The organism is Trichococcus sp. TS_SC_9, from assembly GCF_056156325.1.
Map to the genome: position 1 here is coordinate 967672 of NZ_CM149591.1, position 115343 is coordinate 1083014.

Below are 115343 nucleotides of genomic sequence, written 5' to 3' on the forward strand. Positions count from 1 at the left end.
TCACTAAATAAGCAAGGGTAGACTATTTTTATCCATCAGTCTTCTCGTATCATTCCCTTAAGTTCTCCCCCAATTCGTTGCTCATCCTAAGGTACACTGAAGAGCCCAGATAAAGCTCAACAGCAAGGATTTTGCTTTATCTAAATGCCCTCCCCTACTCTTCACGCTAGCAAAGGAATTCGAACATATTTTTTCCGTAAGCGCTAGTGCACTGGCTGGATATTCTTCATAGAGGTATAAGGCTAGGCACTATGATGCTCTGATTGGGCCATTTTATCCCTATGTGAAGGACTTCTCCTTGCTCGTGGGAAAATACTTCAAACAAGAATGCAGGTGCTGTCAGAAGCTTAAATTTAGCCAATATGAATTATAAATCTCCGGTGCTAAAATGTTCCACGTGGAACATTTTAGCGCTGTTTTTGATGCATCATAATTTCCGGATCGCTCCTGATGGAATTTTTTTTAGGGAGATTGCTCCCGAAAATTGAAATTGGGATTCCCAAAGCAGTATCCGCCTCTGATCTATGCCAGCGCCGGAAGATATGCTTCCGGCACAAAAAAATATTTCTGAATGCAGAAAGAACTAAGTTGTGGGGGAATGCCAAAAGTGTACAATTCAGAAAAGTAAGATCTTCCCTTCCATACCCGTACAGTGGTTGTCCTAATAGCAAATAAATGCATACGTTACCAGTGCGTTTTCTGTTGCCGACAACAAAAGATTCTACTTTGAGCAGTCATGATCGATGCATGCAAAAAATTACGAAGACGGGGATTTGGAGATGAGATAAAATGAGTCAGCGAGGCAAATGGTGAATCGGCATCAAGGAAATGATTGAGCCCGCTTGACACGAAATTAAAAAAAACAGATACCCGAGAACTGACATCATAAAGGAGCGACAGACCTTCCCTTTCATCTTTAGAGCCATATAACAGACAGAACACGCCACGAAATCAGACTCTTTTAATCATATCGCAGAGAATCTGAGGACTTAATATCATTGCGCAAAAAAGTTGCCGGTTCAGTAGTTGTACCTGTAGAAATTAATAGTAGATGCAGATGGTCAGGTGTAGGCCTGAAAAAAGTGCAAATGCAAATTTCCAATAATCGCTGATATCAAAATTAGAGATAAAAAATGATCGATACTATTCGAAGTATCTCAGATTCACTGTTGCAGGCTTCCGTTCAGACTGTATATTCCTGAGGTGCAGCTGAATTGAAATAATGGATGATCTCAAATTATTCATGAAATAGGAAAGCAATGATTTACTCAGAATAATCGAACCTACTCCAGTCAAGCGACAGTTTATCTACAAATTGAGTGGTTCGAGCGTTCCTAGAGACAAGAAAGAGGAAGCCTCTGCAAGCAGCTAGATCCTATTGATGATCGATCAGGCTTGCGATGCTTCAACAATTCGGTTGCGTGCTGGAAAAGCAAAAGACTCCCTTTTGCATATGATATTAAGGAGAGGATTTCATCGATGCAGGTGATGTTATTGGAATGGATCCGTAGGTTGTACACAGGCTAGTTGGCATTTTGTTATTTTAGTTATCCACAAAAGAATATTACCGATGATTCCGGATCTAAGTGCACATTCACAAACAGGATGTGGAAAACTATTTCTGAGCGTTATCCACATTCTGTTTTTACAGGGCTAGTTGCCTTCGGTTATGCATTTGCAAACGAGCAGAAATGACGAAATACTGGATATAAGGGTGACTTCTTCAAAATCTGGCAATTTTCATTAAAATGATAGTAAATTCATCCAAAATAAAGGGTGTTATTTCATAAACAAACGAATCAAACAAATGTTCAGATTGATATAAAGAAATGTGCATAATCCCATAGACTTATGCACAGGATATACACAGACCTTATACAACGCCTGAGGTGTCATAAATAGTATCAGGATAATTAGTTATCAACAAAGTCAGTTTATGTCAAAAATCCTATTACATCAAGGCTGAAACCTCCTATTTGAATTAGTTATGCACAGGCAAAGGACGAAAAATGTGCATAACTGAAATTGTCGGGTATGGTTCGAGTTATCCACAAGAACAACAGCTGATACAGAGTTGTAAAATCAAGAAAAGATAGGGAGAATGAAAATCTATTTTCAAGCAAGAAAATAGGTTCTGCAAATTACATGAAAAAACAGGAGAACATCTTATAGCTAGATTATTCAAATTATTAGTGAAATAGTAATAGAATTCACCAGAAAAGTGTTTTCCGTAAAACAGGTAATAGAGGGATAAGTTGAAGAGCGCGAGTTTATGCTGAAAAAACAGAAGGGGTCAAATCAAAAAGACAACGTGATCAAATATAAAAGTTCCACGTGGAACATCGGTTAAGAAATAGACGTACGCACATACATAGGATTTGAATACAAATTGAAGAGGTAATCACTAAATGTTCCACGTGGAACTATTGAGGATAATAGAGGGAATTGAGACCAACTGATAACTATAATAATAATTACATTCAGATCGAAATGGTAACTATTTTGAGAGATATATTCCAAGGAGACCGAATCCATTTATGGATAATTACTCACCAAAAATGAAGTTATGTTTTGAAAAAATATCCAGAAAAAATGCAGCACTATAATCCAATCTGGCCGAGAACTGTACTATCAGTCACCAAGCGAAGATCATACTGAGTAAATTATACTTTTCAGTGCCCAAAACAGAGAAATAATCTCTCTCGCTCAGAAAATCTGCTCTCCGGAATACGAACATTATCCAGAAAAATGTTTCACGTGAAACATTCAATTTCCCGTAGAGATGTCAACTAATGCCGTCAGAAAGGGCATTATAGCTATTATTATCTGGATATGTTAAAATGTACAAGTGCAAAATGTAGGTTCAGTAAAGGAGCTATCATGAAAATAAAGGAAAAGTTAAAGAATCTTCCTCACTTCATAAAGGCTGACAAGATTAAGGTTCCTTTCCTGATTATCGTATTCTTATTGCTGGTGATCGTTGTGTTGACTTTCATTGCAGATTGGAAAATCGGAATTGGAATTACGCTCTTATGCGTTGGGATTGTTGGATTCATCAGTTATTCTTCGGAGTATTTGATTGATGAGACAAATCAATACATATCTGACTTATCTTATCGAATCAAAAAAGGTGAACAAGAGGCTTTAATTAAAATGCCTATTGGGATACTTCTATATAATAAGCAAGAAGAAATCCAATGGATGAACCCATATTTAATAAAGTATTTTGGCAAGAAAGATATACTGGGAAGAAAGCTGAATGTGGTTGATGAAGAACTATATCAGCTTTTTAAAGAATCGCAGGACTATGTGATACGCCGTGTGAAATGGGGAGATCATTATTTTGATATGATCATTCAAGAGGATATTGGCGTCATTTATTTGATGGACATAACAGAATATGCCAAAATTGAAGAGAAGTACAAAGACGAAAAATTTGTTTTTGGGAATATCATTGTCGACAATTATGATGAGGCTGTTCAATCCATGAATGATCGTAAGCGATCGAATGTAAACAACTATCTGACGAATCAACTCACAAATTGGGCTAACATGAATAATGTCTTTTTGAAACGAGTGGATGATGACCGCTTTATAGCATTGACCAATATGCGTGCTTTAAAGAAAATAGAAGAAAACAATTTTGATATCATAAATCAAATAAGAGAAAGAACCTACAAGCAAAATTTTCCGTTGACATTGAGCATGGGTTTCTCATATGAAAAAACTTTTGAGCAAACCAATTTTAAAGAAGTCGCCAAAATGGCGCAATCGAATATTGATTTAGCCTTGGCAAGAGGTGGCGATCAGGTTGTTGTGAGAGCCGAAAATGAAGATGCTCGTTTCTATGGCGGCAAAACTAACCCAATGGAAAAACGGACCCGTATCCGTGCCAGAATGATCAGTCAGGCTTTGGAAGAGCTTATTGTCCATGCCGATAAGGTGATCATCATGGGGCATAGTTATCCGGATATGGACGTCATCGGTTCCTGCTTAGGAATCCGTCGTATTTCGCAGATGAACAATCGGGAAGCCTGGATAGTATTGGATCCGCAACAATTTTCCAATGATGTGAATCGGATTATGCAAGAGATAGACAAAGATCCTTTGATTGCGAAGCGGATCATTTCACCTGAGCAAGCAATAGCATTGGTGACGCCACAGACCCTGATTGTGATGGTTGATGTCCATCGCCCATCCATGACGCCGGCACCTGGGTTGTTGAATCTGTCCAAAAAAATCGTCGTTTTGGACCATCACAGACGCGGACAAGAGTTTCCGAAAGATTCTGTTTTGGTTTATATGGAACCTTATGCGTCCTCCACGTCAGAATTGATTGCTGAATTGTTTGAATATCAATCCAATGAGATGGATGCCATCAATAAGATAGAAGCAACTGCTATGTTGGCAGGGATTATAGTCGATACCCGCAACTTCAGTTTGAGAACTGGATCAAGGACTTTTGATGCTGCCAGTTATCTGCAGTCGAATGGGGCGGATACCGTTTTGATCCAGAAATCACTCAAAGAGGACTTGGATACTTATCTGTTACGTAGCCATTTATTGCAGACTATGGAATTTGTGGATGGTAACTTGGCGATTGTCCATGGAGAAGATGAAAAAATATACGACACGGTCGTCGCTGCTCAAACAGCCGACACGATGTTGTCGATGGAAGCGGTAGATGCTTCATTTGTTGTCACAAAACGTCAGGACGGCAGAGTGGGTATCAGCGCCAGAAGTCTGGGTCAATACAATGTGCAGACAGTCATGGAAAAATTAGGCGGCGGCGGACATTTATCCAATGCAGCCACTCAGATTGAGAATACGACAGTCCATGAAGTCGTTGAGAAACTGAAAGCAGTCATCAATCCAGAAAAAATTAAGGAAGGGGAATAATAAATGAAAGTTGTTTTTTTAGAGGATGTTAAAGGTAAAGGGAAAAAAGGGGAAGTCAAGGATATAGCGGATGGCTATGCTACTTTCCTGATCAAAAACCGTAAGGCTGATGAAGCGAATGCCGCCACTATTTCCGCATTGAAGGGCCAAAAGAAAGCGGAAGAGAAGAAGCAGGCTGAAGAGTTGGCAGTTGCGCAAGAATTGAAGGCACTGCTGGAAAAAGATGAATCAATCATCAAATTGTCGGCAAAAATTGGTGAAGATGGTCGTTTGTTTGGTTCCATTACAACGAAACAGGTTGCTGAAGCATTACAAAAGCAACATAATGTTAAATTGGATAAACGAAAAATTGAATTAGAAAATCCTATCCGCGCGTTGGGTTTCACAAAAATGCCCGTTAAAATTCATCCGGAAGTGACAGCAATGTTGACAGTGCAAGTGACGGAAGGGTAATGATTTTCCAAATATAAAATGAAAGGCAGAGATATCAATCTCTGTCTTTTCGTTTGTTTATGAGGCTGCGCCTATAATATAGAAGAAAATACATCTGACGGCCATATTAAGGCAGACAGTCCCAGCAGATTTTTTAACGAAAAGGGAACGAATGTTCGTTTTTCTGAATTGTAAATGTGGCTGATTTAGGATACAATAAGGAAGCAAAAGATGAGGAAGCCAGTAATGATTTCCTCGTCCAAATGAAAAAACCTAAAGGGTGAAAATATAAAATGGAAGATACACTTCAAGATCGCATACCTCCTCATAGTATAGAAGCAGAGCAATCCGTTCTGGGCTCCATTTTTTTGGATCCCGAAACGGTTGTAAATGTTTTAGAATACCTTGAATCATCTGATTTTTACAGAAAAAATCATCAGATTATTTTTGATGCGATTTTGCAATTGAACAATCGGAATGAAGCGATTGACGTCGTCACCATCTCAAATGAGTTGGATACGAAGAATCAGCTTGAAAATGCTGGCGGCATGGAGTATTTGGCCGAATTGGCGGTTGCGGTACCCACTTCAGCCAACGTGGAATATTACGCCAAGATAGTGGAAGAGAAATCGATCTTGCGCAATCTGATCCGATCGGCTACAGAAATCGTCCGCAAAGGCTATGAAGAGGGTGATGAACTCGCCGTCATGCTGGACAGCGCCGAACAGAACATCCTTCAGGTATCCGAACGGAGAAACCGATCCGGCTTCATCCGTATCTCGGATGTCGTTTCGGCATCGCTGCAGAATATCGAATCGTTGGCTCAACGAAGCGATGATGTGACCGGGGTGCCAACCGGCTACATCGCCTTGGACAAAATGACAGCAGGCCTCCAAAAAGAAGAACTGATCATCCTGGCAGCGCGTCCGGCCGTGGGTAAGACCGCTTTTGCGCTGAACATCGCGCAGAATGTCGCAACCAAAGCCGATCAGGTAGTTGCGATCTTTAGCTTGGAGATGGGAGCGGAGTCGTTGGTCAACCGGATGCTGTGTGCGGAAGGGAACATCGATGCCGGCCACTTGCGGACAGGGCAGCTTTCTGAAGATGAGTGGTCCAACCTGATCATGGCGATGGGGACGCTTGGGCAGTCAAAAATCTTCATAGATGATACGCCGGGGATCCGGATCGCGGAAATCCGGGCAAAAAGCCGTCGTTTGCTGCAGGAACAGGGGAAACTGGGTCTCGTCGTAATCGACTATCTGCAGCTGATTGAAGGGAATAACCGCGAAAGCCGCCAACAGGAAGTTTCTGATATTTCGCGTCAATTGAAGAAATTGGCGAAGGAACTGAAAGTACCGGTCATCGCCCTTTCCCAATTGTCCCGTGGCGTGGAACAAAGGCAAGACAAACGTCCCGTATTGAGCGATATCCGTGAATCGGGATCGATCGAGCAGGATGCCGATATCGTTGCTTTCCTATACCGCGACGATTATTACGAACGTGAAGGCGGCGATGATTCGGAACGGGATGAGCAGGAGAATAATGTCGTAGAGGTCATCATCGAAAAAAACCGGAGCGGAGCGCGTGGAACCGTAAAGCTCCTGTTCAAAAAGGAATTCAATAAGTTTTCGTCGATGAGCTATATGCCGGAAATTAGCTGATCATATTGGACAAATTGTTCAGAAATGAGCGCTTTTATTTGATTCTTTATTGAAAGACATAGGTAATATTGGTAAACTAGCATAGTGTTATGAATAAATAAGATGAGGTGGAGTAAATAATGACTTCAGTAGTAGTTGTTGGGACTCAATGGGGAGACGAAGGTAAAGGGAAGATTACAGATTTCCTTAGTGAGAATGCAGAAGTAATCGCTAGATATCAAGGCGGAGACAATGCTGGCCACACAATCCAGTTTGATGGCGTTACATACAAATTGCACTTAATTCCATCCGGCATTTTTTATCCAGAAAAAATCAGTGTGATCGGAAACGGCGTAGTAGTGAATCCGAAATCATTGATCAAAGAATTGGCATATTTGAAAGATCACGGCATCAACACGGATAACCTACGTATTTCCGACCGTGCCCACGTCATTTTGCCTTATCATATTCAATTGGATCAGCTTCAAGAAGATTCAAAAGGCGAAAACAAAATCGGTACGACCATCAAAGGTATCGGGCCAGCTTACATGGATAAAGCAGCGCGTGTCGGTATCCGTGTAGCTGATTTGTTGGACAAAGAAATCTTTGAAGAACGCCTGAAGATCAACTTGGAAGAAAAGAATCGTCAGTTCACAAAAATGTTCGATTCTGTAGAAATCAAATTCGAAGATATTTTTGAAGAGTATTACCAATATGGTCAAGAACTTAAAAAATATGTAACCGACACATCCGTTATCCTGAACGACGTATTGGATGCAGGCAAACGCGTCCTATTTGAAGGCGCACAAGGGGTTATGCTGGATATCGACCAAGGTACGTATCCATTCGTTACTTCTTCCAACCCGGTTGCTGGTGGGGTAACCATCGGTAGCGGTGTGGGCCCTACCAAGATCGATAAAGTTGTCGGTGTCTGCAAAGCTTACACTTCCCGTGTCGGCGATGGCCCGTTCCCGACTGAATTGTTCGATGAAGTAGGAAGCCAAATCCGTGAAGTTGGCCGTGAATACGGCACAACGACCGGCAGACCGCGCCGTATCGGCTGGTTTGACGCAGTTGTTATGCGTCATTCAAAACGCGTTTCAGGCATCACTAACCTATGCTTGAACTCAATCGATGTTTTGAGCGGCTTGGAAACAGTCAAAATCTGTACTGCCTACAAAAATGCTGAAGGTGAATTGATTTACCATTATCCAGCAAGCTTGAAGGAATTGGCTCAATGCACGCCTGTCTATGAAGAGTTGCCAGGCTGGAGCGAAGACATCACTGGTTGCCGCACATTGGAAGAACTTCCTGAAAATGCACGCAACTATGTCCGTCGCGTTCAAGAAACGGTTGGCGTTCGCATTTCCACTTTCTCAGTGGGACCTGACCGCAACCAAACGAACGTATTGGAAAACGTTTGGGCAAGTATCTAAGACAGTAATGAATACAATAAAGAGTCTGCATACGGAGATACTATCCGGATGCAGACTCTTTTTTTCATGAAGTTATTGCATTTTATTGAAAAGGAGAGTAAAATAACAATTGTTACGTGATCAGCACGTGATAGGGGTAATTAGCTCAGTTGGTAGAGCAGCTGACTCTTAATCAGCGGGTCGGGGGTTCAAACCCCTCATTACCCATTTAGATTTATCGGATAAGCTTTAAAAGTATTGATGGATATTCCTCATGCTTTTAGGGCTTTTTTTGTTGATTTGAATGCCAGGAAATAAAAAAATGGTACTTTTTAGTAAATAGAAACATAAAATGGAGTTTTTTTATGAAAAAATACAAGCCTTTAAGTGTCATTAGGTATGGCAGCATTGACGAATATGAAAAAGAATACCAGATGAGGATTTCCACCCACAGTACGTATCATACAAATTAACAAATAATCATAGAGAGAGGAACAAGGCTATCGCCTCCTTATAGTCATACAAAGTAAGAACTGTATTCTTTTTTATAAATTTTTTTCAGAAGACGCTGCAAATAATAACTATAATCTGATATTTTTATATTTTTACATGAATAAAGTGTGGTACGATTATCATTAGAATGTAAACGTTTGCCAAGGGGTGATGATTTTTGCAGAGGATTGAAAAAGTGCTCGAAGCATTGGGCATGCTTTACGAGGAGAAGAAACAGGGCATAACGGCCGAGGAGATCGCCTATAGATTGAAAAGCGACAGAAGCAATATTTCGCGCGATCTGAATCAGCTGCATAAAGAAAAACGCTGCTACAAAGAAAAAACCAGACCGGTGCGTTTTTTTCCGTGCACACGTAAAGTGCCCCAACAGGTTGTTGCACCAAAAGAAACGCCCAAAATCGTGGACATGGATAATTTCCTGAAGAAGAATCCCAGCCTTTTCCATCAGATTGAGCAAGGGAAGGCTGCCATCCTGTATCCAGGGGACGGCATGCATATGCTGTTGTTGGGCGAAACCGGTGTCGGCAAGTCGTTGTTTGCCGATTTGTTGCACAAATACGGCATCCAATCGGGGAAACTTGAGGGATCTTCCCCCTTCATCCAGTTCAATTGCGCCGACTATGCCCATAATCCGCAGCTGTTGATGAGCCAACTTTTCGGCCATGCAAAAGGGGCTTATACGGGTGCGGAAACAAATAAGACGGGGCTGCTCGAGAAGGCGAACGGAGGCATCCTTTTTTTGGATGAAATCCACCGCTTGCCGATCGAAGGGCAGGAGATGCTGTTCACCTACATCGACCGCGGTGTTTTCCGGCCGCTCGGCGAATCCGAAAAGGATCACCATGCCAATGTCCTGATTATCGGTGCTACGACGGAGAAGAAGGACACACTTCTGAAAACATTCATCCGCAGACTGCCGATCATCATCGATCTGCCGAGTTTGAGGGAAAGGTCGATCGAGGAACGCCATCAGTTGTTCGATGCGTTCGTTCAGCAGGAAGTCGATCAATTGGGAGTGCCGATGTATTTCAGCAAGAATGCGCTGAAAGCTTTTCTGCATTACAAATGCGAAATGAACATCGGGCAATTCAAAGCGGATATCCGGATCGCTTTCGCGAAAAGCTATGCCCGTTTCTTGGCAGTCAAAGAGAATTTTCTGAAAGTCAGCAGCAAAGATCTGCCTGATTATATCCGGGCGGGTCTGCTCAGCAATGCGGAACACCGTCAGATGTGGTCAAAATACGAGGGGACGAACCGACAGGCAATCCAATATCTGCCATCCGACAATACAGTTCCAGAAGTGAACAGCGCGCCGAGCGAGAGCACCATTTATCGGGAAATGAATACACGCTACCGGGAATTGGAGAAGAAAAAAGCCAGTGCGGATGAGATCCAAAAAGCGATGGAGCACGATCTGAAGACTTACTTCAAATTGACCGGTGAAGAGGAACAACGCTTCTGCAACAAGGAAAATTTGATTGCGCTTGTGCCTGACAACATCATCAAGGAACTGGAAAAAATTCTCCGCCATGTCACGATCAAGACCGGCAAAGTGATGAGCGATAAGGTGTTCCAGATGATGGCGATCCATATCTACAACCTTGTGAAGCGAAGCCAACAGGATCATGTGCTGAAGAACGACATGCATGAAGCGATCATCGACAAGTATCCGGAGATGTACGGCGTCGCGAAAGAATGCATGGCCATTTTGGAAGCGGATCTGGGTGTGCGTATTCCGGAAGAGGAAGCGAGCTACTTTATCATGTTCCTGAGCCACGATGAAATGGATGCAATCGAAAGACTTGCGAAAGTGCAGGTCATCGTGATTGCGCACGGATCAGGGATTGCGTCGGCGCTTTGCGACACGGCGAACCAACTCCTGAACCATGAGGGAGCCATCGGGATCAATGCGCGCTTGGATGAGGAGCCCCGACAGGTGTTCGAAAGGCTGGTCCGTTACATCAAAAACCATCAGATTTCGGATGATATCCTGCTGCTGGTGGATATGGGGAGTCTGACGACTTTTGCGGGGGAATTGGAAAAACTGTTCCCCTTGAAGGCGGAGTCCATCCCATTGGTGAGCACCATGCATGTCCTCGAAGCAAGCAGAAAAGCGATGATTGGCTGCAGTCTGCGTGAGGTTTACGTCGAAACCCTGAAGGTGAACGACTATATAGCCATCTATCAGGACAGGAAAGAAGTGGAGCAGGTGCAGAAGCCGAACGTGCGTCCGCAAGCCAGCGATTCGTTCCATTTCAGACCATTGGCGATCATTTCGATCTGCCTGACCGGCGAGGGGACGGCCGTAACGATCCGTGACATCATCCGCAAGGAGATTTCCTTCGACGAGAAGGAAATCACGATCGTCCCGATCAATCTGGTCGGCAAGGAGAGTATTTATGCGCGCCTTCAGGAATTGACGAAGGAATACGAGATCATCTGTGTCATCAGCACCTTTGCGATCAAAACGGAGTATCCGACCTTTGAGTTGTATACGGTCATGAACCGGGCGGGACTGCAACGGATTCAGGACTGCATCGACGAAATCTATACGTATCGTTCGATTAAGGAAACAATCCTGAAGTATTACGACATGCCCGAAATAGAGGAGCTGCTGTCCAGCATTTATCGCTTCAACGATGAAGTGAACGAAATGATGAGCCCTTCCCTGTTCGTGAGCGATAAGATCGGCCTTTCCTTCCATATCATCGGCATGCTGCGCAAAATCAAGCGCAAGGAACAGATTCCGCATTTTGAAAAAGGCATGGTTTCCTTTCCGCAGGACAAATATATCGTGCCGAAAATCAAGAATCTTTTCGTTGATTATTTCCGGGAGCATCTGGAGATGATCAACGAGGACATGCTGAACCATGTCGCCTATGCTTACTTGGCCCGAAGTGTGTCCTATATAGCGAACAACTGACACACAATTGCACAATTTTATAAAATCTGTGTCGTTTTGGCGGCACAGATTTTTTTGTTGCGCGATGCGGTGCGGTTCATGTGTGTTGGCACGGTTTTTGCATATCTATAAATGAAAGGATAGAGGACAGGAGGGATTCATTTGGAAGACGAGGAGAAAATCATCATGCAACTGATCATCCATGGGGGAGATGCCCGCGCGTTCAGCATGAAAGCGATCCAAGCCGCCGAAAAGGGCGAGTTTATGGAAGCCGATAAACTGATGGGGGAGGCCAGGACTTCCCTGAACAAGGCGCATGACCTGCAGACAACAATCATCCAAGAAGAAATCAGAGGTAAACCGACCAGCACGACGCTGCTGATGGTCCATGCACAGGATCATGTGATGAATGCCATGACCGTGAGGGATCTGGCGCAACACCTGATCCAACTGAGGGAAGAAGTCCATTTATTCCATACACAAAAAATGAGCCAGGAGGGGATTGCATGACACTATCAATTATGTTGGCTTGTGCAGGAGGTTTCTCAACCAGTATGCTGGTTGAACGGATGAAGGATGCGGCAAAAGAAAGAGGGATAGAGGTCACTATCGACGCCACTGCGGAGGGAAAAGTGGATAAACTGATTCAGAATATCGACATTCTTCTGCTGGGCCCACAAGTCGGTTACATGGAAGCGAGCTTCAAAAAGAAGTACAGTGGCCATCAGGTCACGATCGCAACGATTCCTTCGATGGATTACGGCATGATGAACGGCAAAAAAGTATTGGCAGATGCTTTGAATTTATTAAATTAATAGGGGGCTGAAAAGAATGGCTGATTTTTCAAATGTGCAAATGAGTTTACAACGTGGTGCGGGTGCGATCCAAAACAACAAATACATTAGTGCCATCACGAATGGTCTGATGTCAGCGATGCCGATCACGATCGTGGGTGCCTTGGGGAGTCTCGTGAACAGTTTCCCGGTTCAAGGGTATCAGGATTTTTTGGTCAGCACTGGATTGAAAACGATTACGGTTATTCCTTCCGAAATAACGACCAACCTTTTGGCTATCTATGTTGTTTATTTGATCGCTGCGAAGTTTGCCGAGTCCTATGACATCGACGGTACGCCGGCAGGGATTCTTGCCTTGATGAGCTTTTTGATTGTGACACCTTTCAATTATTCCGAAGCGAACACATTGGCCTCGCTGCCCGCTACTTGGATGGGCGCACCGGGACTGTTTACTGCCTTTTTTGTCGCGTTATTGTCCGCGAAAGTTTATACCATTTTTAAAATTAAAGGCTGGGTCATCAAGATGCCTGACGGCGTACCGCCTACCGTATCCAAATCATTCTCCGGTTTGGTGCCTGGATTGGTGCTGGCAGTCATCGCAATGGTCATCCGCTACGTGATGACGTTGACTGCCTATGCCGATATCCATTCGTTCATCTTTTCAGTAGTGGCTGCACCATTGACCAAACTGGGCGGAAGCTTTACGGCTCTGTTGGTTGCGATGTTTGCGGCACAAATTTTGTGGTTGGTCGGTGTACACGGCGCGATGGTTGTCTACAGTGTATTTATGCCGATTTGGACACCGCTTGGTACCGAAAACTTGGCAGCGTATAACGCTGGTCTGGAAATCCCGAATATCGTTTCCGGAAGCATGTTCGGGATGGTCCTATTCATGGGTTCAGGCGCTACCTTAGGTTTGGCGCTGGCGATGCTGCGGGCAAAATCGGAGCAATACCGTGTCCTTGGAAAATTGAGCTTGATACCGAACATCTGCGGCATCAATGAACCGATCATCTTCGGTATGCCGATCATCATGAACTTCACTTTGGCTATCCCATTCATCCTGGTGCCTTTGATCATTGCAGTTACTTCCTATCTTGGCATGCTGACAGGCATCCTGCCTTACCTGCCGGGTATCGCGGTGCCGCTGGGTGTTCCGGTCATCATCAACGGATTGATGGCAGGCGGCTGGAGATGGGCTGTCTATCAAGCACTTATGATCGCTGTGAGCTATTTCGTCTATCTGCCGTTCTTCAAGGTCATGGATAAAGCCGCTTATAAGCAAGAAGTGGAAGCACAACAGCAAACAGAAGCAACTGAATTGGACAACGCATTAGTTTAATATATGGCAAAATGTCCAAACGCTACGGCTTCATCTATGTCGATCATGATGATGAAGGAAAAGGCAGCTTGAAACGCAGCAAAAAAGATTCGTTCCACTGGTACAAGAAGGTCATCGCTTCAAACGGGGCCGACCTGGACTGAACGCCGTGAGCAGGCGCAACATTTTCTGTAAGAATCCAACACAAAAATATAAATAGATCGGGAGGAAAAAATATGATGGGTAGAGTGAAAAAAATGGCTAAAGTAACGGCATTGAGCGCAGTGGTTTTAGGTGGGCTGTTTGCGACGGCTGATCCGGTTTTGGCAAAAGAGTTGAAGACGCAGCCTGCATCCTATGAAACGGTCATCGAAGTGAAGGATTGGGGCGCAACGGTGACGAAGATCATCGTGGACTTGGGCAGACCGGTTCCGCAGGGATCCGTGACGACTGATACATTCAGCGTTAACGTCTCAAGAAGTGACAGCCGTTTGAATCCCTCCTTGCTGGGTGAAGGCATCGTGAACGTCACCAATGCCTACGTGGCCGACAAAGACGGCAATTCGGCCGTTCAGACAGGCAAATATGCGGTACTGGAAATGGAATACGGTCCGACTTTGGCTCTGAGCTCTGCTTTGAACTATCAAGTCGCTACCGGCCGCAATGATTGGACGACGAACGCATACACCATCACGCAGCAGGCGGCAATCGAAACGCCGGCTGGCTCCGTATCCGGTCTGGTCGTCACCGAATTTGCCGGAACAACCAAGGAAATCATCGGAGATTTCGAAACCGGCGCATCGACCTTTGACGATGGCACATTGACTTATGCTGACTACAGCCCGGCGCAGGACAACCAAGAAAATCCGTTGATCATCTGGCTGCATGGCGGCGGGGAAGGCGGAACGGATGCGACAATCCCGTTAGCTGCAAACAAAGCGACTGCTTTGGCTACGGATGAGATCCAGTCCTACTTCGATGGGGCCTATGTCTTGGCTCCGCAGACACCGACTTATTGGATGGACGGAATCGGCGGAAGAGCGGATGGCACTTCCAAGTACGAAGATGCTTTGATGGCGCTGATTGAAGAGTACGTCGCCAACAATCCGGATGTCGATACGGACCGGATCTATATCGGTGGACCGTCCAACGGCGGCTACATGACGATGCTGATGGCGCGTGATTACCCTGGCTACTTTGCTGCCGCTTTCCCTGTCTGCGAAGGTTTGAATGATGTTTTGATCTCGGATGCGGACATCCAGAATCTGGCGCAGACGCCGATCTGGTTCACTGCCGCCGCAAACGACATGGTGCTGCCTCCAGCAATCAATACGTTGCCTACCTACGACCGCTTGTTGGCCGCTGATGCAGATGTTTACTTGACCTTGTTTGATAATGTCGAGGACACTTCCGGTCTGTACACAAATGTGGACGGCACGCCTTATCAATACAATGGCCATTTCTCTTGGGTATATGTCCACAACAATGAAGTGTCGGCAGTGATCGGCGGAACAGAGATCACGTTGATGCAGTGGTTGTCCGAACAGTCCTTGAACGACTGATCTATTTGATGCAGCTTTTATAAAACGAACAGCCTCCGGAAGTCCGTAACATACGGATTTCTGGAGGCTGCTTTTATGTAGTCAGGAGACGTTAAGTGACTTGGTATCAGTGGGCGGACAGTGGTTTGTCGGACAAAGCCCAGCCTTCGATGACGCGTACCCCGATCGGTTCGGGATTTTCTTTGAATTTGACGAACTCCATTGTTTTCTGTTCGATCCGTTCGCCGGTGCGTTTGTCGATGATATATACGTTATAGCGGATGGCGCCCCACTCACCTTCTACAATCATATTATGGAATTCGCCCAGTTCGATGTCATAGGCTTGGAAAAGTTGCCCCATCATGTCCTTGTATTGTTGCAAGGTCAAGCGATCGCTGTAAACATTGTAGTGCGCATCCGGTTCATACAAAGTTTCGCACCACTCCAGCCAAGCATCGTACCCATTGTTCCAATTTTTGAAGCCTTGCTCAAATCTCTCTCTGATCGCATTCTCAAAATTCTGACTCATTATTTTTCCTCCTTTGATTTGGGCTACTTTTGTGTTCTGTAGACCTTGGTATGACTATATCAACAGGGGATAAACTGAACGTAAACTTTGCAATGCGCATCAAAAAGAATAAAAATATCCCGAAATATTCGGGCGGAATATTGTATGATAGTGAAAACTGCAGGGGAGGGATTGTGATGGTTGAACTGGATCGATTGGTCAAATTGCTTGTCGAGAAGATGCTGCGTTCGTCCAAAAAACCGGAGCCAAGCGGAAGTGGGACCGACGAGGGAAAAACAGCCGAGCCTAAGCGCCCAGAGAGAATCTTGGAGGAAACTGCTAAAGACGAAACGGACGAAAAAATGCCTGAAGGGTGATTCCCTTCAGACATATTGGAGCAGTTCGTCATAATAAAGCTTCATGATCAATTCCCGATCGGCCGTAGTGGGTTTGTCGATGTAGATGACGTATTCGGCATCCCAGGTATAGGCGGATGTGCCTTCCAGAAACGGGTTTTCTACTGGCGTTTCGGTTTCCAGCTCGGCGATGAGGACGGCGATGTAGTCTTCGCTTTCGGTTTCGTCATGGAAGTCGAAGTCGTCGCTTGTCTCGATGTAGAGTTTGTAGGCTTTGTTCGGGTGCTCAGCTTTGAATTTTTTGATGATCGCAATTTCTTTGTCCAGATTTCTCATGGTACTTGCTCCCTTCGAAAATGGCTTTGGATCAAGTGTTTTCTATAGGTCTATCATAACATTCTCGACCCGCATCTGCACTCAATAACACGGGATGGATGACTGTTGAGGGCTCATATATTATGATGGGAATAACTAATTTTGAGGAGGGATCAGCATGGAAATCGCAATTTTACAGCACGTGGATTTTGAAGGGCCAGCGGAAATCGAGAATTGGTGCCGACAGACCGGAACCGAATACAGGGTATACCGCCTCTTTCTGGGGGCGGCATTGCCGAAAGCGGAGGAAACGGATTTCCTGGTGATATTGGGCGGTCCCATGAGCGTCTTGGATGACCTGCCATGGCTGGAGGCGGAGCGGCAACTTATCCGTGCACTCATCAGCCAGGGCAAGCCCGTCTTCGGTGTGTGTCTCGGCGGACAGCAGATTGCCAAAGCTTTGGGGGCTGACATTTTTCAGGGGGAATTCCGGGAAGCGGGCTGGCTGCCGATTCGCACGATGAACTCGGAAACGCTAGGTGAACTGCCTGAGGAACTGGTCGTATTCCATTGGCACGGGGAGCAATTCGGCTTGCCGGAAGGAGCGGAGCGCCTGTTCGCAAGCGATATCTGTGCGAACCAAGGCTTTGTCTATAACGACAATGTGATCGGTCTGCAATTCCATTTCGAATCCACAAAGGAGAGCATTGAAAACATTCTCAAGAACGATGCGGCATTCTTGGACGGAAGCACGTATACGCAGACGGCAGCGGAAATCCGTAATTATCCGATACCTGCGAGCAACCGGGAGTTGCTTTATCGCTTGTTGGACCGGTTGAGTCGGAATTTCCGGTGAAAGAGTCTTTCGTCGGCTGTTCGTCAAATGCTCCCGTGCGAACAGCCGACGAATCCCCGTTGTGTTTGCTGATGTGCAGCTGCACTTTTGCGAAGAGTCAAGGAATCTCCTTTGTGTCGGCTGATGTGCAACAGTTGTTTTGCGAACAGCCGACGAACCCTATTTGTAATGGTTGTTCCACGTTTATGCACCTAATATCCGGAAGCGCAAAAAGAGGCTGGGACAAAATCCCAGCCTCTTTCTATGTCTTACAGCAAGTCATTCAATTCGCGGATATCGTCTATCTGTGCATCCGCCGAGTCCAGTTCTCCAGGGAAGCCGAAGCCGTAGCGGCAGCCCACTGTGCGGACTGGATGATGCTCGGCGACCTCGATGTCCTGGAAACGGTCGCCCACGATCAGGTAACCGCCAGGAAACACGGATCGGATCGATTCGAAAATTTCATATTTTGGGATGAAGCTGAAATCTTCGGTGCAGTACATGCCGTCGAAGTAGCGATCCAAGCCAAAACTTTGCCGGTGCGCTTCCATGTATGCCCGGCTGCAGTTGCTCAAAAAGACCAAACGGTAGCCTTTCTCCTGCAATGCCTGCAAGGTTTCCAGAGCGCCTTCGTAAAGAATGGCCTGCCCGGTTTGGGCTTTTTCCAGAAGGATCTGGCCGATCATTTTTGAGGCCTTCGATCGGACTTCCTCATCCAGATTGGGCATGAAATTTTCCCACATCGCTTTGCTGCTGTAGCCCAGCCACTTCGTGATTTCCGCATCCGCCCAATCTCTTGGAGCGGCGTGGCCGGCTTCAGCGAGGTAAGCATAGGCTTGCTTGAAAGCGTGGATGTAATTCTTGGTGCTGTCATGGAGGGTGCCGTCATAGTCAAGGATGATGGTGCGGACCTCTTTGAACATTAGTTTTCCATGAACTTTTATAAGTTCTTAAGCAGGTTGGCCATTTCAATAGCGGATACGGCACAATCATAACCTTTGTTGCCCGCTTTCGTGCCGGCGCGCTCGATGGCTTGTTCGATCGTGTCGGTCGTCAGGACGCCGAATATGACCGGTACGCCCGTGCTCATGGAGGCTGTCGCTACGCCTTTGGAAACTTCGGAACAGACGTAATCGAAATGCGCCGTTGCGCCTTTGATGACTGCGCCCAAAGTGATGACGGCATCATATTTTCCGGAAGCCGCCATTTTTTGCGCTACCAATGGGATTTCGTATGCGCCAGGCACCCATGCCAAGTCGATGGCATCTTCAGCCACGCCATGACGTTTCAAGCCGTCCAAAGCGCCACCCACCAATTTCGATCCGATGAATTCGTTGAATCTTGCCACCACGATAGCGATTTTTAAATCCTGTGCAATTAATTGTCCTTCGATGATGTTCATTTTGTTTTCCTCCTGTTTGGTTGTTTTTTTATAAGTCTAGAAAGTGCCCCATCTTTTGCTTCTTTGTTTCCATATAGCGTTGTGTTTCGTCGAAGATTTCCAGCTGGATCGGAATCCGTTCGGTGACCTTCAGGCCGTGCTTTTTCAATCCTTCTATCTTAAGCGGGTTGTTCGTCAGCAGCCTGATCTCTTTCACGCCCAAGTCCTGTAGCATCTCGTCGGCCATGTAGTATTCACGCAAATCGCTTGGGAATCCCAACTTCAGGTTTGCGTCAACCGTATCGTAGCCTTGGTCCTGCAGCGCATAAGCGTGGATTTTGTTGACGAGGCCGATGCCGCGTCCTTCTTGGCGCAAGTAGACCAATACCCCGCGACCTTCTTGAGCGATCTGCTTCATGGCCGCGTCCAATTGCTGGCCGCAGTCGCAGCGTTTCGACCCGAAGACATCGCCGGTCAAGCATTCAGAATGGACGCGCACGAGGACGGATTCTTCCGTCGTGACATCGCCCATGACCAAGGCGACGTGGTGTTCGTCTTCGTCGATGCTGCTCACGTAAGTGTAAATGTCGAATTCACCGTATTTGGTGGGCAGTTTGGCTTTGCCTTCGCGCTTGTAGAGCTGTTCGTTCTCTTTGCGATAGGCGATCAGGTCGGCGATTGTGCCGATCTTCAGGTCATGCTCTTTGGCGAAAGTGATCAGTTCGGCTGTGCGCATCATCGTGCCGTCATTGGCCATGATTTCACAGCAGAGACCTGCCGGCTTCAGCCCGGCCAAACGCGCCAAGTCGACGGTGGCTTCGGTGTGGCCGTTGCGCGCGAGCACGCCGTTGTCCACTGCCTTCAGCGGGAAAATGTGGCCGGGTCTACGGAAATCCTCAGGCTGGGCATCATCCTCAACTGCCTTCATGACGGTCAAAGAGCGTTCGAAAGCAGAGATGCCGGTGGTTGTCTCGACATGGTCGATGGCGACGGTGAAGGCTGTCCCGTGATTATCGGTGTTGCGGTCCACCATAGGAGTCAGCACCAGTTTCTCGGTGAGTGTCCGATCCATAGGCATGCAGATTAAGCCTTTCGCGTAGATGGCCATGAAATTAATGTTTTCCGGCGTCGCGAATTCGGCTGCGCAGATCAGATCGCCTTCATTTTCGCGATCCTCATCATCGACCAGCACGATGATTTTTCCGGCTTTGATGTCCGCGATGATTTCTTCAGATGTATTGAACATGTATGTTTCCCTCCTCTTAATTTTAGAAAAAGCCGTTCTCTTGCAAGAAAGCTTCAGATAGATTGCTTTGTTTTGTTTGTTTTTTAGGGCTCAGGCCCAGCAGTTTTTCCACGTATTTGCCGATGATGTCGCACTCCAGATTGACCGTGTCGCCCAATTTCTTCTCAAGCAGGATCGTCTCTGCCCCGGTATGGGGAATGATGGACACCTGGAACGATGCGCTGTCGACTGTGGCCACCGTCAGGCTGACGCCGTCGATGGCAATCGAGCCTTTTTCAATGATGTAGCGGAGCAGCGCCGGTTCGGCCGAGATGGTGATCCAGACGGCATTATCATCCTTGCGGTATTCCTTGATCGAGCCGGTTCCGTCAATGTGGCCGCTGACGATGTGCCCGCCCAGTCGGGTGTCGAGCTGCAATGCCCGTTCCAGATTGACGCGGCCCCCCATCTGTAGGGCTCCAAGATTGGAGCGTTGCAGCGTTTCCGGCATGACGTCGGCTTCGAAGGCATCCTTATGCAGCTTCGTGACCGTCAGGCAGATGCCATTGGTGGAAATGCTGTCGCCGATCTTTGTCCCTGCCAGCACTTTTTTGCCGCCGACTGTGACGACGGAAGATTTTTGGCCCTGGCGGATTCCTTTTAAGGTGCCGACTTCTTCGATGATTCCAGTAAACATGAATTCCCTCCCACTTTCCTCTGTTATTCCTTCTTGGAAAGGTATCCTTCTAAGAGGATGTCTTCCCCAACAGTGCTAGCCTTTAGCTCGATCACGCTGAAAGCTTGGCTCAACTTCTCAATTCCTTCTCCGCCGACGGGTGTTTTTGCCGTTTCTCCTCCGATCAGTTTCGGGGCGACGTAGACTTGCACCTTATCGACGATGTGCGCCTCTAGGGCTGAAAAGTTCAAGGTTGCGCCGCCTTCCAGAAGGATGCTGTCGATGTCGCGCTCCCCAAGGACTCTCATCAGTGCTTTCAGGTCGGTCCGGCCGTCCTTAGCGGGTACAGTCAAAATTTCGATGCCGGCTTCTTCTAGCTGGGCTGCCTTATTGCGGTCCGCCCGTTCTGTCGTTGCGATGATTGTCTTGGCCGTATCCTGATCCTGGAGCACTTTTGCTTCCAGCGGGATGCGCAGGGTGCTGTCGATGATGATCCGCACCGGATTTTTTCCTCCCGGAATGCGGGAGGTTAGTTGCGGATTGTCCATAATGACGGTCTGAACACCGACCATGATGCCGGTGAGGGCGCTGCGCAGTTGATGCACCCGTTCCCTTGCGGCAGGACCGGTGATCCATTGCGATTCACCGGTCCTGGTCGCGATCTTTCCGTCAAGGGACATCGCTGCTTTCATGACGACGAAAGGCTCTTTTTTTACGATGTATTTCATGAATATTTCATTCAAGCGACTGCTTTCTTCGGCCAGCACGCCGGTCACCACTTCGATGCCGGCATCCTCCAGTTTCTTGACTCCGCGCCCGGAAACCAATGGATTCGGATCCAAAGCCGCAATGACGACTCGCCCGATCTTCTTTTCGATGATCTTGTCGGAGCAGGGCGGTGTTTTTCCGTAATGGGAGCAAGGCTCCAGGGTCACGTAGATGGTCGCGCCGGCCACATCTTCTATGGCCGAGCGGAACGCGTTCACTTCAGCATGGCCTTCCCCGATTTTTTCATGGTAACCGGATCCGATGATACGCCCATCTTTTACGATGATGGCGCCTACCATTGGATTGGGCGCAACAGCACCGCGGCCTTTTTCCGCCAATTCCAGAGCCAGTTGCATAAAGTATGTATCCTTATCTTGCATCATTCCGTGCCTCCCTTTTCCAAAATAAAGAGCCCTGAACTGTTCTGCTTCAGGGCTCGACAAAGGAAGGCCAGCTAAATAAAGCCAAAAATCCCTGGGCATAGACTACACCCAGGGATTGACATTCCGATTCATGAACGGATGGCGCGAAAACGTTTTTTGTATGACAAATAAACGTAGCGTGCCATTCGATAAATGGTTGTTGTCTTCTTTCATCCAGACTCTGACTGTCGGCTTCGGAATTTAACCGAATCTGCCTTAACGGCTCGTGGGCTTTACCACCGGTAGGGATTTTCACCCGTCCCTGAAGACTATTCAATTAAGTTGTCTCTAGGATAATCCCAATCCGTGATAATGTCAATTACAATTTTTAACAAACAAATGTTCAGCGGCGGGCGGGTTACCGAAGCGCCAAAGGCTAGTATTTGGCTGTAGGAACCATGCCGTATTCTATACAGTAGGATTAAAATAAAGTTTGTAATTCATTAGAATTGGGTATAAAATGAGTCCAATAATAGTTGCATCACGACTCGGAAATGGTCGTTCGCAAGAACGACAGTGAGAATATAATTAAAAGGGGATGGCAGAATTTGGAACAAGTATTTCAAGGAAGAAGCTTATTGGCGGAAAAAGATTTCACTCGGGAAGAATTAGAGTATCTGATTGATTTTTCGGCGCATCTGAAGGATCTGAAGAAACGAAATATTCCGCACCGTTATCTGGAAGGCAAAAACATCTGCCTTTTGTTCGAAAAAGCATCCACCCGTACCAGAGCCGCTTTTACAGTGGCTGCCATCGATCTTGGGGCGCATCCTGAATATCTAGGGAAAAATGATATTCAATTGGGCAAAAAGGAATCTGTTGAAGATACCGCTAAAGTGCTCGGCAGCATGTTCGACGGCATCGAATTCCGCGGCTTCAGCCAAAAAACTGTCGAAGATTTGGCGAAATATGCCGGTGTGCCGGTATGGAACGGCCTGACGGATGAATGGCATCCGACCCAAATGATCGCCGATTTCCTGACGGTCAAAGAACATTTCGGCAAGCTGGCCGGACTAAAGTTGGTCTATGTCGGGGATGGACGCAACAATGTCGCCAACAGTCTGTTGGTTACCGGCGCTATCCTTGGCGTTGATGTCACGATCTGCGCGCCGGAATCGCTGTTCCCGACCGAAGAATTGGTTGAGATGGCACAGAAATTCGCTGAAAAGAGCGGCAGCAAAATCGAAATCACAGCCGATGTGGCTAAGGGCGTAAAAGCGGCAGATGTCCTTTACACCGATGTATGGGTATCGATGGGTGAAGAAGATAAATTCGCGGAACGTATCGAATTGTTGACTCCTTATCAAATCAATATGGAGATGATTGAGAAGACCGGCAATGATGATGTGATTATGTTGCACTGCCTGCCAGCTTTCCATGATACAAAAACGCAATATGGCCAGGAAATCGCGGAAACATTCGGCATGCGCGAGATGGAAGTGACCGACGCCGCCTTCCGCAGCAAGCACGGTCTTCAGTTTGAACAAGCCGAAAATCGCATGCATTCCATCAAGGCGATCATGGCTGCGACCTTAGGAAATTTATTTATTCCAAAAGTTTGATTGACAAAGTGAAAAACAGATGATAAATTTAATGCAAATGTCAAACAACATCTAACACAAACAAAAACTTTGACAAGAAGAGTAATCCATTTGCACAGTGAAGCGAACCTTGGAGGGTGAAAGCAAGGTCAATCGCGATGGATGAAAAGGAACTTTGAGTTGATAAACTGAATGTGATCCATAAAGTTTAATCCGGTTGCCCCGTTATCGCAAAAGTAGCAATACTTGAGTCCGGCCTGCGCGCATGCTGGAGAATAAGGGTGGCACCACGAACTTTCGTCCCTATACTGAATCTATTTGATTTGGTATAGGCACGGAAGTTTTTTTGTATATCTGCAAGTCTTGGTAAGACGGGCTCGGCCTATTTTTACTACAAACATTATCGAGGGGGATGGGAAGTATGATTCATGTCAGTATCATTGGAGCAACAGGTTACACGGGGGTGGAATTAGTCCGATTATTGGGATTGCGCGAGGATGTGGTCTTGGATCATCTGACCTCCCGCACATACGCGGGCCAAAAGATCCAGCATCTTTTCCCGCACCTATTGGGCAACGTCGATCACACCTGCGAAGAATTGGATCTGGAACAAGTGACGACGGACAGCGATGTGATCTTTGTGGCCTTGCCGCATGGACACGCGTTACCGATAGCCAAAAAAGCCAAAGAAAAAGGCAAAAAAGTCATCGATCTGGGAGCCGATTTCCGGTTGAAGGATGCAACGGTCTATGAAGAATGGTACAAAGTCCCGCACACAGAGCCGGAACTTTTGGAAGAAGCCGTGTACGGTCTGCCTGAATGGGACCGCGATGCAATCAAGGATGCAACAGTGATCGCGAATCCGGGTTGCTTCGTGACCAGCATCCTTTTGGGCTTGATGCCGTTGATGAAAAAAGGGTGGGTCGTGCCGAACAGCATCGTCTGCGATTCCAAATCCGGCACATCCGGAGCGGGCCGCGCCGGCAACGTTGCGAATCTCTTCACTGAGGTGGAAAGCAGCTTCAAAGCCTACGGTGTAGCACATCACCGCCACACACCGGAAATCGAGCAGCTGTTGACGCAGATGGCCGGCACGGACACCATGATTCAGTTCACGCCGCATCTTGTGCCGATGAGCCGAGGCATCCTCAGCACCATCTATGCGACGGTCACCGAGGGACATACAGCGGACGAAATCCACGCCCTTTTTGAGGAGACTTACGCAGACGAAGCGTTTGTGCAGGTGCTGCCTGCAGGCATGTGGCCAATGACGAAATCGGTAAAAGGCACAAACAACTGCCAATTGGGTGTCACCTACGACGAACGCACAGGCCGGGTCATCATCGTGTCGGTCATCGATAACTTGATGAAGGGTGCTGCCGGCCAAGCCGTGCAAAACATGAACCTGATGTTCGGGCTTGCCGAAACGACAGGATTACAGATGATAGGGCTTTTCCCGTAATAACGGAAGACTGAAGGAGGAAACGGACGACATGATAAAGAAATTACATAAAAGCGGTGTGACTACTGCTGCAGGTGTGCAAGCTGCAGGTATCCACGCCGGGTTCAAGAAACGCAAAAAGGACATGGCGCTGCTGTATTTCCCTGATGGGGCGACGGTTGCGGGCGTCTTTACCAAAAATAAAGTCAAAGCGGCTCCGGTCCAGTACGATCAACAAGCCTTGCAGCAACAGGATCGCTTCAAGGCGATCCTGATCAACAGCGGCAACGCAAATGCTTGTACAGGAAAACAAGGCAAAGCCGATGTGGAAGAGACCGTGAAGCTCCTTTCTGCAGAACTGAACATCCAACCGGAAGAGGTGTTGGTGTCTTCGACAGGCGTTATCGGGATGTTCATGAACATGGAGACAATGAAAAAAGGGGTTCAGGCGATTGTGCCGGAAGTTTCCGAATTTGGCGGCGCTGCTGCTAGCAAAGCGATCATGACGACGGATACGGTTCCGAAAGAAGTCAGCTTCACCTTTGAAGTCGCCGGCAAGACCGCTACCATCGGCGGCATGGTCAAAGGATCCGGGATGATCCATCCGAACCTTGGCACGATGCTGGGCTACATCACAACCGATGTCGCAATCGGCCAAACAGCCTTGCAAGCGATGTTATTGAAAGCCGCTGATGCGACCTTCAACCACGCGACCATCGATGGGGACACGAGCACGAACGATTCCGTCTTTGTTGCGGCTACCGGCAAGCTCGATAATCCGCTGATCGCTTCCGCGGATGATGCCGGCTATGCCGAGGTCGAAGCGGCTGTCTTGTCCATCTGCTCCCAATTGGCGCAGCTTTTGGTCAAGGACGGTGAAGGGGCGACAAAATTTGTCGAGGTCCTGGTTTCCGGCGCGAAGACAATGGTTGATGCCGTTTCGATCGGCAAATCGGTCGCTACTTCCAGCCTCGTGAAAACAGCGATGTTCGGCGAGGATGCCAACTGGGGCCGGGTCATTACGGCTGCTGGTTATGCGGAAACGGAATACTTCGATGCCGACGTGATCGACATCGCATTCTCAAGCAAGAACGGCGAAATCAAGCTTTGCGAAGCAGGGATGGGCGTCGTCTTCGATGAAGAACTTGCGAAAAAAATACTGGAAGCAGATGAAATCAATATTTTGATCGACCTACATTTGGGAACAGAAGCCGCCAGCACGTGGACATGCGACTTCTCTTACGACTACGTGAAAATAAATGCGGATTACAGGAGCTGAGAGCGGGATGAAGATGAACAAGAGCAATTGTGAAAAAGCCGAAATGCTTGTCGAAGTACTGCCTTACGTCAACCGTTTCCGTGATAAGATCATCGTCATCAAATACGGCGGCAATGCCATGATCAATGAAGATCTGAAAAAAGCCGTTATGCAGGACCTGTTGTTGATGAAATCAGTGGGGATGCACCCTATCCTTGTCCACGGCGGCGGGCCAGCCATCAACGATATGCTTAAAAAGCTGAAGGTCGAGAGCCACTTCGAACAGGGGTTACGTGTGACAGACAAAGAGACGATGGAAATCGTCGAAATGGTGTTGGCTGGTAAAGTCAACAAGGATATCGTCGGCACGCTGAACCAACTCGGTGGCAAAGGCATCGGTTTGTCAGGGAAAGATGGCAATCTGATCTTGGCGCGTAAAAAATATCTGGAAAAGAACGGCGAAAAAATCGACATCGGATATGTGGGCGAAGTGGAAGAAGTAAACAAGGAAATGCTGGAGTCACTCATCTATAGCGGCTATATCCCGATCATTTCCTCCATCGGGATGGGCAAGGACGGGATGAGCTACAACATCAACGCCGATTATGTGGCCGGCTCTATTGCAAAGGCCGTTCAGGCAAACAAATTCATCCTGCTGACCGATGTGGAAGGGATTTTCCGCGATTACCATGATAAGGATTCCCTCATCTCGCGGATTACGCTCGAAGAGATTGAAGCATTGGAAGCGGATGGCGTCATTTCAGGCGGAATGGTGCCGAAGGTTGACTGCTGCATCGACGCATTGCGCGGCGGTGTGGATGGAGCGCACATCATCGATGGCCGTTTGCGCCACTCGATTTTGTTGGAAGTGTTTTTCGACGAAGGGATCGGCACGATGATCGATCGTGAGAAGGAAGGGGTATTGGAACAATGAATGAAGAGATAAAAACAAAAGGGCAAGCCTACTTGATGAATACCTTCAACCGCGGAGCCATCTGCATGGTCGAAGGGCAAGGCAGCTACCTGAAGGATGCGGACGGCAAGCAATATTTGGATTTCCTGGCAGGCATAGCCGTGAACGCGTTAGGACATAATCATCCGAAAGTGACGGCGGCGATAGCGGAACAGGCGGCCAAACTGATCCACTGCTCGAACTTTTATTGGATTGAGCCGCAAGTGCAGTTGGCGGAAAAACTGATCACGAATTCCGTTTTGGATAAGATCTTTTTCGGCAATAGCGGCGCGGAAGCGAATGAAGGGGCCATCAAGTTGGCGCGCAAATACGGACGTGAAGTCCACGGCGAAGGCTGCTACGAGATCATCACTGCCGATAATTCCTTCCACGGCCGCACATTGGCGACGCTGACGGCGACCGGCCAAAAGCAATTCCATAAAGATTACGATCCCTTCATGGAAGGTTTCCACTATGTCCCTTTCAATGACTTTGAGGCTTTGGCAGCCAAAGTTACGGAAAAGACATGCGCAATCCTTTTGGAGCCGATCCAAGGCGAAGGCGGCGTCTACGTGGGCGATCAAGCCTACCTGGAGCAAGTGCGCGCACTCTGCGACGAAAAAGATATCCTGTTGATCTTTGATGAAGTCCAAACAGGCGTGGGCCGCACCGGCAAGCTGTTCGCCTACGAAGGCTATGGCGTTGAGCCGGATGTGATGACTTTAGCGAAGGCTTTGGGCAATGGCGTTCCGATAGGCGCGTTGCTGGCTAAGGATGCTGTCGCTTCCCACTTCAAACCGGGCGACCACGGTTCGACTTTCGGTGGCAATCCGCTGGTCTGTGCGGCAGCTTTCGCAACCATGCAAGCGATCGAAGACGAGCATATCCTGGCGAACGTCAATGAGATGGGCAGCTATTTCGAAGAGAAATTAATGGCATTCAAGGAAAAATATGACTTCATCCTCGATGTGCGCGGCAAAGGCTTGTTGCTCGGGATGGAATTGGCGATGAAGGGAAGCGACATCGTCGCGAAGTGCATGGAAAAAGGCGTCATCATCAACTGCACGCATGATACGGTATTGCGTTTCCTTCCGCCGCTGAATGTCACAAGCGCGGAAATCGACAAGGCTGTTGCAGTGATGGATGAGGTTTTTCAAACAATTGAAGCTTAAAGAAAGGACGGTAAAGCATGCCTAAACGAACAGATATCAAGACGATCCTAGTGATCGGCTCGGGACCTATCATCATCGGCCAAGCCGCGGAATTTGACTATGCCGGTACGCAGGCATGCGTAGCCTTAAGGGAAGAAGGATACAAGGTCATCTTGGTCAACTCCAACCCAGCCACCATCATGACGGACGTTGAGATCGCTGATAAAGTCTATATGGAACCACTGACGCTGGAGTTCCTCGCGAATATCATCCGTAAAGAGCGTCCGGATGCCTTATTGCCGACATTGGGCGGCCAGACTGGTTTGAATATGGCGGTGGAACTTGATGAAGCCGGCATTCTGGAGGAGTACAAGGTCGAGTTGTTGGGCACGAAACTGACTTCCATCCAACAAGCGGAAGACCGTGATTTGTTCCGTCAATTGATGGCGGAATTGAATCAGCCGGTTCCTGAGAGCGACATCGTCCATACTGTAGACGAAGCACTTCGCTTTGCAGCGGAAATCGGGTATCCCCTGATCGTCCGTCCGGCCTTCACCATGGGCGGCACCGGCGGTGGTATCTGTCACAATGAAGCTGACTTGCGCGAAATCGTAGCGAACGGCTTGCGCTACTCACCAGTGGCGCAATGTCTGTTGGAAAAATCGATCGCCGGCTTCAAGGAAATCGAGTACGAAGTGATGCGCGACAGCAACGACAATGCGATCGTCGTCTGCAACATGGAAAACATCGATCCGGTTGGTGTCCACACAGGCGATTCCATCGTCGTGGCGCCTTCCCAAACCTTATCCGATAAAGAGTACCACATGTTGCGTGATGTCTCCCTGCAGATCATCCGCGCCCTGAAAATCGAAGGCGGCTGCAATGTCCAGCTGGCATTGGATCCGTACTCGTTTGACTACTACATCATCGAAGTGAACCCGCGCGTCAGCCGTTCTTCGGCTTTGGCGAGTAAAGCGACCGGTTACCCGATTGCGAAGATGGCGGCGAAGATCGCTGTCGGCTTGACCTTGGATGAAATGAAGAACCCGGTCACCGGTACATCCTATGCGGCTTTTGAACCGGCTTTGGACTACATCGTATCCAAAATCCCGCGTTTCCCGTTCGATAAATTCGAAAAGGGCGACCGTACCCTCGGCACACAGATGAAAGCCACCGGCGAAGTCATGGCCATGGGCCATACATTCGAGGAATCGATGCTGAAAGCCGTCCGTTCTTTGGAATACGGCGTCAACCATCTGGCATTGCCGAAAGACCAAGGACAGACCGTGACGATGGAAGAAATCGAACAGAACATCCGTGTCGCTTGCGACGAACGTCTTTTCTATCTGGGAGAAGCATTGCGCCGCGGCGTGACACCGGAAACGATCCACGAATGGAGCGAAATCGACTACTTCTTCCTTTACAAATTCAAGCACATCATCGACTTGGAGAAGGAAGTGGCGGCAGCCGAACCGAAAGACCTGGAAATCCTGCGCGAAGCGAAGAAATACGGCTTCAGCGACGAAATCATCGCGGAATTATGGGGCATGGCTTCAGAAGACATCTACGCGTTGCGCAAAGCCAACGGCATCGTCCCTGTCTTCAAAATGGTGGATACGTGTGCGGGCGAATTCGAATCCTTCACACCGTACTTCTACAGCACGTATGAGATGGAACAGGAATCGTTCCCGAGCGACCGCGAAAAAGTTATCGTCTTGGGCTCCGGTCCGATCCGTATCGGCCAAGGGGTCGAGTTCGACTACGCCACCGTGCATGCGGTCTGGGCGATCCAGGAAGCCGGCTATGAAGCGATCGTCGTCAACAACAACCCGGAAACCGTTTCGACGGACTTCTCGATCTCCGACAAGCTGTATTTCGAACCATTGACCGAAGAAGACGTGATGGCCATCATCGACTTGGAACAACCGCTGGGCGTTGTCGTGCAGTTCGGTGGCCAAACGGCCATCAACCTGGCCGACAAATTGGTGAAACACGGCGTGAAGATCCTGGGCACGAGCCTGGAAGATCTGGACCGCGCCGAAGACCGCAAATTGTTCGAACAGTTGTTGCGCGACTTGGATATCCCGCAAGCACCCGGCAAGACGGCCGTGACCGTTGAAGAAGCGGTCGCAGTTGCCAACGAAATCGGTTATCCGGTCTTGGTGCGTCCGTCCTACGTATTGGGCGGACGGGCGATGCAGATCGTCTACAATCAAGCGGATCTGGAGAAATACATGCGCGAAGCGGTCGTGGCCAGTCCCGAACGTCCGGTCCTGGTCGATCATTATCTGATCGGAGAAGAGCTGGAAGTCGATGCGATCTGCGACGGCGAAACCGTCCTGATCCCGGGCATCATGGAACACATCGAACGCGCCGGCGTACACTCGGGCGACTCGATCGCTGTTTACCCGCCGCAAAACCTGTCACCTGAACTGATCCAGACGATCGAAGACTACACAATTCGGGTGGCGCAAGGCTTGAACACCATCGGCTTGGTGAACATCCAGTTCGTCATCAGCGAAGGCGTCGTCTACATCATCGAGGTGAATCCGCGCGCGAGCCGGACGATCCCGTTCCTGAGCAAAGTGACCGGCATTCCGATGGCGAACTTGGCGATGCAAGGCATCCTTGGCATCAAATTAAAAGATCAAGGCTACCGCACCGGTCTGGTTCCGTCGAAATCCGGCGTATACGTGAAGATGCCGGTCTTCAGTTTCAACAAACTGAAGAAAGTTGACACGGTTCTGGGACCGGAAATGAAGTCCACAGGTGAGATCATCGGCAAGGATATCGTCCTTTCCAAAGCGCTGTACAAAGCTTTCCGTGCCGCCAATATCGAGCTTCCCGAGTACGGTACGGCTCTGCTGACGATTGCCGACAAGGACAAGCAGGAAATGCTGCCGCTGGCCAAACGGTTGGTTGCAGTTGGCTACCGTTTGCTTGCGACAAAGGGCACCGGACAAGCCTTACTGGATGCGAAAGTGCCGGTCACAATCCTCCAAAATGGCGAAGCGAAGCGGGAAAATATCCTGAAAAGCATGCATGACGGAGAGATCCAGTTCATCATCAATACGATGACCGAAGGCAAGACCGAGGAAACGGACGGCTATTTCATCCGCCGCGAAGCAGCGGACAACAATCTGCCGTGCCTAACCTCGTTGGACACGGCTGGGGCATTGCTGCAAGCGATGGAAATGATGCATTTCCACCTGCAGCCGGTCGGAACCGAACCGATCTTTTAAAAAGGTCCATTTCAGCAAAGCAAAGGCCGCCGCATTATCCTGAGTAGGATTAATGCGGCGGCCTTTTGGATGTTTTCTATCGGAACGTATTCACCAATGTCCCAATGCCTTCGATGCTGGATTCGATGACATCGCCTGGTTTCAGCCAGACTTGTTCGTCTTCGGGATAACCGAGGATGACTCCATCCGGTGTGCCGGTGAAGATGATGTCGCCGGGTTCCAACGCAAAGTGTTGGGAAATGTAGGAAACGATCGTCGCGATGTCGAAAATGAGATGCTTCGTGTTGCTGTTCTGACGAACCTCGCCGTTCAATTTAAGGGAAATGGCCAGATTTGTCGGATCCACTTCATCAGCAGTCACATAGACCGGTCCGAGCGGCGCAAATTTATCCGGGGACTTTCCTAATAACCATTGCGGAGAGCCTTTTTGCCAGTCGCGCGCGGTTACATCATTGCCGATTGTGTAGCCCGCGACATGGTCAAGAGCCTCTTCCGGGGAGACGCAATAAGCTTTTTTGCCGATGACTGCCACCAGCTCGACTTCGTAATCGACCTTATCCGTGTTATCCGGAATCGGAATGCCTTCTTTGTGGGCAGCCAAAGCGCTCGTGAATTTGCTGAAGACAAGCGGTTTTTTCGGGGCTTCGCTTTTTGTTTCCGCGACATGGGCGGCATAGTTCTTGCCGATGCAGAGGATCTTGCGGGGACGGGAGAGGACGGGCAGGAAAGTGACCTCATCCATGGAAACATAGTAGGCTGGCTCCGTCAGCGTGTCCGCTTGGGCCAGAATGGCGTCCAGTTGTGCTGCCTGTTCCGGATCCTTCAGCACGTCATCTATATAGGAAGGAAAAGGTAGCGATAAAGCTGCAGCCGCTTTTGCCGCGTTCAGGAAACCGCGCGCCGTCTTGATGCCGATGCGGCTTTGGCCGTCTTCTGAAAAATGAATCAATTGCATTAAGAAAACCTCCTTGATATTGGATGGGAACTTGCTTATATCCAGTGTAGCAATTATTCCCAAAAAACGATAGATTTAATGCTGCATCTGCAACAATTTTCGTGTTTCGGGAAAGAACACAGAAAAATCCAATTAGAGAGCGGTTACTGCTTTCCGTTTTCCAAAAAAATAGTAGGCATTCCCTTTATATGTGATAGAATAGGAACAGAAATTTTTTAATTGGATTTTCATATTGGCGTAAAATGGTATAATGGACTCAACAAAAAATTAAAGAAGCAGGGGCGAAAAAAGATGAGAGCAATCATGACCGTAACAGGTAAAGACCACACTGGAATCGTAGCAAGCGTATCGGTGGAATTGGCGCGTCTGGGCGTAAATATCTTGGATATCTCACAGACTATCATGGAGGAATACTTCACTATGATTTTGATGGTCGAATTGAACGAAGCACATAACTCAGTCAAAGAAGTAAAAGCAGCGATGAAAAAAGTTGAAGAAGAACAAGGCTTGGTCATCCGTTTACAGGCAGAAGACACATTCCATGCAATGCATCGGATCTAGGGGGACATTTGAATGTTAAGAACTGACAATATCTTGGACACCATTCGAATGTTCGAAGAGGACAATCTGGATATCCGTACTATCACCATGGGGATTTCTTTATTGGACTGCATCGACAGCGATGGCGAAAAAGCTCGTGAAAGAATATACAAAAAAATCACCACCAAAGCGAAGAACCTGGTCAGCGTGGCGCAGGAAATCGAAGATACATACGGCGTTCCGATCACGAACAAACGGATTTCGGTGACACCGATCGCCTTGATCGCCGGCGCAAGCGATGACACGGACTATGTTGCATACGCCAAGACGTTGGATGCTGCGGCGAAGGAAGTCGGCGTCGACTTCATCGGCGGCTTCTCGGCATTGGTCGAAAAAGGCTACAACAAAGGCGATAAAATCCTGATTGATTCGATTCCGGAAGCCTTGGCAGTGACGGATAAGGTCTGCAGCAGTGTGAATATCGGCTCCACTAAAGCGGGCATCAATATGGACGCTGTGAAATTGATGGGTGAAATTGTGCTTGCAACGGCTGAAAAAACAGCTGAACAACACGGATTCGGTTGTGCGAAATTAGTAGTATTCGCAAACTCGGTAGGCGACAATCCCTTTATGGCAGGCGCTTATCACGGGGTGGAAGAAGCTGATTGTGAAATCCATGTCGGAATCTCCGGTCCTGGTGTCGTCAAACGTGCTTTGGAAAAAGTAAAAGGCGAACCGATGGACATCGTTGCCGATACAATCAAGAAAGCAGCCTTCCAGATTACCCGCATGGGTCAATTGGTCGGGAACATTGCTTCCCAAAAATTGGGCGTGCCCTTCGGCATCGTCGACTTGGCTTTGGCTCCGACGCCTGCAGTCGGCGACTCGGTCGGTGAAATCCTTGAAGAATTTGGTTTGGGTGTAGTCGGTACCCACGGAACAGTAGCTGCGCTGGCTGTATTGAATGATGCAGTCAAAAAGGGTGGCGTAATGGCATGCAGCCATGTCGGCGGACTTTCGGGTTCGTTCATTCCTGTATCGGAAGACCACCGCATGATAGATGCTGCGGCAGCAAACCAAATCAGTTTGGACATGTTGCTGGCGATGACTGCCATCTGTTCTGTTGGTTTGGACATGATCGCCATCCCTGGTGACACGCCTGCGACGACAATCGCGGCCATGATCGCTGATGAAGCCGCAATCGGTGTTCAAAACCACAAAACAACTGCTGTGCGCGTGATTCCGGCAATCGGCTGTGAAGTAGGCGACTTCGTTGAATTTGGGGGATTACTGGGACGCGCTCCTGTAATGCCGGTCCACAAAGAAAGCTCTGCTGACTTCATCAACCGCGGGGGACGCAGCCCGGCACCGATCCATTCATTCAAAAACTAAATTCATAAGAAAAGCCATCAATTTCGTCAGATAATCTGACAAGACTGATGGCTTTTTGTTAGGCTATTTTTTTCTCGTAGTATTTATAGCCGATGAAGCAAACCGCGAAGCAGAATAGGATGAAAATCGGTACATAAGTCGGATTGGACACGATGCCGCCGATTAGAATGATGGCAGAGCCCATGATTGCGAATACCGGAGTGATCGAACCGAAGAAAGAGCTGGTAATGACACCTTCTTTTTTCATGCTGATGACTTTCAGATAAAGGATGACATAAGTCATATAACTGAAGACAATCGCGATTTCGCTGACATCTCCGCCACCCAGAATCCCGGATTTTTGGCTCAAATAGTGTAACAACATCCACACAAGGGATACCGCAAAGGCAATTTGTGCGGCTGCCGGGGACAGTTGGCTCTTTGGATCAATCCGTTTTACCTTAGAGCTGTTAGGCAGCATGTTTTTTTCTGCCAATGCTTGCGGCAAACGCAGAATACCCATGATTACACCATTAGTTACGCCCAAGATAGCAATCAATACAAAGGAAAGAATGATGCTGCCGCCACGTTCGCCCAGCAAGGAAATGCCGATGGTTGTGGTGGCCTCATCGCCAACAGCCAAGATGTACTCTGAACCGGCGATAGAGACCAAGCCGCTGAAATAGGTCAAATAGATGGCCAGCACAACCAAAGGTCCGATGGTCAACGCTAAAGGCATCGTCCGTTTGGGGTTCTTTACTTCATGCGTGATGTTTGTCGCGATTGTCCAACCATCGTAGGAGAAGGCCATCGGCGCTAGTGCAGCCAGCCAGCCCCAGCCGACATTCGTGATCGGAACAGCCAATTCAGGAGGAACGATCGGAGCCGGTTCTTTCCAGAAAATGCCGACAATAGCGACGGCGATCAGCGGGATAAGTTTCATGATGGTGGCGAGATTTTGGAAATAGCCGCCCAATCTGAGCGAAAAATAATTCAACAAGAAGAAGAACGCCATGTAGCCCGTCCCGATCAGTGTTTGAGTTTCCAAGGTGTTCGGCAAGCCCAACAGCATGCAAGTGTAAATGCCGGATACCCAGCTCACGACGACGATGATCGTCGGCAGGTAAACGAACAATTGGAACCAGCCGAACGCGCTCGCAGCTTTATCGGAGATGAACTCCTCAAAATAAGCGACGACGCCGCCGGTTCTTTCGGTCCGGTTAGCCAGTTGCGTCAAGGTGATGCTTCCGAAAATGATGCTGAATGCGCCGATACAGAAAACTAAAATCCCTAGTGCTACGTTTCCTCCGGTCGCTCCCAAAATGTCATCGGCTTTGAAAAAGATCCCTGAACCGACGCAGATGCCGACGATCATGGATACTGCAGTGAATAGGCCGTAATGTTTCTCTTCTTTCATAAGTCCTCCCAATAGATGTATTTTTTCCAAAAAAAAAGACGGACAGATCTTGATGACAGCTGCGTCCGCCAAAATAATCTGTATAAATCCGTCTGTTATTATACCATCAAAATCCCGTCCGGCCTATAAAACTTGTAACATCAGTGCGTCAGAGGTTCTACGTGGACATCTGTTTCGAAAACATTGAATGCCGTGCGCAAGCGCTCCTCGACTTCTTCCGTGATTTCATGGCTGCGCAACACTGTCAGCTCCGCATCCAGCAGAATGGTCACATCAACATAGACATTTGCGCCGTAGCTGCGTGCGGCGATGGTCGTCACTTGCTGGACGTCAGGAATGTCGAGGATGGCTTGCCGGTATTCGGCCAAATAATTCGTTTCGAAACCATCGGACAAGGAGAAAGCACTCTCGCGGAAGATATCGATCGCGGTTTTGATAACGACGATACCTACGATGACAGCCATGACGCCGTCCAACCAGTACAGCCCGAAAATGGAGCCGAAAATGGCGATCGCCGCCGCAAAGCTGGTCAAGGCATCGCTCAGGTTGTCTTTGGCGGAAGCGGCCAAACCAATGCTGTTGATCCGGTTTGCAAGGCGGTTGTTGAATATGTAGACTCCGATCATGATGAACCCAGCAATCAAGGCGGTAACGCCGGAAAGTACGTCAGGAGTGGTGAACTCTCCGGCTGTCAGTTTCGAAAAACTCGAGAACAGCACTTGCAGGCCGACCAGAAGCATGATGAAGGAAGTCGAGAGGCTCGCTATCGTTTCCGCTTTCCAATGGCCATAAGGATGATCTTCGTCAGCTGGACGACGGGCAATCCGTAAACCGATCATGACAGCGACAGTGGAAATGACATCAGTGAAATTATTCAGTCCATCGGCACTCAGCGCGGCCGATCCGAAAGCATTCCCGATGAAAAGTTTTGCGAAAGAGAGAGTGACATAGGCAACCATGCTGAGTCGTGCGCCCTGTTCCGCCAGTTTTAAGTCCTTATATCTTTCGTTCATCGTGTCCTGCTCCATTTCCTATGAATTCTCATCTAATCCGTGCGTTTTTGAACATTTCCCAAAATTGGTACAATAGAAGGATTCTACTATATTTCAGTTTGGTTGTCATTAAAAACGATTTAAAACACTATCGTCAGCCTGCTGAACAGTGACTGAAACATGAACGAGAAGGCACTGGCCCGGCAAACCGTTGCCTTTTTTTTGCGAGCAACCTACAATGGAAGAAAATGTAAAAATGAGAAGGAGGCTTTTTATGGATCGTCAGAAAGATGCCCTGTATTACACCGGACTTTTAAAAATGAAAAAGGTATCCCCGCAAGAATTGGTTGCGGATGCCTTCAAAAAGATAGAAGAAGAAAATCCCCGTTACAATGCCGTTGTGCATACGCGGATGGAAAAAGCGCTTCATGAAGCCAGGACAAGGGATTTCGGGAACACCTTATTCGGCGGCGTGCCGATACTGATCAAGGACTTGGGTCAGGACCTGACAGGGGAGCCGTCGACATCTGGCTCGCGGTTGCTGAGGGATTATGTCGCTCCCCGAACTAGCCATTTTATCGAAGCGGTTGAGAAGGCCGGCTTCATCGTCATCGGGCAGACGAGCACACCCGAATTCGGGTTCAAGAACATCACGGATGCCGTCATCCATGGTCCCGCCAGAAACCCCTTCAATCGGGATCATTCTCCGGGAGGATCCAGCGGCGGGGCGGCTGCGGCTGTCGCGGCGGATATGGTGGCCATCGCCACTGCCAGCGACGGCGGTGGCTCGATCCGGATCCCGGCCTCCTTCACAGGCTTGGTGGGATTGAAACCGACAAGAGGAAGAACACCGGTGGGGCCGGGATCTTACCGCGGCTGGCAAGGCGCATCGATCAGCTTCGCCTTGACGAAGACGGTAAGGGATACGGCGATGATGCTGGATGCCTTGCAGACTGTCCAAGCGGCAGCGCCGTTCCAAACACCATTATTTCCGGGGAGCCATTTCCAGGAACAGCAATCGGGAAACCGGCGCAAATTCCGGATCGCCTATTCATTGGAATCGCCGGTGAAATCCGTCGTCAGCGCGGACGCAAAGCGGGCTGTACTCCAAACAGTGGCAGCTCTGGAAGAGTTGGGCTACGAGGTGGAAGAAAAAACGCCCGATATCGACGGCATCCGTTTGATGGAGGCCTACTATGCGATGAACGGGGCCGAAACGGATGCCATGCTGAGAGGCTTTTCCGCGAAATTGGGGCGCCCATTGATGGCCGATGACATGGAATTGGTTTCCTGGTCCCTCTATCAGTACGGCCGCACGATTTCCGGAGGCGACTACTCCTTGGCGTTGGGCCTTTGGGACCAAGCGGCGGCCACGATGGATCAGTTCCATGGAAACTATGATCTATTGCTGCAGCCGACTACGGCAGCGAGCGCTCCTCTGATCGATCATTCCTTCCAAAGCGAAGAACTGAAGGAGCGGATGCGCAACGCGGAGCTGCTGTCGGCAGCGGACCGGAAAGAGATCGTCTGGACCATGTTTGAAGAGAGCTTGGGTGTGACCCCATTCACGCAGCAAGCGAATTTGACCGGGCAGCCTGCCATCAGCCTGCCGGTGTACCGCACGGCTGCCGGATTGCCTTTGGGTGTGCAGTTTACAGCCCCAAAAGGGAAAGAAGAGTGGCTGTTGGACATCGCGTCGGTTCTGGAGAGAGCCGGGTTGTTCACATGATCTGAGGCGTCTTTTTTCCCACGGTCCGAGACGGCGAATCTTCAGTCGGTTTTTACGGATGGGAACGCTTTACAGCATGCCGATAAGTTCTGCAAATTAATCTTTCTGCGGGCTCTTGACTGCCTCCCAAAAAAGACTATAATTAGGTAGTTTTTAAAATAAAAAAGAGATCTGGGACATTGGAGGAAAAATAGATTGGAAATGCAGAAAGAAAAGCATCCGCAGATTCCCCTGAGCATGGCAGCGGTTGTTGTGGCGCTGGGAGTCGTTTATGGGGATATCGGTACCTCACCGCTCTATGTCATGAAAGCTATTGTAGAAGGGAACGGCGGGCTCGAATCATTGTCGGATTCATTTATCACAGGTGCGTTATCCTTGGTCATCTGGACGGTCACGCTGATTACGTCAATCAAATACGTGCTTATCGCGATGCAGGCTGATAACCATGGAGAAGGCGGTATTTTCTCGCTTTATACACTCGTCCACAAACGCGCAAAATGGCTGATCATTCCGGCTATGGTGGGCGGGGCGGCCTTGCTGGCTGATGGTATTTTGACCCCGGCAGTAACGGTTACGACGGCTGTCGAAGGCTTGCGCAGCATCCCGTTCTTCGAGGGCTTCCTAGGCGAGGGACAAGGGAAAATATTGGCGATAACGATGACGATCATCTCGGCTTTATTCATGATTCAACGGCTCGGAACCAAAACGATAGGGAAAGCGTTTGGACCCATTATGGCCTTCTGGTTTGCCTTTATCGGTGGAATGGGGCTATGGCAAGTGCTCGGCAATCCAACCGTACTGCTTGCGTTCAACCCTATGCGCGGTATCAATCTGCTCTTGAGCGAACAGAACAATGCTGGCTTTATGATTTTGGGCAGCATTTTCTTGGCTACGACAGGTGCGGAAGCATTGTACTCGGATATGGGGCATGTCGGCAAGAAGAATATCTACGGCAGCTGGCCCTTTGTAAAGGCGTCCCTCTTGCTGAATTACTTCGGCCAAGGGGCTTGGTTGATGCAAGCCAAATCAAACGCTGCGCTCTACCATATTGAAGATTTCAATCCATTTTTTGAAATGATACCAGGCGGTTTGCGATTTTTTGCGGTTCTGTTGAGTACCCTCGCTGCGATCATCGCTTCGCAGGCGCTCATTACCGGGTCCTATACGCTTGTTTCGGAGGCGATCAGTTTGAATCTGTTGCCGCATCTGAAGATTCAATACCCTTCCCAAACTAAGGGACAAATGTACATCCCTCTGGTGAATAACATCCTTTGGTTGTCATGTATGGGGGTTGTCTTTTACTTCAAGACGTCGATCCGGATGGAAGCTGCTTACGGTCTGGCGATCACCATCACGATGCTGATGACGACGATACTGCTGTTCGAATTTCTGCGCTTGAAGAATTTCAATATCATCGTTTCTCTGATCATGTTCGTGTTCTTCGGTACATTGGAGGCGACCTTCTTCATCTCCAGCGCAACCAAATTCTTCCATGGCGGCTATGTCGCGATCCTTATGGGTGCCATTCTTTTCGCCATCATGTTCGTCTGGCATAAAGGGAGTAAGATTGAATCGTTACAACGATTGGAATACCCGATGACGGACTTCATCAGCCAATTCAAAAAATTGAAGGAAGATGATTCCTTGCCTGTGTATGCGAATAACCTAGTCTTCCTGACAAGCAATCAAAATACAGGCTCTGTTGATCGCGACATTCTCTACTCCATATTGGACAAGCGGCCGAAACGCGCCGACGTGTATTGGTTCATCAACGTAGCCGTCACCGACGAGCCGTATACACAGGAATACAAAGTGGAGGATTACGGCACAGACTTTTGCTTCAAAGTGCAGTTGCGTTTGGGTTTCAAGATCGAGCAACGGATCAATGTATACTTGCGCCAGATCATCCAGGAAATGATGGAAGAGGGCAGAATCAAACCCCAAAAACAAACGTACACAATCTATCACGACAAAGAAATCGGCGACTTCTGCTTTGTGTTGGTTCGCAAGGCCATTTCGCCAGAAAGTGATCTTTCTGTTTTCAGCCGCTTCATCTTGAGTTTGAAATATAATATCAAGGCGTGGACAGGATCTCCCGCAAGGTGGTTTGGGTTGGAAAACACAAACTTGGTCATTGAACAGGTTCCCCTGTTCCTGAAGGCAAGGGAGGCCAGCCGACTTACCCGAGTGGATTAGGTATTATGGCTGGAAACGATAAAGAATAGCAGTATGGAGGTCGGGACTTATGTTCCGGCCTCTTTTTATTAGAGCCTCTTGACTCACATTTTTTTTTAATATTTTTTTCATTAAGCGCCTCTTTTTTTATTTCCATGCGAGGAAATTGGCCTATCAAGGGGAGATGAAATGCCTTTCAAATGTTATTCTGACAAGGGTTTATGTATATGTAAGCAAATGTTACATGCGATGTTAAGGTAGCATTGACTTGTATGAGAATTTGGAGTATTCTTGTTGTATTAAATCACTCAATTAATTGTTAGGAAATACGATTAATTGCTGAAAAGAATTACCTTTTTCTCAACAGGCGCTAACTCCTGAAGAAAAAGTATTCATCTGTGGTTCACTCAACTCAGAAGCTTCGATGGAGGGGTTGGTATGAAAGAAAAAGAGCTACGACGTTCGATGGCTGTTTTTACCATCGGAACGGTCATGCAGCTGACGGATCTGACAGCAAGACAGATCCGCTATTACGAAGAGCAAGACCTCGTTCATCCTAAGCGGACAGACACCAATCGCCGAATGTTTTCATTGAACGACGTCGATCGTTTGCTGGAAGTCAAAGACTATTTGGCTGAAGGGTTGAACATCACTGCAATCAAACGGATGTACAGTACCGAAAGACTGAAGAAGCAGCAAGAAGAGGAGCTTGAAAACAAGCACAAAAACTTGACAGACGAAGATGTCCGTCGCATCCTCTACAAAGAAATTCTTAACGCAAGTGGATTTAACCCTGGGGATTCAAGTAAACCTTGGGGAAGATTATAAAAAAACAAAAAAATACACAAAGCATAGTCAAGGAGAGGGAATACAAATGCCAAAATTTACTAGAGAAGAAATCATCGCATCAGCAAAGAATGATAACGTCCGTTACCTACGCTTAATGTTCACTGACATCTTAGGAACAATCAAAAACGTGGAAGTTCCTATCAGCCAGTTAGAAAAAGTATTAGACAACAAAATGATGTTCGACGGTTCTTCCATCGAAGGTTTTGTACGTATTGAAGAAAGTGATATGTACTTGTACCCAGATTTGGATACATGGTTAGTATTCCCATGGGGCACTGAACAAGGCAAAGTTGCACGTCTGATCTGTGATATCTACCAACCAAGCGGCGAACCATTTGCTGGAGACCCACGCAGCAACTTGAAGCGCGCTCTTAAAGAAATGAAAGAATTAGGCTTCACTGAATTCAACTTAGGACCTGAACCTGAATTCTTCCTGTTCAAATTGGATGAAAAAGGCAACCCTACCCTTAACTTGAACGACCAAGGTGGATACTTCGACTTGGCTCCTACTGACTTAGGCGAAAACTGCCGTCGTGACATTGTTTTGGAATTAGAAGCTTTAGGTTTCGAAATCGAAGCAAGCCACCACGAAGTTGCACCAGGACAACACGAAATCGACTGGAAATACGCAAATGCTGTTGAAGCTTGCGACAACATCCAAACGTTCAAACTGATCGTTAAGACTGTAGCCCGCAAACATGGCTTGCATGCAACCTTCATGCCTAAACCAGTATTCGGAATCAACGGTTCTGGAATGCATTTCAACATGTCTTTATTCAACGAAAACGGCAATGCTTTCTACGACAAAAACGATGATCGTCAATTAAGCGAAACAGCTTACCAATTCATCGCTGGTCTGATCAAACACGCTCGCGGCTTTACAGCTGTCTGCAACCCAATCGTTAACTCTTACAAACGTTTGGTTCCTGGTTATGAAGCACCTGTATACATCGCATGGAGCGGAAGAAACCGTTCACCGCTGATCCGTATCCCAGAATCACGCGGCATGTCTACTCGTGTTGAATTACGTAGCGTTGATCCAGCTGCTAACCCATACTTGGCTTTAGCTACATTATTGGCTGCAGGTCTTGACGGCGTGAAGAACAAATTGGAAGCTCCAGCTCCAATCGACCGCAACATCTACCAAATGTCAGCTGAAGACCGTTATGAAAACGGAATTTTGGACTTGCCTACAACATTGCAAGAAGCTCTTGAAGAGTTATCTAAAAACCCATTATTGGTTGGCGCATTAGGCGACCACATCAGCAACAACTTCATCGAATCAAAAGAAATCGAAGTAATGTCTTACATCCAACAAGTAACAGAGTGGGAAAGAGAACAATACTTGAACATGTACTAAGAGTGTGATGAATCCCGTTTAGAAATCAGCTTAAGCGGAGAGTTCTGTGATTCAGAACACGTTTACGAAGAGCGTGAGAACCACGCACTTCCCCAAAAGGCCGAGACAAATTTGTCTCGGCTTTTTGTTTCGTTCGGGGAAGAAAAAACGTGCTGTGGCTGTAAACTTCCGACGAGAAAACGTATAATGGATATATGTAAAGTTCTTTAGAGGAGGGGTTACGGTGGAAGCAATCGAAATGGAAGGTTTGACCAAACGATACCGCAAGAGCGTGGCATTGGACAATGTCCACCTCAGAGTGGAGCAAGGCGAACGGTTCGGGTTCATCGGGCCGAATGGGGCTGGAAAGTCAACAACCATCAAGCTGTTGCTTGATTTCATAAAGCCGACCAAAGGCAGTGCCCGAATTTTCGGATTGGATGCCCAGAAAGACTCCGAAAGCCTGAAACGCATCATCGGTTATGTCCCGAGTGATGTACACTACTACAGCAACCTGACCGTGGAAGAAATCCTGATGATGACGGGCAAATTCCACCATATCCAGAACATAAAGGAAATGATTTCTTATTATGTGGAACGCTTTGCGTTGGAGCCAAAAAAGAAAATGAAGGACCTGTCGTTGGGGAATCGAAAAAAAGTCGCGATTGTGAACAGTCTGATTTTTAATCCAGAACTTTTGATACTTGACGAGCCTACGAATGGGCTGGATCCTTTGATGCAGCATCGTTTGTTTGAAGAGCTGAACTATCACAACAAGGAAGGTGCGACTATCTTCATTTCTACGCATAACCTTCCGGAGGTGGAAGCATTTTGTACGCGTACTGCCTTTATCCGTGAAGGGAAAATCATTTCCGTGGAGGATATGGCATCCGGTTATCAACCAGGGAAAGTGGTGACGCTGACTGGTTCTGCAATCAGAACGGAGGATTTCGAATCCAAAGGGTATCGTGTCCTTTCCCGGACAGACCAGGTTGTTTCATTATTGTACAAGGACAACGTGAAACAGATCCTTGCCGATATGGCACCTCTGGATTTGGAGGATATCGAAATCCGCAATCAGAATCTGGAGGAAAAATTCATGACCCTATACGGTGGAGGTGAATCCCATGAATAGCATCCGACTGGAGTGGAAACAAGAACGCGGCGGGTTATTCGTATGGTTGTTCTTTATGGTTCTGATAATGGGGATGATGATGGCTATGTTTCCCGTCATGGCGAATCAAGGGATGGAGGATATCTTGACGACCAAGCTCGATGCGATGCCGCCGGAGATGCTGGAGGCCTTCTCACTCACAAATGGAGCAAGCTTATTGCAGGCCACTGGATTTTTTGCCTATATTTTTCAGTATCTCTTTTTAGCCGCCTGCATTTTTGCAACGATGAAAGGGGCGCAGGCGCTGATCAAGGAAGAGACGAACGGCACGATCGAGTATCTGTATGCACAGCCGATCAGCAGAAAAGCTATCGTCACGAGTAAATACATCGCTAACTTAGTGTTGCTTATGGTCTTTTGGATTGTACTGTACGGAGCTGCCTTGGTATTCATCTATTTGTTCAAGGAGGATGGAGCCGATTTTATGGAAATCATAAAGGATATCACGCTGATTTTTGGTGCGGAGTCGTTGGTATTGTTGTTCTTTTATTCAATCGGCTTCCTGTTCTCCACGTTCATCGCGAGCAGCCGTTCCACCAGCGGTGTCGCGTTATTGCTGGTGTTCGGCACGTACATGATCGGCCTTGTCTCCAAGATGGTCGAGGACTATGAATTCCTGCGTGTTTTGTCGCCGATCGAATACGCACATCCAGCGGCCTTGCTGGAAGAAGGGATTTCCTGGGAGTACATGGTCATCTGCATCATCGGAAGCTTGCTGGCATTGGGCTTGAGCTATCTGATCTACAGCAGAAAAGATCTGCGGATCCAAGTTTAGCAGAAGCACTATCCTTCGCCCAGGAATAATGATGACTTTCCCAAAATAAAAAAGCCCGCGATGGGCTTTTTTATTTTGGGTTATCCAAACGTCATGAACATTACTGCGGCGACAATCAGGGCGTAGGATAATTTCTCCAGATTTTTCTTTGTGATCGGGTTCAGTCCTTTTTCGTAGCGTGTCTGATACATGATCCAGACGTTGATTCCGATGCTGATGATGCCTAGTATACTTGCTGTAAGATATTTATTCACGATGTTCCTCCTGTTGGTTTTTGCTTTCTGTTTGGCTATTCTGCGTAGCGATGATCATGTCGATGTGCGGGATATCATCCTCCAGATAGACATCCGATACGGGCCGGAATCCGAAAGACCCATAAAAATCCTGCAGATAGGCTTGTGCTTGCGCGTGGATCGGAAGTCCGGGGAAATGCGTCTTTGCATACTCCAGCACGACCTGCATCAATTCTTGGCCGTAGCCATGGGTGCGTTCGCCTTGCGAGACAAGAACGCGTCCGATGCGCACACTACCTAGTTCCGGAATCAGCCGGGCATAGGCCAACAGCCGATCTTCCGTCTGCTTCCAGAAGTGGATGCTGACGAGGTCGGTATCATCCACCTCTTGATAGGGGCAATTCTGCTCCACAACGAAAACAGCGACCCGCTCTTTGTAGATAAGGTGCAGTTCTCTCGCCGTCAGTTCTTCAAAAGGTTTGATGACCCACATATGCGTTTTCCTCCTCATCGATTGGTGGAGAGACACCATCATAGTCCTTATTATAGCAAAGCACAGGCAAACAAAAAACCTGGAAATAGTTTGCTGCAAAGAAATGAAGCCAAGGAGCGCGTCTCGCAGTGAGACGGCTCCTTGGCTTCATTTGGTGTTCGTTATTCGGTTTAATAATATTTCAGGGCTGCAGGGCCTGAATCGCTGTTGCTGATGCGGAAGGCATCGGCAACGGGGGAAACGAAGACTTTACCGTCACCGACATGCCCCGTGTATAAAGCGCGACGGGCGGCACGGATGACTTCTTCGACAGGCACTTCGCTGATGATCGTTTCGATGCGGACTTTCGGTAAAAGGTTGCCCTCAGCCTTCGCACCACGATAGAAGGTTTGTTGGCCTTTTTGGAGCCCGTAACCATGCACGGATGTGACCGTCATGCCGGTTACGCCGATAGCGTTCAATTCCGCTTTCAGACGCTCCAGTTTATCCGGATTAGCGATGATTTCTACTTTGTTCATCGTGAAGCCTGAATCCGCCAACTTGAAGGCGCCAACTTTACTCAGATCCACTTCTTGGACAGCAGGGACTGTTTGTTTGGTGTCCGTCACGTAATCTTCGAATGCGGTCGTTGCGACAAAGTCATGGTAGCTTGAAGTCAAGCCATGCTCAGCGACGTCCATGCCGACAATTTCTTCTTCAGCAGTAACGCGAAGACCCATTGTCTTTTGGATGACCTTGAAGACTACGTACATGGAACCGGCTGTGTAAGCTGCTACAGAAGCGACACCCAAAGTTTGAATTCCCAGCAGGTTGAACCCGCCGCCATACAATAGACCGCCATCTGTTGCGAAAATACCGACTAAGATTGTTCCCAATGCACCATTCACGCCGTGTACACTGAAAGCGCCGACGGGATCATCGATCTTCAGCTTTTGATCGACGAATTCAACAGCGAGAACAATGGCAAACCCAGCTATGGTTCCGATTGCTATAGCGCCGAAAGGTGATACGATGGCACAGCCTGCAGTTACGGCAACAAGCCCAGCCAGCGAACCGTTCAGCGTCATGGACACGTCCGGTTTACCATATTTTGCCCAAGTGAATAAAAGAGTGGCGAGGGTAGCGGATACAGCAGATAGATTTGTATTCAAGAAGATAGTACCAATCAAGGCAAGCGTTTCGTCGCCGGTGGCAGATACGGTTGAAGCACCGTTGAATCCGAACCAAGCGAACCAAAGGATGAAGACGCCAAGGGCACCGATTGTTAAATTGTGTCCAGGAATGACTTGTGCTTTACCATCTTTATATTTTCCGATACGCGGTCCGACGATTGCAGCACCCACGATAGCAGATATGCCTCCGACCATATGCACGGCAGTGGATCCGGCAAAATCAATGAAGCCCATTTGAGCTAACCATCCGCCGCCCCAGATCCAGTGACCCGAGATCGGATAGATAATTAAGGAGATGATGAAAGAATACACGAGATAAGAGCTGAATTTTGTTCGTTCCGCAACAGAGCCGGATACGATAGTGGCAGCAGTTGCCGCAAAAACATTCTGGAACATGAAATGAACGGAGCCGGGAATGGTGGAATCAAGTCCATCCATGAATAGGCCAGGGGTTCCGATGATTCCGGCGATATCATCCCCGAACATGATGCTGTATCCGATGAGGAAGAATCCCAACGATCCGAGCACAAAGTCCATAAGATTTTTCATGATGATGTTCGCTGCGTTCTTGGCGCGAGTGAATCCCGTCTCAACCATCGCGAAACCGGCTTGCATAAAGAATACCAATACCGTTCCCACTAAGGTCCATAATGTGTCTACTGATGAAAACATAATAATTCCTCCTCCTGTTTTAGCATAGTCCTAGTGTATAGAAATAATTTTATTGATGCTATATCCTGCTTACGCTCCATGTCAGAATATATGACAAAGTTGTTAAATTAGCGTTTGCAAGCGTTTGAATGTTAATTTGATGAGAATTTTAATCTGCATTCTCATCAAATTGCAGGAATGTTGGATGCAGTAGTGTTTTTTTGGTCAATATGATTAAAAAAAATCTGACATGGGAGAGTAGGGAATATGACGGATGTCAGAATCACTGACAAGAACGGAGTCACATCAGCAGGGATATTCGGCGCAAAGTAAGATTTGACAGCAAAAAGCCGTAAGGGCACATGATCCACATGTGGCCCTTACGGCTTTTTGTATTTTTTGGTATCTTCTAAAAGTTGATAATCCAGTCCATTTCCGATAATTCAATCAATGGTAGCTCGATCGCTTCCTCTTTTAATGCCTTCTCGAACCCTTCTATGGAAAAAGGGCCTTTTACAGATTCAATTCTTCTATCAATAATAAAATATTCGAATGCTTCATTATGTTCTTTTTCAAGAATGATAAATTCATCGGTCCAATTCAATCGTGTAATATAGCCCTGGATGCTTCCAGTCGGGTAGCGATAAGATGAAGGCAGATGGAAAAGGTTTTGCCAAGAAGCGCACTGTCTCAAAAATAGGCCTTCTCCGACCGGTATTCTAAATTTAGCAATTTTGGATATTTCAGGCAACATTCTATTTTTCCACACTAGCATTTCCCCCCTTTTATCTGCTCATTCTTTTGACATCCCTGCGGCACAAAAACCGGATAATGGATCCGAAAAAAAGAATGAATCGCTTACATTTCTGACAAGTCATAGTATAACTGCTTTTTTTTCCAAAGTACAGTAGATTCTATTGATTTTATGTACTTTATATGTTTTTTAACACTTTTTTTAATATTAGAGGCATTGTTCGGGAATCGAAACAGATAAGTTGAGTTTATTTGACTATTGTTTCTGTTCAGCCTATGTATGTGAGAGTCTGATAAGGAAATAGCAAACAATTCATTTTAAGGGCATTTTCTTATTGACCAACAGGCGGAAATGTGTCTGCCTACTCTAGATGGAATTTGCTTTTAAACACTATATATTGTGGTGGAAATTTGAGTGTGGATGATATATAGTATATATAGCGAATCAAAACAGAGACTACTTTAAGTGGAGGCATCCAACTTGAGAAGCGCGCCCCGCAAGGAAAGCTTGCTCATTTTGTAACGACCTCTTACTTTTTATTAGCTTTTTTTGCATGTTCGGTTAATTTTTAACTAAGGAGTGGGAAAAAATATGGCTTCATTACCAACGGATTTCTTAAATGAAAGCACGAATCTTCAAGTCGATGACGCAGCGGTGAATATCCAAGTGCTGAAGGCGGATGGACGGGTTGTTCCTTTTCATGCCAAGAAAATATACAAAGCGATCAAGAAAGCGGAGCGTTTCTTGTCTGAACAGAATGAAGCGGCTACAGATTACGATGTGGATGCTGTCGTGGCATTGGTCGTAGACAAACTGGTCGCGTCAGAAACTGAAAGTGTTTCGACCGATGATATCCATGATCAAGTTGAAGCGGCGCTTGCCGAAATGGGAAATCTGCCATTAGCGGAAGCCTACAATACCTACAAATTGACGAAAAAAGTCAAAAAGCTGCAACAACAAGACATCGAGTTGCGCATTCAGAGCCTGATGAATGCCGATCAGAGCATCGTCAACGAGAATGCCAACAAGGATAGCCGTGTCTTCAATACGATCCGTGACTTGACGGCTGGAGTGGCCGCGAAAGCAATCGGCTTGAGAATGTTGCCGAAACACGTTTCCAACGCCCACATGAAAGGCGATATCCATTATCATGACCTGGATTACCAACCGTATTCGCCGATGACGAACTGTGTCCTGATCGATTTCCAGAATATGCTCCGTGAAGGTTTCAAAATCGGCAATGCTGAAGTGGATAGCCCGCGTTCCGTCAACACGGCGACTGCCCAAATGGCCCAGATTTTTGCGAATGTTGCTTCCAGCCAATACGGCGGCTGCAGCGCGGACCGGGTCGATGAAGTGTTGGCACCTTATGCGCGCCTGAACTATGAAAAGCATCTGGCGACGGCTAAGGATTGGGTAGAAGGCGAAGCGAAACAAATCGCTTATGCCGAAGAAAAAACCCGCAAAGACATCTATGATGCTATGCAAAGCTTGGAGTACGAAATCAACACTCTCTACACTTCAAACGGACAAACACCATTCACCACACTCGGATTCGGGTTGGGGACGGATTGGTTTGCGCGTGAAATCCAAAAAGCCGTCCTGCAAGTGCGCATCAAAGGATTGGGCAAGGAAAGACGGACAGCAATCTTCCCGAAACTGATCTTCGCTTTGAAAAAAGGCACGAACTTGGAGACGCAGGATCCCAACTACGACATCAAGCAACTGGCCATCACTTGCGCCACGAAACGGATGTATCCGGATGTGCTGATGTACGATAAGATTGTTGAATTGACAGGCAGTTTCAAGACGCCGATGGGTTGCCGTTCCTTCCTGCAGGGATGGAAAGACGAAAACGGAAATGAAGTCAATTCCGGCCGGATGAATCTTGGAGTCGTGACGTTGAACATCCCGAGAATCGCCTTGGAGTCGGAAGGGAACCCGGAAGCATTCTGGAACATCTTCGAAGAACGTCTGGCCATCTGTAAGGATGCCCTCGTCTACCGTGTCGAGCGCACCAAAGAAGCGACGCCTACAAACGCACCAATCCTGTATCAGCACGGAGCCTTCGGGAAACGTCTGGGCGAAACGGACAAGGTCGATGAACTATTCAAAAACAAACGTGCGACCGTCTCCTTAGGCTACATCGGACTTTATGAAGCGGCGACCGTCTTTTACGGAGGGGATTGGGAAACGAATCCGGAAGCGAAAGCCTTCACTTTGGACATCATCAAGAAGATGAAGGAAAAAACGGATGCTTGGGGCAACCAATACGGTTATCATTTCAGTGTCTACTCAACACCGAGCGAAAGTTTGACCGACCGTTTCTGCAGCATGGACACAGAGAAATTCGGCATCATTTCCGACATCACGGATAAGGAATACTACACAAACAGTTTCCATTATGATGTCCGTAAGAATCCGAATCCTTTCGAGAAGATCGCCTTCGAAATGGAATATCCGCAATATTGCTCAGGCGGCTTTATTCATTATTGCGAATACCCTAACCTGCAGCAAAATCCCAAAGCTTTGGAAACAGTCTGGGATTTCGCCTACGACAAGGTCGGCTACCTTGGAACGAACACGCCGATCGACCATTGTTTGGAGTGCGGTTTTGAAGGAGACTTCAATCCGACCGAGCGCGGTTTCCAATGCCCGGAATGCGGCAATACCGATCCGCAGACATGCGACGTCGTAAAACGTACATGCGGGTATCTCGGCAACCCACAGATCCGGCCGATGGTGCGCGGTCGCCACAAAGAAATTTCGGCACGCGTCAAACATCTGCATGCGGATTGCAAGTCAGAACAGTAATCAGAACAGTTAGGTGATGTGAAGTGAAAAATCCGCAACCGCAAGAATGGTTGGCAGAAACATACAGCAAGGACAAAGTGGCGGACTACAAAGCGTTCAACTTTGTCGACGGCGAAGGCGTGCGCTGCAGCATCTATCTGAGCGGCTGCCTGTTCGCCTGCCCCGGTTGCTACAACAAGATTGTCCAAAATTTCGACTACGGTATTGCCTATACCGATGAGTTGGAGGAACAGATCATGGCCGATTTGCGTCAGCCTTATGTGCAAGGCTTGACGCTCTTGGGCGGTGAACCATTCCTCAACACAAAGGTCGCGCTGCGGCTTGCGCAGCGGATCCGGGCAGAGTTCGGCTGGACCAAGGACATCTGGGGGTGGACCGGCTACTATTGGGACGAACTGGCTGCAGAATCCGAGGATAAGCAGGAATTGCTGCGCTTGATGGATGTGCTCGTCGATGGCCGCTTCGAACTGTCAAAACGGGATCTGACGCTGAAATTCCGCGGCAGCTCCAACCAAACCATAATTGATGTACAAAAATCGCTCGAGGCTGGCGAAAAAGTCCCTTGGGCGAATGGCTACTCATAAATACAAAAAAGGTTACTGGATGAATCCGGTAGCCTTTTTTGATGCGCTTCAGTTCACGAATGGCCATCAAAAATGCTATACTGAATTTATTGAAACGTTTTCAAGAAAATCCGAAATGAAAGCTGGTATGACAATTGAAAAAAATAAACATCGGCAATGCAGGCCTTTTTGCATCAGAGATTTCGCTCGGCATTATGCGCATGAACGCTTTGACGCATGATGAGGCAATAACGGTCATCCGCACGGCAGTGGACAACGGCATCGACTATTTCGATCACGCAGATATTTACGGCAGAGGGACTTCGGAGGAGATTTTCGGAAAAGCCTTCAAGGAACTCGGCATCGCAAGGGACAGCGTGATGCTACAGACGAAATGCGGCATCATACCGGGTGTCATGTTCGATTTCTCCAAAGAACACATCATCGCTTCGGTGGAAGGTAGCCTGAAACGCCTGCAGACCGATTATGTGGATGCTTTGCTTTTGCACCGGCCCGATACTTTGATGGAACCGGAGGAAGTTGCGGAAGCCTTTGATGAGTTGCACAAATCAGGAAAAGTGCGTCACTTCGGCGTCAGCAACCAAAATCCGATGCAAGTCGAATTGCTGAAGAAAGTTGTCGCACAACCATTATTGATCAATCAATTGCAGCTTAGCTTGACGCATGCGCCGATGATCGATGCAGGCTTCAACGTGAATATGATGAATAGTCCATCGCTTGTGCATGATGGGTCGATCCTGGAGTACAGCCGCATCACTGACATGACGATCCAACCATGGTCGCCTTTCCAAGTCGGAAACGGGAAAAAGGGGCTGTTCTTCGATCATCCCGATTATGTGGAGTTGAATGAAAAAATCGAAGCGATGGCCGAGGACAAAGGGGTATCGCGTGAAGCGATCGCAATCGCTTGGTTGCTGCGTCACCCAGCTAAAATGCAGCCGATCGTCGGCAGCATGAACCCGGAGCGCATCGCCGCCATCTGTAAAGCTTCCGATGTGGAGCTGAGCCGCACCGAGTGGTATGAGCTCTACAAGGCTGCAGGCAAAAAGTTGCCTTAAGCAAAGTCCGCACGAACTCAAGAGAAATGGAAAAAGAACAAGCCTCCATCATGGAAGCTTGTTCTTTTTCTCTTTTATGGTTTAAGGCTCATACACAATCCTATCAAAGTAGAGCATATCCGCTACTTCATCGGTCTCTAGTGAACTGGTTATTTCACCATTGTAAAGCATTTCTCCAGTCCCGATATCGAATGCCGCCAACTGGGAAGTCTGGCCGGGTTCCAAATAAGTCTGCGTCAGGATCACCCGATTGCCTGCGACGAGGATTTTCCAATCCATAACCGGAGTGCGTTCCCAATCGCCAGTATTTTCAAGGTCAATCGTTTCCAACACTTCATCCTGCATAAGGTCGACCGCTTGAAGCGTCCAATTGCCGTTTGTTTGCTGCAACTGATAGAAAATGCCGTCCTTGATCGCATATGGCAGGGATTCTATCAAAACAGCATCGGAATTAGTAAGATCTGTCCATTGCTTCGTAGCCCAATCGTAGCGCTTAAATGTCATTGAAGCATCTAAGGGTGCGTATTCCGTAGCTTCCAAATCGGTTTGTTCGATCCGCGCCATCACTAAGAGGCCTTCTCGATCGCCCTGAGTCAAAACTGCCGTCGAAATGCTCTGGTAGCCGGTAATATCTGCAGGCATATCGAAGATGAAATGCTCTTCCAACGTGCCGCTGATTGGATCACAGATAATGATGTCAGTGCCAAGGCTATCCGAATAGTTACTATAACGACTGTATTCGATGACCACTTTTCCGTCCAGAAATAAAGTGCGGTTGACGGAGTAATAAATTTGTTGCGTTGTTTCCGGGTAGGCAATCAGTATTTCTGAAGCAGTACCGCTCGCTTTATCCAATGTCTCCAGCAAAAATCCGTCATTTTCTTCCTCTGCATAATACAGATTTTTTTCCGTTTCTGCATAATATCCTGAGTAGGTATTCTTGCCGCGCATAAAGGGACGGTAGTCGGCACGCCATGCCAATACGGCGCTGTCTGCGTAATCCTGAAAGAACGCATCCTGCCGCCGTGTTTCGGAATTGCGCAACCCTGAGTTGTCCAAGCTGAGTGTGGTTGTTTCCCATTGCGTATTAACCGTTCCGTAATAGGTCAAGCCTTCCACTGCTGCATCGTCACCGGAAATTGTCTCGATATCGATTTGCAAAGAATCTTCCTTCGCCAAAAGTGGTTGGCTGTAGAACCCCCCGAGAACGACAAGCAGGAGGAGGCTCAGCAATAAAATCGTTTGTTTTCTCATTTTTGTCCTCCTTCTATACGCTGATGCGTTTTTCAAGCAACCGATAGTTAATCCATGTCCCAGATAGGAAGAGCACCAGGCTCACGGCAATCATCACCCAATATTTTTCTTCCGCATATAAGCGCGTTGTGATGCCCGTACGCAAGAAGATAACCATCGCGGCAATAAGTCCGACCGCGAGAATGCCGGCCAAGAAAACGCCTTTCCAACGTCCGCTCAAGTGCATCAGGATGAATGTATATCCAAAAGTGAGCGCTGTATAGCCAATAGTATAATAGAGCAGATAATTGGAAAAGAGACTTGGTAAAGCAAGTGCTAATGGGGAAGCGCTAGTGGATGCCATCTGCAAAGGAATCTCCAAATAGCTGTCCGCCGGGATAAGTCCCGAAAAGACCAGCTCCTCCAGATACAAAAGCCCAATCTGCCAAACTTGCAGTCCCGTGATCAGGAGCCAAATCGTCGCGAATTTTGCTGCATACACAGCAAAACGGCTGCCTGGCAGACTGAGCAAACGGAAAGAGAAACGATTTTTTCCCGTCCAGTCCTGATACCAGATAAATGCAGCATAGAAGAGCAGACTGAAAACGGCCGTCATGATTGAAAAAACAAAAAATGAATTGCTTGTCACGACTGCGATCGTGATGTTCCCAGACTCCAGTACATACTGTTCGGATATTGGAGCGACCCCTTGTTGCCGGTAGCTCTCATACCCATCTTTCCAGAAGTTGTACTCATGAAAGACGGCATAAGCCTGCAGACTTGTAACAAAAGCTAACAGGAAGCCATAGAATTGTTTAGCCCGATTCCATTCAAATGACCATAGTTCCATAAATTTTTTCATGGCTGATACACCTCCCGCATTACATCAATAATCGCTTTTCCTTCGGTTTGTCGGATGTCTTCTGCGTAAAAGTCTTTGACGACGCGACCGTTGCGCAGCATGACGATTCGATCCAGCAACATTTCGATCTCATCCATATGGTGGGTGGCGATGAGGACGCCTTTGTCCGTCACGAATTTGCTGGTGAAGACCTCCAGAATATCCTCCCGGGCAAAGACATCGATACCGGAAAAAGGCTCATCCATCAAATAGTAGTCCGCATCCAGAGAAAGCCCCAGCAAGAAATTCACTTTTGCGCTGTTCCCTTTGGATAGATTTTTCAGCTGCATATCCGGTTCCAACCGGAAGAATGAAAGCAATTCATCCGCTTTGGCGGTATTCCAATTCGGGTAATAGGTATTCATAAACTGCATCGACTCCGCGATAGTCATCCCACGGGGCATCGTCAGTGAGTCGGGGATATAGGAGATCTTTTCGTACAGTTGCTGCTGGATGTCCTCCCCGTCGATCGTGACCGAACCGTTATTGCGCGGCACCAGGCCCATGACGCAATTCATGAGGGTTGTTTTTCCGGTACCGTTCATTCCTGTCAGGCAAGTCACCTCGTTTTTTTTGATGGTAAAACTGACATCTTCCAAAATTGCTCGTTTTCCATATTTTTTTTCCAAATTCTTGATTTCAATCATTGGGGTGCACCTCCTTCAAGCGCGTTTTGATTAAGTTCAGTATCGCCTCATCTTCCAGTCCGATTGTCCGTACCGTTTCGATGAACGCCATTAAGGCATCTTCCAGTGTCTCTTTCCTTAATGTCTGAATCTTCGCTTGACTGTCCGTTATTTTGCTGAGAGAATTTCCATCTGTATAGATCAAACCAAGCCCCTCCATTTCCTTGTAGGCACGCTGTACGGTATTCGGATTTACCTTCAATTGTGTGGCCAGTTCCCGGCGTGAGGGTATTTCCTGCCCCGGCTGGAAATCGCCACTGACGATTTTTTGCTTGTGCATTTCGATAATCTGTTCATAGACCGGACTTCTTTTATCAAAAATCACTTTTCCCACCTGCCTTTCCCGATCGAGTGTATTAAGTGGTTAATACACATGGGGTAAAAAACATATGTATAAGTGTATTATATGGATAATACACCAGTAAGTCAACCGGCACCCTGAGGACAGGGCACGGGTTGACTTACTGGTGTGATTTATTTATCAAAACGAGGAATCTGCCGTCTCAGCAGTCGTATCCGCTGAATCGAAGTCAGGCGCAGCCTTCAATTTTTTTGCTTGATTGTACAGGTCGAACTCGCCCGTCAATTCCGTTGTAACAATGGTTTTCTGATCAGTTTGCGTTACTGTGGAAAGATAGGAAAATGCTTTCAGATAGAAGGTTTCGGCATCCAGACGGATAGCGATCTCGTAATCGGTCTGCTCGGAGGGCAAGGTCTGGAACAGGTAGTTGATCTCTTTGTTCATCGTATCATCGCTGCCGGAAAAGCTCAGCAAATACTCATCCCCATCCAGTTCAAGGGTGCCATATTCTTCAATGATTCCGCTCAGTTCGATAAAAGTCTCCAGCGGATAGACCTGCAGACTTGCCAATGGGACATCGGGGGTGGCATAAGCGGTCCAGTCGGCATCTTCGATCCGGATGTAACCCACTTCAGGGGTCACATAGAACTCGGATTTTGTGGCGGGATAATCGCTGTTTTTGTCTATCCGCTTTCCGTAACCAGTCTTTTCTTCCGGGAACAGCGTCGCATCGGCGGTTGTGTACTGCTCGTTCACCGCTGTAGCGCCATTCAGGTCCTCTTTAGCAGTCGTTGTGGTCAACGCGACCAACTGGTGGTAGCTGTCGAGGTCGGCGGAACGGTTGATCAAGTTCTGCATGACTTCTTCCCCCGGCAGAGCGGTCCCGCAGGCGGAAAGCAGGAAAAGCGGAAGGAGCATCGCGGAGAATATTGTCTTTTTCAAGGGTGGTGCCTCCAAATCTATAGTAAAAGTATGGGCTTATCTAGGTTGTTGGGGATCTGCCCGATGCGGGCAATCTTTTCTCATTGTACAAGAGAATGTGTGATTGCGAAAGGGCGGAATTTCATGTGGGAAGCTAGCTGCGGATAAAAAGGCGGGTTTGCTATAGCAACGAGACAATTCTATAATGAGAGCAACAGCTTTAAGAGGAATAAGACCGAGGTGATGAAAATGGATGAGGATTTTTTTAAAGAAGAAATCTATTATAGAGACCTTTATTACACAACCAAAGGAAAAGAGGAGTGTGCTCCCAACCATAGTTTCGGACCAACTGTCCGGGAATATTTTTTGATCCATATCATTATGAAGGGTAAGGGCTACTTCGAGATTGACAACAGCCGGTTCAATCTGAAAGAAGGCCAATTTTTCATCATCTATCCGAACGTGATGACCTATTACCAAGCTGATGAAGAGGATCCTTGGGAATATTACTGGATCGGCATGCAAGGCGAGCAGTTGGAGGCCTTGCTTGAGGCCATCGGATTCCGGGTTTCGCATCCGGTTGGGAATGTGAAAAATTTCGGCCAAGTAAAAGAGATGATGCAGGAAATCATGGCGGCCAATCCATTTGATATCTTGTCGCGGCTGCGGTTGCAAGGGCAATTGTACCTTCTGTTGAGCCTGTTGGGGCACGATCTGAACGGCACCGAAATCAAACAGATTGAGAAAATCAACAAAGGCGTCGAATATACAAAAAGGGCGCTTGAAATCATTAAAGACAGGTATCGGGATGTCGATTTTCAGATCGGTGACATCAGCCGGGAATTGTCTTTGAACGATTCCTACTTGACTTCGGTTTTCCATAAAACGACAAACCGTACGCCGCATGAATATTTGATTGAGTTCCGTGTTTTCAAAAGCCGTGAATATCTGGAAACGACGGATCTCAGCATTGCCGAGATCGCCGAGAAGGTCGGCTACAAAAATCCTTTGAGCTTCACGCGCATCTTCAAAAGCAAGATGGAGATGTCTCCGAGGGCTTATGTAAAGAAAGTCAAAACGAAATAGTACAGCAAGGTAAGGTGGACAACAAAGGTTCGGCTGTTTGGCACCGCTGAAAAGCCGGTTCCGGGCAGGTCCGGCCTTTTTGCTTTAACAGCAATATCCTTTGGGTATACATCCTTATTATTTAAAAATCAACAAAAATGTATGTTTTTGTATGGTTGAATATCTATCAGAGGCCTCTTATATTTGGTATTATAAGGACATCAAAACAAGTAAACGTTTACAAGGTGGTTGTTTTTGAATAGCTTATGCGCAATTTTTCTATGGTCTAAAAGTTCCTTTGTTTTCAACTATACAATTTTATAGATTAAAGAAAAGGTGGAGAAGAGATGTTAAAGAATTGGAAGAAAGTATCATTAGCTACAGTGTTATTATCAGGACTTGTTTTAGGGGCGTGCGGAAACGGTTCCGACGGCGGAAACGATTCGGGTGATGTGACCATCACTTACGGCATTTGGGACAAAATCCAACAACCGGGTATGGAAGCGATAGCGGAAGCTTTCGAAGCGGAGAACCCGGGCATAGACGTAAAAGTGGAAGTGACACCTTGGGATCAATACTGGACCAAATTGGAAGCGGGAGCAAAAGGCGAAAGCATGCCGGATGTATTCTGGATGCACTCCAACGAAATCGCGAAATACGCAACGGGTGGCGTCCTGATGGATCTGTCGGAAACCTACGCAAACAGCGAAGTGACTTCTTTAGATCATTTCCCAGAAGAGTTGGTCGAGTTGTATTCTGCTGACGATGCGCTTTACGGTATCCCGAAAGATTACGACACAATCGCACTATGGTACAACAAAACGCTGTTCGACGCTGCGGGCGTTGCCTATCCGGATGAAACATGGACTTGGGACACGATGTTGGCAGCTGCTCAAACCTTGACCGATCCCGACAACGGCGTATACGGCATCCTGGCGCCATTGAACAGACAGGAAGGCTACCATAACTTCATCTTCCAGAACGGCGGCTACGTATTGTCCGATGACAAGACTGAATCTGGTTTCCGTTTGGACGAAACAATCGAAGCTGTGCAATGGTATGCGGATTTGAGCGTGAAACATGGTGTGTCGCCAACACAAAGTCAATTTGCTGAGAACACAAACTTATCATTCTTCCAATCAGGACGCGGCGCGATGGGCTTCTTCGGCTCTTGGATGACAGGGGAAATGGCGAATAACGAATATACGGCTGCCAATGTTGATGTCGCGCCATTACCGAAAGGCAAACAAGCGGCAACACTGTTCAATGGCTTGGCGAACTCCGTTGCGTCTTCAACTGAAAATGAAGAAGCAGCTCTGAAATTCGTTGAATTCCTGGGAACAGAGGAAGCGATGCGCCTGCAAGGCGAGAATGGTGCGGCAATTCCGGCTTATGAAGGAACTGAAGAGACATTTGTAAATGCCTATAGCCAATTCAATATGCAAGTCTATGTGGATCAAATGGAAAATGCCTACATCAAGCCTTACTCCACAGAAACAGCCCGTTGGGAAGATGTCGAAAACACTGCCTTGATGCCGGTATTCGACGGTACAGCGACTGTTAAAGAAGTCGCTGCGGATATCGTCGCTGGTGTTGAAAAAGTTTTGGCGAACGAAAAATAAAAAATAGAAGGCCGCTTATGGGGACTAGCCCTATAAGTGGCTTTCAAATATATAGAGGTGAATGTGATGAAATCGGATGTAACAATCCCTAAAGAAAAAACGGTAAGAACGGTGACACCTAAGGAACGCAAAAGGAAGATGGCGATGTGGGGCTGGTTTTTTATCGCTCCAACATTGATCGGGCTTTTGATCCTGAACGTCATCCCGTTGTTCCAGTCGCTGTATATGAGCTTCCAGAGTGTGAGTACGTTCGGCACCTCAACCTTTGTCGGGCTGGACAACTACCTGCAGATGCTGAAAGATCCTGAATTTTGGCAATCATTGAAAAATACCTTCTTCTACGCCGCCATCCAAGTACCCATCACAATGATCCTGTCGCTTTTCTTTGCGGTATTGATGAACACGAAGATAAAAGCGGTCGGACTGTACCGTACGATTTTCTTCCTGCCGATGATCGCAGCCCCGGCAGCCGTGGCCATGGTTTGGCGCTGGCTGTTCAATTCGGAATACGGCTTGCTGAATGCGGTGCTGGATAAACTCGGTTATTCCGGAAACATCTTATGGATCACCGATCCTGAAGTGGCAATCTGGTCGATCATCATCGTCGGAATCTGGACAAATGTCGGCTACAACATGATTCTGCTGTTGGCAGGTTTGAAGGAAATACCGAAAGAATATTATGAAGCGGCTGTTGTGGATGGCGCTGGACCGCTGAAGCAATTCTTCTCGATCACACTGCCTTTGCTTTCGCCGCAACTGTTTTTCGTTTCCGTAACGAGTGTTATCAGTGCCCTACAAGTGTTCGATGTCATCTTCATGATGTTCGACCGCACGAACTTAGCACTGAAGAGTACGCAATCACTCGTATATATGTTCTTCAATGAATCATTCGTGCTCAATGACAAAGGCTACGGCTCGGCTGTTGCCATCTCATTGGTTCTTATCATCATGGCGATCACCGGCATTCAGCTGTTGGCGCAGAAAAAATGGGTCACCTACGATTAGGAGTGAATAAATATGAAGATAAAAATGAATAAAACGACCGCATTGATCCACATCGTGCTGATCATCGGCTCCTTGCTGATGGTCGTGCCGTTCTTGTGGATGGTCTTGACCTCGGGGAAAACAATCAGCGAATCCACACAAATACCGCCGCAAATTTTCCCGCAAGTGTTTCAAGTCGAGAACTATCGGGCGGTATGGGATTCCTTGCCGTTCGTCAGTTTCTATATCAATACAGGATTGATGATCGCGCTCAGGGTATTGACATCGACGCTCTTCAGCGCCATGGCGGCCTTTGCAGTTGCGAAACTGTCCTTCCCAGGAAAGAACCTGTTTTTCGCCATCGTGCTGACACAGATGATGATCCCTTCGCAGATCTATCTGACACCGCAATATTTGTTGGTCCAAAATCTGGGACTTTTGAACACAATCTCCGCTTTGGTCATCCCAGGCATCGTCTCCGCTTTCGGAACTTTCCTGCTGCGCCAATTTTTCATAAAATTGCCTGATGAACTGATGGAAGCCGCAACGATTGATGGTGCGACGACCTGGCAAGTATTCTACCGCATCTATATGCCGTTGGCGCGTTCCGGCTTGGTGGCTTTGGGCATCTTCACGTCTCTGTTCGCTTTCAAGGATTTGATGTGGCCACTCGTCGTCAACATGTCCCAGGACAAAATGACGCTGTCGGCTGGATTGGCCAGCCTGCAAGGACAATTCACAACCAATTATCCGCAACTGATGGCCGGATCGGTCATCGCGATCATCCCGATGATCATCCTTTACATCATATTCCAAAAACAATTCATCGAAGGCATCGCCACAACGGGTGGAAAATAAGAAGAAAAGCGGACCAACCCCGCTCTGCCTGCTAGACATCACCAATAAAAGGTACAATCTAAAGATATTTGAGAATGAGGTAACCGATAATGAAGATAAAAAATGAAGCGATGCTGATCACCTATCCGGACAGTCTGGGCAATAACCTGAAGGATCTGGAACACGTACTGGACACCCATCTGAAAGGGGTTGTCGGCGGCGTGCACATCCTGCCGTTCTTCCCGTCATCCGGCGACCGCGGCTTTTCGCCGATGGACTACACGAAAGTGGATGAGCGGTTCGGCGGCTGGGAAGACATCAAGCGCATCAGCGAAAAATACTACATGATGTATGAGTTCATGCTCAACCACATTTCCGCACAATCGCCCTATTATTTGGACTTTCTTGAGAAAAAAGAAGAGTCGCCTTACAAGGATTACTTCATCCGCTACAACGACTATTGGCCGGAGAACCGGCCGACTGATGCGGACATCGACCTGATCTATAAACGCAAACCCAAAGCGCCTTACGTGGATGCCTATTTCAAGGATGGCACGACGGAAAAAGTCTGGTGCACGTTCTCGGAAGAACAGATCGATTTGAACGTGAAGACCGAAGCGACGCGCCGGTTCATCAAGGATACCTTGAGTTTTCTGGCGGACAAAGGGGCTTCGATCATCCGCTTGGACGCATTCGCCTACGCCATCAAGGAATTGGATACGAATTGCTTCTTTGTGGAACCCGAAATCTGGGAGATGCTGGAATACGCAGTGGAAATCCTGAAACCCTATGAGGTGACGGTTCTTCCCGAAATCCATGAGCACTACACGATCCAGCAAAAAATCGCCGAAAAAGGCTATCCGGTCTATGATTTTGCCTTGCCGATGCTCGTGCTGCATGCACTTTACAGCGGCAAAGCGGAGAAACTGCTGCACTGGCTGGACATCTGTCCGCGCGACCAATTCACAACCTTGGACACGCATGACGGCATCGGTGTCGTCGATGTGAAGGATCTGCTTACCCAGGAAGAAGTGGACTTCGCGGTCGAAGCCCTTTACGAAAAGGGCGCCAATCTGAAGCGGATCTACAGCTCGGAGGCCTACAATAACCTAGACATCTACCAGATCAACTGCACGTACTATTCGGCTTTGGGCAACAACGATGCCGCCTATCTGTTGGCGCGCGCGATCCAGTGCTTCACTCCGGGGATCCCTCAGATCTATTACGTAGGCTTGTTGGCCGGCGAAAACGATCTGGAGCTGCTGGAAAATAGCATGGAAGGCCGCAATATCAATCGGCACTACTACAGCCTGGACGAAATCGGGCGAGAAATCGAGCGGCCGGTCGTAAAAGACCTCTTCCGCTTGCTGTCTTTCCGCAATACGGCCAAAGCTTTCGATGGAGATTTGGAAATAACCAAAATCGACGACAGTGCCTTCACTTTAACGTGGGCCCTTGCCGAAGAGGCGGCCAGCCTGACGGTCGACCTGCCTACAAATACATTCTCGATCCTTCACCGGACTGGAGCAGGAGAAAAACAAATATTTTAGCCAAAATGAATAGAGCCAAGGAGTGATGACTGTGACGATAACATTTGATGAAACAAAAAAATGCTTTCATTTGCAGAACGAATCAGTGAGCTATGTAATTGCACTGGAAGAAGATAAATATGTGTCTCATCAGTATTGGGGAAAACGGATCAATAGCTTTTCCCAAGTGGCTGATTATCCGCGCCAAGACAATGCTTTTGCGCCCAATCCGTTCGAGGTGCCCGGCCGTGAATTTTCGCTGGCGACCTTGCCGCAGGAATTTCCGGGCAATGGGAGCGGCGATTTCCGGGAATCGGCATTCGAATGCCTGTATCCCGATCAAACGACCGTCAGCCTCTTGACCTACAAGAGCCATGAAATCGTGGCGGGTAAGCAGCCGCTGCATGGCTTGCCGCAGACGTATGAAACAACGGAAGAACCGGCGGAAACGTTGTTGCTTACCTTGGAGGATACCGTCACAAAAGTGGAGGTCGTTTTGAGCTACACCTTGTTCCGCGACTATCCGGTGCTGACGCGTTCGGCCAGTTTCCGCAACAACGGAACTGGAGAGATTCATCTGAACAAAGCTTTGAGCATGTCCATCGATTTCCCGGATGATGCTTTCGATATGATCCAATTGCCTGGTGCCTGGGGAAGGGAACGCCAAGTCGTGCGCACGCCGCTCGTCCGTGGCATCCATACGCTCGACAGCAAGCGCGGAACCACGAGCCATGCCTATCAGCCATTCGTGGCTTTGGCGGAGAAAACGGCGACGGAAGATCAGGGAGCGGTCTACGGATTCCATTTCGTTTACAGCGGCGAATTCAGAGCCAATGTCGAAGTCGACACCTATTCGCAGACGCGCGTCCAGATGGGAATCAATCCGGTCCATTTCCAATGGCATTTGCCTGTCGGAGAGACGTTCCAGACGCCGGAAGTCGTGCTGGCTTATAGCGAAAATGGCCTGAACGGCTTGTCGCAAACGCTGCATCCCTTCTACCAGAAACATCTGATCCGTGGCCAGCATCAATTTGCAGAACGACCTGTTCTCGTTAACAATTGGGAAGGCACCTACTTCGATTTCACAGCTGAAAAGATTGAGGCTATGGCTGATGAAGCAGCTGCTTTGGGGGTTGAACTGTTCGTACTTGACGATGGCTGGTTTGGGAAACGGGACGATGATTATTCCTCGCTGGGGGATTGGCATGTCCACACCGCAAAATTGCCGGCTGGATTGAAGCAACTCGCAGAGAACATCAAGGCGAAGGGCATGCTGTTCGGCTTGTGGTTCGAACCGGAAATGATCTCCGAAGACAGCGACCTCTACCGCGCCCATCCAGATTGGTGCATCCATACGCCCGGAAGAGAAAAGTCACTTAGCCGCAGCCAGTACGTGGTGGATTTCAGCCGCAAAGAAGTGCGAGACAATATCCTGGCGCAGATGATGCAGATCCTGGATGAAGTGCCAATCGACTACATCAAATGGGACTACAACCGCAACATGACCGAAATCGGAACTGCCGCTCCAGGCGCGTTGCCGGGGGAAATGCTGCACAAATACATGCTGGGTCTTTATGAAGTGATGGAGGCGCTAGTGACGAAATATCCGAATATCCTCTTCGAAAGCTGCTCGGGCGGCGGGGGACGTTATGATCCGGGTATCCTCTACTATATGCCGCAGACTTGGACAAGCGACAACACCGATGCGGTGGCCCGCCTGGAAATCCAGTATGGCACTAGCCTCGTCATGCCGATTTCGAGCATGGGTTCGCACGTATCTGCCATTCCAAATCACCAAGTGCACCGAATGACTTCGATGAAGATGCGCGGTGATGTGGCGATGGCCGGCAATCTTGGCTACGAACTGGACGTCACGACGCTTTCAGAAGCAGAGAAACAGGAGATGAAGGAGCAGATCAGCTTCTACAAGGAACACCGTGCACTCGTTCAATACGGTGTCTTCCACCGCATCCTCAGTCCTTTCGAAACGCAGAACGAGGCTGCATGGATCTTTGTGAGTCCCGAGCAGGACGAGGCGCTCTATTTCTACTACCGGGTTCTTGACCGGGCCAACCTGAAGAAGAAAAAAGTGCTGTTCAAAGGCTTGGATGCCTCTAAATTCTACACCGTCAGCGGATATGAAGGGGTTATCGGCGGCGATGAGCTGATGAACCGTGGCCTCTACCTGAAGGATGCTTTGCACGGCGATTACCAAAGTGTCTGTTTGGTGCTGAAGGAAGCGCAATCGGTTTAAAATGCAAAAAAAGCAGAAGGTTGTCTCGGAAAATGAGATAGCCTCTGCTTTTTTGTTAGTCCAAATATTCTTTTTCGAAAGTCTTCGTGCTGCGCACGGTATCGAATTGGCGCACCAACCCTTCTATCTCTTCGCGGGAATCACGGAATTTAGGCGGCAAGGCCAAGCGTTCGCCCAGTGTCTCGTAAGGTTCTTCATCATCGATGAACCCGGGACCTTCCGTCGCAAATTCGAAGAGGATGCCTTGCGCGATATTGGCGTAGAGCGATTCGAAGTAGAAGCGGTCGACATAGCCAGAAATCGGAAAACGGTAAGCACCCATATGTTCGATCCATTCTTCCAAATCTTTGCGGTCCTTCACGCGGAAAGCCATGTGGTGGACGCTGCCGAAACCTTGTTTGGATTGTCCCATGGAATCGTTGTGCTCCACAATCATGCGGCCGCCGTTTCCGCCTTCGCCCACTTCGAAGACATGGATGTCTCCATCGGAAGCGGCATGGCGGAAGCCCAGAACAGACTCCACCACTTGCTTGTAGAAATTGAAATCAGCGATGCGGACAAAAATCGGTCCCAACCCGCGGATGCCGTATTCATTCGGAACAGGGCCTTTTTGCCACGGGATTCCGGGAGCCACGCCGGTGTCCGACTCATCGGAAACCAATTGATAGAGCTGCTCATCAAAGTCCTGGAAGTCAAGCACCCGGCGGCCGAACTGCTCATAAATGCCGGAATGCGTAACGTCATATTTGTCGAAACGTTTCACCCAATAATCCAGGGCTTCATCGGAAGGAACGCGCAGGCCGGTCTTGAAGATTTCGTTGGTCCCCCTGACGGCTTTCGGGATGCCCGGGAAATCGAAGAAAGTCATGTCCGTGCCGGCACTGCCGCGGTCATCGGCGAAGAAAAGGTGATAAGTCTGGATATCATCTTGGTTGACAGTTTTTTTGACCAAGCGCATGCCCAAGATGTTCGTGAAGAAGGCATAATTCTTTTCGGCGCTGCTTGTGATGGCGGTGACGTGGTGAATTCCTCTTAATGTGTTCATGGATTGGTTCCTCATTTCGTTGTGTATTCTGTTTCGTATATTCCTAATTAGAGATATATAGACAAAAAAAGAAATCAGCGATCAGCTAACTTAATTTCAGTATACCGGCGCCCGACATAAGACGCAAGCATTTTGCCCCGCAAATAAGAAACCGGCGCTCGGCAGGTGTCCCAAAATGCAAATGGAAGAGAAGAGTGTATAATAAGAAGAGCAAAAAGCATTTTGTAGACTACAACAAATCTAGAATGAACGAAAGGCAGTGTTCGTATGGCAGGAAATGGATTGATAATGCAATATTTTGAATGGTATTTGGATGATGATGGTCAATTATGGAATCGCCTGAAGGAGGATGCAAAACATCTGAAGGAGCTGGGCATTACGGCTGTCTGGACTCCTCCGGCCTACAAAGCGACAGGGACGAACGATACCGGCTACGGCGTCTACGATCTCTATGATTTAGGTGAATTCGACCAAAAAGGGGCCGTCCGTACAAAATACGGAACCAAGGAAGAATACTTGGCTGCAATCGAAGCCTTGCATGCAGAAGGAATCGCTGTCTATGCCGACGTCGTCTTGAACCATAAAGCTGGCGCTGATGAAACGGAACGCTTCCTTGCTTATGAAGTGGATCCCGACAACCGTCAGAAAAAGCAGTCCGATTCCTACGAAATCGAAGGCTGGACGAAATTCACGTTCCCGGGCCGCGGCGACAAATATTCCGACTTCAAATGGTCATGGGAGCATTTCACCGGAACGGACTTTAATAACGAGAACGGCAAAGAAGCCATCTACATGATCAAGGGCTTCGAAAAAGGCTGGACGGAAAACGAGAGTGTCGACAGCGAATACGGCAATTATGATTATTTGATGTATGCCGATATCGACTACGGCCACCCCGCAGTCGTCGAAGAAGTCAAAAAATGGGCGGACTGGTACATCAAGGAAACCGGCGTCGACGGCTTCCGCTTGGACGCCATCAAACACATCAATGACAATTTCGTGCAAGAGTTTGTTGAGACGATCCGCGCGCAGCATGGCGATGATTTTTATGTGGTCGGAGAATATTGGAAATACCGTTATGGGACAATCAAGGAATACTTGGAAGCGACCGACTTCTCTTTGGATCTGTTCGATGTCCCCTTGCACCAGAATTTCCACGTTGCGTCCCAGCAAGGCAAGGATTACGATTTGCGTGAATTGTTCAAGGAAACGCTGGTCGCCAAAAATCCGACCCATGCGGTCACGTTTGTCGACAACCATGACTCACAACCCGATCAAGCCTTGCAGTCCTTTGTAGAGCCTTGGTTCAAACCGTTGGCTTACGGCGTGACGCTCTTGCGCGAACAAGGATTTCCGTGCCTGTTCTACGGCGATTATTACGGCATCAAAGGTGCCCATCCGATCGACGGACAGAAAACCTTCCTGGATAAACTGCTCTATCTGCGCGCGAACCATGCTTACGGCGAACAACGCGACTACTTCGACCATAGCAACTGCGTCGGCTGGACTCGTCTGGGCAATGAGGAGCATCCGTACGGTTTGGCGGCAGTCATTTCCAATAGTGAAGAAGGCTTCAAGGATATGTATGTAGGCGAACAATATGCCGGACAGACTTTCGCGGACTACACGGGCAATCGCGAAGATAGAGTCGAAATCGCTGAGGACGGCAATGGGCGTTTCCCTGTCAAAGCCGGTTCGATTTCGGTCTGGGTGAAGGATGGCATCTCTCCGGAGGAAGCCTTCGACGACACCGCGGTGGAAGGGTAGATTTTTTCAAAAAAACAGCAACAACTCCATAAGAAAAAGGCGAGCCGTCATCGGCTCGCCTTTTTCTATGGGGGGAGGGTAGGTTAGAACTGGTAAGCGTAATTAAGGTGATACCGGCCATCCTCTGGTTAAGGGATGGTGATCACATCTTGGGATTGCTTGTCGAAGAAGTGGGACTTGTTCATGTTGAAGGCCAAATCAATGACTTCGCCTGGCGAATGGAAATCGCGCGCGTCCACACGGGAAATGAATTCTGTTGCGCCGACTTTACTGTAAAGCATGGTTTCAGCACCCAATAATTCGGATACGACCACTTCCGCTTTGACAGCCCAAGTCGGGTTGGTATCAAGAACAATCTGCTCACTTTGGATATCTTCGGGACGGATGCCGAAAGTCAGTTCTTTGCCGTTGTAGCCTTTGTCTTCCAGGACTCTGCGTTTTCCGGCCGGCAAGGTCAATTTCAGCCCTTCGCCGTTTGTGATGACGCCATCCTGCAGCGTTACGTTGAAGAAGTTCATGGCAGGCGATCCGATGAATCCAGCTACGAAAACGTTAACTGGTGTATCGTAAACTTCTTTCGGGCTGCCGATCTGTTGCACAAAGCCATCCTTCATGATGACGATACGATCCGCCATGGTCATCGCTTCGGTTTGGTCATGGGTTACGTAGATGGTTGTCGTATTCAGGCGACGGTGCAATTTTGCGATTTCAGCACGCATGGCCACACGCAATTTTGCATCCAAGTTTGATAACGGCTCATCCATCAGGAAGACTTTTGCGTCACGCACGATTGCGCGACCCAAGGCGACACGCTGTCTTTGACCACCGGATAAAGCTGCCGGTTTGCGGTCCAAGTATTCCGTCAAACCTAAGATGTCCGCTGCATTATCAACACGCTTTTTGATTTCATCTTTGCTGTACTTTCTCAGTTTCAGACCGAAAGCCATATTGTCGAATACAGTCATATGCGGGTATAGTGCATAGTTCTGGAAAACCATCGCGATGTCGCGGTCTTTCGGTGCCACATCGTTCATGACGGTGTCGCCGATGACCAATTCGCCTTCCGAAATATCTTCCAGACCGGCGATCATACGAAGCGTCGTTGACTTTCCGCAACCGGAAGGACCAACAAAGACGATGAATTCACGATCTTGGATATGCAAGTTGAAATCTGTCACGGAATAATTTGGGGAATTGTCATATTTTTTGTGGATGCTGTTCAATTGGATCTCTACCATGTATTTGTACCTGCCTTTTGATTTTTTTTGGCTTTCTTTTATGTCCTTATCTTATTTGAAAGCGGATTCCATGACCACGGGAAACTGCCCAAAAAAGTCGATGGTTTTTTGTGCACTATGCCGAAGGCGCTTTCTTGATGCGGAAAGTTTTTAGAAAAATATTAGGAATTGTTCAAGGAAAAGTCTCAATTCATTGCTATAGTGTATATAGCGCTCGCCCCGATGGCGTTAGGAAAGGCCAAGCACACAACTAAACCGTGAAAAACCGCGGTTGTTTTGGTAAAATGGTTCTTTGATGCAGGAGAGATCGATACAGCGATACTAGAGAGAAAAAGGAGTTTTGATCCATGAACAAAAGAGGTTTTGAAGTCATCAGCAGTTATACCGATAAAAACATCCAATTGCCCAAGCGTGCAACGAAGCACGCAGCGGGATACGATTTTGAAGCAGCCGAGGAAATCGTCTTGCCGGCGATCTGGAAGACGGTCGTGCAAAGCGCAGGATCGCATCTTACGGAAATCTTCAGCAGCGACAAAGATGAGGCGCTCGAAAAGAAAGAACAGCTTTTGCGTCCGCTTTTGGTGCCTACCGGGATCAAAGCCTACATGCAGGAAGACGAATACTTGCAATTGACGAACCGTTCCAGCAATCCGCTGAAAAATTTCATCGTGCTGCCGAACGGTGTGGGCATTGTGGATGCGGATTATTACAATAACGAGGGCAACGAAGGGCATATCTACTTCCAGTTCCTGAATTTCGGCTTGCGCGACAAAGTCATCCGCAAGGGCGACCGCATCGGCCAGGGTATCTTCCTGCAGTTCCTGAAAGCCGACCAAGATGAAGCAGAAGGATTGGAACGCACAGGTGGTTTCGGCTCGTCAGGACAGGCCTAAAAAGAAAAACCAAATCGGCGGGTATTTGCGGATTGTTATACGTAGAGTAGGCTTTTTGTGATAAAATAAGATAAGTTGGTTCATACTTGAAGGAGAGATTCATTTGGCAAAAAAAAATGCAGTGAAATACGTTTGTCAGGCTTGCGGATACGAGTCGCCAAAATGGCTGGGACGCTGCCCGAACTGCGACACTTGGAACCAAATGGAGGAAGAACGGGAAGCGACAAAAGCAGTGAAGCAACAGCAGCGTTCCAATTTCAGTGGGAACGTACCTGAAGCGATTGCCATCCAGGACATCAAGACCGAGAATCTGCCGCGCGTCAAGACGCAGATGGAAGAAGTCAACCACGTGCTGGGCGGAGGTATCGTGCCCGGTTCGCTGATTCTGATCGGCGGCGATCCCGGCATCGGCAAGTCCACTTTGCTGCTGCAGGTTTCGGCGCAGATCAACCAAGGCGGTCACCGCGTTCTTTACATCTCTGGAGAAGAAAGTGCGAGTCAGATCAAATTACGGGCGGAACGGCTAGGGGTCAAGGGCACCGACTTCTACATCTACCCGGAAACGGATGTCGACGCAATCCGCAGCACAATCGAGCGGATCAAGCCGGAATTCGTCATCGTGGACTCGATCCAGACGATGATCCATCCGGACATCACGAGCACAGCCGGCAGCGTAACGCAAGTGCGCGAATGCACCGCCGAATTCATGCGGATTGCCAAGAGCAACGACATCGCGATTTTCCTCGTCGGACACGTGACAAAGGAAGGCGCCATCGCCGGACCGCGGATGCTGGAGCATATGGTGGATACAGTGCTGTATTTTGAAGGCGACCGGCATCATGCTTTCCGGATTTTGCGCGCTGTCAAAAACCGTTTCGGATCGACCGACGAAATCGGCGTTTTCGAGATGATCGAAGGCGGCTTGCGCGAGGTGAGGAACCCTTCCGAACTGTTCCTCGAAGAGCGGCTCGCCGGAGCTTCCGGATCGGCAGTCGTTGCGTCACTTGAAGGCACGCGCCCGATTTTGGCCGAGATCCAATGTCTGATCACGCCGACTGTCTTCGGGAATGCCCGCCGGACTGCGAGTGGCTTGGACTACAATCGGGTTTCCCTGATCATGGCCGTGCTGGAAAAACGGGCGGGCTTGTTGCTGCAGAACCAAGATGCCTACTTCAAATCGACAGGCGGCGTGAAGCTGGATGAGCCGGCCATTGACTTGGCTGTGGCAGTCAGCATCGCTTCAAGTTACTGGGACAGCGAGACTTCCGCGACAGAGTGCTTTATCGGAGAAATCGGCCTGACGGGGGAAATTCGCCGGGTGAGCCGGATTGAGCAACGCGTCAATGAAGCCCAAAAATTGGGTTTCACAAAGGTGTATCTTCCGAAGAATAATATGTCTGGCTGGAAGCATCCAGACGGGATCCAGATTATTCCTGTCGCAACGCTTCAAGAAACGCTGCGCAAAGTATTTCCAAATAAAAATTGATGGCAGAAGGAAAGAGAGGGAAGCCTTTGAAACGGAAAATCATTACGGCCGTCTTCCTGATGGTGGGCGGCAGCGCTGGGATTACAGCACTGCCTTACCTGTGGGAAGTAGCGGGCATACAAAATAATCTTTTCAATAATGTTTTTGTTAATTTTGGGGTTGGAGCACTTATATTTTATTTATTGTCATTTTTATTGATGAAATTGATCTTGGACATCATGCAAAAAATAGAAAATTATTTCAGCACCTTATCGGTGAGCTACATGCTGTTCGGTTCGATCGGAACAATCATCGGGCTGGTATTGGCTTGGTTGATTGGCATCCCGTTGACATCACTGAGGATTCCGGTCATCAACGATGTGTTGCCGGCTATCCTGTCCTTGATCCTGGCCTATCTGGGCTTCCGCGTGGGGACGACCCGGATCGAAGAATTCCGTAAATTGTTCGCAGCGAAACCGAAAAAGCAGGAAGAAACACAGATGCTTGACCGCAAAGCGGATGATACTTTCCGCAAATATAAGATTTTGGATACGAGCGTCATCATCGACGGGCGCATCTACGACATCGCCAAAACCGGTTTTCTGGAAGGCGTCATCGTCATCCCGAACTTCGTGTTGCGCGAACTGCAGTATATCGCGGATTCCTCCGACAGCCTGAAACGTGTCAGGGGCAGACGGGGATTGGATATCCTGAACAAACTCCAAAAAGAAGAGGATATCGTCGTGGAAAGCTACGACGGTGAATTCGAAGAGATTCCTGAAGTCGACAGCAAGCTGATCCGTTTAGCAAAACTGATCGACGGCATTGTCATCACGAACGACTATAACTTGAACAAAGTCTGCGAGTTCCAGAATGTTCCGGTATTGAACATCAATGCCTTAGCCAATGCCGTGAAGCCGGTCGTCATACCCGGTGAATACATGGTCGTCACCGTCATCAAAGTCGGAACGGAACGCAATCAAGGGGTGGCCTATCTGGATGACGGCACGATGATTGTCGTTGAAGAAGGACAGCATTACATGAATGAGACAATCGAAGTCGTCGTCACCAGTGCCTTGCAGACAGCAGCCGGCCGCATGATCTTTGCGAAACCTGCGCATTCACAAAAAGGCATCAAATAGAAAATCCAGCACGACATAACCAGTTCCATAGAAAAGGGGATACTTCATATGACAAAGAAAATCCGCGTACGTTATGCACCAAGCCCAACCGGTAACCTGCATATCGGAAACGCCCGTACCGCATTGTTCAACTATCTGTTTGCCCGCCATAACGACGGCGAGTTCATCATCCGCACGGAAGATACGGACCTAAAACGTAACCTTGAACACGGTGAAGAAAGCCAACTGAAAAACTTGGCATGGTTAGGAATGGACTGGGATGAAGGTCCGGACAAACCAGGCAAATTCGGACCGTACCGTCAATCTGAAAGACAGCATATCTACGATCCGTTGGTCGATCAACTGCTTCTGTCCAACCGCGCCTACAAGTGCTACTGCAACGAGGAAGAGTTGGAAACGGAGCGCGAACAGCAAAGAGCACGCGGCGAAATGCCTCATTACGGCGGCAAATGCGCAAACTTGACGCCTTCCCAACAAGCTGAAAAAGAAGCACAAGGCATCACGCCGGTCATCCGTTTCCGTGTGCCGATCGAAAACACTTATACATTCGATGACATGGTCAAAGGACCAATCACATTCGAAGCCAGCAGCGTCGGCGGAGACTACATCATCCGCAAACGCGACGGTTTCCCGACCTATAATTTTGCGGTTGCCGTGGACGATCACATGATGGCGATCACCCATATCCTGCGTGGGGATGACCACATCGCCAATACACCGAAACAAATGATGATCTATGAAGCCTTCGATTGGAAAATACCTACTTTCGGACACATGACGTTGATCATCAACAGCGAAACGGGCAAAAAATTAAGCAAACGCGATGAAACGATCCTTCAGTTCATTGAACAATACAAAGACTTGGGCTACCTACCGGAAGCGATGTTCAACTTCATCACGCTGTTGGGTTGGTCACCGGTCGGAGAAGACGAAATCTTCTCGAAAGACGATTTGATCAAGATGTTCGATCCGGAACGCCTGAGCAAATCGCCTGCCGCCTTCGACCAGAAGAAACTGGAATGGATCAATAACCAGTACATGAAGAGCGCCGACTTGGATGCAGTCGTGGCTTTGGCCGCGCCTCACTTGGTGGCTGCCGGTAAATTACCGGAAAACCCTACTGAAGCCGACAGCGAATACGCGAAAAAATTGATCGGTCTGTACCACGAGCAAATGAGCTATGCAGCTGAGATCGTTGCCTTATCGGAAATGTTCTTCGCTGATGAAATCAATCTGGACGCAGAAGCGCAAGAAATACTGGCTGCTGAAACAGCGCCGACCGTGCTTGCTGCATTCAAAGAACAATTGGTTGCCATCGAGCCGTTCGAAGAAGCCGAAATTCTGGGTGCCATCAAAGCCGTTCAAAAAGAAACGAAGATCAAAGGCAAGAACCTTTATATGGCTATCCGTGTCGCCGTCAGCGGCCAAATGCACGGGCCTGAAATCGGCAAGACCATCGAAGTGCTGGGCAGAGAGAAAAGCTTGGCTCACCTGAACAGCGTATTGGATAAAATGTAGGACCGACAAAAAAGTCTAGCAAAAATGAGCTTATTCTATATAATAGATGGATAATCCAAAAAGGGGCCTGGAATGACTTGAATAGATTACGCGAAACGATTCAAACCATAAAAGATCATGACCCGGCTGCAAGGAGTACGTTGGAAGTCGTTCTGACGTACCCAGGGTTACACGCCATCCTTGTATATGATATCGCTCATTTTTTTTATAAGCGGAAATGGTACACTTTCAGTCGGGTGATTTCGCATCTCGGGCGTTTCTTGACCGGAATCGAGATCCATCCGGGAGCGACGATCGGTCGCCGTCTGTTCATCGACCATGGCATGGGGATCGTCATCGGAGAAACAGCCGAAGTCGGCGATGATGTCATGATCTACCAAGGCGTGACGTTGGGCGGCACCGGGAAAGACACCGGCAAGCGCCACCCTACCATCGGGAACAATGTGCTCTTATCCGCACACGTGCAGGTGTTGGGGCCGATCAAAATCGGCGACAATGCCAAAATCGGGGCATCGGCTGTCGTCGTCAGCGAAATTCCGCCTGACGTCACAGCTGTCGGCATACCGGCAAAGATTGTCCGTTACCATAAGCATAAAGAAGACAAAACAACCGAATGATTAGCAAACGAAAAAGGGCGTCAGCCCTTTTTTCGAAGCTGGAAAGGAGTGCGCAATGTTAAAAATCTACAATACCCTGACGCGCGAAAAAGAAGAGTTCCAACCGATCCAAAAGAATAAGGTGGGCATGTACGTCTGTGGTCCGACCGTCTACAATTATATCCACATCGGCAACGCGCGCAGCACCGTTGCCTTCGATACCGTCCGCCGCTACTTGGAATACCGCGGCTATGAAGTGAATTTCGTTTCGAACTTCACCGACGTGGATGACAAAATCATCCGTGCGGCAAAAGAGCTAGGCATTTCCGCGAAAGAAGTCGCCGAAAAGTTCATCGCGGCCTTCTATGAAGATACCGCGGCGCTGCATGTCGAAAAAGCGACGCTGAATCCACGCGTGATGGAAAACATCCCGGAAATTATCGCCTTCATCGGCGAATTGATCGAAAAAGACTATGCCTATGCGGCTGATGGGGACGTCTATTACCGCACAGGCAAGTTCAAGGATTACGGCAAACTGAGCGATCAATCGATCAAGGACCTGATCGTCGGCGCCAGCGAACGCTTGGATGCGGAAGAGAACGTCAAGAAAGAAGACCAGCTCGATTTCGCGCTTTGGAAAGAAGCGAAGCCGGATGAAGTTTCCTGGGAATCGCCTTGGGGTCCGGGACGCCCGGGCTGGCACATCGAATGCTCCGTGATGGCGACCAAATATTTGGGCGACACCATCGATATACACGGCGGCGGCCATGACCTGACTTTCCCGCATCACGAAAACGAAATCGCCCAGAGCGAAGCCAAAACCGGCAAAACTTTCGCGAACTACTGGATGCACAACGGCTTCGTCACGATCGGCGAAGATGCTGAAAAGATGAGTAAGTCGCTCGGCAACTTCGTGACGGTGCATGATATCCTGAAAGAAGTCGATCCGCAAGTCTTGCGTTTCTTCCTCGGAACAGCGCATTATCGCCGTCCTGTAAAGTACAGCGATAAAGCCATCGAAGAAGCCAAAATCAACCTGGATAAGGTCAAGATTGCCTATCAGAATGCCCATTATCGCCTGCAGGATGCCGTTGCGGCACTGCCTGAAGATGCGGAAAAACTGGCTTTGTTCCAGAATCTGCAGGAACAGTTCGTTACCGAAATGGACGATGATTTCCAGGCGGACAACGCCATGTCGGTCGTTTACCAGTTCGCCAAGGAATTGAACATCTACGCGGAAGGCGACGTCGTTTCCGAAGCGGTCATCACCAAAGCACTTGCTTTGTACAAAGCGATGGTCGGCGTCTTCGGCGTCGTGCTGGAGGAAGAGGCTTTGTTGGATGATGACATCCAAACGCTGATCGATGAACGGACACAAGCCCGGACAGACAAAAATTTCGCCCGCAGTGATGAAATCCGTGATTACCTGAAGGATCAGGGCATCATCCTGGATGACACTTCGCAGGGTACCAGATGGAGAAGAGTATAGTGACAGAACACAATTGGAGCTTATTGAATGGTCTTGCCTTGGCCTATGTCGGCGATGCCGCTTATGAGACCTATATCAGAACACATTTATTAGAAAAAGGGCACACCAAACCCAACCAGCTCCACCGTCGGGCGACTTTTTTCGTTTCGGCTAAAGCCCAAGCGAAGCTGATGCACGCGTTGCTTGCGAAAGAGGGCTTCCTGAGCGAAGAAGAAGTGGACATGTACCGTCGCGGCCGCAACAGCAAGAGCCATACGATCGCCAAAAATGCGGACGTAACGACCTACCGCATCGCGACCGGATTCGAGTCGTTGATGGGCTATCTGCATCTTTCCGGACAAGTGGCGCGATTGGAAGAGTTGATCCGTTGGTGTATCCAAGAAGTCGAGGAAAACAATTATGAAAAATAAACCGAACCGCGCGTTCAAAGATACCCGCACTGCCCCGAAAAAAGGCAGACCGGAACCAAAACGACGCGATGACGCAGAAAAAGAAATACCCGAAAATGAAGACTTCGTGATGGGACGCCACCCGGTACTGGAATTGCTGCGCTCCGATCGCGATGTCAACAAACTGTTCATCCAAGATGGACTGGGCGGAGAAAAATTGGGCGACATCATCAAGCTGGCGAAGGACCGCAAAATCCAGATCCAAGCAGTGCCGAAGTCCAAGCTGGACACGTTGTCCGACAATGCCGTCCATCAGGGCATCATCGCCGCTACGGCCGCTTTCCAGTATGCCGTGCTTGATGATCTGTTCGAAGCGGCTGCCGCCAAGAACGAAGATCCTTTCTTCATCATCCTCGATGGTGTCGAAGATCCGCATAACCTGGGTTCCGTGCTGCGTACCGCGGATGCCTGCGGTGCCCACGGAGTCATCATTCCGAAGCGCCGCGCTGTCGGCTTGACGGCGACCGTCGCCAAAGCATCGACTGGCGCGATCGAGCATGTACCGGTCGTGCGCGTCACTAACCTGCACCGCACCGTTGAAGAACTGAAGGAACGCGGTGTCTGGATCTATGCCACCGATATGTCCGGGCAGGATTACCGCCAGTGGGATACAACATTGCCGCTTGCCATGATCATCGGCAATGAAGGCAAAGGTATTTCCCGCCTGTTGAAGGAATCCGCGGACGGCTTGTTGACCATCCCGATGGTCGGCCATGTCCAAAGCCTGAACGCCGGCGTCGCAGCCGGACTGATGATGTACGAAGTTTTCCGCAAACGCCACATTTGATCTGCAGCGTCTGCTTACCAGAAGAAGCGAGGTGAAGGCCATGTTGAAGAAAGAAATCTTGATAGTGGACGGCTACAATATGATCGGCGCCTGGCCGGAACTGGTCAAGCTGAAGAACCAGGACCTCATCGAAGAGGCCAGGGATCAACTGCTGCAGGCGCTGTCCGATTATCAAAGCTATGAAGGGAATGAAGTCTGGTGCGTCTTCGACGCCCAGTTCGTTCCCGGAATCACGAAAGAATACTCCAAATATCGCGTGAAGGTCATCTTCACCGCCCAAGGGGAGACCGCTGACACCTACATCGAAGGCGTCGTCAAAAAACTGCGCAATGTGTTGACCGAAGTCTACGTCGCCACCAGCGACTTGGCCGAACAGCAGCTCGTCTTTTCCAAAGGCGCCCAGCGCATCTCCGCCAACGAACTCTACAAGGACATCAAACGCTCCAAAAAAGCCTTGGAGGGTGAAAGCCGCCGCTTCCGCGACCAACGCCAGCGCGGCACTTGGTCTGATGACCAACTGGAGATCCTACGGGAGATCTATAAGGATATGGTGGAGTGAAGGCAACCTGATAGTGAACACAAATAAGAGGCCGTCTCGTTTAATTGTGGTATGCCACCCGTCAATAGGACAGTAAAATATTTAAACAGTTTTACAGACTGCTCCCCGTAATGTGGGGGCAGTTTTTTTGCATATATATATCTGCCGCGCTTACGCTTGGCGGCCCACACGTTTTATGAGCGAAGCACAACCCGCTCCCCTCACAAAACGTGAGGGGTCATTAGGCTGCCTCGAAATACTGGTCATGGAACTCCATCGGAGTCATGATATGCAGCTTTCTTTGAATGCGTCTATTATTGTAATATTCCATATAGTTGTGAATCATATCAATCAAAGAGGAACGACTCGTAAATTTGCGACGGTAATATTTTTCACGCTTGATGAGCGCCCAAAACCCTTCCATAGGGCCATTGTCAATACAACGAGCGACACGGGACATGCTTTGTATCATACCAGCCTCGCTTAAACGCGCACAGAATTGCTTACTTGTATATTGAAATCCGCGGTCACTGTGGAACAACGGCTGAGCTTCTGGCTCATTTTGTATGGCTGCATCAAAAGTCTGGAGGACTAGCGGCATATCGTTTTGATCACTGATTATGTATGCGACAATTCGACGGTCATAAAGATCCAAAATGGCACTCAAATATACTTTCTTGATTGCCGGTCCTTCGTAATACTTGAATTCGGTCACATCGGTCAACCATTTTTCATTTGGTGCGTCTGCACGAAAGTTCCGGTTGAGGCGATTTTCGGCGATATGATACGGATTCTGTGCACCTTTGGTGATGCTATTCGCACGATGTTTGATTCGGGATTGGATTTGTTGACTACGGCATAACCGAAGGGCGCGGTTGTCACTGATGATCATGCCATGGGTATATTCCAACTCATCGCGTATCCGACGATGACCCATATCGTCATGTTCTTCATGGATCTGTTTTGCCACTTCAGCGATTTGGTTGTTGCGAATTTCCCTTGGACTTTGTGGTTGCTCAAGCCAGCGGTAATAAGCGGAGCGTGTCACATGTAAGATTTCGCACATAACTTGCACCGGATAACCTTTTTCTGTATGGAATTGCTTGATGGTTTCGTACTCAGCTTGTTTTCTTATTTCGCTCAACGATTCCTCCTTTCTAATTCTTGGAATTTTTTTGTTACATCAAGTTCCATTTTTAGACGTTGATTTTCGCGTTTTAAACGTGCTAATTCGTCTTGAAGTAATTCCTCGGGAGTCCGGCTGGGCATTGTCCCTTTCCTGCGCCCACGGCGGTCTTCCAACCCTGCTTCTCCCAATTCCGCATATCTCTTTACCCATTGATAGACGTTTTGATAGGAGACTTGATATTTTATAGCCATAGCACCATAATCTTTTCCATTCTCTAAACAGTCCAACACAATTTTTAAACGCTCATCTATGGTTGTTATCCGACCTTTGCTCATAGTACTTCCTCCACTGGTTGTTTTGAAGTCTTTATGAGTATTATAATCCTTTAGCCAGTTCTGCAGTGGCGTTTTGCTCCGCAAACCATATTTTTTGGCGATTTCAATCATGCTGCCCAGGCCGTTCAGATAGTCCGTGACGGCTGCCAACTTTAACTCCTTGGAGTAATGACTGTTCTTCTTTACCGGTAAAAGGGCCGATGGACCGCCGTTCTCATAAAGTCTAATCCAATTGCGAATGGTCTCTTGAGATACTCCAGCGTTCTGTGCTGCCCTTGATATACCGATTTCATTTCTCACATATTGCTCGACAATGTTGACTCTGTTTTCGACAGATAATTTCATAGCTCTTTTAGACATAGAAAAAACCCCCATATAAGACTTGAAATAATTCAATGTCCTATATAGAGGTAGCATATCATTGCGAGGCGGCCTCTTATTTGTGGAATTGAGTTTACAATAGCGGCCCCGAAAGCTGACCTCAACTCCGGAGAAGGGACCACCCACCGGAGTCAGTACCCCGCAATAAGCCGTAACTTCTGTGAAGGCGATGTCATCGGAGTATAAAAGCAAAATATGGGGTAAACTCCGGCCACAACGTGGGAAATTCTATTTGGCATAGTCGTATATCTGGGAAAGGGGAAATGAGAGGTACGCATGCAGAATTACAGGAACTGCCGATGACACCCTGTAACAGAAGCTGCATATGTTGGATATGTTCGCTTTGGGTAAGGTATACTGTATAGAGGATTTAAATAATTTTTCGAAGATGCAGAAAGTGGGTAATGCTATTGAAAAAACAAACGAAAAAAATGATTGCCCCAATAGTGATTACAGTTTTAGTTATTTCCTATTTCATGTTCTACATGTGGCTGGGACTTGCTAGTTCAGGTGACATCCCTTTGCTGATGAAAATACTACTGATCGTTGTCCCCAGCGGATTAATTGTGCTAATGGTGTACCTGTTAATTGAAAGAGTGAATGAAATCAAGGAGGATGATGACGATGATCTTAGTAAATACTGATTATATAAGCGGAAAAGAATTTGAAATGTTAGGACTAGTTAAGGGAAGTACGATTCAGTCGAAAAACTTAGGGCGCGATATTTCACAAGGGCTTAAAACGCTAATTGGCGGAGAGCTCAAAGCCTATAACGAAATGATGAATGAGGCCAGGGCTATAGCAACAAAGCGGATGGTTGACGAAGCGACTGCATTAGAGGCGGATGCAGTTGTAAACATTCGGTATGCTTCCTCTGCAATCATGCAAGGCGCAGCTGAAGTGATCGCATATGGAACCGCTGTTAAATTTAAATAAAAACAGCATAGGAACGTATATTTTGGGTAATCATGCCGAAGGAGTTATCAACTTCCTCTACAGGTCACTTTCAGCAACGCAAATGACAGCGTTCATTTGCGTTCTTTTTTGATGGCGTTCGACAATTTCTACCAAGGCGCCCTCTCCCCGCGCCTCCGAACGCAACAAACGGGGGTGTTGCGTTAAGAAATAGGGCACTGGGCGGGGCAAATAATCGAATATACCTCCACGATTCGACAATTTTGGACGACCAATCTCCAGATGCACACTCTGAAGCAAAAAATAGTGAGCACCACATCGGCTTACGCTGCTTAAAGGATTTTGAAGAATAGCCAAAAAGGCAGGAACTTACCCGGTTGCGGGAAGTTCCTGCCTTTTTCAGCAGTTTTTTGAGTCTGGTTCTCCAAAATTTGTCAAACCAATCTCAAGGATATTTCTTCATCGAAACCAGTTGGATCAGGACAATCGCCAAGCTGGTCAGCAGGGCGACAAAAACAATGCTCTGGATGCCGCTGAAGGTGATGACGATGGCGGCCAGACTGGATCCTATCGCGCCGCCCAACTGGATCAAAGAGCTGTTGATGCTGATCATAAAGCTTGATCTGTTTCCGGTCGCTTGGGCGATACCGGTGTTGAGCTGGAGGCCGGTGAACCAGGCGCTCATCAGCCACCCGATGGCGAAGAGCACGCTTAACCATTTGACCGGTTGGAATACAAGGATCAGCAACATCGCTGCCGTTTGGAGCGCGGCCCCCAGCATCAACGACTTGGCGTATCCGATAGCATCCGATACATGCCCGCCGATCAGATTACCCGTGAAACTGGCGATACCAAGCACAACCAATACCAAGCTCATCATCGGTTCGATGGAAGGGAAGAGCAGCAGCAAGTAAGGTGTGACATACGTGTAGAACGCGCCGTAGCCCATAAACATGGCCAACGTAAAGGCAAGCAGCAATAAGGTTTTTCCGTCCTTGAAAAACTGCAGCTCGTTTTTCAGATTCAGCTTTGTGGATGCGTGATCCGCTTTCGGCAAATATTTCATGAAATAGACGAGAGACAACAGCATCATGCCATTCAATATCCAAAAAATGCTGCGCCAATCCAGGATGGAGGACAAGGCGCGCGTCAACGGAATGCCGATGACAAGCGCCAAGGAACTCCCCATGAAGTAGAAAGCCATGGAGCGGCCCTGTCTTTCTTTTGGGGAAAGCGACACGACCGTCGAAACGGCCAGCACACCATAGCTGTTGGCGGAAATCCCCATGAGGAGCCGGATAATCAGCATCTGCATAAAACTTTGGGCATAGATAAGCGCGAAGGTCATCAGAATTGTTGCAAACAACATGATTTTCAGCATCCTGCTGCGTTCGATCTTCCGGAACAGAATCAAGGTAATGGGCACCCCAAATGCAGCCCCATAGGAATACATTGTGTTCAACAGACCGGAATCGGCCACCGTGATGCCCAGCGAAAGGGCGACCTTGTCCAAAATGCCGCTGAACACAAAAGCCGTCATAGCAAGCACAAAGCTCATCACAGTGAAGACCGGCAAAGTAAGATTTATTTTTTTCATTTTGTACTCCTTTATAATAGGGGATTTTTATGTTGATAAAAGTGTGTCTGAATTTATTAGCGCTTACATGATTAAGGAAAGAAGATTCTGTTATGCCTACTTTCTTCCCACAGAATCCGAATCTTAATGTATTATACATGTTAACCTTGACTTTAAGTCAAGCCTTAATAAAGTCAGTGGGAAAACAGCTAAGATCATCACACATTACTTGGATGAAAGCCTGTCGGGATGCGAAAGATCAGTATCTAATGCACTAAAACTGGTTTGAGGAAACCGTAAAAGATGGAGTACCAAGTAGCCAAAGTATTGCTGAACACAGGGCCTTACGCATACACGAGAGAATCAGATAGGGTACATGTGATTCCGATTGCGATGCTGGGCGTATAAGAATGTAAGCAGAAATGCACACTAAACCTATTTGGAGTTTAGTGTGCATTTTTTAAGCTTCCTGATAGACCGCTTACGCCATTGCTCAAATGAAAAGTCGAAGCGACATTAAAAAAAGAACATAAATTAGCAGAAAATGGTCAATTGATAAGATGAGCTAAGTGCTATACTGAACGAGTGTAAAAGAAAGCGCTTAAAAGTCGACGTAAGCGTAAAAAATAGAAATTTGGAGGTTGTTCAAATGAGTTTCTTTGATAAATTTCAAACAGGTTTAGAAAAAATTGTTGGACCCATTGCGACAAAAGTCGGAGAAAACAAGTTTATCATTGCATTAACTGAAGGTTTTATGCTTACGATGCCAATTACTTTAGGGGTTGCGCTGATTGCAGTATTAACCAATTTCCCAATACCAGCTTGGGTAAGTTTTTTACAAAATGCGGGATTGTATGATGTAGGGAACCAAATAATCACATTAACATTATCCTTATTAGCAGTTTACGTAGTAGGAGCTATTGGTTATCGATACACAGTCAATGAAGGCGAGCATGGTATGACCGGGGCGTTATTATCTTTGGCATCATTTATTGCGCTTATGCCAGTTGAAAACCTTACTAAAGCTGATGGATCCCCAATAACTGCAATAGCAACTGAAAAAATGGGAAGCCAAGGGATCCTTGTTGCAATTCTGATTGGCTTGTTCATTCCATGGTTGTATGTGAAATTAACAAGAAAGAAACTTGTATTAAAATTACCTGAATCCGTACCACCAAATGTAAGTCAATCCATGGCACCAACTTTTGTGGCAATGATCATCTTTTCTTTGATATTCTTTATTAAATATGTAACGGGGCTAACACCTTACGGCAATGTTTTTACAATGATCACAACTATTGTTGCTGAACCGATTTCTGCTTTTGGTGCAACCCCAATTGCCTTGATCGTGGTATTTACACTAATGAATCTCTTCTGGTTCTTTGGGGTCCATCCAAATACAATCTTAATGGTTTATATGCCTATCTTAATGATGGCTGGTATTTCGAATCAAGAAGCATTCCTTGCAGGAAAAGAATTGCCATTTTATGCATTTGCCATTGTTGGGTCTGCCGTTCAAATCGGGGGAGCTGGAAATACATTAGGTTTATGTATTGCTACACTGTTTGGTAAATCAGAAAAATATAAAGCAATGAGAAAATTAGTGATTCCAGCCAACATTTTCAATATCAATGAACCGATTATTTTTGGTTTTCCTTTGATGCTGAATCCGCTCTATTTTGTTCCGATGGTGTTGTCTCCTTTAGTTTCAGGTTTGTTTGCAATGTTTTATATGAACCTTCTTGATATTAATGTGAACCCAACCGTTTCAATGCCTTGGGTAACGCCAGGTTTCGTGACGACATTCTTCACAGGAGGATTTTCATTAGCTCTATTGTGGTTCTTATGCCTATTTATCCATTTTGTAATGTATCTGCCTTTCTTCTTGATGGATGACAGAAGAGCAATCCAAGAAGAACGCGAACAAACCCAATCCCAAACCCAATCTCAAGACCAAACCCAAAGCCAAAATCAAACCCAAACCCAAGCATTCTAAGCTGAAAAGGTTTGAAGACAGAATGATAAATGGAGATGAAGCTTTATGGCAAAAATTCAATGTAATGTGATCTCGTATGTGCTTAAAAGAACAGTGGACGTAACCATAATTTTACCGACTATTTCTATACCAGAAGCTATTCAAAATAAAGGTGAGCTGCATCATGAATATCCATTGAAATATCCAGTTCTCTATCTACTGCATGGTTATGGAAATAATCATGCGCAATGGACAGGATATTCTAATGTTGAATTATATGCAGAGGAAAGAAAAATTGCAGTGGTGATGTTTTCAGGAGAAAATAAAGCCTATCTTTCGAATGAAAACGATGATTTTGAGAAATTTATTGAAGACGAGCTTCCAGAGTTCATCACAAATACGTTCCCTATTTCCAAACGGAAAGAGGACACTTATATTGCAGGCTTATCCATGGGTGGATTTGGTGCCTTATACAATGGACTGAAGCGACCCGATTTATATCAAGCCATCGGTGCATTCTCACCGGCGCTGCGCATGCAGGGCGTGGCGGTTGATTTATTTGATATTGTGGAAGATCTGGATGCTGCGCAACCCATTTACCTTGCATGTGGCGAAAATGACTTTTTATATGAAGATAATGTCAAATTTGCCCAAAAATTAAAGGAAAAGAATTTTGAACATACTTGGACCTTGGCGCCAAATTATCAACATGAATGGCGTTTTTGGAATGAATATATCGAAAAATTCTTAGATTGGCTTCCGAGGACTGACGGCTATAAAGATGTAAGAAGACCAGTTTGAACTACTCCCACCTACGCATTTGCTTAGAGGTGGGAGATTCCTGCGGTTAGAAGTCTCAAGGCTTCATTCATGATATTGATGCTTGCGTTCAGATCCCGGTCGTGGTGGGCATGGCACTTCGGGCACGCCCATTCCCGGACCGCGAGATTCTTCACGTCTTTGTTTTGGTATCCGCAGCAGGAACAGAGTTGACTGGACAGAAAGTTTCGGGCGACCGCTACGATCTGTTTGCCGTACCAGCCTGCTTTGTATTCCAGCATGGACCGGAATTGAGACCAACTGGCTTCGCTGATGGCTTTCGCCAAATTGGGATTCCTGATCAGGTTGGTTACATGCAGATCCTCGATGCCGATGATGTCGTGGTTTTTGACGATTTCGGTCGATATTTTCTGCAGGTAATCGGTTCTGGCGTTGCGAATCTGTTCGTGGATTCGGGCTACTTTGACGCGCTGCTTTTGGTAGTTTTTTGATTCGGACAATTTTCGTCCGTCCTTTTTTGCTTGCCTTGCCCTCCTGGAAAGGATTTTTTGTTCCTTAGCGAGTTTCTGTTCCAGTTTGTGAAAAACTCGCGGGTTCTCATGGACGGTATTGTCTGAAACTACGGCGAAATCCTTCAACCCGACATCGACACCGCAAGCGGAACCCGTTTTCGGCAGTTCCTGGACAGCGGTTTCGACCAAAAGGGAAATGAAATATTTCCCAGAAGGGTTTCGTCGGATGGTGGCGTTCAGTATCCTGCCTGCCACTTCTTTGGACTTGGCGAATTTGACCAGCCCCAATTTGGGCAGTTTCAGTTTGTTGCCCACGATGGCGATGTTGCTGTTCGTCAGTTTGGTTGTGTAGGATTGGACGGGGTTGCTTTTGGTTTTGAAGCGCGGCGCACGGTTCTGCTTTTTGAAAAAACGATCGAAAGAAGCGCTGAGGTTCCGCAGTGCGGACTGCAGCGCGATGCTGTCGACTTCCTGCAGCCAGAGCGTCTCTGTTTCCTTTTTCAGCAACGTCAACTGGGCGGAACAGGCACAGTAATTCAAACCTAATCCCGTCTGTTCATAGGTTTTGTTCCATTCGGACAGAAAATGGTTGAACACGAAACGGGAGCAGCCGATGGTCTTCCCGATCAGGATGCGTTGTTGTTGATTGGGGTAGATCCGAAACTTGTAGGCTTTATGGATCATCATTGTCATTCACCTTCTTATACCATCCATTGTACGCGAACGTAAGTTCTGTATCGAGCGGGAGGGCCTTCGTTAGCAACAAGAATTTTTCAAAAAAAATAGGCTAATGCCTACCGACATTCATCTCCCGCCTACTCGTTGGGCTGCGTCCGGTTCACTCCTTGAGGCGGGAGTCTTCTGTCGGAAAAAGATAAAGGAGTGTTGAAAAGTGGGATTTCCTAAAGATTTTTTATGGGGCGGCGCAACCGCTGCCAATCAATATGAGGGTGGCTATTTAAGTGGCGGTAAAGGCTTAGCGACTTCTGATTTTATCACTGCAGGAAGTATGACAGAACCTCGTATGATTGTGATTGAGCTTGAAAATGGTGAAAGAAAAGCCATCAACCGTTTTGAGGATGTTCCAAGTGGAGCAAGGGTAGTTATTGATGAGCAATTATATTATCCTAGTCATACAGCAACTGATTTTTACAATCATTATGAAGAGGATATTAAGCTGTTTGCCGAAATGGGCTTTAAGGGATTCAGGATGTCGATGACCTGGTCAAGAATTTTTCCAAATGGTGATGATGCAACTCCTAATGAAGAAGGCCTAGCCTTTTATGATAAAATCTTTGACTTATGCAGGGCTTATGGGGTTGAACCAATCGTCACCTTAAATCATTTTGATTTGCCAAATCATTTGGCTGTCACGTATCAAGGGTGGTTGGATCGCAGAACAATTGATTTCTTTGCCAACTATTGTAAAGTCGTTTTTGATCGTTACAAGGATAAAGTCAAATATTGGATGACTTTCAATGAAATCAATTTCTTACGTGATTACAGTACCTTGGGCATTACGGATGCATCCAATTTGACGAAGCAAAATCAAGCAATTTACCATCTATTGTTGGGCAGCGCAAAGGGTGTAGCGATTGGGCATGCCATCAATCCGGAATTTAAGATAGGCTTAATGATCGCCAATATTTTATTCTATCCAGAAACATGCAATCCAAACGATTCGATTCGTATGATGGAATTGGAAAGAGGCTTTAAGGATTTCTATTACGATGTCCAATGTCGTGGCGCTTATCCAAACTATAAACTCAAGGAATTGGAAAGAGATCATGTAGAACTAAAGAGAGTCCCAGGAGACGATGAGATTCTTAAAAATGGAACAGTCGACTTTATTGGTTTTAGTTATTATAATTCTACTGTGGTCAGTACCAGCGCCGAGTCTGAACAAGCAGGCGGTAATCAATTTGGAGCAGCAAAGAATCCATATTTGGAAGCGTCTGAATGGGGATGGCCAATTGATCCATCAGGTTTACGTTTGGTCTTGAACCGATTATATGATAAATACCAGCTGCCATTGATGATTGTCGAAAACGGTCTTGGGGCGATAGACAAAGTGGAAGAAGACGGCAGCATCCATGATGATTACCGGATTGATTATTTAAGAAAACACATTACAGAAATGAAAAAAGCTGTAGAAATTGATGGTGTCGAGCTGTGGGGCTATACGCCATGGGGTTGCATCGATCTCATTTCAGCCGGTACAGGGGAAATGAAAAAACGGTATGGCTTCATCCATGTGGATCTGGATGATGAAGGAAAAGGGACTTTGAAGCGGAGAAAGAAAGACTCATTCGAATGGTATCGTAAAGTGATCGCATCGAATGGGGAAGAGTTGTCCTAGTCCCAATTGACGAATGAGGTGTTTCCATGCGGATGATTTTTGATAACGAATACGAGGATTTAAAAGCGAGTGTGATCCGGAGAACCGATCCGAATAAACACTGCCTATTAGTAGAGCAAGCAGGCACCAATTTAAGTCAAAGTATTATTGAAACGCATTGGCATGAATGGCTGGAAGTCACTTATATCATCGAAGGGTCCATGCAAGTTCAGTTTCCGAATGGACAATTAGAGGTCAACGAAGGACAAGTTGCTTTGATCGGTATGCAAACACTGCACAAGATTACCGGGGATACAGGGAAATATCACTTCAAATGTTTGCATATCAACTTCGGTTTAATTTCTCAATACGTAAATCCTTCAGTCTTGATGGACAAAGTAGTCCTTATCAAAAATACAGAATACTTTATCAAGGTTCTCGAAAATATTGATGCATTGATGGATTTGGACAATGTTGTTTCAAATATTCGCTATCAAAGCAATCTGTTGGAATTGCTGGCAATCGGTGTTGAAGAAGTTGAAAATGCTTCAGAAATGGATTCTCCGAGAGGGCCGATAGATTTCTTTTCCAAAATACTCTTTTATCTGGGTGAGCATTATCAAAATAATTTGTCGTTGGAACAGGTCGCGAAGCATTTTGGTTATTCCTCGCAACACTTGTCGCTGATGTTCAAAAAACAACTTGGCATCAACTATAAAGCGTACTTGACTCGGATCAGATTAGAAAAGGTAAAATTTCTGCTGGTGAATACTGATAATAGGTTATTGGAAATCGCATTGGACAGTGGTTTTACATCCGAACATTCATTAATTAAAAATTTTAAGAAAACGTACCAACAGACACCTACAGAATATCGTCGGGAAAATCGGATAGGATGAAATAATCTGAGAGTGACATTCTTTATGGAGATGATTGCATGCCAAAGTTAATTTTACGAGCGGATGATTTAGGAATCAGTGAAGGGGTAAATTACGGCATCTATAAAGCTGTGAGCGATGGGGCAATTTCTTGTGTTGGATTAATGTCCAACATGCCTGCAGCAGAACATGGCTATAAACTAGTGGAAAAGATTTGTACTTGTATAGGATTACACCTTAATATTTGCTTAGGAGAACCTGTAGCTGACCCCTCTAAAATCCCATCTTTAGTGAACGAAGAGGGGTCACTCTATACGAGTCGTGAAATAAACCAGAGAAAGAAAGATACAGCAGACTTAGAAGAATGTGTGATTGAGATTAAAGCACAAATTCATCGATTTGAACAAATCACAGGCAAAGAACCGGATTATGTCGATGGTCATGCTATCATGTCGCCTGCATTTTTTCAGGCAATAAAGGCAGTCGCCGAAGAACAACACTTATTTTTTTCGATGCCTTCATTCGATAAAAAATGGGAAAACGACAATGAAATATACGGATTGGAATTCTTGACCTTCAATGAAAAAGGTCTCTACAATCCCAGAGAATACTTTGAACGTAATCTAGCAAAAATGAACGCCCAGTATTGTTCCATTGCGGTTTTTCATCCAGGGTTTTTAGATCAATTTATCCTGGACCACTCTTCCTATACGTTCATACGTCCAATGGAATGCGAATTCCTGTGCAGTGAGTGGCTGAAAAATTGGATCGATCAAAATAATATTAAAATTGTTGATTTCAATAATTATAAGGGTGTTTAATGGAGGAATAACCGATGAAAAAAATAGTATTGTTATGTGCAGCAGGAATGTCCACAAGTTTATTGGTTAAGAAAATGGAGCAAGCAGCGAAGGAAGACAGTTTTGAGGTGAAGATTGAAGCGCACTCTGTTTCAGGTTTCAAAGATCATACAGCAGGTGCAGATGTAGTCTTGCTGGGACCGCAAGTGCGTTTTCAATTAGCAAAAATCAAAAGCGGGGTAGACTGTCCGGTTGAAGCGATTGATGTAATGGCATATGGTCGTATGGACGGAAAAACAGTCATGCAACGTGCAAAGCAATTGATGGGTGAATAATCCTATAAGAATCAATAGTGGCATCATCAAATCAGAGACAAAATAACATTACGAAGAGTTGCAAACAAATCTGAGTTTGTGACTCTTTTTTAGGAGAATTGAAATGGCAATACGTGAATATTTTACAATTGATATTGGAGGTACTTATATTAAGTATGCCATTGTGGATGAAGAATTTGAGCTGAAGCATCAGGATAAGGTGTCCACACCAAAAAGTAAAGAAATGTTGCTAGAAACGCTTTATGGTCTGATTGGCCAATATCCCGAATTGTCTGGGGTTGCGATTTGTTGTCCCGGAAAGGTGACATCAGATGGAACAGTCTACTATGGCGGCGCGTTAACGTTTATGCATGAAACGCCTTTAGCTTCGTTGCTCACAACAAAATTCGCGATTCCTTGTTCGGTAATAAATGATGGCAAGGCAGCGGCATTGGCTGAACACGCAAAAGGCAATCTAAGAGGCGTGGCAAATGGTGCTGCTGTAATCCTTGGAAGCGGCGTTGGTGGGGGAATCATCCTGAATAATAGCCTATTGATGGGCGCCAATGATCAGGCCGGAGAATTCAGTTTCATCAATGCGAATATTGATACGCGCCCAATAACGGGTCAGATGGTGGGGAGAAAACTGTCAGCAGTATATTTTGTGAATGAATGTAGCCGATTGTTAGCGTTAGAGAATCCCGATGATGGCCAAACAGTCTTTCGCGAAATTGGGAATGGATCTGACGAAAGGGTTGTGTCTTTGTTCAAAGATTACTGTCGAAAGGTTGCATCATTGATCATGAATGTTCAGGCAACCTTGGATATCGAAAAAGTAGTAATTGGTGGCGGAATCAGCTCTCAGCCTATCTTAGTTGAAACGATTCAAAAACAATACGATCAATTAATTGAAGAAATGGGCTTCTTCGGTGAAATGCTGCATAAAGTAGACATTGAAGTTTGCGCCTACTCAAACAGCGCAAACCTGATCGGCGCACTTTCGTATTTTAAAACAGTACATTCCTGAAGTAATGAACCGATACAGTTGAATGAAAGAAAAAAACGACACGTGTTCGTTTGCGGCTGCATTTTCCGGCGAGCATGCTCTTGATCAGCCTGCTGTCTTCAGCTTAGATAATGAGACCACCTTGCGATGTTGGGTGTATAATTGATTGATATGAGAAAAACACGTATTACTTATAGTGAAATAGGAATCAAAAAAAGCACGAGTCCGTGTCTTTTTTGATTCCTATTTTTGCAATTGTAACGTTCATATATCTTTGTGCTTATCTGCCCATTTCGTCAGGCAGGAAAACCGTAAACGTGCTCCCGCTATCCTTCTCGCTTTCGACCGCAATCTGGCCCTTCGCCAGAGAAACGATCCGGCTGACGATAGCCAGCCCCAGTCCCAAGCCCCGGCCATTGTCGTTCGGATCGCTTTGGAAATACTTGTTGAAGATGTTGGCTATTTCGTTCGAGGTCATGCCGATGCCGGAATCGCGGAAGGAAACACTGATCCGGCTTTTTTCCTGCTTCCCGGAAATGACGATGGTGCCGCCTGTGGGTGTGTATTTGATGGCATTGTTGAGAAGATTTATCCATACTTGCTGCATCAGTTCCGCATTTCCGAAATACGACAGTTCAGAGAGCTCGAGTTCCACTTGGATGTTCTTTTCGGTCCATTGCGGGGAGAGGAGGATGGCGACTTGCTTGAGTTGTTCATCCAAAGAATAAGTCTGTTTATCCACGATGATCTGCTGCGATTCCAAGGAGGAGAGCAGCAGGGAGTCCGTGGACAGGGCAGCCAGTCGCTTCGATTCCGCTAGGATGATTTCCAAATATTGCCGCTCGTCTTCCGGGCTGAGGTTGCCCCTGAGAATGAGGTCGGCGAATCCGCTGATTGAGGCGATCGGCGTTTTGAATTCATGCGAAAATTTGTTGATGAACTCATTCCGGAGCGTCTCCACACCGGCGAGCTCCTCCGTCATTTTGTTGAAATCCTGGAATATCGTTTGGAAAGGCCCGTTTGCTGCATCCAATTTGTAGCGGTAATTCCCGGAAGAGACTGCTTTGATGGCGTTCATCAATTTGCTGGTGTTCTCGTTCATTCTTTTTGAAAAGAAATAAAAAATGGTCCCTGTCACAACCGCCATCGGAAAAACCATGCCGATTCCGATGATGGGGTCAGTAGGTACTGCTGGTGAAGTGATCAGATCATAGAACACGACGACCAATAAGGAAGCCATGACGGATGTGACAACGATGATCAGTGCCTGCATGATCAGCCAGTGCGTGAGCGGACTATCTTCTTTTCTATGCCTGTTTCTCATCTTTGCCGACCTCCGCCATGATCATCGCCTTGTAGCCCAAGCCCTTCGCGGTGATCAGCTGGAATACCTCAAATGATTTGCATTTGTTCCGCAAACGATTCATGTGCGTTTTGATCGTATCCTCGCTGCTTTCGGAATCGAAACCCCAGATTTCATCCAACAGCTGATTGCGGGTGAAAATCTGCCCGGGATACGAAAGCAGTTTGAACAGCAGCTCGAATTCCTTCTTCGGCAAGGAAAGGCTCGTACCCTTGTCGGAAAGGGTATAGGTCGCCGAATCCACCGTCACATCGCCGAGGATGATCTTTTGCTCGGCGGAAATGTGCGCGCGCCGCAGCAAAGCTTCGATCCGCAACAGCAACTCCTCGTAGATGACCGGCTTCGTCAGATAATCATCCGCACCGGTCTTGAACCCTTCCCGCTTATCCATGATCGTCTGTTTCGCCGTCAGCAGCAAGACCGGGAACTGGAAGCCGTCCTGGCGCAGTTCCTTCAGCAGTTCGATTCCATCCATTTTCGGCATCATGATGTCCGCTATGAGCAGGTCGACGTGCTGCGATTCGATGATCGCAAGGGCTTCTTCCCCGTTATCCGCCGCCACTACCGTATAGTAGGGCTTCAACTGCGCGCGGATCAACAGCTGAAGATTTTTTTCGTCCTCCGCCACTAAAATTGTTGCCATATGCTTTCCTCCCAATCAAAAGTTTTCATTATCTTATATCACTCATTCTAAACGTTCCAAGTAAATTCATTGTAACAAATCCCGAAGAAATTAGAATTGTTTACTTTGCTGTTACGTGGGCATTATAAACTTAGGTCATCGAAAGGGAGGTGCTTCCGTGGAAAAGGTATATGTCATCACTGGCGGCGGCAGCGGAATGGGTTTGGCCACCGCAAAGGTAATCGGGGACTACGGAAAAGTGGTTCTGGTCGGAAGGAACGAAAAGAAACTGCTGCAAGCTAAAAAAGAGCTGGATTTTTTTGATATGGATGTCGCCACATTTGCTTGCGATATTTCCGATAAACAATCGGTCGAGGCTTTGGCGGATTTTTCGCAAGGGCTCGGAAAGGTGCAGGGCGTACTGCATGCGGCCGGGATGTCCCCGCATATGGGGGAAGCTGAGACGATTATGGCCGCCAATGCGCTGGGGACATTGCACATCCATAATGCCTTCATCGACGTCATTGAAGCGGGCGGCTGCCTGATTGATGTCTCCTCAATGTCGGCCTACCTCACACCAAAGATTGTGATGCCGAGGCGGCTCTACAAACGTGCGCTGGATGATGAAGTGTTGTTCATGGAAAAAATGCTGCACTGGCTGAAGCTGTTCCCGAAAAAGGTCAGGAGCGGCGTGGCCTACGGCATATCCAAGCATTTCGTCATCTGGTTGGCCAAACAGGATGCCTCCCGTTTCGGAGAAAAAGGCGTTCGAGTCTTATCCGTCACCCCAGGGAATTTCGAAACACCGATGGGGGAACTGGAAGCCGAAGAGGCCCAGACCTATCTCAAATACAATGCCATCAAACGTCTGGGGAAAGTGGACGAAATCGCCCAACTTTTCGCAGCCTGTCTCGATGAACGCATGGGCTACCTGACCGGCACGGATATCGTGTGCGACGGCGGCTGCATCGCCTCAGGAGTAGGACCATTCACAAGAAAATAACAAACTAAAAAGGTGGAGCAAAGATGAAAAAGAAACTGTTTTTATTGACCGGTGCTGCAGGGTTGTTGGGAAGCAACATTTCAAGACAATTGATCGAACAAGGGGAAGACGTCCGTGCGTTGGTGTTGAACGGCGATCCGGCCCTCCCCAATGTGCCGGCCGATGTGGAGGTCGTGCTCGGAGATATTACGGTGGAAGCGGACCTCGATCGCTTTTTCGATACAGGTGACCGCGAACTGTATGTCATCCATTGCGCCAGCATCGTGACCGTCAGCGGGGATTACAATCCGAAGGTGCATGAAGTCAATGTCGGCGGAACCGAGAATATGTTGAAGAAAGCCTTCGAAAAGAAAGTCAAAAAATTCGTCTATGTCAGTTCGACCAGTGCCATACCAGAATTGCCGAAGGGACAGGAAATCGAAGAAGTCCGCTCTTTTTCGTCGAAAGGCATCGTCGGTTTCTACGGTCAAACCAAAGCGGAGGCAAGCCAATTGGTGTTGGTTGCGGTGGAAAAAGGGTTGGATGCTTCCATCGTCTTCCCTTCCGGAATCTGCGGTCCGAATGACTTCGCTTACGGACCCGTCAGTTCATTCGTGATCGACTATGTCGCGGGGGAAATGAAAGCCGGTGTAGAAGGCTCCTTCAATGCCGTCGATGTCCGCGATTTGGCGGCAGGGTGTATCGCTTGTGCCCGCAAAGGCCGCAGAGGCGAATCCTACATCATGAGCAACGAACTCGTCACGATGCGGGAGATGTTCGATCTGTTGTCGGAATTGAGCGGCGCCAAGAACGTCAAGACGATCTTGCCGGCGTCTATTGCCAAAATTTTGGGAAAAACTTCCGACATGATCGGCCGTTTGACCAACAGCCACCCGAGAATGACGTCCTTCGCGGTCTACAACATGCTGCGGAACAACCATTTTTCTTCCAAAAAAGCGGAGATGGAGTTGGGCTACAAAGTACGCCCGTTCCGGGATACTATGCGGGATGAGATCCTCTGGCTGCAAGCGGAAGGGAAGATCATGAAGACCGATATGGAGACAGCGAAAGCCTAGTGTGGGTCCCCAGCTCCGGCGAGACAGGGGTTCGCCGGAGCTGGGGGGGTAATCACAGTTGTTCCTCCGGGGAGCCGGCTCTCATCGGAGCTGGGGCCCCTGACTGGGTTCTGTCCTCCGACGAGACCACCTCTCACCGGAGTTCCCGCTCGATTTTCGATCAAGACTATCTCAGGAGATGAACAGATGACAAAAGTGTTAGTGGTGGAAGATGACCTGAAATTAAACCAGATCGTATGCACATATCTCTCCGAATACGGTTTTACGGTAAAAGGGTGCCTGAACCCCAATGAAGCCTATGATTTGATGTATGGCGAACTTTACGATCTCGTCATCTCCGACATCATGATGCCGTTTGTGGACGGATTCGAATTTGCAAAAACGATCCGTTCGCTTAATAAAACAATCCCGATCCTGTTCATGACCGCAAGGGATGACATCGTCTCCAAGCAAAAAGGTTTCCGGGCTGGAATCGATGACTATATGGTGAAACCGGTTGATCTGAACGAACTGGTGCTGCGGGTGGAAGCTTTGTTGCGGCGGGCGAACATCATGGGCGAGCGGAAAGTGGTGGTGGGCAATCTCGTGCTGGATGCCGGTGCTATGACGGCCAGTCTGGATGAAGTGGGGATTCCTGTGACGGTCCGCGAATTCGACATCCTGTTCAAATTATTGTCCTATCCCAATAAGACCTTTTCGCGTGCCAAGCTGATGGATGAATTCTGGGGCTTGGAGAGTCAGACCAGTCTACGGGCTGTTGATGTCTACATCACCAAACTGAGGGATAAGTTTTCCGCCTGTGTTTCTTTCCAGATCACGACTGTCCATGGTATCGGCTACAAGGCAGTGTTGGAATAAGCGCGGACAAGCACAAAGGAGGAGGTGCCGTGTGGGGAAATAGCGAGAAGCAAGCGAGACTGTTTTTTGACCAAATCATTCCAAATCGCCAACGAATCGTTGGGCACCTAAACGAGTATCGGTGCTTCTTCCCCTACATGACTCTTCTGAAAGATATGCTGTTTGTCTTGGCGAAGGCACTGATGAGCCTGTTATCGCTATCGGGTTTCATGCTGGCCAATGCACTGTGCAGCTCGGGAAGGGGTATCGCCCGCTTTGTTGCGCTACAGATGCCTGAGCAGGATTGGACGAGCAAAAGGAAGAGTTATCGGCAAGTGGGGATCATCATCTCTGCAGCCAGTAGCTGTTATATCCTTTATTCTGCGCGCTTGTTTTATGGGGAAAACACCAGAATCTATCCATTGAACCTGGCCATTCTGATTGCCCTGTATACGTTCATCCTGTTTGGGATCAACATGCGGGGAGCGGTAAAACTGCGCTACAGCCAAGCCTTGGAAGCAAAAGCCCTACGTGGCATCAGTCTATCGTCTAATTTGCTCTACTTTTCGCTCACGCAAACGGCGATTATGTCCGTAGCTCATGAAGGGGACTGCACTGCGAGCAGCGCCACTGCAGGTATATTATTTGGAGCTTTGGCCTGTCTTATCGGCCTTCGTATCATAAAGGACAGTTACTTATGGAACTCTGGGGATAAAAAAATCCTGATTAAAAGTAACACTTTCTAAACATTTCCTCAGCAAATCAGCAACAAAACTAGCGTATGCTTGGATGTGTGAGAATAAAGAAATGAAGCCTTGATGGGAGGTGATCACATGGATCCGAAAGTATTATTTGTTTTAGTGGCTGCGGCAGCAGTCGGAGTAGGTGCTGTCATCAAAAAACGCAAAAGTTAAGAAAGCGTCAGCGAGAAACCTTTACGCCAGGCCGATTGTGAGCCGGGCGAGGGGTTTCTTTTCTTCAGATAGAAAGGGGAGTCGGAATGAGAAAAAACAAAAAGGAACCGAGCGTCGATCTGCGGGTCAAGCGCAAGCTGAGTTATTGGTACGGCTTTCTCGTCATCTTTTGGGTATTAATTGCATTGGCTGTCGCGCAGGCGCTTATTTACAACACCTATGTCGGGATCAATCACATGCCGTTGTACTACGTTCTGTCGATGGTGGGCTTCTGGGCAGTCGTCACGCTGGTGATCATCAGCATCATTTTTTACCAAAAAAAATATTATTTCGACAAACCGATGAGGGCCTTGAGCCAAGCCGCCAAAACCGTCGCGGAAGGGGATTTCACCGTCTACATTGCGCCGTACCACAAACAGGACAAGTATGACTACATCGACGTCATGTTCGAGGATTTCAACAAGATGGTGGAGGAACTGGGCAGCATCCAGACACTGAAGAACGATATCGTCGGCAACGTCTCCCACGAAATGAAGACTCCGCTCTCGGTGATCCAGAGTTATGCGATGGCCCTTCAGAAAGCGGAACTATCGCCGGACTATGCCCAAGAATACATCGCCACCATCGTGGAAGCATCGAGGAAACTGGACTCGCTAATCACAAATGTTCTCCAGTTGAACAAATTAGAGAATCAGGAAATCATCCTGGATATCGAACAGCTGGACTTTTCCAGACAGTTGGCGGAAGCCATCCTCAAATACGAAATCATCATCGAACAGAAGCAGCTTGAACTGGAAATCGAGCTGGAAGAGAACATTCTTATCGCTTCAAACAGCAGTATGCTGGATATCGTGTGGAATAATATCCTCTCCAACGCCATCAAATTCTCCGATCCGAACGGAAAGATCAGCATCAAACAGACTTCTGACCAGAAGAAGGTCTACGTCCAGATCACCGACACCGGTTGCGGCATGACCCAAGCAACTCTCAACAGCCTCTTCGAAAAATTCTACCAAGGCGATCCCTCCCGTTCATCCGAAGGCAACGGCCTCGGCATGGCCCTGGTCCTGCGCGTCGTGAATCTGTTGAAAGGCTCCATCACCGTTGAGACCACGCTGGGGGAAGGGACGAAGATGAGGGTGGAGTTGCCGAGGGGGTAGCGAATAAAAAGAGGCAAGTTTCATTTTTTGAAAACTTGTTATGCTTGTTTATCGTAGTTTATGCGTGTCAGCAAAAACAGACGGTGCATCCATTTTGGCATATTGAAGAAGCGTTTACCTTTGTCAATTTGGGAGATTTGCTCCAAGTCAGCTGCTGTCAGTTCAAAATCAAAAATATCCAGATTACTGTCTATGTGAGCCGGATTTTTAGAGCCTGGAATGACAATATTTCCTGTTTGAACATGCCAATGCAAGATGATTTGAACAACGGATTTATTGTATTTACTTGCCAATTCGGTAAAGATGGGTTCGGCAAGCAAGTCTTTATCAGCTGAGCCAATTGGATACCAAGCTTCAAGCGCAATATTGTCCTTAGCGAGTTTTGCTTTTAAATCTTTTTGTTGGAAATAAGGATGGCATTCCACCTGCACAACAGCAGGTTTGATGGTTCCTTCAGCCAGCACCTTATCCAACTCAGGTCCGGTAAAGTTAGAAAGACCAATAGCCTTAATCTTTCCAGTTTTTACAGCCTCTTCCATAGCTTTCCAAGCGCCTAGATAATCGCCTACTGGTTGGTGTAAAAGCATGAGATCAAGGTAATCAACGCCTAAACGGTTCAGGGTATCCTCAATTGCTTGCTTCGCTTTTTCATATTTATATTCTGTCGGCCAGATTTTAGAGGTCAGGAAAATCTCGCTTCGATCGATGCCTGATTTTTTGATAGCCCGACCTACAGCTTTTTCATTCATGTATATATTTGCCGTATCAATTAATTGATAACCGTTTTTCAAGGCATATTCCACGGAACGTTCTGCATCTGTTGGACGGATCCGATACGTTCCGATCCCAAGGGTTGGAATAATCTCATTATTATTTAAAGTTGTATATCGCATTGTTTCCTCCTTATTTAGTAAAAGCGCTGCTATTTTTCAAAAAAAGCGGGAGCATATTGTAAATGTATTCTTGAAAGTAAAAATTGGTCTTTTGCCCATCTCCTTCACCTAGTTTAACACTTTCGCAGTAACGAACAGCATCGTAAGCCTATCCGAGTTCCTCACATTTTATATGTATCAAAATCAGTGGCTACTCGTGTATAGGTTTCGGCAGCTAATTTCCAGCCATCCTCAGTCTTTGTGAAGACTTCTGAGATGACAAAAGGATTTTGTACTTCATTTCCCCCTATAACCGCGGTTAAGAGAAGTTTTTTGAAATTAATAGTGGTGCAGCCGATTTTGAGCCGAAACAGTATGCAGGACGCAATATCTGGTTCGGTGTGCGCGAGTTCGCCATGGCCGCCGCTATGAATGGAATCCAATTGCATGGCGGAACAAAAGTTTACGGCGGAACATTTTTCGTATTCCTCGACTATCTGAAAGCGGCCGTGCGTCTGAGTGCCATCCAAAAAGTCCCGGTTACCTACGTAATGACCCCTGATTCCGTGGCGGTCGGGGAGGATGGTCCTACCCATGAACCGATCGAACAATTGGCAAGCCTACGCTGCGTGCCGAATGTCCATGTCATTAGACCGGCCGATGGAAATGAGACAGTCGCGGCCTGGAAAATTGCGATGCAGTCCAAGGAGACACCTACAGTCTTGGTGCTGAGCCGACAAAACCTGCCGGTCATTCCTCAAACGAAGGAACTGACTGAGGCCGGTGTCGCAAAAGGCGGCTACGTCCTCTCCAAACAACAGGGCGAAAAACCGGAAGGCATTCTGATCGCAACCGGATCGGAAGTAAATCTTGCGATCAAAGCCCAGAACAGTCTGCGGGAACAAGGAAAGGACGTCTCTGTCGTGTCCGTCCCAAGCTTCGATCTGTTCAACCGCCAGTCGCCGGAATATAAAGAATCCGTGTTGCCGAAAGACATGAAGAAGCACGTTTCGCTTGAAATGGGCTCCAGCTTCGGTTGGGAATGCTACGTAGGGGATCATGGTGCTATGATTGCAATCGATACATTTGGAGCCAGCGCACCTGGTGAGACGGTCATCAGAGAATACGGATTTACTGTCGAGCGCGTCGTATCTGTTTTTAACGCATTGCAGAAAAACGAAAGGGATAAGACTCGATGGAGTTTTGTCCCTTTTTGTTCTATTGTTAGGATAAATGAATTACACAATAGGGGAGGAGCACCACGATGGTGACAACATTCATATTCGATGTCGATGATACACTGTACGACCAATTGGAACCATTCAGACGGGCTTTTCAAAAGCATTTTAGCCAGTTGGAGGATGAAGTGAAGATAGAAGAACTGTATAAGCTGAGCAGAAAATACAGCGATGAGGCTTTTGAATCGACGGGCTATGAAATCACAAACATGAGAAAGATGCACATTTACCGCATCTCAAAGGCATTCGAGGAGCTGGGCATCCGGATAACCGAAGCGGAGGCGCTGAGTTTCCAACTGGACTACGAAACATTTCAGAATGAAATCAAACTGATCGAAGAATTTCCGCAGATTTTTGAATTGCTGCTCCACAGAGGCGCCAAGATTGGCATCATCACAAACGGTGCCAACGACAACCAACTCAGGAAAATCAATCAATTGGGTCTCGAAAAATGGATCGCTCCCGAAAATATGCTGGTTTCGGAAGGAGCCGGCGTCGCCAAACCAAGTAAAGAAATCTTCGAAGCAATGGAAAGAAGAATGGGTTTCTCGAAAAACGACGTATATTACATTGGGGACAATTTCGACAATGACGTAATTGGGGCAACGGCTGCGGGCTGGAAGACAATCTGGGTGAATTTCCGGAACCACAAAAGAACCGCCCAGGAAGTTTCAGCAACTTGTGTGGTGCAAACGCCTCAGGAATTGTTGCGGTTGGTGGAGGAACTTACGAGAGGATTGTAGGTTGTTTAGGTGACTGATAACACTGCCACGCACTGGCTCAATCAAATGATGGGACATACAGGAATTAATATGGATTTCAGTGCTAAAGTATAAGAATTAAATTTAGTGAATGAAAAAACAAACAAATGTTTGACAGCGCTTTCTTTGCGGGTATAATAGGTGTTAGGTAATATATTAAGCATTGCCGGAGATGCTTAATACATTGCCAAAATATATTTGGGGGGATTAAATATGAATGAAGAAATGGAACTATCCGAACACAGCCCGGAACAATTGGTGGCACTGATTCAACAAGGGCATCCTATTTACTTTGAAGAACTCTTCTATAGGTTTTTGCCTTTAGTCAAAAAGTTCAACAAAGCCTATTATTTACGTTTTTTGGAACAAGAGGACTTTTGGCAGGAAGCGCGCATGGTACTGCATAAGGCTGTTCAGTCTTATGTTCCCGAAAAAGGTCTAAAGTTTGCGAGTTTCTACAAATTGACCCTTAAGCACCACATTTTCAGTATGATTAGGAAAGAAAGTGCAGTAAAGAGAAAGATTGACAAAGGCGCGGTGTCGTTGGATGCAATCCTTGAGAATCAATACAGCAATCATACCGAATATTCATTTGAAGGTGTCGTTTCCATGCACTTTTCGCCTGAAGAAATCGTTATGGTGAAGGAAAGCGCATCGGGTTACTTTGAGATTCTTTCTGATTTCGAGCAAGCTGTGTTCATCCGTTTCATCAATGGCTCGGATTTCCAAACAATTGCTGACGAACTGGATTGTGAAGTGACTTCTATTAAGAACGCCTATGATCGTTGCCACCGAAAAATGAAACGTTTGTTAGATTGATATCCGAATAATGCTCCACCGGAAATTATTTCCGGCGGGGTGTTTTTTTCTTTTCCCAAAATACGTGTCCGAAGTTCATTTCTTTGGCTCAATTGTGCTACACTTTAAGTACGAATTTGAATAAGCAAGGACCTAACTATGAATAAAAATAAACGTTTGATCTATATTTCATTATTGGCCGCGCAGGGTGTGGTCATCACGATGCTGGAGCGGGCGATTCCGTTTCCGTTCGCGTTTGCGCCGGGTGCAAAGCTGGGTTTGGCGAACATCATTACATTATTGGCGATCTTTACGCTACCTTATAAGGACAGTCTTAAGGTCGTGTGGATGCGGTTGTTGATCTCGACGTTGTTGGGTGGGACGTTATCTACCTTCCTTTACAGTTTTGCGGGGGCTTTTTTGAGTTATGGCGGGATGCTTTTGGTCCGGCTTTTAGGTCCGAAGCGGGTCAGCATGATCGGGATCAGTGCTGCCGGCGGGATTCTACATAATGTCGGCCAATTGGCGATGGCGAGTCTGATCGCGCAATCGTTCAGTGTGATGCTCTACTTGCCGATCCTTTCCATTACCGGCATCTTCTCGGGGATCGCGGTCGGGGTGGCGGCGAATTACTTGCTGGAGCATGTCTCGACGATCCGGCAGTTCCAATTGGAGGAGTCCTCTAAAAGTAAATTGACGAAAGCGTGGTACGAGGCTTCACTGGTCTACCGGGAAGAGAAAAGATAGTGTTTTATTGTGGTAACCTCTTCAATGCGAAATGTTTTAAGCTGACGCGTGAGGAAGAAAACAAGGTGAAAAAGATGAAAAAATGCTCATACAGGAACTTTTTCATACTACTCCCAAGTTTTGCATGGACAATTATTCACAAATACACTATACTTATAAATGTGGTTATTTTAAATAAGTGAATATGCGCTGTGAGGCGCTGGACATAGAAAAAAGGAGACTGCCAAATGAGTAAAAAGAATATTGTGGTTGTGGGAGCAGGATTCGCCGGTGTGGCCGCCGCGAAGAAATTGTCCCGACATTTCAAGAAAAATCCGGATGTCTTGATCACCTTGATCGACAAACATTCCTATCAAACGTACATGACCGAGTTACATGAGGTGGCAGCGGGACGTGTGCAGCCCGATGCAATCCAATACGATCTGCAACGTCTATTCGGCCGTAACAGAAACGTGGATATCATTACGGATGAAGTGACCCATGTGGACCGTGAAGCGAAAGTGGTCACGACAAGCAGCCATAGCTTCAACTATGACTACCTGATCCTGGCAATGGGTGGCGAGCCGAATACGTTCAACGTCCCAGGTGTAGATGAGAATGGTTTCACGATGTGGTCATGGGAAGATGCGAACAAAATTCGCCGTCATATCCAGGATACAGTCGAAGCAGCTTCAAATGAACACAATGATGAAAAACGCAGAGCAATGTTGACTGCTGTAGTCAGCGGAGCTGGATTTACCGGTGTGGAACTTGTCGGCGACTTGATGGAATGGAAAGACCAACTGGCTAGAGCCAACAAATTGGATCCCGCTGAATTCAGCCTTTATCTGGTTGAAGCTGCACCGCAGATTCTGGGTGTCGTTACCGAAAAGGAACAACAAAAAGCTGAGAAATACATGCGCAAGCAAGGTATCCAAATCATCAAAGGCAATGGCGTCGCAAACGTCAAGAAGGACAGCGTTGAATTGTCTGATGGAACCGTCATTCCGACACATACACTGATCTGGACGGCAGGCGTAAAAGCGAACACAGACGCAGCTGCTTACGGTATCGAGCAAGCAAGAGCGGGCCGTTTGGTAGCCAATAAATACATGGAAGCGAAAGATTCCGATGGCGTCTATCTGGCAGGGGACTTGGTCTACTACGAAGAGCCTGACAAAAACAACGCACCAGTACCGCAAATCGTACAATCCGCAGAACAAACGGGTCACACAGCGGCAGCCAACATCATCGCTTCAATCGAAGGCACAGAGAAGCACGAACACAAAGGGACGTATCAAGGCTTCATGATTTCAATTGGTTCGCGTTACGGCGTTGCCTACTTGATGGATAAAATCCATTTGAGCGGCTTCATAGCAATGTTGGTGAAACACATGGTGAACTTGTTCTACTTCATGACGATTGGTTCAGGTTATTATTTCGTGCAATACATTTATCATGAATTCTTCCATATTAAAGAGAAACGCAACATCTTCCGTGGTCACTTGTCCCGTTTGGGTAATGTACTTTGGGCACTGCCATTGCGTGTTTTCTACGGCAGCATGTGGACGTGGGAAGCGCTCAAGAAAATCTTCGGCCTGTACGGCACGACTTCTTGGTTCGGTGATGAGATCGTCCTGCCTTTCGCTTGGTTGAAGGAAGCGACAACCGGGGCATCCGAAGCGGTAACAGACACGGCTGCTGCAGTCAGCCATCCGGTATTCGGTTTGAGCTATGCCTATGGTGAAGAGCCGATGATGGTCTTCAAAGAAGCGCCTGAGTGGTTCAACAGCATCATGCAGGTCATGATCCCGAATCCGGAAATGGCTTTGTTCTTCCAGAAATTCATGACAATCGTAGAGTTGCTGATCGGTTTGGCAATCATCGCGGGCTTGTTCACTTTCTTGGCGAATGCCGCAACAATCGCATTGGTGATCTCGTTCGCTTTATCTGGTATGTTCTACTGGGTGAACATGTGGTTCGTTCCTGTGGCCATCGCTTTGATGAACGGTTCAGGCAGAGCCTTCGGTTTGGACTACTATGTGATTCCGTGGATCCAGAAGAAACTTGACAACTGGTGGTATGGTAAGACAAAATCAATCTATAGACCGGGTGTCGGTCAATAATAACGATCTAACAGGGTTAAGGTGGGGAGACTTGCCTTAGCCCTTTTCTTTTCAGAAGAGAGGGACGGGAAATGAGAAAATACCTGAAAATGATCCGCAGAGGCGATCTGCTCATCATCCTTTTTTTGATGGCGGCTTCCTTCCTGCCGTTGGGGGTCTTCTCCTATCATCAAGCCAACGCGGAGAGTGCGGATAACATCGCAGTCATCAGTGTGGACGGTAAAGTGGTGAAGGAATTTGTCCTGAAGGATGACGGCAAAACGGAGACGTATGTCTATCAGGACGACCACGGTCATGAGAACGTGATTGTGCGGGAAGGATCCCAAATCCGGATTACTTCCGCCGATTGCGACGACCAATTGTGTGTGCGCATGGGCGCGAAGGATGGCATCGGGGAGACAATCATGTGTCTGCCGAACCGCGTGCTGGTTGAAATACGCGGAGCCCAAGGAACTACCGCTGACGATGAAGAGGCCCTCGACATCATCTCCTGACAAATACTTAAGGGCAGAACAAAAGGAGTTTCAGTATGAAAATTCATTCGATGTGGGACCAGTATCCGCTGTTGCGGGCGGAATTGGTCGCCACCAATGAGCTGTTGGAAGAAAACATAACACTCAAAAACCAAGTGGTCAGGGAAGCGATCCTGTCGCGGCTGCTTGCAGGCGGGAAAATGCTGCGGCCGGCCTACTGCTTGCTGTTTTCCTACTATTCCCCGCAACGGGATGCGGAACGGGCGCAGGCGATCGCGGCGGCGGTGGAGTTGTTGCATACGGCGACGTTGATGCACGATGACGTCATCGATGAAGCCGGCACCCGCCGAGGACAGGAGACGATGAACCGAGCATTCGGCAATCAGATTGCCGTCTATTCGGGGGATTACCTCTTCACGGTCTGCTTCCGCTTGCTGTCCGCTTATGCCGGCGATGCGGCTGTGCTGAAGATCGACACGAACGGGATGGAAAGCATCCTGATCGGCGAGCTGAACCAGATGGATATGCGCTACAATCCGAACATGCGCATGCGCGACTACTTGCGCCAGATCCAAGGCAAGACGGCCCAACTCTTCGCCTTGAGCTGCTATGCCGGCGCCTATGGATCGTCGGATGAGGATGAGAAGTTGGCCCAGCTGGCTTATCGGATCGGCCACAATATCGGCATGGCCTTCCAGGTCATGGATGATGTATTGGATTACACGCAAGACGATAAGACCTTGGGCAAACCGGCTCTGAGCGACTTCCGCAACGGCATCTACACGGCGCCTGTATTGTACGCGATGCAGGCCGACCGTAAAGAGTTCGCTGCCTATATCGCCAAGGGGGCGGATGTGACTGCTGCGGAGCTCGCGGAGATCCATGGTTTGGTGGAACGCTATGGTGGCAATCGCGCTGCGCAGGGCTTAGCCAAGAAGTACACAACCAAAGCGCTGAAGCTGATTAAAAAATTGCCGAACCATCCCGTAAAGGAAACGCTAACGAAATTAACTGAGCAATTGCTTTATCGCAATATGTAGCAAAGCTGCCCATCCGCGTTATGCGGATGGGCAGCTTTTCATTTTAAGATAAAACATTAGAAAATAATGGTTTTTTGTTAAATATATAGATTTTATTTGGCTAAAGATGTAACAAATGGTATGATAAGTAAGTGGAAAGATATAGGGGGCTTGTGATTGGTATCACATATCTGACCGCTATCATAAAAAAGAACAGGGTGGGATAGATTATGGAATTTAAGAAAACGTTATCTACGGCAACTCTTTTGCTGGCATCAACTTTCGTATTAGCGGCTTGCGGCGGTGCGGACACAGAAACTGAAACAGAATCATCAGCAGCTTCATCAGAAATTGTAGTTGAGTCTTCTTCTGAAGCTTCTTCAACAGCAGCTGAATTGCAAGACGGCACTTACACATTGGTTGAAAAGAACTTCGACACACGTGGCTGGAAAACTGAATTCTCGATCACTGTCGTGGACGGAAAAATCACTGCCTCAACATATGAGAACGTGAATGAAGCCGGCGAAAAGAAATCTGAAGATGCAGAATACCAAGCTAACATGACAGGTAAAGTTGGCATAGGTCCTGCTGAGTACTTCCCTCAATTGAACAGCCAATTGGTTGAAAAACAAGATCCTGACGCGGTGGAAGTCGTAACGGGCGCTACGAATTCTTCTGAAACATTCAAGAAATATGCACAACAGTTAGTTGATGCAGCGGTAGTCGGCGAAACAGCCGCAATCGAAGTCGACAACGTAGTCGAAGAATAAACCAAGTTTCTGCTTTTCTGGTGTATTCAGGAATAAAAAAGATTATCATAGACAGGTAGGGACAGCGTTCTTGTTCCTGCCTGTTTTTTTTAAATGTAGATATGGGGTGAACGGATGAAAAAATATAGGACTAAGGCCGGACTTTCGGGTGTAATGTTGCTGGCGCTCCTCTTCGGGGGCTGCGGCAATAGCGACAAATCGGAAGAAACGGCGATACGGAAAGAACCGTATGAGAAAACAGAATTTCTGATGGGGACCTATGTAACGGTGCGCATCTACGATGAAGGCAAAGAGGATGTCCTCCAGGCTGCCTTCGACCGTGTCGAGGACTTGGCCGACAAGATCACTGTAAATGAACCCGGATCGGAAATCGATGCAGTCAATGCCGCGGCAGGGATAAAAGCGGTACAACTGTCTAAGGATGTCTACCCATTGGTGGAGAGCGCTTGGGCGTACAGCGAAGCCTCCAATGGCGATTTTGAACTGTCAATCGGACCGATTACGGAACTGTGGCACATCGGTTTCGATGACGCCAGAAAGCCGGAACAGAGCGAAATTGATGCAGCACTGACTTTGGTCGATTATGAGCGTGTCGTGTTGGACGACAAAGAACAGACTGTCCAGTTGGCTGATGCGGGTATGCGGTTGGACTTGGGTGCCATCGCCAAGGGCTACATTACCGACGAAGTGAAGGAGCTGCTGGTGGAGGAAGGCGTGACGACCGCCATCATCGACCTCGGCGGTAACGTTTATGTGCTGGGCGGATCGCCGTTGCGTGAAGGGGAGTCCTGGAACGTAGGCATCCAGGATCCGTTGGCAGCGCGCGGGGAGACGATCGGCAAGACGAAGCAAAAAGACCGTTCAATCGTGACTTCAGGGATCTATGAACGTTACATCGAAGTGGACGGCGTCAGCTATCACCATTTGATGGATCCTGAAACGGGCTATCCGTTCGATAACGACATCGCTGGTGTTTCGATCCTGTCCGATAAATCGATCGATGGGGATGCCCTCTCGACGCTTGTCTTCGGTCTCGGGATGGAAGCGGGTCTGGCCTACGTCAACGAACGCGAGGATATCGAAGCCGTTTTTGTCACAAAGGACAAAAAAGTCTACGTTTCGAACGGCTTGGCGGATAATTTTGAACTGACGAACGACGATTACATTTGGGAAAATGAGTAGGAGTGAATGAGATGAATGTACCTGTATTTTTGGAATTTGTGGAAATCAAAACCAAGTTGGCCAGCCTGTTTCCGTTTGTGCTCGGAACCTTGTTTACCCTCTACCATTTCGGCAGCATCAATGCGCTGAACACTATTTTATTCTTCATAGCCATGGTCGTTTTTGACATGGCGACGACAGCCATCAACAACACGATGGACTATGTAAAAGCGAAGAATCTCGTTTACCGCGATGAGGAAAATATCCTCGGGAAAGCTTCGATTTCCGTCAAAAAAGCTGCGACGATAATCGTTTCGATGATTGCGTTCGCGGCGCTGCTCGGTCTGATTCTGACGGCGCGGACCAATCTGTTGCTGTTGGTGATCGGAGCGCTCTGTTTCGCAATCGGTATCCTGTATACGTTCGGTCCGTTTCCGATTTCCCGGATGCCTCTTGGAGAAGTTGCCTCGGGGTTGACGATGGGTTTCGGCATCTTTTTCATTGCTGTTTTCGTGAACGTACCGGCCGGAACGCTGGCGTCGCTCTTGTTGCAATGGCCGAACTTCACGCTAGTGGGGAACAGCGCGAATCTGCTGATCATCTTGCTGCAGTCAGCTCCGCTTGTGTTCAGCATCGCCAACATCATGCTGGCGAACAATATCTGCGACTATGAGACGGATATTTCCAATCACCGCTATACGTTGACTTTCTACATCGGTAAACCGGTTGCTGTACGCCTGTATGCTTGGTTGTATTACGGGGCATTCGCTGCAACGACAATTTCGGTGTTGTTCGGGATCTATCCGATTTGGATGCTGTTCATCTGGGCGATCTTCCCGATCATCCAGCGCAACATCAACCGCTTCAAAGCCAAACAGGATAAAGCGACAACCTTTAATCTGGCAATCAAAAATCTGATCCTCTATCACGGGTTGGAGATCATCCTGCTGATTGTGTCGCTTATCCTGAAATGATCACGATCAGACACGGAGCCCCTGCGGATGAGTTATTTCTGAAGGAAATGACTTATCAGGCGATCTATTCGCCCAAAGGCGGGGGCTTTTTGCCGCGGAAGGTATTGGAAGAGCCGGCAATCCAACGCTACTATGCGGACTTCGGCAAGGCAGGCGATCTGGCCTTTATAGCGCTGTCCGATGGTGAAGCGGTCGGGGCGGTGTGGGCCCGTTTTGCAACGACTGAGCAAAAAGGCTACGGTTTTGTCTGCACGGGTGTGCCGGAACTCATGCTTGCGGTGTTGCCGGCTTTCCGTGGGCGCGGCGTCGGGACGGCGCTTCTGGAACGGATGCTGACGCAGCTGCGGGCAACGGGCTTGGCAGCTGTTTCGCTGAGTGTGGCCCGTTCCAACCCGGCCCGCAGTCTCTATGAACGCTACGGATTCCGCGTGTTGAAAAAACAACGAAATTCTTGCACGATGTTGCTCGGAATTAACATGCCTATACAATGAAACGTTTTCAAAGTGGCGGTCATCGAAATGCTTTTAAAATTGTGTCCAAAATGTTACTTCTTACTTTTAATGAAAAGCCAGTTGCGTTATAATGGCTATGGATTCGGAGTGTTTTTTCTTTCGGAATCTTCATTTATTGATCAAGAAAGCGCTATATTCATCTCCTGCATTTTCCGTCCGCTTAAATAAAGAGAACGAGGTCAGTAGCAATTGGAGCGGGTCCGCTTGCTCCGTGCAGAAACTTTCCTTGTCGCTATTTGGAGGATTAAAAATGAAGGACAAACTTTTTGGTGTTTTACAGCGTGTTGGCCGTTCGTTTATGTTGCCAATCGCCATTTTACCAGTAGCCGGACTCTTTTTGGGTATCGGTGGGTCATTTACTAATGCTACGACACTAGAAACATATGGTTTAACGGAACTGATGGGTCAAGGGACATTCATTTATGATGTACTGAACGTAATGAACCAGGCTGGATCAGTTGTCTTTGGGAATTTGCCGTTGATCTTCGCTGTCGGCTGTGCCATCGGTATGGCGAAAGCTGAAAAAGCGACTGCATCTTTGGCGGCTGTCATCGCCTTCCTGATTATGCATTCATCCATCGGCGCTATGATCGTAGCTCGTGGTGGCGCAGATCAGTTCATCGAAGGATCAATCTCAAACGTATTGGGTATCGAGTCATTGCAAATGGGTGTTTTTGGAGGTATGATCGTCGGTTTGGGTGTTGCTGCACTTCATAATCGCTTTTATAAAATTCAATTACCAGCTGCTCTTTCATTCTTTGAAGGCACTCGTTTTGTTCCGATCATTTCATCGATCGTTTACTTGTTCGTAGGTATCCTGATGGTTTACATCTGGCCGCCAGTGCAAGAAGGCATCAATGCGATCGGTGCTTTGGTACAAGGTTCCGGTTATGCAGGAACATGGCTCTATGGTTTCATGGAGCGTGCGTTGATTCCTTTCGGTCTTCACCACGTATTCTACTTGCCTTTCTGGCAAACAGCAGTGGGTGGAACGATGGAAGTCGGCGGAAAAATGGTCGAAGGTGCACAAAACATCTTCTTCGCGCAATTAGCTGATCCTGACACAACTGTCTTCAGTGTTGCCGCTACACGTTTCATGTCAGGTAAATTCCCGTTGATGATCTTCGGACTGCCTGGTGCTGCTTTAGCGATGTACCGCACAGCTAAACCAGAAAAAAGAAAAGAAGCCGGCGGACTTTTGTTGTCGGCTGCATTGACTTCCATGCTGACAGGTATCACTGAGCCATTGGAATTCACATTCTTGTTTGTTGCTACACCGTTATATATCATTCACTCTGTTTTGGCCGGTGCTGCTTACATGCTGATGCATATGTTCAGCGTAGGTGTCGGCATGACTTTCTCGGGCGGATTCATCGATATGTTCTTGTACGGTATCCTGCAAGGGAATGCCAAAACGAACTGGATCTGGATCGTCATCATCGGTCTTGTTTACTTCGTAGTCTACTACTTCCTGTTCTCATTCTTGATCAAGAAGTTCAACTACAAGACTCCAGGTCGCGAAGATGATTCGACTGAAGTGAAGTTGTATACGCGTGCTGATATGAATGCGAAAGCGCAAGAAGGCGCTGTAGACCTTTCATCAGTCGTGAAAAATGAAACCGATGAAATGTCCGCTTCCATCATTTATGGTCTGGGTGGCGCAGCGAACATCGTGGACGTCGACAGCTGTGCGACACGTCTGCGTACAACTGTAGCAAACGGAGATTTGGTTGATGCAGAATTATTGAAGGGCACGGGAGCATCCGGCGTCATCCATAAAGGAAACGGCGTTCAAGTTGTTTACGGACCGAAAGTTTCTAACATCAAATCAAACCTGGAAGAATTCATCGACAGCGGCAGTGCCGCAAAACTGCCTTCCAAAGAAGAGTATTACGGTCTGAAGGCTGTTGAAAAAACAGAAGAAAAAGCAACAGTAACACCAGCAGCACCTGCTGCTGAAGTAAAAGCGACAGTTGCCAGTACTTTGCGTTCGCCTATCGCGGGTATCGCCATTCCATTGACGCAAGTGGATGACGCTGCCTTCGCTAGTGAAGCGTTGGGTAAAGGGATTGCAATCGAACCTGCAGTCGGTGAAGTTGTTTCGCCGATCAACGGTAAAGTCGTCATGGTTTTCGACACAAAGCATGCTATCGGTCTGGAATCGGACGAAGGTGTTGAGATTTTGATCCATATCGGATTGGATACAGTCAATCTGAAGGGTGAAGGTTTCACTACCTATGTTAAGGCTGGGGATTTTGTTGAAATCGGAGACAAATTGGTTGATTTCGATATCGACTTCATCAAAGCTTCCGGTTACAAGACAACTACTCCTATCGTAATCACAAACACTTTCAATTACAAAAACATTGAAGTTGTTGCAGAAGGTACTGTAGATCTTGGCGATGCAATCGTTACAGTTCAATAAGAAGTAAGATTCAACGCGGATAAGGGAATGCAGAAATGAATAGCGCAACAAAAAGGTTTCCGGTCTCAGATCCGGAGGCCTTTTTGTATTTTTGGGCGTATCCGCAAAAATAAAAAGGTTGACTATTCGGGGCAGGCGCTCTAATATTAGCTTGTATTGTGTACATAAACAGAGAGAAAATAGGTGAGCGACATGGCTATCAGAAAAGCCGCATTAGCCTGTACCGTATGTGGATCAAGGAACTACACCATCACACCTACTGAAAAAGGTCGTACAGAACGTTTGGAAGTCAAGAAATTTTGCCGGTACTGCGGAAAGCATACCTTGCACAAAGAAACGAAATAAAGACGAAACTGGCAACATATAGTAGGAGGATAAGCATGAAATTTCTGAAGAGCGTAACGGATGAAATGAAGCAAGTGACTTGGCCGACTGGTAAGGAATTAGCAAAATATACAAATACGGTAGTCGTTACAACCATTCTATTCGGAATATTTTTCGCCGCAGTAGATTTTGGGATCACAGAGGCAATGGATTTAATCTTAAATTAAAAGAAGATTTGTAGCCATACGGTCTTCGTGATGCTATAATGTTAACGCCGTACAGAAGGAACCTTTCAAAGACAGGAAGGTTTTTTTGTTTACAAAAAACGAAGTCAAATAAAAATCCACCAAGAAAGAAGATGCAGAAATGGAAACGATCGAAAACGAAAAACAATGGTATGTGTTGCACACTTATTCAGGTTATGAGAACAAAGTGAAACTGAACATCGAATCCCGTGCGCAAAGCATGAACATGGAAGACCACATCTTCCGCGTCGTCATCCCGGAAGAAGAGCAAGTGGAAGTGAAGGACGGCAAAGAGAAGGCGACTACGCAAAAAACCTTCCCTGGTTATGTATTGGTTGAGATGATCATGTCTGATGAAGCCTGGTTCGTTGTCCGTAATACACCGGGCGTTACCGGTTTCGTCGGATCGCATGGAGCAGGAAGCAAACCGTCCGCTTTATTGAATGAAGAAATCGAAGTCATTCTGAAGCGCATGGGCATGAGCACACGTATGCATGACGTGAAATTCGAAAAAGGCGAGCCGGTGACCATCACCGATGGCGCATTCAATGGCTTGTCAGGGTTCGTTGAAGAAGTGGATAGCGAAAAAGGCAAGTTGAAAGTCATGATCGAAATGTTCGGCCGCGAAACGATTGCCGAGCTCGATTACAATCAAGTAGATAAAGGCTAAAAAAACTATTGCATTTATTTGGGTGTACTGATATAATATATCGGTACGTTCAGGCGTATGGATTGAGTGGGAGGGGAAATCTTAACCCCATTAAACCACATCACGAACAATCAAGGAGGTATGTCTCGTGGCTAAAAAAGTTGTTAAATTAGTTAAGTTACAAATTCCTGCAGGTAAAGCATCTCCTGCTCCACCAGTAGGTCCAGCTTTGGGTCAAGCACAAGTAAACATCATGGGATTCTGTAAAGAATTCAATGCACGTACAGCTGACCAAGCAGGTATGATCATTCCCGTTGTCATTTCTGTATATGAAGATCGTTCATTCACCTTCATTACTAAAACTCCTCCAGCTCCAGTATTACTGAAAAAAGCTGCAGGTATCGAATCAGGTTCAGGCGAACCGAACAAGAAAAAAGTTGGTACTGTAACACGTGACCAAGTTAAAGAAATCGCTGAAACAAAAATGGTAGACTTAAATGCAGCAGACGTAGAAGCTGCTATGCGTATGGTCGAAGGTACTGCCCGTTCAATGGGTATTACAGTTCAAGACTAATTCAAAAGGCAGCTTCTCATGTGGCCTTCCGAACGCTCGTTAGACGTTTTTGGCCACACGTGGGAGGTTAATCCGTTAAAACCACAATCTAGGAGGAAAATTCAATGGCTAAAAAAAGTAAAAAATTCCAAGATGCTGCCAAAAAAGTGGATTCTACTAAATCATATTCAGTAGAAGAAGCAGTAGCATTAGCGAAAGAAGTCGATTTTGCAAAATTCGACGCAACTGTTGAGGTCGCTTACCGTTTAGGGATCGACACTCGTAAAAATGATCAACAAATCCGTGGAGCAGTCGTGCTTCCAAACGGAACTGGTAAAACACAACGCGTTTTAGTGTTCGCTAAAGGCGAAAAAGCTAAAGAAGCTGAAGCTGCTGGTGCAGACTACGTAGGCGACGCAGACATGGTTCAAAAAATCCAAGGCGGATGGTTTGATTTTGATGTTGTCGTTGCTACTCCTGACATGATGGGTGAAGTTGGACGTTTGGGTCGTGTATTGGGACCTAAAGGCTTGATGCCAAACCCTAAAACAGGTACTGTAACAATGGACGTAACGAAAGCTATTGACGAAATCAAAGCTGGTAAAGTTACATACCGTGCTGATAAAGCTGGTAACATCCACGTTCCTATCGGTAAAGTATCATTCGACGATGCTAAATTGTTGGAAAACTTCCGTACGATCAACGATGTAATCGTGAAAGCTAAACCAGCAACTGCTAAAGGCCAATACGTTAAAAATGTAAGTGTAACAACTACATTTGGACCTGGCGTTAAAGTGGACGCAAGCTCTTTATAAAAAAACCTTGACCTGAACGGCTATCTTTGGTATAGTCGTTGAGGTTAATATATGCTACCGAAGACAGCAGGGGGTGCGAGCCTTAATATACCTGCCGAGGAAGAATCCAATGAGATATTTATGGATCCTCTATGTCTAGGTGACATAGAGTTTTTTGTTTTTACAAGAAATTCTATCATAAAATCCAGGGGGTGAAATATAAGATGAGTGAAGCTGCTATTGCAAAAAAACAACTGTTGGTTGAAGAACTGACAACAAAAATCCAAGAATCCGCATCTGTAGTCGTTGTTGATTATTTAGGTCTTACTGTTGAACAGGTGACTGAATTAAGAAAACAATTGCGTGAAGCTGGCGTAGAAATGAAAGTTATCAAAAACTCTCTAATGGTACGTGCTGCTGTCGCTGCAGGTTTGGAAGGAATGGAAAGCATTTTCAAAGGACCTACTGCTGTTGCATTCAGTTCTGAAGATGTTGTTGCTCCAGCCAAAATCATGGCTGAATTCGCAAAAACTGCTGATAAACTAGAAATCAAAGGTGGTATCGTTGAAGGTAACGTTTCTTCTAAAGAAGAAATCGAAGCTTTGGCAAAACTACCAAACCGCGAAGGTATGCTTTCTATGTTACTTTCAGTATTACAAGCTCCAGTCCGCAATTTTGCGTTGGCTATTAAAGCTGTATCCGAGAAAGACGGCGAAGCTGCATAATCTGCAGTTCTGTTGAAAAATGAAACACACGCTTCCTTTCGGAGGCACAAAAAAACTTAAACCAAAAACGGAGGAACACAAAATGTCATTAAACATCGAAGCAATCATTGCTGACATCAAAGTAGCAACAGTTTTAGAATTAAACGACTTAGTAAAAGCTATCGAAGAAGAATTCGGCGTAACAGCTGCAGCTCCAGTAGCAGCAGCAGGTGCAGTAGCAGCAGCTGAAGAAGAGCAAACTGAATTCAACGTTGAATTAACTTCAACTGGCGATTCAAAAATCAAAGTAATCAAAGTTGTACGTGAAGCTACAGGCCTAGGCTTGAAAGAAGCTAAAGCTCTAGTTGACGGCGCTCCTGGCGTTATCAAAGAAGCTGTATCTAAAGAAGATGCTGAAGCATTGAAAGCTCAATTAGAAGAAGTTGGCGCTTCTGTAACAATT

The 115343-nt window shown here is 47.4% G+C and carries 104 protein-coding genes, 1 tRNA gene, 2 pseudogenes, 1 riboswitch and 2 other annotated features (1 of these 110 running past the window's edge); of the genes and pseudogenes, 79 read left to right on the forward strand and 28 right to left on the reverse strand.

Annotation, left to right across the window (positions count from 1 at the left end; all coding sequences use genetic code 11):
* Positions 1-2880: 2880 nt before the first annotated feature.
* From AC0J5I_RS04465 to AC0J5I_RS04515, 11 genes and pseudogenes are all read left to right on the forward strand, one after another.
* A complete protein-coding gene (locus AC0J5I_RS04465) occupies positions 2881-4899 on the forward strand; it encodes a DHH family phosphoesterase (protein ID WP_475304247.1) in 2019 nt (672 codons plus the stop codon).
* A 3-nt stretch (positions 4900-4902) separates the two neighbouring features.
* A complete protein-coding gene (gene rplI / locus AC0J5I_RS04470) occupies positions 4903-5352 on the forward strand; it encodes a 50S ribosomal protein L9 (protein WP_475304251.1) in 450 nt (149 codons plus the stop codon).
* A 272-nt stretch (positions 5353-5624) separates the two neighbouring features.
* A complete protein-coding gene (dnaB, locus tag AC0J5I_RS04475) occupies positions 5625-6992 on the forward strand; it encodes a replicative DNA helicase (protein WP_475304254.1) in 1368 nt (455 codons plus the stop codon).
* Positions 6993-7111: 119 nt separating this feature from the next.
* On the forward strand, positions 7112-8407 hold the full coding sequence (locus AC0J5I_RS04480; RefSeq protein ID WP_106450507.1) for an adenylosuccinate synthase: 1296 nt from the start codon (positions 7112-7114) through the stop codon (positions 8405-8407).
* 134 nt (positions 8408-8541) lie between these two features.
* Positions 8542-8614, forward strand: a tRNA-Lys gene (locus AC0J5I_RS04485).
* A gap of 442 nt (positions 8615-9056) precedes the next feature.
* Positions 9057-11822: a sigma-54-dependent transcriptional regulator gene (locus AC0J5I_RS04490; RefSeq protein WP_475304259.1), complete on the forward strand. Its 2766-nt coding sequence runs from the start codon at positions 9057-9059 to the stop codon at positions 11820-11822.
* 141 nt (positions 11823-11963) lie between these two features.
* Positions 11964-12311 (forward strand): PTS lactose/cellobiose transporter subunit IIA, encoded by a 348-nt coding sequence (locus tag AC0J5I_RS04495; RefSeq protein WP_475304264.1) that lies wholly within the window; start codon positions 11964-11966, stop codon positions 12309-12311.
* The gene (locus AC0J5I_RS04500; RefSeq protein WP_475304268.1) at positions 12308-12616 is read left to right on the forward strand and encodes a PTS sugar transporter subunit IIB; all 309 of its coding nucleotides are present in this window, start codon (positions 12308-12310) and stop codon (positions 12614-12616) included. Before AC0J5I_RS04495 ends, AC0J5I_RS04500 begins: the two co-directional genes overlap by 4 nt.
* 16 nt (positions 12617-12632) lie before the next feature.
* A complete protein-coding gene (locus AC0J5I_RS04505) occupies positions 12633-13937 on the forward strand; it encodes a PTS sugar transporter subunit IIC (RefSeq protein WP_475304273.1) in 1305 nt (434 codons plus the stop codon).
* Positions 13938-13942: 5 nt separating this feature from the next.
* A pseudogene (locus AC0J5I_RS04510) lies at positions 13943-14080 on the forward strand (family 1 glycosylhydrolase); the annotation flags it as partial.
* Positions 14081-14152: 72 nt separating this feature from the next.
* Complete coding sequence (locus tag AC0J5I_RS04515; protein WP_475304277.1) at positions 14153-15478, forward strand: prolyl oligopeptidase family serine peptidase; 1326 nt, start codon at positions 14153-14155, stop codon at positions 15476-15478.
* Positions 15479-15584: 106 nt separating this feature from the next.
* Here AC0J5I_RS04515 and AC0J5I_RS04520 read toward each other — a convergent pair whose 3' ends face one another.
* Positions 15585-15986 (reverse strand): nuclear transport factor 2-like protein, encoded by a 402-nt coding sequence (locus AC0J5I_RS04520; RefSeq protein ID WP_475304281.1) that lies wholly within the window; start codon positions 15984-15986, stop codon positions 15585-15587.
* A gap of 176 nt (positions 15987-16162) precedes the next feature.
* Between AC0J5I_RS04520 and AC0J5I_RS04525 the strand changes: the two genes are divergently transcribed.
* Positions 16163-16342 carry a hypothetical protein gene (locus AC0J5I_RS04525; protein WP_475304285.1) on the forward strand — a complete coding sequence of 60 codons (180 nt, stop codon included), beginning with the start codon at positions 16163-16165 and terminating at the stop codon, positions 16340-16342.
* A gap of 6 nt (positions 16343-16348) precedes the next feature.
* Here AC0J5I_RS04525 and AC0J5I_RS04530 read toward each other — a convergent pair whose 3' ends face one another.
* Positions 16349-16657: a hypothetical protein gene (locus AC0J5I_RS04530; protein ID WP_475304289.1), complete on the reverse strand. Its 309-nt coding sequence runs from the start codon at positions 16655-16657 to the stop codon at positions 16349-16351.
* A 157-nt stretch (positions 16658-16814) separates the two neighbouring features.
* Between AC0J5I_RS04530 and AC0J5I_RS04535 the strand changes: the two genes are divergently transcribed.
* On the forward strand, positions 16815-17492 hold the full coding sequence (locus AC0J5I_RS04535; RefSeq protein WP_475304294.1) for a type 1 glutamine amidotransferase: 678 nt from the start codon (positions 16815-16817) through the stop codon (positions 17490-17492).
* Between the two features lie 248 nt (positions 17493-17740).
* Here AC0J5I_RS04535 and AC0J5I_RS04540 read toward each other — a convergent pair whose 3' ends face one another.
* Genes AC0J5I_RS04540 through ribD form a run of 5 tightly spaced genes read right to left on the reverse strand, consistent with a single transcriptional unit; the run spans position 17741 to position 21904 of the window.
* The gene (locus tag AC0J5I_RS04540; protein WP_475304298.1) at positions 17741-18394 is read right to left on the reverse strand and encodes an HAD family hydrolase; all 654 of its coding nucleotides are present in this window, start codon (positions 18392-18394) and stop codon (positions 17741-17743) included.
* A gap of 17 nt (positions 18395-18411) precedes the next feature.
* Positions 18412-18873 carry a 6,7-dimethyl-8-ribityllumazine synthase gene (ribH, locus tag AC0J5I_RS04545; RefSeq protein WP_086942839.1) on the reverse strand — a complete coding sequence of 154 codons (462 nt, stop codon included), beginning with the start codon at positions 18871-18873 and terminating at the stop codon, positions 18412-18414.
* Between the two features lie 28 nt (positions 18874-18901).
* Entirely contained in the window at positions 18902-20098 is a 1197-nt protein-coding gene (locus tag AC0J5I_RS04550) for a bifunctional 3,4-dihydroxy-2-butanone-4-phosphate synthase/GTP cyclohydrolase II (protein WP_475304305.1), read from the reverse strand.
* A gap of 22 nt (positions 20099-20120) precedes the next feature.
* The gene (locus AC0J5I_RS04555; RefSeq protein ID WP_475304308.1) at positions 20121-20774 is read right to left on the reverse strand and encodes a riboflavin synthase; all 654 of its coding nucleotides are present in this window, start codon (positions 20772-20774) and stop codon (positions 20121-20123) included.
* Positions 20775-20797: 23 nt separating this feature from the next.
* Positions 20798-21904 carry a bifunctional diaminohydroxyphosphoribosylaminopyrimidine deaminase/5-amino-6-(5-phosphoribosylamino)uracil reductase RibD gene (gene ribD, locus AC0J5I_RS04560; RefSeq protein ID WP_475304312.1) on the reverse strand — a complete coding sequence of 369 codons (1107 nt, stop codon included), beginning with the start codon at positions 21902-21904 and terminating at the stop codon, positions 20798-20800.
* A 197-nt stretch (positions 21905-22101) separates the two neighbouring features.
* Positions 22102-22217: riboswitch (FMN riboswitch) on the reverse strand.
* 220 nt (positions 22218-22437) lie between these two features.
* Between ribD and argF the strand changes: the two genes are divergently transcribed.
* The 6 genes from argF to carB all read left to right on the forward strand — a co-directional run bounded on the left by argF (position 22438) and on the right by carB (position 31528).
* Entirely contained in the window at positions 22438-23505 is a 1068-nt protein-coding gene (gene argF / locus AC0J5I_RS04565; protein ID WP_475305526.1) for an ornithine carbamoyltransferase, read from the forward strand.
* A gap of 60 nt (positions 23506-23565) precedes the next feature.
* Positions 23566-23792, forward strand: a binding site (T-box leader).
* 113 nt (positions 23793-23905) lie between these two features.
* Positions 23906-24946, forward strand: a complete 1041-nt coding sequence (gene argC / locus AC0J5I_RS04570) for an N-acetyl-gamma-glutamyl-phosphate reductase (protein ID WP_475304315.1) — start codon at positions 23906-23908, stop codon at positions 24944-24946.
* A 31-nt stretch (positions 24947-24977) separates the two neighbouring features.
* Positions 24978-26204, forward strand: coding sequence for a bifunctional glutamate N-acetyltransferase/amino-acid acetyltransferase ArgJ (gene argJ / locus AC0J5I_RS04575; RefSeq protein ID WP_475304316.1), 1227 nt, complete (start codon positions 24978-24980; stop codon positions 26202-26204).
* 7 nt (positions 26205-26211) lie between these two features.
* Positions 26212-27117, forward strand: coding sequence for an acetylglutamate kinase (argB, locus tag AC0J5I_RS04580; RefSeq protein WP_475304317.1), 906 nt, complete (start codon positions 26212-26214; stop codon positions 27115-27117).
* Entirely contained in the window at positions 27114-28307 is a 1194-nt protein-coding gene (locus AC0J5I_RS04585; protein ID WP_475304318.1) for an acetylornithine transaminase, read from the forward strand. The genes argB and AC0J5I_RS04585 overlap by 4 nt, the downstream gene beginning before the upstream one ends.
* Before the next feature lie 17 nt (positions 28308-28324).
* A complete protein-coding gene (gene carB / locus AC0J5I_RS04590) occupies positions 28325-31528 on the forward strand; it encodes a carbamoyl-phosphate synthase large subunit (protein ID WP_475304319.1) in 3204 nt (1067 codons plus the stop codon).
* 76 nt (positions 31529-31604) lie between these two features.
* On the opposite strand, the gene AC0J5I_RS04595 is transcribed toward carB, so the two are convergent.
* On the reverse strand, positions 31605-32483 hold the full coding sequence (locus AC0J5I_RS04595) for a fumarylacetoacetate hydrolase family protein (protein ID WP_475304320.1): 879 nt from the start codon (positions 32481-32483) through the stop codon (positions 31605-31607).
* Positions 32484-32774: 291 nt separating this feature from the next.
* Here AC0J5I_RS04595 and AC0J5I_RS04600 point away from each other — a divergent pair, with 291 nt between their 5' ends.
* A complete protein-coding gene (locus tag AC0J5I_RS04600) occupies positions 32775-33044 on the forward strand; it encodes an ACT domain-containing protein (RefSeq protein ID WP_475304321.1) in 270 nt (89 codons plus the stop codon).
* A gap of 12 nt (positions 33045-33056) precedes the next feature.
* Entirely contained in the window at positions 33057-34415 is a 1359-nt protein-coding gene (locus tag AC0J5I_RS04605; protein ID WP_424199966.1) for a PFL family protein, read from the forward strand.
* Between the two features lie 58 nt (positions 34416-34473).
* Here the strand turns inward: AC0J5I_RS04605 and AC0J5I_RS04610 are convergent, their stop codons facing one another.
* Both AC0J5I_RS04610 and AC0J5I_RS04615 read right to left on the reverse strand, forming a co-directional pair.
* Positions 34474-35811: an APC family permease gene (locus AC0J5I_RS04610; protein ID WP_475304322.1), complete on the reverse strand. Its 1338-nt coding sequence runs from the start codon at positions 35809-35811 to the stop codon at positions 34474-34476.
* 140 nt (positions 35812-35951) lie between these two features.
* Positions 35952-36824, reverse strand: coding sequence for a cation diffusion facilitator family transporter (locus tag AC0J5I_RS04615; RefSeq protein WP_475304323.1), 873 nt, complete (start codon positions 36822-36824; stop codon positions 35952-35954).
* A gap of 253 nt (positions 36825-37077) precedes the next feature.
* On the opposite strand from AC0J5I_RS04615, the gene AC0J5I_RS04620 reads away from it, so the two are divergent.
* From AC0J5I_RS04620 to AC0J5I_RS04645, 6 genes are all read left to right on the forward strand, one after another.
* Positions 37078-38532: an amidase gene (locus AC0J5I_RS04620; RefSeq protein ID WP_475304324.1), complete on the forward strand. Its 1455-nt coding sequence runs from the start codon at positions 37078-37080 to the stop codon at positions 38530-38532.
* Positions 38533-38733: 201 nt separating this feature from the next.
* Positions 38734-40728 (forward strand): KUP/HAK/KT family potassium transporter, encoded by a 1995-nt coding sequence (locus AC0J5I_RS04625; RefSeq protein WP_475305531.1) that lies wholly within the window; start codon positions 38734-38736, stop codon positions 40726-40728.
* 417 nt (positions 40729-41145) lie between these two features.
* Positions 41146-41535: a MerR family transcriptional regulator gene (locus tag AC0J5I_RS04630; protein ID WP_086628750.1), complete on the forward strand. Its 390-nt coding sequence runs from the start codon at positions 41146-41148 to the stop codon at positions 41533-41535.
* Between the two features lie 40 nt (positions 41536-41575).
* Positions 41576-42916, forward strand: coding sequence for a type I glutamate--ammonia ligase (glnA, locus tag AC0J5I_RS04635; protein WP_414718269.1), 1341 nt, complete (start codon positions 41576-41578; stop codon positions 42914-42916).
* Between the two features lie 223 nt (positions 42917-43139).
* Positions 43140-44030, forward strand: coding sequence for an ABC transporter ATP-binding protein (locus AC0J5I_RS04640; RefSeq protein ID WP_475304325.1), 891 nt, complete (start codon positions 43140-43142; stop codon positions 44028-44030).
* A complete protein-coding gene (locus AC0J5I_RS04645; RefSeq protein ID WP_475304326.1) occupies positions 44023-44844 on the forward strand; it encodes an ABC transporter permease subunit in 822 nt (273 codons plus the stop codon). Before AC0J5I_RS04640 ends, AC0J5I_RS04645 begins: the two co-directional genes overlap by 8 nt.
* A gap of 80 nt (positions 44845-44924) precedes the next feature.
* Here AC0J5I_RS04645 and AC0J5I_RS04650 read toward each other — a convergent pair whose 3' ends face one another.
* The 4 genes from AC0J5I_RS04650 to AC0J5I_RS04665 form a co-directional block, all read right to left on the reverse strand.
* On the reverse strand, positions 44925-45098 hold the full coding sequence (locus tag AC0J5I_RS04650) for a hypothetical protein (protein WP_475304327.1): 174 nt from the start codon (positions 45096-45098) through the stop codon (positions 44925-44927).
* On the reverse strand, positions 45091-45570 hold the full coding sequence (locus tag AC0J5I_RS04655) for a GNAT family N-acetyltransferase (RefSeq protein WP_475304328.1): 480 nt from the start codon (positions 45568-45570) through the stop codon (positions 45091-45093). Before AC0J5I_RS04655 ends, AC0J5I_RS04650 begins: the two co-directional genes overlap by 8 nt.
* Positions 45571-45740: 170 nt before the next feature.
* A complete protein-coding gene (locus AC0J5I_RS04660; RefSeq protein WP_475304329.1) occupies positions 45741-47414 on the reverse strand; it encodes an ammonium transporter in 1674 nt (557 codons plus the stop codon).
* Positions 47415-47802: 388 nt separating this feature from the next.
* Complete coding sequence (locus AC0J5I_RS04665) at positions 47803-48162, reverse strand: hypothetical protein (protein ID WP_086986603.1); 360 nt, start codon at positions 48160-48162, stop codon at positions 47803-47805.
* A 576-nt stretch (positions 48163-48738) separates the two neighbouring features.
* On the opposite strand from AC0J5I_RS04665, the gene nrdD reads away from it, so the two are divergent.
* From nrdD to AC0J5I_RS04680, 3 genes are all read left to right on the forward strand, one after another.
* On the forward strand, positions 48739-50961 hold the full coding sequence (nrdD, locus tag AC0J5I_RS04670; RefSeq protein WP_475304330.1) for an anaerobic ribonucleoside-triphosphate reductase: 2223 nt from the start codon (positions 48739-48741) through the stop codon (positions 50959-50961).
* Positions 50962-50984: 23 nt separating this feature from the next.
* A complete protein-coding gene (gene nrdG, locus AC0J5I_RS04675) occupies positions 50985-51545 on the forward strand; it encodes an anaerobic ribonucleoside-triphosphate reductase activating protein (RefSeq protein ID WP_475304331.1) in 561 nt (186 codons plus the stop codon).
* 134 nt (positions 51546-51679) lie between these two features.
* Positions 51680-52603, forward strand: a complete 924-nt coding sequence (locus tag AC0J5I_RS04680; protein ID WP_475304332.1) for an aldo/keto reductase — start codon at positions 51680-51682, stop codon at positions 52601-52603.
* An 81-nt stretch (positions 52604-52684) separates the two neighbouring features.
* On the opposite strand, the gene AC0J5I_RS04685 is transcribed toward AC0J5I_RS04680, so the two are convergent.
* From AC0J5I_RS04685 to AC0J5I_RS04705, 5 genes are all read right to left on the reverse strand, one after another.
* Complete coding sequence (locus AC0J5I_RS04685; RefSeq protein ID WP_475304333.1) at positions 52685-53857, reverse strand: hypothetical protein; 1173 nt, start codon at positions 53855-53857, stop codon at positions 52685-52687.
* 13 nt (positions 53858-53870) lie between these two features.
* A complete protein-coding gene (locus tag AC0J5I_RS04690; RefSeq protein ID WP_475304334.1) occupies positions 53871-54698 on the reverse strand; it encodes a hypothetical protein in 828 nt (275 codons plus the stop codon).
* A complete protein-coding gene (locus AC0J5I_RS04695; protein WP_475304335.1) occupies positions 54695-55384 on the reverse strand; it encodes an ABC transporter ATP-binding protein in 690 nt (229 codons plus the stop codon). The genes AC0J5I_RS04690 and AC0J5I_RS04695 overlap by 4 nt, the downstream gene beginning before the upstream one ends.
* A complete protein-coding gene (locus AC0J5I_RS04700; RefSeq protein WP_475304336.1) occupies positions 55377-55748 on the reverse strand; it encodes a GntR family transcriptional regulator in 372 nt (123 codons plus the stop codon). Before AC0J5I_RS04700 ends, AC0J5I_RS04695 begins: the two co-directional genes overlap by 8 nt.
* 156 nt (positions 55749-55904) lie before the next feature.
* Complete coding sequence (locus tag AC0J5I_RS04705) at positions 55905-56666, reverse strand: DUF6612 family protein (RefSeq protein ID WP_475304337.1); 762 nt, start codon at positions 56664-56666, stop codon at positions 55905-55907.
* Positions 56667-56888: 222 nt separating this feature from the next.
* On the opposite strand from AC0J5I_RS04705, the gene AC0J5I_RS04710 reads away from it, so the two are divergent.
* From AC0J5I_RS04710 to AC0J5I_RS04735, 6 genes are all read left to right on the forward strand, one after another.
* Positions 56889-57731, forward strand: a complete 843-nt coding sequence (locus tag AC0J5I_RS04710) for an AraC family transcriptional regulator (RefSeq protein ID WP_475305537.1) — start codon at positions 56889-56891, stop codon at positions 57729-57731.
* 326 nt (positions 57732-58057) lie between these two features.
* Positions 58058-59332, forward strand: a complete 1275-nt coding sequence (locus AC0J5I_RS04715) for an ABC transporter substrate-binding protein (protein ID WP_475304338.1) — start codon at positions 58058-58060, stop codon at positions 59330-59332.
* Positions 59333-59470: 138 nt separating this feature from the next.
* Positions 59471-60337, forward strand: coding sequence for a carbohydrate ABC transporter permease (locus tag AC0J5I_RS04720; RefSeq protein WP_424899935.1), 867 nt, complete (start codon positions 59471-59473; stop codon positions 60335-60337).
* A gap of 12 nt (positions 60338-60349) precedes the next feature.
* A complete protein-coding gene (locus AC0J5I_RS04725; RefSeq protein ID WP_475304339.1) occupies positions 60350-61174 on the forward strand; it encodes a carbohydrate ABC transporter permease in 825 nt (274 codons plus the stop codon).
* 89 nt (positions 61175-61263) lie between these two features.
* The gene (gene gtfA / locus AC0J5I_RS04730) at positions 61264-62703 is read left to right on the forward strand and encodes a sucrose phosphorylase (protein WP_475304340.1); all 1440 of its coding nucleotides are present in this window, start codon (positions 61264-61266) and stop codon (positions 62701-62703) included.
* Between the two features lie 25 nt (positions 62704-62728).
* A complete protein-coding gene (locus tag AC0J5I_RS04735) occupies positions 62729-64936 on the forward strand; it encodes an alpha-galactosidase (protein WP_475304341.1) in 2208 nt (735 codons plus the stop codon).
* 55 nt (positions 64937-64991) lie between these two features.
* On the opposite strand, the gene AC0J5I_RS04740 is transcribed toward AC0J5I_RS04735, so the two are convergent.
* Complete coding sequence (locus AC0J5I_RS04740; protein ID WP_475304342.1) at positions 64992-65981, reverse strand: VOC family protein; 990 nt, start codon at positions 65979-65981, stop codon at positions 64992-64994.
* Between the two features lie 288 nt (positions 65982-66269).
* Here AC0J5I_RS04740 and AC0J5I_RS04745 point away from each other — a divergent pair, with 288 nt between their 5' ends.
* Positions 66270-67748, forward strand: coding sequence for an alpha-amylase (locus tag AC0J5I_RS04745; protein ID WP_475304343.1), 1479 nt, complete (start codon positions 66270-66272; stop codon positions 67746-67748).
* A gap of 128 nt (positions 67749-67876) precedes the next feature.
* On the opposite strand, the gene AC0J5I_RS04750 is transcribed toward AC0J5I_RS04745, so the two are convergent.
* Positions 67877-68986 carry an ABC transporter ATP-binding protein gene (locus AC0J5I_RS04750; RefSeq protein WP_475304344.1) on the reverse strand — a complete coding sequence of 370 codons (1110 nt, stop codon included), beginning with the start codon at positions 68984-68986 and terminating at the stop codon, positions 67877-67879.
* Between the two features lie 347 nt (positions 68987-69333).
* On the opposite strand from AC0J5I_RS04750, the gene AC0J5I_RS04755 reads away from it, so the two are divergent.
* The 9 genes from AC0J5I_RS04755 to AC0J5I_RS04795 all read left to right on the forward strand — a co-directional run bounded on the left by AC0J5I_RS04755 (position 69334) and on the right by AC0J5I_RS04795 (position 77884).
* The gene (locus tag AC0J5I_RS04755; RefSeq protein ID WP_475304345.1) at positions 69334-69879 is read left to right on the forward strand and encodes a dCTP deaminase/dUTPase family protein; all 546 of its coding nucleotides are present in this window, start codon (positions 69334-69336) and stop codon (positions 69877-69879) included.
* A gap of 103 nt (positions 69880-69982) precedes the next feature.
* Positions 69983-71365, forward strand: coding sequence for a DNA repair protein RadA (radA, locus tag AC0J5I_RS04760; protein WP_086986621.1), 1383 nt, complete (start codon positions 69983-69985; stop codon positions 71363-71365).
* Positions 71366-71391: 26 nt separating this feature from the next.
* The gene (locus AC0J5I_RS04765; protein WP_475304346.1) at positions 71392-72486 is read left to right on the forward strand and encodes a PIN/TRAM domain-containing protein; all 1095 of its coding nucleotides are present in this window, start codon (positions 71392-71394) and stop codon (positions 72484-72486) included.
* A gap of 48 nt (positions 72487-72534) precedes the next feature.
* A complete protein-coding gene (gene gltX, locus AC0J5I_RS04770) occupies positions 72535-74004 on the forward strand; it encodes a glutamate--tRNA ligase (protein ID WP_475304347.1) in 1470 nt (489 codons plus the stop codon).
* 77 nt (positions 74005-74081) lie between these two features.
* Positions 74082-74621, forward strand: a complete 540-nt coding sequence (epsC, locus tag AC0J5I_RS04775) for a serine O-acetyltransferase EpsC (protein WP_475304348.1) — start codon at positions 74082-74084, stop codon at positions 74619-74621.
* Between the two features lie 55 nt (positions 74622-74676).
* Positions 74677-76089: a cysteine--tRNA ligase gene (gene cysS / locus AC0J5I_RS04780; protein ID WP_475304349.1), complete on the forward strand. Its 1413-nt coding sequence runs from the start codon at positions 74677-74679 to the stop codon at positions 76087-76089.
* Complete coding sequence (locus AC0J5I_RS04785; protein WP_475304350.1) at positions 76074-76499, forward strand: Mini-ribonuclease 3; 426 nt, start codon at positions 76074-76076, stop codon at positions 76497-76499. Before cysS ends, AC0J5I_RS04785 begins: the two co-directional genes overlap by 16 nt.
* Before the next feature lie 109 nt (positions 76500-76608).
* The gene (gene rlmB, locus AC0J5I_RS04790) at positions 76609-77325 is read left to right on the forward strand and encodes a 23S rRNA (guanosine(2251)-2'-O)-methyltransferase RlmB (protein WP_475305545.1); all 717 of its coding nucleotides are present in this window, start codon (positions 76609-76611) and stop codon (positions 77323-77325) included.
* Positions 77326-77368: 43 nt separating this feature from the next.
* The gene (locus AC0J5I_RS04795; RefSeq protein ID WP_475305550.1) at positions 77369-77884 is read left to right on the forward strand and encodes a YacP-like NYN domain-containing protein; all 516 of its coding nucleotides are present in this window, start codon (positions 77369-77371) and stop codon (positions 77882-77884) included.
* Between the two features lie 220 nt (positions 77885-78104).
* Here AC0J5I_RS04795 and AC0J5I_RS04800 read toward each other — a convergent pair whose 3' ends face one another.
* Together AC0J5I_RS04800 and AC0J5I_RS04805 are read right to left on the reverse strand one after the other, a co-directional pair.
* Positions 78105-79007 carry an IS3 family transposase gene (locus AC0J5I_RS04800; RefSeq protein WP_475299478.1) on the reverse strand — a complete coding sequence of 301 codons (903 nt, stop codon included), beginning with the start codon at positions 79005-79007 and terminating at the stop codon, positions 78105-78107.
* On the reverse strand, positions 79004-79687 hold the full coding sequence (locus tag AC0J5I_RS04805) for a helix-turn-helix domain containing protein (RefSeq protein WP_475299477.1): 684 nt from the start codon (positions 79685-79687) through the stop codon (positions 79004-79006). Before AC0J5I_RS04805 ends, AC0J5I_RS04800 begins: the two co-directional genes overlap by 4 nt.
* Before the next feature lie 431 nt (positions 79688-80118).
* On the opposite strand from AC0J5I_RS04805, the gene AC0J5I_RS04810 reads away from it, so the two are divergent.
* Both AC0J5I_RS04810 and AC0J5I_RS04815 read left to right on the forward strand, forming a co-directional pair.
* The gene (locus tag AC0J5I_RS04810) at positions 80119-80352 is read left to right on the forward strand and encodes a hypothetical protein (protein ID WP_272162047.1); all 234 of its coding nucleotides are present in this window, start codon (positions 80119-80121) and stop codon (positions 80350-80352) included.
* Positions 80333-80644, forward strand: coding sequence for a YbjQ family protein (locus AC0J5I_RS04815; RefSeq protein WP_106450418.1), 312 nt, complete (start codon positions 80333-80335; stop codon positions 80642-80644). Before AC0J5I_RS04810 ends, AC0J5I_RS04815 begins: the two co-directional genes overlap by 20 nt.
* A 424-nt stretch (positions 80645-81068) precedes the next feature.
* Here AC0J5I_RS04815 and AC0J5I_RS04820 read toward each other — a convergent pair whose 3' ends face one another.
* The gene (locus AC0J5I_RS04820; RefSeq protein WP_475304351.1) at positions 81069-82220 is read right to left on the reverse strand and encodes an MFS transporter; all 1152 of its coding nucleotides are present in this window, start codon (positions 82218-82220) and stop codon (positions 81069-81071) included.
* Positions 82221-82848: 628 nt separating this feature from the next.
* On the opposite strand from AC0J5I_RS04820, the gene AC0J5I_RS04825 reads away from it, so the two are divergent.
* Positions 82849-84195 carry a PTS sugar transporter subunit IIC gene (locus AC0J5I_RS04825; protein WP_475304352.1) on the forward strand — a complete coding sequence of 449 codons (1347 nt, stop codon included), beginning with the start codon at positions 82849-82851 and terminating at the stop codon, positions 84193-84195.
* Between the two features lie 45 nt (positions 84196-84240).
* Positions 84241-84975, forward strand: coding sequence for an alpha/beta hydrolase (locus AC0J5I_RS04830; protein ID WP_475304353.1), 735 nt, complete (start codon positions 84241-84243; stop codon positions 84973-84975).
* Positions 84976-84998: 23 nt separating this feature from the next.
* Here the strand turns inward: AC0J5I_RS04830 and tnpB are convergent, their stop codons facing one another.
* Positions 84999-86153 (reverse strand): IS200/IS605 family element RNA-guided endonuclease TnpB, encoded by a 1155-nt coding sequence (tnpB, locus tag AC0J5I_RS04835; protein ID WP_475304354.1) that lies wholly within the window; start codon positions 86151-86153, stop codon positions 84999-85001.
* A gap of 205 nt (positions 86154-86358) precedes the next feature.
* Here tnpB and AC0J5I_RS04840 point away from each other — a divergent pair, with 205 nt between their 5' ends.
* The 5 genes from AC0J5I_RS04840 (at position 86359) to AC0J5I_RS04860 (ending at position 90823) form a co-directional block, all read left to right on the forward strand.
* Positions 86359-87825 carry a glycoside hydrolase family 1 protein gene (locus AC0J5I_RS04840; protein WP_475304355.1) on the forward strand — a complete coding sequence of 489 codons (1467 nt, stop codon included), beginning with the start codon at positions 86359-86361 and terminating at the stop codon, positions 87823-87825.
* Between the two features lie 32 nt (positions 87826-87857).
* Entirely contained in the window at positions 87858-88703 is an 846-nt protein-coding gene (locus AC0J5I_RS04845; protein ID WP_475304356.1) for an AraC family transcriptional regulator, read from the forward strand.
* 38 nt (positions 88704-88741) lie between these two features.
* Positions 88742-89503: a ChbG/HpnK family deacetylase gene (locus AC0J5I_RS04850; RefSeq protein ID WP_475304357.1), complete on the forward strand. Its 762-nt coding sequence runs from the start codon at positions 88742-88744 to the stop codon at positions 89501-89503.
* Between the two features lie 14 nt (positions 89504-89517).
* A complete protein-coding gene (locus tag AC0J5I_RS04855; RefSeq protein ID WP_475304358.1) occupies positions 89518-89817 on the forward strand; it encodes a PTS sugar transporter subunit IIB in 300 nt (99 codons plus the stop codon).
* 103 nt (positions 89818-89920) lie between these two features.
* Entirely contained in the window at positions 89921-90823 is a 903-nt protein-coding gene (locus AC0J5I_RS04860; protein WP_475304359.1) for an ROK family protein, read from the forward strand.
* Positions 90824-91082: 259 nt separating this feature from the next.
* Here AC0J5I_RS04860 and AC0J5I_RS04865 read toward each other — a convergent pair whose 3' ends face one another.
* Together AC0J5I_RS04865 and AC0J5I_RS04870 are read right to left on the reverse strand one after the other, a co-directional pair.
* The gene (locus AC0J5I_RS04865; RefSeq protein ID WP_475304360.1) at positions 91083-92126 is read right to left on the reverse strand and encodes a sensor histidine kinase; all 1044 of its coding nucleotides are present in this window, start codon (positions 92124-92126) and stop codon (positions 91083-91085) included.
* Positions 92110-92808 (reverse strand): response regulator transcription factor, encoded by a 699-nt coding sequence (locus AC0J5I_RS04870; RefSeq protein ID WP_475304361.1) that lies wholly within the window; start codon positions 92806-92808, stop codon positions 92110-92112. The genes AC0J5I_RS04865 and AC0J5I_RS04870 overlap by 17 nt, the downstream gene beginning before the upstream one ends.
* Before the next feature lie 157 nt (positions 92809-92965).
* Here AC0J5I_RS04870 and AC0J5I_RS04875 point away from each other — a divergent pair, with 157 nt between their 5' ends.
* From AC0J5I_RS04875 to AC0J5I_RS04895, 5 genes are all read left to right on the forward strand, one after another.
* Positions 92966-93790, forward strand: a complete 825-nt coding sequence (locus AC0J5I_RS04875; protein ID WP_475304362.1) for an SDR family oxidoreductase — start codon at positions 92966-92968, stop codon at positions 93788-93790.
* A 23-nt stretch (positions 93791-93813) separates the two neighbouring features.
* Positions 93814-94845, forward strand: a complete 1032-nt coding sequence (locus AC0J5I_RS04880; RefSeq protein ID WP_475304363.1) for an NAD-dependent epimerase/dehydratase family protein — start codon at positions 93814-93816, stop codon at positions 94843-94845.
* Between the two features lie 186 nt (positions 94846-95031).
* Complete coding sequence (locus AC0J5I_RS04885) at positions 95032-95703, forward strand: response regulator transcription factor (protein WP_475304364.1); 672 nt, start codon at positions 95032-95034, stop codon at positions 95701-95703.
* Positions 95704-95732: 29 nt separating this feature from the next.
* Positions 95733-96428 carry a hypothetical protein gene (locus AC0J5I_RS04890; RefSeq protein ID WP_475304365.1) on the forward strand — a complete coding sequence of 232 codons (696 nt, stop codon included), beginning with the start codon at positions 95733-95735 and terminating at the stop codon, positions 96426-96428.
* Between the two features lie 254 nt (positions 96429-96682).
* Positions 96683-97756, forward strand: coding sequence for a HAMP domain-containing sensor histidine kinase (locus AC0J5I_RS04895; RefSeq protein ID WP_475304366.1), 1074 nt, complete (start codon positions 96683-96685; stop codon positions 97754-97756).
* A 38-nt stretch (positions 97757-97794) separates the two neighbouring features.
* Here AC0J5I_RS04895 and AC0J5I_RS04900 read toward each other — a convergent pair whose 3' ends face one another.
* Positions 97795-98649 (reverse strand): aldo/keto reductase, encoded by an 855-nt coding sequence (locus tag AC0J5I_RS04900; RefSeq protein ID WP_475304367.1) that lies wholly within the window; start codon positions 98647-98649, stop codon positions 97795-97797.
* A gap of 335 nt (positions 98650-98984) precedes the next feature.
* Here AC0J5I_RS04900 and AC0J5I_RS04905 point away from each other — a divergent pair.
* From AC0J5I_RS04905 to rplL, 19 genes and pseudogenes are all read left to right on the forward strand, one after another.
* Positions 98985-99797: pseudogene (locus AC0J5I_RS04905) on the forward strand (transketolase-like TK C-terminal-containing protein); the annotation flags it as partial.
* A gap of 95 nt (positions 99798-99892) precedes the next feature.
* Positions 99893-100609: an HAD family hydrolase gene (locus AC0J5I_RS04910; RefSeq protein WP_475304368.1), complete on the forward strand. Its 717-nt coding sequence runs from the start codon at positions 99893-99895 to the stop codon at positions 100607-100609.
* A gap of 231 nt (positions 100610-100840) precedes the next feature.
* On the forward strand, positions 100841-101446 hold the full coding sequence (locus AC0J5I_RS04915; protein ID WP_475304369.1) for a sigma-70 family RNA polymerase sigma factor: 606 nt from the start codon (positions 100841-100843) through the stop codon (positions 101444-101446).
* Between the two features lie 138 nt (positions 101447-101584).
* On the forward strand, positions 101585-102172 hold the full coding sequence (locus AC0J5I_RS04920) for a Gx transporter family protein (RefSeq protein ID WP_475304370.1): 588 nt from the start codon (positions 101585-101587) through the stop codon (positions 102170-102172).
* Between the two features lie 227 nt (positions 102173-102399).
* A complete protein-coding gene (locus AC0J5I_RS04925) occupies positions 102400-104277 on the forward strand; it encodes an FAD-dependent oxidoreductase (protein ID WP_475304371.1) in 1878 nt (625 codons plus the stop codon).
* Positions 104278-104348: 71 nt separating this feature from the next.
* On the forward strand, positions 104349-104771 hold the full coding sequence (locus AC0J5I_RS04930) for a NusG domain II-containing protein (protein WP_475304372.1): 423 nt from the start codon (positions 104349-104351) through the stop codon (positions 104769-104771).
* Positions 104772-104806: 35 nt separating this feature from the next.
* Positions 104807-105790, forward strand: a complete 984-nt coding sequence (locus AC0J5I_RS04935; RefSeq protein WP_475304373.1) for a polyprenyl synthetase family protein — start codon at positions 104807-104809, stop codon at positions 105788-105790.
* Positions 105791-105999: 209 nt separating this feature from the next.
* Positions 106000-106539: an FMN-binding protein gene (locus AC0J5I_RS04940; protein ID WP_475304374.1), complete on the forward strand. Its 540-nt coding sequence runs from the start codon at positions 106000-106002 to the stop codon at positions 106537-106539.
* A gap of 114 nt (positions 106540-106653) precedes the next feature.
* Positions 106654-107721, forward strand: coding sequence for an FAD:protein FMN transferase (locus tag AC0J5I_RS04945; RefSeq protein WP_475304375.1), 1068 nt, complete (start codon positions 106654-106656; stop codon positions 107719-107721).
* Between the two features lie 11 nt (positions 107722-107732).
* Positions 107733-108674 (forward strand): 1,4-dihydroxy-2-naphthoate polyprenyltransferase, encoded by a 942-nt coding sequence (gene menA, locus AC0J5I_RS04950; protein WP_475304376.1) that lies wholly within the window; start codon positions 107733-107735, stop codon positions 108672-108674.
* A complete protein-coding gene (locus AC0J5I_RS04955; RefSeq protein WP_475304377.1) occupies positions 108671-109165 on the forward strand; it encodes an N-acetyltransferase family protein in 495 nt (164 codons plus the stop codon). Before menA ends, AC0J5I_RS04955 begins: the two co-directional genes overlap by 4 nt.
* A 271-nt stretch (positions 109166-109436) precedes the next feature.
* Complete coding sequence (locus AC0J5I_RS04960; protein ID WP_475304378.1) at positions 109437-111611, forward strand: PTS sugar transporter subunit IIABC; 2175 nt, start codon at positions 109437-109439, stop codon at positions 111609-111611.
* A gap of 192 nt (positions 111612-111803) precedes the next feature.
* Complete coding sequence (gene rpmG, locus AC0J5I_RS04965; RefSeq protein WP_072763840.1) at positions 111804-111956, forward strand: 50S ribosomal protein L33; 153 nt, start codon at positions 111804-111806, stop codon at positions 111954-111956.
* A gap of 35 nt (positions 111957-111991) precedes the next feature.
* A complete protein-coding gene (secE, locus tag AC0J5I_RS04970) occupies positions 111992-112162 on the forward strand; it encodes a preprotein translocase subunit SecE (protein ID WP_319995011.1) in 171 nt (56 codons plus the stop codon).
* Positions 112163-112301: 139 nt separating this feature from the next.
* Positions 112302-112850: a transcription termination/antitermination protein NusG gene (nusG, locus tag AC0J5I_RS04975; RefSeq protein ID WP_475304379.1), complete on the forward strand. Its 549-nt coding sequence runs from the start codon at positions 112302-112304 to the stop codon at positions 112848-112850.
* 127 nt (positions 112851-112977) lie between these two features.
* Entirely contained in the window at positions 112978-113403 is a 426-nt protein-coding gene (rplK, locus tag AC0J5I_RS04980) for a 50S ribosomal protein L11 (RefSeq protein ID WP_068562458.1), read from the forward strand.
* A gap of 104 nt (positions 113404-113507) precedes the next feature.
* Positions 113508-114197 carry a 50S ribosomal protein L1 gene (rplA, locus tag AC0J5I_RS04985; protein WP_108032835.1) on the forward strand — a complete coding sequence of 230 codons (690 nt, stop codon included), beginning with the start codon at positions 113508-113510 and terminating at the stop codon, positions 114195-114197.
* Between the two features lie 39 nt (positions 114198-114236).
* Positions 114237-114363 (forward strand) — a sequence feature (ribosomal protein L10 leader region).
* Between the two features lie 37 nt (positions 114364-114400).
* Entirely contained in the window at positions 114401-114901 is a 501-nt protein-coding gene (gene rplJ / locus AC0J5I_RS04990; RefSeq protein WP_086628829.1) for a 50S ribosomal protein L10, read from the forward strand.
* Positions 114902-114983: 82 nt separating this feature from the next.
* Positions 114984-115343 carry the 5' portion of a 50S ribosomal protein L7/L12 gene (rplL, locus tag AC0J5I_RS04995; protein ID WP_086986651.1) on the forward strand. The gene runs 6 nt beyond the window's last position, so 360 of the gene's 366 nt are visible here — the first part of the coding sequence; it begins with the start codon at positions 114984-114986; its stop codon lies off the right edge, out of view.

What these genes read in the sequence shown, in the direction of transcription:
- AC0J5I_RS04785 (WP_475304350.1), top strand. Translation starts at nt 76,074, where the DNA reads ATGGAGAAGAGTATAGTGACAGAACACAATTGGAGCTTATTGAATGGT.
- ribD (WP_475304312.1), bottom strand. Translation starts at nt 21,904, where the DNA reads ATGATGCAAGATAAGGATACATACTTTATGCAACTGGCTCTGGAATTG.
- AC0J5I_RS04925 (WP_475304371.1), top strand. Translation starts at nt 102,400, where the DNA reads ATGAGTAAAAAGAATATTGTGGTTGTGGGAGCAGGATTCGCCGGTGTG.
- argF (WP_475305526.1), top strand. Translation starts at nt 22,438, where the DNA reads ATGGTCGTTCGCAAGAACGACAGTGAGAATATAATTAAAAGGGGATGG.
- AC0J5I_RS04715 (WP_475304338.1), top strand. Translation starts at nt 58,058, where the DNA reads ATGTTAAAGAATTGGAAGAAAGTATCATTAGCTACAGTGTTATTATCA.
- AC0J5I_RS04940 (WP_475304374.1), top strand. Translation starts at nt 106,000, where the DNA reads ATGGAATTTAAGAAAACGTTATCTACGGCAACTCTTTTGCTGGCATCA.
- AC0J5I_RS04465 (WP_475304247.1), top strand. Translation starts at nt 2,881, where the DNA reads ATGAAAATAAAGGAAAAGTTAAAGAATCTTCCTCACTTCATAAAGGCT.
- AC0J5I_RS04710 (WP_475305537.1), top strand. Translation starts at nt 56,889, where the DNA reads ATGAAAATGGATGAGGATTTTTTTAAAGAAGAAATCTATTATAGAGAC.
- secE (WP_319995011.1), top strand. Translation starts at nt 111,992, where the DNA reads ATGAAATTTCTGAAGAGCGTAACGGATGAAATGAAGCAAGTGACTTGG.
- rpmG (WP_072763840.1), top strand. Translation starts at nt 111,804, where the DNA reads ATGGCTATCAGAAAAGCCGCATTAGCCTGTACCGTATGTGGATCAAGG.
- AC0J5I_RS04900 (WP_475304367.1), bottom strand. Translation starts at nt 98,649, where the DNA reads ATGCGATATACAACTTTAAATAATAATGAGATTATTCCAACCCTTGGG.
- AC0J5I_RS04725 (WP_475304339.1), top strand. Translation starts at nt 60,350, where the DNA reads ATGAAGATAAAAATGAATAAAACGACCGCATTGATCCACATCGTGCTG.
- AC0J5I_RS04920 (WP_475304370.1), top strand. Translation starts at nt 101,585, where the DNA reads ATGAATAAAAATAAACGTTTGATCTATATTTCATTATTGGCCGCGCAG.
- AC0J5I_RS04935 (WP_475304373.1), top strand. Translation starts at nt 104,807, where the DNA reads ATGAAAATTCATTCGATGTGGGACCAGTATCCGCTGTTGCGGGCGGAA.
- AC0J5I_RS04480 (WP_106450507.1), top strand. Translation starts at nt 7,112, where the DNA reads ATGACTTCAGTAGTAGTTGTTGGGACTCAATGGGGAGACGAAGGTAAA.
- AC0J5I_RS04830 (WP_475304353.1), top strand. Translation starts at nt 84,241, where the DNA reads ATGGCAAAAATTCAATGTAATGTGATCTCGTATGTGCTTAAAAGAACA.
- AC0J5I_RS04615 (WP_475304323.1), bottom strand. Translation starts at nt 36,824, where the DNA reads ATGAACGAAAGATATAAGGACTTAAAACTGGCGGAACAGGGCGCACGA.
- AC0J5I_RS04740 (WP_475304342.1), bottom strand. Translation starts at nt 65,981, where the DNA reads ATGAACACATTAAGAGGAATTCACCACGTCACCGCCATCACAAGCAGC.
- rplI (WP_475304251.1), top strand. Translation starts at nt 4,903, where the DNA reads ATGAAAGTTGTTTTTTTAGAGGATGTTAAAGGTAAAGGGAAAAAAGGG.
- AC0J5I_RS04550 (WP_475304305.1), bottom strand. Translation starts at nt 20,098, where the DNA reads ATGTTCAATACATCTGAAGAAATCATCGCGGACATCAAAGCCGGAAAA.
- AC0J5I_RS04845 (WP_475304356.1), top strand. Translation starts at nt 87,858, where the DNA reads ATGATTTTTGATAACGAATACGAGGATTTAAAAGCGAGTGTGATCCGG.
- dnaB (WP_475304254.1), top strand. Translation starts at nt 5,625, where the DNA reads ATGGAAGATACACTTCAAGATCGCATACCTCCTCATAGTATAGAAGCA.
- AC0J5I_RS04815 (WP_106450418.1), top strand. Translation starts at nt 80,333, where the DNA reads ATGATCTTAGTAAATACTGATTATATAAGCGGAAAAGAATTTGAAATG.
- gtfA (WP_475304340.1), top strand. Translation starts at nt 61,264, where the DNA reads ATGAAGATAAAAAATGAAGCGATGCTGATCACCTATCCGGACAGTCTG.
- AC0J5I_RS04960 (WP_475304378.1), top strand. Translation starts at nt 109,437, where the DNA reads ATGAAGGACAAACTTTTTGGTGTTTTACAGCGTGTTGGCCGTTCGTTT.
- AC0J5I_RS04500 (WP_475304268.1), top strand. Translation starts at nt 12,308, where the DNA reads ATGACACTATCAATTATGTTGGCTTGTGCAGGAGGTTTCTCAACCAGT.
- AC0J5I_RS04850 (WP_475304357.1), top strand. Translation starts at nt 88,742, where the DNA reads ATGCCAAAGTTAATTTTACGAGCGGATGATTTAGGAATCAGTGAAGGG.
- AC0J5I_RS04825 (WP_475304352.1), top strand. Translation starts at nt 82,849, where the DNA reads ATGAGTTTCTTTGATAAATTTCAAACAGGTTTAGAAAAAATTGTTGGA.
- AC0J5I_RS04945 (WP_475304375.1), top strand. Translation starts at nt 106,654, where the DNA reads ATGAAAAAATATAGGACTAAGGCCGGACTTTCGGGTGTAATGTTGCTG.
- AC0J5I_RS04720 (WP_424899935.1), top strand. Translation starts at nt 59,471, where the DNA reads ATGGCGATGTGGGGCTGGTTTTTTATCGCTCCAACATTGATCGGGCTT.
- AC0J5I_RS04530 (WP_475304289.1), bottom strand. Translation starts at nt 16,657, where the DNA reads ATGAGAAATCTGGACAAAGAAATTGCGATCATCAAAAAATTCAAAGCT.
- AC0J5I_RS04515 (WP_475304277.1), top strand. Translation starts at nt 14,153, where the DNA reads ATGATGGGTAGAGTGAAAAAAATGGCTAAAGTAACGGCATTGAGCGCA.
- AC0J5I_RS04805 (WP_475299477.1), bottom strand. Translation starts at nt 79,687, where the DNA reads ATGTCTAAAAGAGCTATGAAATTATCTGTCGAAAACAGAGTCAACATT.
- AC0J5I_RS04625 (WP_475305531.1), top strand. Translation starts at nt 38,734, where the DNA reads ATGCAGAAAGAAAAGCATCCGCAGATTCCCCTGAGCATGGCAGCGGTT.
- AC0J5I_RS04750 (WP_475304344.1), bottom strand. Translation starts at nt 68,986, where the DNA reads ATGGTAGAGATCCAATTGAACAGCATCCACAAAAAATATGACAATTCC.
- AC0J5I_RS04685 (WP_475304333.1), bottom strand. Translation starts at nt 53,857, where the DNA reads ATGAGAAAACAAACGATTTTATTGCTGAGCCTCCTCCTGCTTGTCGTT.
- AC0J5I_RS04620 (WP_475304324.1), top strand. Translation starts at nt 37,078, where the DNA reads ATGGATCGTCAGAAAGATGCCCTGTATTACACCGGACTTTTAAAAATG.
- AC0J5I_RS04535 (WP_475304294.1), top strand. Translation starts at nt 16,815, where the DNA reads ATGGAAATCGCAATTTTACAGCACGTGGATTTTGAAGGGCCAGCGGAA.
- AC0J5I_RS04655 (WP_475304328.1), bottom strand. Translation starts at nt 45,570, where the DNA reads ATGTGGGTCATCAAACCTTTTGAAGAACTGACGGCGAGAGAACTGCAC.
- AC0J5I_RS04695 (WP_475304335.1), bottom strand. Translation starts at nt 55,384, where the DNA reads ATGATTGAAATCAAGAATTTGGAAAAAAAATATGGAAAACGAGCAATT.
- AC0J5I_RS04600 (WP_475304321.1), top strand. Translation starts at nt 32,775, where the DNA reads ATGAGAGCAATCATGACCGTAACAGGTAAAGACCACACTGGAATCGTA.
- rplA (WP_108032835.1), top strand. Translation starts at nt 113,508, where the DNA reads ATGGCTAAAAAAAGTAAAAAATTCCAAGATGCTGCCAAAAAAGTGGAT.
- AC0J5I_RS04820 (WP_475304351.1), bottom strand. Translation starts at nt 82,220, where the DNA reads ATGAAAAAAATAAATCTTACTTTGCCGGTCTTCACTGTGATGAGCTTT.
- AC0J5I_RS04645 (WP_475304326.1), top strand. Translation starts at nt 44,023, where the DNA reads ATGAATAGCATCCGACTGGAGTGGAAACAAGAACGCGGCGGGTTATTC.
- argJ (WP_475304316.1), top strand. Translation starts at nt 24,978, where the DNA reads ATGATAAAGAAATTACATAAAAGCGGTGTGACTACTGCTGCAGGTGTG.
- AC0J5I_RS04895 (WP_475304366.1), top strand. Translation starts at nt 96,683, where the DNA reads ATGAGAAAAAACAAAAAGGAACCGAGCGTCGATCTGCGGGTCAAGCGC.
- AC0J5I_RS04755 (WP_475304345.1), top strand. Translation starts at nt 69,334, where the DNA reads ATGAACAAAAGAGGTTTTGAAGTCATCAGCAGTTATACCGATAAAAAC.
- AC0J5I_RS04660 (WP_475304329.1), bottom strand. Translation starts at nt 47,414, where the DNA reads ATGTTTTCATCAGTAGACACATTATGGACCTTAGTGGGAACGGTATTG.
- AC0J5I_RS04930 (WP_475304372.1), top strand. Translation starts at nt 104,349, where the DNA reads ATGAGAAAATACCTGAAAATGATCCGCAGAGGCGATCTGCTCATCATC.
- AC0J5I_RS04870 (WP_475304361.1), bottom strand. Translation starts at nt 92,808, where the DNA reads ATGGCAACAATTTTAGTGGCGGAGGACGAAAAAAATCTTCAGCTGTTG.
- AC0J5I_RS04855 (WP_475304358.1), top strand. Translation starts at nt 89,518, where the DNA reads ATGAAAAAAATAGTATTGTTATGTGCAGCAGGAATGTCCACAAGTTTA.
- AC0J5I_RS04910 (WP_475304368.1), top strand. Translation starts at nt 99,893, where the DNA reads ATGGTGACAACATTCATATTCGATGTCGATGATACACTGTACGACCAA.
- AC0J5I_RS04745 (WP_475304343.1), top strand. Translation starts at nt 66,270, where the DNA reads ATGCAATATTTTGAATGGTATTTGGATGATGATGGTCAATTATGGAAT.
- argB (WP_475304317.1), top strand. Translation starts at nt 26,212, where the DNA reads ATGAAGATGAACAAGAGCAATTGTGAAAAAGCCGAAATGCTTGTCGAA.
- AC0J5I_RS04525 (WP_475304285.1), top strand. Translation starts at nt 16,163, where the DNA reads ATGGTTGAACTGGATCGATTGGTCAAATTGCTTGTCGAGAAGATGCTG.
- AC0J5I_RS04610 (WP_475304322.1), bottom strand. Translation starts at nt 35,811, where the DNA reads ATGAAAGAAGAGAAACATTACGGCCTATTCACTGCAGTATCCATGATC.
- ribH (WP_086942839.1), bottom strand. Translation starts at nt 18,873, where the DNA reads ATGAACATCATCGAAGGACAATTAATTGCACAGGATTTAAAAATCGCT.
- AC0J5I_RS04630 (WP_086628750.1), top strand. Translation starts at nt 41,146, where the DNA reads ATGAAAGAAAAAGAGCTACGACGTTCGATGGCTGTTTTTACCATCGGA.
- AC0J5I_RS04885 (WP_475304364.1), top strand. Translation starts at nt 95,032, where the DNA reads ATGACAAAAGTGTTAGTGGTGGAAGATGACCTGAAATTAAACCAGATC.
- rplJ (WP_086628829.1), top strand. Translation starts at nt 114,401, where the DNA reads ATGAGTGAAGCTGCTATTGCAAAAAAACAACTGTTGGTTGAAGAACTG.
- carB (WP_475304319.1), top strand. Translation starts at nt 28,325, where the DNA reads ATGCCTAAACGAACAGATATCAAGACGATCCTAGTGATCGGCTCGGGA.
- nusG (WP_475304379.1), top strand. Translation starts at nt 112,302, where the DNA reads ATGGAAACGATCGAAAACGAAAAACAATGGTATGTGTTGCACACTTAT.
- AC0J5I_RS04860 (WP_475304359.1), top strand. Translation starts at nt 89,921, where the DNA reads ATGGCAATACGTGAATATTTTACAATTGATATTGGAGGTACTTATATT.
- rlmB (WP_475305545.1), top strand. Translation starts at nt 76,609, where the DNA reads ATGGGACGCCACCCGGTACTGGAATTGCTGCGCTCCGATCGCGATGTC.
- AC0J5I_RS04595 (WP_475304320.1), bottom strand. Translation starts at nt 32,483, where the DNA reads ATGCAATTGATTCATTTTTCAGAAGACGGCCAAAGCCGCATCGGCATC.
- menA (WP_475304376.1), top strand. Translation starts at nt 107,733, where the DNA reads ATGAATGTACCTGTATTTTTGGAATTTGTGGAAATCAAAACCAAGTTG.
- AC0J5I_RS04955 (WP_475304377.1), top strand. Translation starts at nt 108,671, where the DNA reads ATGATCACGATCAGACACGGAGCCCCTGCGGATGAGTTATTTCTGAAG.
- AC0J5I_RS04915 (WP_475304369.1), top strand. Translation starts at nt 100,841, where the DNA reads ATGAATGAAGAAATGGAACTATCCGAACACAGCCCGGAACAATTGGTG.
- AC0J5I_RS04520 (WP_475304281.1), bottom strand. Translation starts at nt 15,986, where the DNA reads ATGAGTCAGAATTTTGAGAATGCGATCAGAGAGAGATTTGAGCAAGGC.
- AC0J5I_RS04605 (WP_424199966.1), top strand. Translation starts at nt 33,057, where the DNA reads ATGTTAAGAACTGACAATATCTTGGACACCATTCGAATGTTCGAAGAG.
- cysS (WP_475304349.1), top strand. Translation starts at nt 74,677, where the DNA reads ATGTTAAAAATCTACAATACCCTGACGCGCGAAAAAGAAGAGTTCCAA.
- AC0J5I_RS04540 (WP_475304298.1), bottom strand. Translation starts at nt 18,394, where the DNA reads ATGTTCAAAGAGGTCCGCACCATCATCCTTGACTATGACGGCACCCTC.
- AC0J5I_RS04865 (WP_475304360.1), bottom strand. Translation starts at nt 92,126, where the DNA reads ATGAGAAACAGGCATAGAAAAGAAGATAGTCCGCTCACGCACTGGCTG.
- AC0J5I_RS04555 (WP_475304308.1), bottom strand. Translation starts at nt 20,774, where the DNA reads ATGTTTACTGGAATCATCGAAGAAGTCGGCACCTTAAAAGGAATCCGC.
- gltX (WP_475304347.1), top strand. Translation starts at nt 72,535, where the DNA reads ATGACAAAGAAAATCCGCGTACGTTATGCACCAAGCCCAACCGGTAAC.
- argC (WP_475304315.1), top strand. Translation starts at nt 23,906, where the DNA reads ATGATTCATGTCAGTATCATTGGAGCAACAGGTTACACGGGGGTGGAA.
- nrdD (WP_475304330.1), top strand. Translation starts at nt 48,739, where the DNA reads ATGGCTTCATTACCAACGGATTTCTTAAATGAAAGCACGAATCTTCAA.
- AC0J5I_RS04505 (WP_475304273.1), top strand. Translation starts at nt 12,633, where the DNA reads ATGGCTGATTTTTCAAATGTGCAAATGAGTTTACAACGTGGTGCGGGT.
- AC0J5I_RS04735 (WP_475304341.1), top strand. Translation starts at nt 62,729, where the DNA reads ATGACTGTGACGATAACATTTGATGAAACAAAAAAATGCTTTCATTTG.
- AC0J5I_RS04585 (WP_475304318.1), top strand. Translation starts at nt 27,114, where the DNA reads ATGAATGAAGAGATAAAAACAAAAGGGCAAGCCTACTTGATGAATACC.
- tnpB (WP_475304354.1), bottom strand. Translation starts at nt 86,153, where the DNA reads ATGATGATCCATAAAGCCTACAAGTTTCGGATCTACCCCAATCAACAA.
- AC0J5I_RS04880 (WP_475304363.1), top strand. Translation starts at nt 93,814, where the DNA reads ATGAAAAAGAAACTGTTTTTATTGACCGGTGCTGCAGGGTTGTTGGGA.
- AC0J5I_RS04690 (WP_475304334.1), bottom strand. Translation starts at nt 54,698, where the DNA reads ATGAAAAAATTTATGGAACTATGGTCATTTGAATGGAATCGGGCTAAA.